This is a genomic window from Pseudomonas sp. NBRC 100443, assembly GCF_030268185.1.
Lineage (GTDB): Bacteria > Pseudomonadota > Gammaproteobacteria > Pseudomonadales > Pseudomonadaceae > Pseudomonas > Pseudomonas citronellolis.
Genome location: NZ_BSQE01000004.1, coordinates 221,811 through 334,875, shown reverse-complemented (window position 1 = coordinate 334,875; position 113,065 = coordinate 221,811). Strand labels below are relative to the sequence as shown.

Annotated in this window: 103 protein-coding genes and 1 pseudogene (2 of these 104 only partly in view); 60 read left to right on the top strand and 44 right to left on the bottom strand. The window is 66.4% G+C overall.

The features are described from left to right. Positions 1-609 carry the 3' portion of a sulfate transporter CysZ gene (gene cysZ / locus QSJ95_RS07780; protein ID WP_285641319.1) on the top strand. The gene continues 135 nt to the left of window position 1, outside the view, so only the last 609 of its 744 coding nucleotides appear in the window; the start codon falls outside the window, past its left edge; it ends in the stop codon at positions 607-609. 255 nt (positions 610-864) lie between these two features. On the opposite strand, the gene QSJ95_RS07775 is transcribed toward cysZ, so the two are convergent. Beyond that, a complete protein-coding gene (locus QSJ95_RS07775; protein WP_285641317.1) occupies positions 865-2,559 on the bottom strand; it encodes an acid phosphatase in 1,695 nt (564 codons plus the stop codon). A gap of 175 nt (positions 2,560-2,734) precedes the next feature. On the opposite strand from QSJ95_RS07775, the gene QSJ95_RS07770 reads away from it, so the two are divergent. Beyond that, positions 2,735-3,937: a glycosyltransferase family 4 protein gene (locus QSJ95_RS07770; protein WP_043273158.1), complete on the top strand. Its 1,203-nt coding sequence runs from the start codon at positions 2,735-2,737 to the stop codon at positions 3,935-3,937. On the opposite strand, the gene QSJ95_RS07765 is transcribed toward QSJ95_RS07770, so the two are convergent. The 5 genes from QSJ95_RS07765 to slyD form a co-directional block, all read right to left on the bottom strand. Further along, positions 3,938-4,897, bottom strand: coding sequence for a DegV family protein (locus QSJ95_RS07765; RefSeq protein ID WP_043312680.1), 960 nt, complete (start codon positions 4,895-4,897; stop codon positions 3,938-3,940). 198 nt (positions 4,898-5,095) lie between these two features. Continuing rightward, complete coding sequence (locus tag QSJ95_RS07760; protein WP_058487395.1) at positions 5,096-6,208, bottom strand: NADH:flavin oxidoreductase; 1,113 nt, start codon at positions 6,206-6,208, stop codon at positions 5,096-5,098. A gap of 55 nt (positions 6,209-6,263) precedes the next feature. Continuing rightward, entirely contained in the window at positions 6,264-6,857 is a 594-nt protein-coding gene (locus QSJ95_RS07755) for a TetR/AcrR family transcriptional regulator (RefSeq protein ID WP_009616035.1), read from the bottom strand. A gap of 212 nt (positions 6,858-7,069) precedes the next feature. Continuing rightward, positions 7,070-7,552, bottom strand: coding sequence for a glutathione peroxidase (locus QSJ95_RS07750; protein WP_009616034.1), 483 nt, complete (start codon positions 7,550-7,552; stop codon positions 7,070-7,072). 203 nt (positions 7,553-7,755) lie between these two features. After that, entirely contained in the window at positions 7,756-8,241 is a 486-nt protein-coding gene (slyD, locus tag QSJ95_RS07745) for a peptidylprolyl isomerase (RefSeq protein WP_009616033.1), read from the bottom strand. On the opposite strand from slyD, the gene QSJ95_RS07740 reads away from it, so the two are divergent. The 4 genes from QSJ95_RS07740 (at position 8,210) to yihG (ending at position 12,959) form a co-directional block, all read left to right on the top strand. Beyond that, positions 8,210-8,545, top strand: a complete 336-nt coding sequence (locus tag QSJ95_RS07740) for a DUF3565 domain-containing protein (protein ID WP_285641311.1) — start codon at positions 8,210-8,212, stop codon at positions 8,543-8,545. The two genes, slyD and QSJ95_RS07740, sit on opposite strands and share 32 nt — an antisense overlap. Positions 8,546-8,552: 7 nt before the next feature. After that, complete coding sequence (locus QSJ95_RS07735; RefSeq protein ID WP_285641309.1) at positions 8,553-9,740, top strand: acetate kinase; 1,188 nt, start codon at positions 8,553-8,555, stop codon at positions 9,738-9,740. Positions 9,741-9,799: 59 nt separating this feature from the next. Beyond that, positions 9,800-11,923, top strand: a complete 2,124-nt coding sequence (gene pta, locus QSJ95_RS07730; protein ID WP_061562677.1) for a phosphate acetyltransferase — start codon at positions 9,800-9,802, stop codon at positions 11,921-11,923. Between the two features lie 127 nt (positions 11,924-12,050). Further along, positions 12,051-12,959, top strand: a complete 909-nt coding sequence (yihG, locus tag QSJ95_RS07725) for a 1-acylglycerol-3-phosphate O-acyltransferase, YihG family (RefSeq protein ID WP_058487397.1) — start codon at positions 12,051-12,053, stop codon at positions 12,957-12,959. A gap of 610 nt (positions 12,960-13,569) precedes the next feature. Here yihG and QSJ95_RS07720 read toward each other — a convergent pair. The 3 genes from QSJ95_RS07720 to QSJ95_RS07710 all read right to left on the bottom strand — a co-directional run bounded on the left by QSJ95_RS07720 (position 13,570) and on the right by QSJ95_RS07710 (position 16,115). Further along, positions 13,570-14,298 carry a YiaD family glycine zipper/OmpA-like lipoprotein gene (locus QSJ95_RS07720; protein WP_009616028.1) on the bottom strand — a complete coding sequence of 243 codons (729 nt, stop codon included), beginning with the start codon at positions 14,296-14,298 and terminating at the stop codon, positions 13,570-13,572. 83 nt (positions 14,299-14,381) lie between these two features. After that, entirely contained in the window at positions 14,382-15,026 is a 645-nt protein-coding gene (locus tag QSJ95_RS07715; RefSeq protein WP_009616027.1) for an MBL fold metallo-hydrolase, read from the bottom strand. Between the two features lie 72 nt (positions 15,027-15,098). Then, on the bottom strand, positions 15,099-16,115 hold the full coding sequence (locus QSJ95_RS07710) for an AraC family transcriptional regulator (RefSeq protein ID WP_281686628.1): 1,017 nt from the start codon (positions 16,113-16,115) through the stop codon (positions 15,099-15,101). Positions 16,116-16,238: 123 nt separating this feature from the next. On the opposite strand from QSJ95_RS07710, the gene QSJ95_RS07705 reads away from it, so the two are divergent. Further along, on the top strand, positions 16,239-17,078 hold the full coding sequence (locus tag QSJ95_RS07705) for a metal-dependent hydrolase (RefSeq protein ID WP_043312670.1): 840 nt from the start codon (positions 16,239-16,241) through the stop codon (positions 17,076-17,078). A 922-nt stretch (positions 17,079-18,000) separates the two neighbouring features. Here the strand turns inward: QSJ95_RS07705 and QSJ95_RS07700 are convergent. Together QSJ95_RS07700 and QSJ95_RS07695 are read right to left on the bottom strand one after the other, a co-directional pair. Next, positions 18,001-18,939: an alpha/beta fold hydrolase gene (locus tag QSJ95_RS07700; protein ID WP_267853378.1), complete on the bottom strand. Its 939-nt coding sequence runs from the start codon at positions 18,937-18,939 to the stop codon at positions 18,001-18,003. A 69-nt stretch (positions 18,940-19,008) separates the two neighbouring features. Next, entirely contained in the window at positions 19,009-19,671 is a 663-nt protein-coding gene (locus QSJ95_RS07695) for a TetR/AcrR family transcriptional regulator (RefSeq protein ID WP_285641300.1), read from the bottom strand. A gap of 90 nt (positions 19,672-19,761) precedes the next feature. On the opposite strand from QSJ95_RS07695, the gene QSJ95_RS07690 reads away from it, so the two are divergent. After that, positions 19,762-20,619, top strand: a complete 858-nt coding sequence (locus QSJ95_RS07690) for a hypothetical protein (RefSeq protein WP_009616021.1) — start codon at positions 19,762-19,764, stop codon at positions 20,617-20,619. Between the two features lie 328 nt (positions 20,620-20,947). On the opposite strand, the gene QSJ95_RS07685 is transcribed toward QSJ95_RS07690, so the two are convergent. Together QSJ95_RS07685 and QSJ95_RS07680 are read right to left on the bottom strand one after the other, a co-directional pair. Further along, complete coding sequence (locus tag QSJ95_RS07685; RefSeq protein ID WP_285641296.1) at positions 20,948-23,674, bottom strand: winged helix-turn-helix domain-containing protein; 2,727 nt, start codon at positions 23,672-23,674, stop codon at positions 20,948-20,950. Positions 23,675-24,327: 653 nt separating this feature from the next. Next, complete coding sequence (locus tag QSJ95_RS07680) at positions 24,328-26,223, bottom strand: propionyl-CoA synthetase (RefSeq protein ID WP_285641344.1); 1,896 nt, start codon at positions 26,221-26,223, stop codon at positions 24,328-24,330. A 259-nt stretch (positions 26,224-26,482) separates the two neighbouring features. Here QSJ95_RS07680 and QSJ95_RS07675 point away from each other — a divergent pair, with 259 nt between their 5' ends. Next, positions 26,483-26,662 (top strand): hypothetical protein, encoded by a 180-nt coding sequence (locus tag QSJ95_RS07675; RefSeq protein WP_285641294.1) that lies wholly within the window; start codon positions 26,483-26,485, stop codon positions 26,660-26,662. Between the two features lie 6 nt (positions 26,663-26,668). Here the strand turns inward: QSJ95_RS07675 and QSJ95_RS07670 are convergent, their stop codons facing one another. The 3 genes from QSJ95_RS07670 to QSJ95_RS07660 all read right to left on the bottom strand — a co-directional run bounded on the left by QSJ95_RS07670 (position 26,669) and on the right by QSJ95_RS07660 (position 32,381). Beyond that, on the bottom strand, positions 26,669-27,844 hold the full coding sequence (locus tag QSJ95_RS07670; RefSeq protein ID WP_043273176.1) for a multidrug effflux MFS transporter: 1,176 nt from the start codon (positions 27,842-27,844) through the stop codon (positions 26,669-26,671). Between the two features lie 174 nt (positions 27,845-28,018). Continuing rightward, positions 28,019-31,183, bottom strand: coding sequence for an efflux RND transporter permease subunit (locus QSJ95_RS07665; RefSeq protein ID WP_285641291.1), 3,165 nt, complete (start codon positions 31,181-31,183; stop codon positions 28,019-28,021). Between the two features lie 13 nt (positions 31,184-31,196). Further along, entirely contained in the window at positions 31,197-32,381 is a 1,185-nt protein-coding gene (locus QSJ95_RS07660) for an efflux RND transporter periplasmic adaptor subunit (protein ID WP_074985008.1), read from the bottom strand. A gap of 148 nt (positions 32,382-32,529) precedes the next feature. Between QSJ95_RS07660 and QSJ95_RS07655 the strand changes: the two genes are divergently transcribed. After that, positions 32,530-33,183 (top strand): TetR family transcriptional regulator, encoded by a 654-nt coding sequence (locus QSJ95_RS07655; RefSeq protein WP_285641288.1) that lies wholly within the window; start codon positions 32,530-32,532, stop codon positions 33,181-33,183. Here the strand turns inward: QSJ95_RS07655 and QSJ95_RS07650 are convergent. Continuing rightward, on the bottom strand, positions 33,162-33,359 hold the full coding sequence (locus QSJ95_RS07650) for a heavy-metal-associated domain-containing protein (protein WP_009616013.1): 198 nt from the start codon (positions 33,357-33,359) through the stop codon (positions 33,162-33,164). The genes QSJ95_RS07655 and QSJ95_RS07650 overlap by 22 nt on opposite strands. 151 nt (positions 33,360-33,510) lie before the next feature. Between QSJ95_RS07650 and QSJ95_RS07645 the strand changes: the two genes are divergently transcribed. The 3 genes from QSJ95_RS07645 (at position 33,511) to cueR (ending at position 36,834) form a co-directional block, all read left to right on the top strand. Next, positions 33,511-33,915: a hypothetical protein gene (locus QSJ95_RS07645; RefSeq protein ID WP_009616012.1), complete on the top strand. Its 405-nt coding sequence runs from the start codon at positions 33,511-33,513 to the stop codon at positions 33,913-33,915. Positions 33,916-34,022: 107 nt separating this feature from the next. After that, entirely contained in the window at positions 34,023-36,446 is a 2,424-nt protein-coding gene (locus tag QSJ95_RS07640; protein WP_285641285.1) for a heavy metal translocating P-type ATPase, read from the top strand. After that, the gene (cueR, locus tag QSJ95_RS07635; protein ID WP_009616010.1) at positions 36,433-36,834 is read left to right on the top strand and encodes a Cu(I)-responsive transcriptional regulator; all 402 of its coding nucleotides are present in this window, start codon (positions 36,433-36,435) and stop codon (positions 36,832-36,834) included. The genes QSJ95_RS07640 and cueR overlap by 14 nt, the downstream gene beginning before the upstream one ends. Before the next feature lie 561 nt (positions 36,835-37,395). On the opposite strand, the gene QSJ95_RS07630 is transcribed toward cueR, so the two are convergent. From QSJ95_RS07630 to QSJ95_RS07610, 5 genes are all read right to left on the bottom strand, one after another. Continuing rightward, the gene (locus QSJ95_RS07630; protein WP_009616009.1) at positions 37,396-38,286 is read right to left on the bottom strand and encodes an EamA family transporter; all 891 of its coding nucleotides are present in this window, start codon (positions 38,284-38,286) and stop codon (positions 37,396-37,398) included. 79 nt (positions 38,287-38,365) lie between these two features. Continuing rightward, entirely contained in the window at positions 38,366-38,917 is a 552-nt protein-coding gene (locus QSJ95_RS07625) for a nucleotidyltransferase family protein (RefSeq protein ID WP_285641342.1), read from the bottom strand. After that, entirely contained in the window at positions 38,914-39,807 is an 894-nt protein-coding gene (locus QSJ95_RS07620) for a PA4780 family RIO1-like protein kinase (protein WP_285641281.1), read from the bottom strand. Before QSJ95_RS07620 ends, QSJ95_RS07625 begins: the two co-directional genes overlap by 4 nt. Positions 39,808-39,899: 92 nt before the next feature. After that, positions 39,900-41,081: a response regulator gene (locus QSJ95_RS07615; protein WP_024128460.1), complete on the bottom strand. Its 1,182-nt coding sequence runs from the start codon at positions 41,079-41,081 to the stop codon at positions 39,900-39,902. A gap of 19 nt (positions 41,082-41,100) precedes the next feature. After that, entirely contained in the window at positions 41,101-43,464 is a 2,364-nt protein-coding gene (locus QSJ95_RS07610; protein ID WP_285641274.1) for an ATP-binding protein, read from the bottom strand. Positions 43,465-43,586: 122 nt separating this feature from the next. On the opposite strand from QSJ95_RS07610, the gene ada reads away from it, so the two are divergent. From ada to QSJ95_RS07555, 11 genes are all read left to right on the top strand, one after another. Then, entirely contained in the window at positions 43,587-44,645 is a 1,059-nt protein-coding gene (gene ada / locus QSJ95_RS07605) for a bifunctional DNA-binding transcriptional regulator/O6-methylguanine-DNA methyltransferase Ada (RefSeq protein ID WP_009616004.1), read from the top strand. An 81-nt stretch (positions 44,646-44,726) separates the two neighbouring features. Then, entirely contained in the window at positions 44,727-45,368 is a 642-nt protein-coding gene (locus tag QSJ95_RS07600; RefSeq protein WP_285641271.1) for a phosphatase PAP2 family protein, read from the top strand. A gap of 456 nt (positions 45,369-45,824) precedes the next feature. Beyond that, positions 45,825-46,733, top strand: a complete 909-nt coding sequence (locus QSJ95_RS07595; RefSeq protein WP_058070656.1) for a glutamate/aspartate ABC transporter substrate-binding protein — start codon at positions 45,825-45,827, stop codon at positions 46,731-46,733. A 186-nt stretch (positions 46,734-46,919) separates the two neighbouring features. Next, entirely contained in the window at positions 46,920-47,666 is a 747-nt protein-coding gene (locus tag QSJ95_RS07590; protein WP_009616001.1) for an amino acid ABC transporter permease, read from the top strand. After that, positions 47,663-48,331, top strand: coding sequence for an amino acid ABC transporter permease (locus tag QSJ95_RS07585; RefSeq protein WP_173427889.1), 669 nt, complete (start codon positions 47,663-47,665; stop codon positions 48,329-48,331). The genes QSJ95_RS07590 and QSJ95_RS07585 overlap by 4 nt, the downstream gene beginning before the upstream one ends. Continuing rightward, a complete protein-coding gene (locus QSJ95_RS07580; RefSeq protein ID WP_009615999.1) occupies positions 48,328-49,062 on the top strand; it encodes an amino acid ABC transporter ATP-binding protein in 735 nt (244 codons plus the stop codon). The genes QSJ95_RS07585 and QSJ95_RS07580 overlap by 4 nt, the downstream gene beginning before the upstream one ends. Positions 49,063-49,170: 108 nt before the next feature. Continuing rightward, a complete protein-coding gene (locus QSJ95_RS07575) occupies positions 49,171-51,057 on the top strand; it encodes a sensor histidine kinase (protein ID WP_285641268.1) in 1,887 nt (628 codons plus the stop codon). Beyond that, a complete protein-coding gene (aauR, locus tag QSJ95_RS07570) occupies positions 51,054-52,382 on the top strand; it encodes a two-component response regulator AauR (RefSeq protein ID WP_285641266.1) in 1,329 nt (442 codons plus the stop codon). Before QSJ95_RS07575 ends, aauR begins: the two co-directional genes overlap by 4 nt. A 480-nt stretch (positions 52,383-52,862) precedes the next feature. Next, complete coding sequence (locus tag QSJ95_RS07565) at positions 52,863-53,315, top strand: hypothetical protein (RefSeq protein WP_285641264.1); 453 nt, start codon at positions 52,863-52,865, stop codon at positions 53,313-53,315. Between the two features lie 111 nt (positions 53,316-53,426). Beyond that, a complete protein-coding gene (locus QSJ95_RS07560) occupies positions 53,427-53,657 on the top strand; it encodes a hypothetical protein (protein ID WP_043273197.1) in 231 nt (76 codons plus the stop codon). A gap of 165 nt (positions 53,658-53,822) precedes the next feature. Then, a complete protein-coding gene (locus QSJ95_RS07555) occupies positions 53,823-54,062 on the top strand; it encodes a hypothetical protein (RefSeq protein ID WP_009615991.1) in 240 nt (79 codons plus the stop codon). A gap of 7 nt (positions 54,063-54,069) precedes the next feature. On the opposite strand, the gene QSJ95_RS07550 is transcribed toward QSJ95_RS07555, so the two are convergent. After that, positions 54,070-54,681: a class I SAM-dependent methyltransferase gene (locus tag QSJ95_RS07550; RefSeq protein WP_043273198.1), complete on the bottom strand. Its 612-nt coding sequence runs from the start codon at positions 54,679-54,681 to the stop codon at positions 54,070-54,072. Between the two features lie 195 nt (positions 54,682-54,876). On the opposite strand from QSJ95_RS07550, the gene QSJ95_RS07545 reads away from it, so the two are divergent. From QSJ95_RS07545 to prpD, 6 genes are all read left to right on the top strand, one after another. After that, a complete protein-coding gene (locus QSJ95_RS07545; protein ID WP_009615989.1) occupies positions 54,877-55,599 on the top strand; it encodes a GntR family transcriptional regulator in 723 nt (240 codons plus the stop codon). After that, entirely contained in the window at positions 55,596-56,480 is an 885-nt protein-coding gene (prpB, locus tag QSJ95_RS07540) for a methylisocitrate lyase (protein ID WP_009615988.1), read from the top strand. Before QSJ95_RS07545 ends, prpB begins: the two co-directional genes overlap by 4 nt. A gap of 120 nt (positions 56,481-56,600) precedes the next feature. Continuing rightward, positions 56,601-57,758: a bifunctional 2-methylcitrate synthase/citrate synthase gene (gene prpC / locus QSJ95_RS07535; RefSeq protein WP_043273202.1), complete on the top strand. Its 1,158-nt coding sequence runs from the start codon at positions 56,601-56,603 to the stop codon at positions 57,756-57,758. Between the two features lie 18 nt (positions 57,759-57,776). Beyond that, positions 57,777-60,386: a Fe/S-dependent 2-methylisocitrate dehydratase AcnD gene (acnD, locus tag QSJ95_RS07530; protein ID WP_285641255.1), complete on the top strand. Its 2,610-nt coding sequence runs from the start codon at positions 57,777-57,779 to the stop codon at positions 60,384-60,386. Positions 60,387-60,505: 119 nt separating this feature from the next. Continuing rightward, positions 60,506-61,693: a 2-methylaconitate cis-trans isomerase PrpF gene (gene prpF, locus QSJ95_RS07525; RefSeq protein ID WP_285641253.1), complete on the top strand. Its 1,188-nt coding sequence runs from the start codon at positions 60,506-60,508 to the stop codon at positions 61,691-61,693. A gap of 329 nt (positions 61,694-62,022) precedes the next feature. After that, the gene (gene prpD, locus QSJ95_RS07520; protein WP_285641252.1) at positions 62,023-63,507 is read left to right on the top strand and encodes a 2-methylcitrate dehydratase; all 1,485 of its coding nucleotides are present in this window, start codon (positions 62,023-62,025) and stop codon (positions 63,505-63,507) included. Between the two features lie 229 nt (positions 63,508-63,736). Here the strand turns inward: prpD and QSJ95_RS07515 are convergent, their stop codons facing one another. From QSJ95_RS07515 to QSJ95_RS07505, 3 genes are read right to left on the bottom strand one after another with little or no spacing between them, the layout of a single operon-like run. Then, complete coding sequence (locus tag QSJ95_RS07515) at positions 63,737-64,327, bottom strand: LON peptidase substrate-binding domain-containing protein (RefSeq protein WP_043273207.1); 591 nt, start codon at positions 64,325-64,327, stop codon at positions 63,737-63,739. Between the two features lie 15 nt (positions 64,328-64,342). After that, positions 64,343-65,056 (bottom strand): LrgB family protein, encoded by a 714-nt coding sequence (locus tag QSJ95_RS07510; RefSeq protein ID WP_043314037.1) that lies wholly within the window; start codon positions 65,054-65,056, stop codon positions 64,343-64,345. Further along, positions 65,049-65,417, bottom strand: coding sequence for a CidA/LrgA family protein (locus QSJ95_RS07505; protein WP_009615981.1), 369 nt, complete (start codon positions 65,415-65,417; stop codon positions 65,049-65,051). Before QSJ95_RS07505 ends, QSJ95_RS07510 begins: the two co-directional genes overlap by 8 nt. Positions 65,418-65,569: 152 nt before the next feature. Between QSJ95_RS07505 and QSJ95_RS07500 the strand changes: the two genes are divergently transcribed. The 3 genes from QSJ95_RS07500 to QSJ95_RS07490 all read left to right on the top strand — a co-directional run bounded on the left by QSJ95_RS07500 (position 65,570) and on the right by QSJ95_RS07490 (position 68,313). Then, positions 65,570-66,025, top strand: coding sequence for a MaoC family dehydratase (locus tag QSJ95_RS07500; RefSeq protein WP_009615980.1), 456 nt, complete (start codon positions 65,570-65,572; stop codon positions 66,023-66,025). 89 nt (positions 66,026-66,114) lie between these two features. Continuing rightward, positions 66,115-67,629 carry a C13 family peptidase gene (locus QSJ95_RS07495; protein WP_009615979.1) on the top strand — a complete coding sequence of 505 codons (1,515 nt, stop codon included), beginning with the start codon at positions 66,115-66,117 and terminating at the stop codon, positions 67,627-67,629. A 42-nt stretch (positions 67,630-67,671) separates the two neighbouring features. Then, positions 67,672-68,313, top strand: coding sequence for an oxidoreductase (locus tag QSJ95_RS07490; protein ID WP_009615978.1), 642 nt, complete (start codon positions 67,672-67,674; stop codon positions 68,311-68,313). Between the two features lie 609 nt (positions 68,314-68,922). On the opposite strand, the gene QSJ95_RS07485 is transcribed toward QSJ95_RS07490, so the two are convergent. The 4 genes from QSJ95_RS07485 to QSJ95_RS07470 all read right to left on the bottom strand — a co-directional run bounded on the left by QSJ95_RS07485 (position 68,923) and on the right by QSJ95_RS07470 (position 73,404). Next, positions 68,923-69,183, bottom strand: coding sequence for a YceK/YidQ family lipoprotein (locus QSJ95_RS07485; RefSeq protein WP_009615977.1), 261 nt, complete (start codon positions 69,181-69,183; stop codon positions 68,923-68,925). A 16-nt stretch (positions 69,184-69,199) separates the two neighbouring features. Next, on the bottom strand, positions 69,200-69,829 hold the full coding sequence (gene ubiX, locus QSJ95_RS07480) for a flavin prenyltransferase UbiX (RefSeq protein ID WP_009615976.1): 630 nt from the start codon (positions 69,827-69,829) through the stop codon (positions 69,200-69,202). Between the two features lies 1 nt (position 69,830). Next, a complete protein-coding gene (gene mpl, locus QSJ95_RS07475; RefSeq protein ID WP_058487422.1) occupies positions 69,831-71,183 on the bottom strand; it encodes a UDP-N-acetylmuramate:L-alanyl-gamma-D-glutamyl-meso-diaminopimelate ligase in 1,353 nt (450 codons plus the stop codon). Positions 71,184-71,493: 310 nt separating this feature from the next. Further along, on the bottom strand, positions 71,494-73,404 hold the full coding sequence (locus QSJ95_RS07470) for a sigma-54-dependent Fis family transcriptional regulator (protein ID WP_285641246.1): 1,911 nt from the start codon (positions 73,402-73,404) through the stop codon (positions 71,494-71,496). A gap of 304 nt (positions 73,405-73,708) precedes the next feature. On the opposite strand from QSJ95_RS07470, the gene exaC reads away from it, so the two are divergent. Next, positions 73,709-75,229, top strand: a complete 1,521-nt coding sequence (gene exaC, locus QSJ95_RS07465) for an acetaldehyde dehydrogenase ExaC (RefSeq protein WP_009615972.1) — start codon at positions 73,709-73,711, stop codon at positions 75,227-75,229. A 52-nt stretch (positions 75,230-75,281) separates the two neighbouring features. Here the strand turns inward: exaC and QSJ95_RS07460 are convergent, their stop codons facing one another. From QSJ95_RS07460 to qhpR, 3 genes are all read right to left on the bottom strand, one after another. After that, on the bottom strand, positions 75,282-75,518 hold the full coding sequence (locus tag QSJ95_RS07460) for an MYXO-CTERM sorting domain-containing protein (RefSeq protein ID WP_009615971.1): 237 nt from the start codon (positions 75,516-75,518) through the stop codon (positions 75,282-75,284). Continuing rightward, complete coding sequence (locus QSJ95_RS07455) at positions 75,515-76,003, bottom strand: hypothetical protein (protein WP_285641244.1); 489 nt, start codon at positions 76,001-76,003, stop codon at positions 75,515-75,517. The genes QSJ95_RS07460 and QSJ95_RS07455 overlap by 4 nt, the downstream gene beginning before the upstream one ends. 359 nt (positions 76,004-76,362) lie before the next feature. Then, positions 76,363-77,412 carry an AraC-like transcriptional regulator QhpR gene (gene qhpR, locus QSJ95_RS07450; RefSeq protein WP_009615970.1) on the bottom strand — a complete coding sequence of 350 codons (1,050 nt, stop codon included), beginning with the start codon at positions 77,410-77,412 and terminating at the stop codon, positions 76,363-76,365. A 303-nt stretch (positions 77,413-77,715) separates the two neighbouring features. Here qhpR and eat point away from each other — a divergent pair, with 303 nt between their 5' ends. The 20 genes from eat to QSJ95_RS07350 all read left to right on the top strand — a co-directional run bounded on the left by eat (position 77,716) and on the right by QSJ95_RS07350 (position 97,258). After that, positions 77,716-79,080 carry an ethanolamine permease gene (gene eat, locus QSJ95_RS07445; protein ID WP_009615969.1) on the top strand — a complete coding sequence of 455 codons (1,365 nt, stop codon included), beginning with the start codon at positions 77,716-77,718 and terminating at the stop codon, positions 79,078-79,080. A 52-nt stretch (positions 79,081-79,132) separates the two neighbouring features. Then, positions 79,133-80,527, top strand: coding sequence for an ethanolamine ammonia-lyase subunit EutB (locus tag QSJ95_RS07440; protein ID WP_269962395.1), 1,395 nt, complete (start codon positions 79,133-79,135; stop codon positions 80,525-80,527). A gap of 10 nt (positions 80,528-80,537) precedes the next feature. Continuing rightward, positions 80,538-81,350, top strand: a complete 813-nt coding sequence (eutC, locus tag QSJ95_RS07435; protein ID WP_009615967.1) for an ethanolamine ammonia-lyase subunit EutC — start codon at positions 80,538-80,540, stop codon at positions 81,348-81,350. Positions 81,351-81,621: 271 nt separating this feature from the next. Beyond that, the gene (locus QSJ95_RS07430) at positions 81,622-82,086 is read left to right on the top strand and encodes a GNAT family N-acetyltransferase (RefSeq protein WP_276214318.1); all 465 of its coding nucleotides are present in this window, start codon (positions 81,622-81,624) and stop codon (positions 82,084-82,086) included. A 92-nt stretch (positions 82,087-82,178) separates the two neighbouring features. Beyond that, on the top strand, positions 82,179-83,069 hold the full coding sequence (locus QSJ95_RS07425) for a substrate-binding periplasmic protein (RefSeq protein ID WP_009615965.1): 891 nt from the start codon (positions 82,179-82,181) through the stop codon (positions 83,067-83,069). 246 nt (positions 83,070-83,315) lie between these two features. Further along, entirely contained in the window at positions 83,316-83,975 is a 660-nt protein-coding gene (locus QSJ95_RS07420) for a DedA family protein (protein ID WP_009615964.1), read from the top strand. A 7-nt stretch (positions 83,976-83,982) separates the two neighbouring features. Then, a complete protein-coding gene (locus QSJ95_RS07415; RefSeq protein WP_285641238.1) occupies positions 83,983-84,801 on the top strand; it encodes a M90 family metallopeptidase in 819 nt (272 codons plus the stop codon). Between the two features lie 82 nt (positions 84,802-84,883). Further along, complete coding sequence (ppa, locus tag QSJ95_RS07410; protein WP_009615962.1) at positions 84,884-85,414, top strand: inorganic diphosphatase; 531 nt, start codon at positions 84,884-84,886, stop codon at positions 85,412-85,414. Positions 85,415-85,809: 395 nt separating this feature from the next. After that, complete coding sequence (locus tag QSJ95_RS07405; RefSeq protein ID WP_285641233.1) at positions 85,810-87,024, top strand: tyrosine-type recombinase/integrase; 1,215 nt, start codon at positions 85,810-85,812, stop codon at positions 87,022-87,024. A 373-nt stretch (positions 87,025-87,397) separates the two neighbouring features. After that, the gene (locus QSJ95_RS07400) at positions 87,398-88,312 is read left to right on the top strand and encodes a hypothetical protein (protein WP_285641231.1); all 915 of its coding nucleotides are present in this window, start codon (positions 87,398-87,400) and stop codon (positions 88,310-88,312) included. A gap of 3 nt (positions 88,313-88,315) precedes the next feature. Continuing rightward, positions 88,316-88,759: a hypothetical protein gene (locus tag QSJ95_RS07395; RefSeq protein ID WP_031633656.1), complete on the top strand. Its 444-nt coding sequence runs from the start codon at positions 88,316-88,318 to the stop codon at positions 88,757-88,759. 2 nt (positions 88,760-88,761) lie between these two features. Beyond that, entirely contained in the window at positions 88,762-90,897 is a 2,136-nt protein-coding gene (locus QSJ95_RS07390; protein WP_285641227.1) for an ATP-binding protein, read from the top strand. A 146-nt stretch (positions 90,898-91,043) separates the two neighbouring features. Further along, complete coding sequence (locus tag QSJ95_RS07385; RefSeq protein ID WP_285641225.1) at positions 91,044-92,075, top strand: restriction endonuclease; 1,032 nt, start codon at positions 91,044-91,046, stop codon at positions 92,073-92,075. 264 nt (positions 92,076-92,339) lie between these two features. After that, positions 92,340-92,786, top strand: coding sequence for a hypothetical protein (locus QSJ95_RS07380; protein ID WP_285641223.1), 447 nt, complete (start codon positions 92,340-92,342; stop codon positions 92,784-92,786). Between the two features lie 221 nt (positions 92,787-93,007). After that, complete coding sequence (locus QSJ95_RS07375) at positions 93,008-93,280, top strand: hypothetical protein (RefSeq protein ID WP_285641221.1); 273 nt, start codon at positions 93,008-93,010, stop codon at positions 93,278-93,280. 97 nt (positions 93,281-93,377) lie between these two features. Next, positions 93,378-94,346, top strand: coding sequence for a DUF932 domain-containing protein (locus QSJ95_RS07370; protein WP_285641219.1), 969 nt, complete (start codon positions 93,378-93,380; stop codon positions 94,344-94,346). 153 nt (positions 94,347-94,499) lie between these two features. Beyond that, positions 94,500-94,901 carry a hypothetical protein gene (locus QSJ95_RS07365; RefSeq protein ID WP_285641217.1) on the top strand — a complete coding sequence of 134 codons (402 nt, stop codon included), beginning with the start codon at positions 94,500-94,502 and terminating at the stop codon, positions 94,899-94,901. Between the two features lie 126 nt (positions 94,902-95,027). Next, complete coding sequence (locus tag QSJ95_RS07360; protein ID WP_285641215.1) at positions 95,028-96,032, top strand: YqaJ viral recombinase family nuclease; 1,005 nt, start codon at positions 95,028-95,030, stop codon at positions 96,030-96,032. A gap of 78 nt (positions 96,033-96,110) precedes the next feature. Continuing rightward, positions 96,111-97,031, top strand: coding sequence for a recombination directionality factor (locus QSJ95_RS07355; RefSeq protein ID WP_285641214.1), 921 nt, complete (start codon positions 96,111-96,113; stop codon positions 97,029-97,031). A gap of 47 nt (positions 97,032-97,078) precedes the next feature. Next, positions 97,079-97,258, top strand: coding sequence for a hypothetical protein (locus QSJ95_RS07350; protein ID WP_023124078.1), 180 nt, complete (start codon positions 97,079-97,081; stop codon positions 97,256-97,258). Positions 97,259-97,294: 36 nt separating this feature from the next. On the opposite strand, the gene QSJ95_RS07345 is transcribed toward QSJ95_RS07350, so the two are convergent. After that, a complete protein-coding gene (locus QSJ95_RS07345; protein ID WP_023910463.1) occupies positions 97,295-97,573 on the bottom strand; it encodes a helix-turn-helix domain-containing protein in 279 nt (92 codons plus the stop codon). A gap of 251 nt (positions 97,574-97,824) precedes the next feature. On the opposite strand from QSJ95_RS07345, the gene QSJ95_RS07340 reads away from it, so the two are divergent. The 4 genes from QSJ95_RS07340 to QSJ95_RS07325 all read left to right on the top strand — a co-directional run bounded on the left by QSJ95_RS07340 (position 97,825) and on the right by QSJ95_RS07325 (position 102,219). Beyond that, positions 97,825-98,277, top strand: a complete 453-nt coding sequence (locus tag QSJ95_RS07340; protein WP_285641340.1) for a YfjT/YkfB family phage-associated protein — start codon at positions 97,825-97,827, stop codon at positions 98,275-98,277. Positions 98,278-98,306: 29 nt separating this feature from the next. After that, positions 98,307-98,624 (top strand): putative periplasmic lipoprotein, encoded by a 318-nt coding sequence (locus tag QSJ95_RS07335; protein WP_023124076.1) that lies wholly within the window; start codon positions 98,307-98,309, stop codon positions 98,622-98,624. Between the two features lie 170 nt (positions 98,625-98,794). Then, positions 98,795-101,356, top strand: coding sequence for an autotransporter family protein (locus QSJ95_RS07330; protein ID WP_285641207.1), 2,562 nt, complete (start codon positions 98,795-98,797; stop codon positions 101,354-101,356). Next, positions 101,356-102,219 (top strand): alpha/beta hydrolase, encoded by an 864-nt coding sequence (locus QSJ95_RS07325; RefSeq protein WP_285641205.1) that lies wholly within the window; start codon positions 101,356-101,358, stop codon positions 102,217-102,219. Before QSJ95_RS07330 ends, QSJ95_RS07325 begins: the two co-directional genes overlap by 1 nt. Positions 102,220-102,323: 104 nt before the next feature. On the opposite strand, the gene QSJ95_RS07320 is transcribed toward QSJ95_RS07325, so the two are convergent. Next, positions 102,324-103,307, bottom strand: a complete 984-nt coding sequence (locus tag QSJ95_RS07320) for an aldo/keto reductase (RefSeq protein WP_285641204.1) — start codon at positions 103,305-103,307, stop codon at positions 102,324-102,326. Positions 103,308-103,551: 244 nt separating this feature from the next. On the opposite strand from QSJ95_RS07320, the gene QSJ95_RS07315 reads away from it, so the two are divergent. Together QSJ95_RS07315 and QSJ95_RS07310 are read left to right on the top strand one after the other, a co-directional pair. Then, positions 103,552-103,884, top strand: coding sequence for a carboxymuconolactone decarboxylase family protein (locus QSJ95_RS07315; protein ID WP_285641203.1), 333 nt, complete (start codon positions 103,552-103,554; stop codon positions 103,882-103,884). Between the two features lie 10 nt (positions 103,885-103,894). Continuing rightward, positions 103,895-104,899, top strand: coding sequence for an aldo/keto reductase (locus tag QSJ95_RS07310; protein ID WP_285641202.1), 1,005 nt, complete (start codon positions 103,895-103,897; stop codon positions 104,897-104,899). 37 nt (positions 104,900-104,936) lie between these two features. On the opposite strand, the gene QSJ95_RS07305 is transcribed toward QSJ95_RS07310, so the two are convergent. The 9 genes and pseudogenes from QSJ95_RS07305 to QSJ95_RS07265 form a co-directional block, all read right to left on the bottom strand. Beyond that, on the bottom strand, positions 104,937-105,830 hold the full coding sequence (locus QSJ95_RS07305; protein ID WP_285641200.1) for a LysR family transcriptional regulator: 894 nt from the start codon (positions 105,828-105,830) through the stop codon (positions 104,937-104,939). A 63-nt stretch (positions 105,831-105,893) separates the two neighbouring features. Then, positions 105,894-106,163, bottom strand: a pseudogene (locus QSJ95_RS07300) (MFS transporter); the annotation flags it as partial. 398 nt (positions 106,164-106,561) lie between these two features. Continuing rightward, entirely contained in the window at positions 106,562-107,473 is a 912-nt protein-coding gene (locus QSJ95_RS07295; protein ID WP_285641198.1) for an SDR family NAD(P)-dependent oxidoreductase, read from the bottom strand. Between the two features lie 128 nt (positions 107,474-107,601). After that, positions 107,602-108,546 carry an electron transfer flavoprotein subunit alpha/FixB family protein gene (locus tag QSJ95_RS07290; RefSeq protein ID WP_285641196.1) on the bottom strand — a complete coding sequence of 315 codons (945 nt, stop codon included), beginning with the start codon at positions 108,544-108,546 and terminating at the stop codon, positions 107,602-107,604. Next, entirely contained in the window at positions 108,546-109,295 is a 750-nt protein-coding gene (locus QSJ95_RS07285; protein WP_285641194.1) for an electron transfer flavoprotein subunit beta/FixA family protein, read from the bottom strand. Before QSJ95_RS07285 ends, QSJ95_RS07290 begins: the two co-directional genes overlap by 1 nt. Positions 109,296-109,328: 33 nt before the next feature. Continuing rightward, positions 109,329-110,480 (bottom strand): acyl-CoA dehydrogenase family protein, encoded by a 1,152-nt coding sequence (locus QSJ95_RS07280; RefSeq protein ID WP_285641193.1) that lies wholly within the window; start codon positions 110,478-110,480, stop codon positions 109,329-109,331. Then, on the bottom strand, positions 110,473-111,561 hold the full coding sequence (locus tag QSJ95_RS07275; RefSeq protein WP_285641191.1) for an enoyl-CoA hydratase/isomerase family protein: 1,089 nt from the start codon (positions 111,559-111,561) through the stop codon (positions 110,473-110,475). Before QSJ95_RS07275 ends, QSJ95_RS07280 begins: the two co-directional genes overlap by 8 nt. Next, entirely contained in the window at positions 111,558-112,454 is an 897-nt protein-coding gene (gene mmsB / locus QSJ95_RS07270; protein ID WP_285641189.1) for a 3-hydroxyisobutyrate dehydrogenase, read from the bottom strand. The genes QSJ95_RS07275 and mmsB overlap by 4 nt, the downstream gene beginning before the upstream one ends. Positions 112,455-112,479: 25 nt before the next feature. Next, a protein-coding gene (locus QSJ95_RS07265) for an enoyl-CoA hydratase (protein ID WP_285641187.1) crosses the window boundary here: on the bottom strand, positions 112,480-113,065 show its 3' portion. Its footprint extends 188 nt past the window's final position; 586 of the gene's 774 nt are visible here — the last part of the coding sequence; its start codon lies beyond the right edge, outside the window; it ends in the stop codon at positions 112,480-112,482.

Sequence of the window (113,065 nt, the reverse complement as noted above, 5' to 3'; positions counted from 1 at the left end):
AACCAGTTCAGCCACTGGGTCGACTGGCTGATGCCCAGCCTGCCGCAGTGGCTGGACTTCCTGCAGTACATCCTCTGGCCGCTGTTCGTCCTGCTGGTGCTGCTGATCCTGTTCTTCAGCTTCACGCTGGTGGCCAACCTGATCGCCTCGCCGTTCAACGGCTTCCTCGCCGAGAAGGTCGAGGTGGTGGTGCGCGGCCAGGACGACTTCCCGGCCTTCAGTTGGGCCGAACTGGCGGCCATGGTGCCGCGCACCGTCGCCCGCGAACTGCGCAAGCTCGGCTACTTCCTGCCGCGGGCCATCGCCCTGTTCGTCCTCAGCCTGATCCCCGGCCTGAACATCATCGCCGCCCCACTGTGGCTGGTGTTCGGCGTGTGGATGATGGCCGTGCAGTACATCGACTACCCGGCGGACAACCACAAACTCGGCTGGAACGAAATGCTCGCCTGGCTGCGCAGCAAGCGCTGGGCCTGCATGGGCTTCGGCGGCATCACTTACCTGGCGCTGCTGGTCCCGCTGGTCAACCTGGTCGCCATGCCCGCCGCTGTGGCCGGCGCGGTGCTGTTCTGGGTGCGCGAGGACGGCGACAAGGCGCTGGCCAGGCGCTGAGCCGGGCTTCCCCCACGCCGCCGCCATACCCGACAGCCCGTAGGATGGCGTTGAGCGCAGCGATACCCATCGCCAGGGCCCGATGGGTTTCGCAAGCTCAACCCATCCTACGAAAAGCACCTCGGCGCAACCGCTCACGGACGGTTGCGCCTAATCCCATCGACAAACACGACGCCCCGTAGGATGGCGTTGAGCGAAGCGATACCCATCGCCACGGCCACGGCGTTATCCGCCGAATCGGGGGGCCTTCCCGCTTCACGCCGTGAAACGCAGCGCCGCGGTCAGGTCGCCCATGGGCTGCTGGCCGCGGGCGCGCATGGCGTCGTCGCGCAGTTTCAGGCCGTCGAGCTTCTCCAGGCCGAACACCCGGGTGATCAGGCGCAGGATCGAGCCGGTGTCGTAGACGGTGTGGTCCACCGTGCCGTGGCGGGCGAAGGGCGAGACCACCAGCGCCGGGATGCGCGAGCCGGGGCCCCAGCGGTCGCCCCTGGGCGGCGCCACGTGGTCCCACCAGCCGCCGTTCTCGTCCACCGTGATGACGATCACCATGTTCTGCCACTGCGGGCTTTCCATCAGGTGCTTCACCGCGCGCACGATGTGCCGGTCGCCGCTGGCCACGTCGGCGTAGCCGGCGTGCATGTTGAGGTTGCCCTGGGGCTTGTAGAAGCTCACCGCCGGCAGCTTGCCGGCGCGGGCGTCGGCGAAGAAGCGGTTGCTCGACGGGTCGTCGCCCAGGCCGCCGTCGCGCAGGCGTTTCGCACGTTCCTCCGGGTGTTCCGGGCCCTGCTGGACGAAGTAGTTGAACGGCTGGTGGTGGTACTGGAAGTTGGGAATCTTCGGGATGCCGGCGGAGTTCCTGTACTGCTCGAGGGTGGCTTCCCAGGCGCCGGCGTACCAGGCCCAGTCCACGCCCTTCCTGCTCAGCTTGTCGCCGATGTGCTCGTGGCGCTGCGGCACCATCACGTTGGGCTGGTCCGGCAGCGCGTAGTCCGGGCGCTCGGGGTCGCGCTGCACGGTCGGCCAGTAGGGCGGCAGCATGGTGTTCACGCCGTAGCCGTCGGGGGTCAGGGCGCTGGGGCCGAACTTCGGTGCGCCGCCAGCGACGCTGGCGGGCGAGTCGTCCAGCGGTTTCAGCCGCGGGTCGGCGGGATTGTCGCTCATCAGTTGGGCGATCTGCGTGCGGGCCGGCGAGTTGTGCACGTCCGGGTACACCGGCGGGGTCGCCGCCACCAGGTACTGGTGGTTGAGGAAGGAACCGCCGAAGGCGCCCTGGAAGAAGTTGTCGCACAGCACGAAGTCCCGGGCCAGGTCCCACAGGCGCAGGCTGTACGGGCTCTGCGCGTAGTAGCCCATGGGCAGCGCGCCGGAGTCGGCCCAGGCGACGAACATGTCGTTGCGCCCGCCGTTGATCTGCATCTGATTCTGGTAGAACACGTGCCACAGGTCGCGGGTCACCAGGCCCAGGGGCAGGTCCTCGCCCTGCGGGCCCTTGAGCGCGAAGGGCGCGTTGGCCAGGTTCTCCTGGTACTGCACGCCCTCGGCGTAGTTCACGCCTTCCAGGCTCTGGCCGACCTGCAGCACGCCGCCGTACACCGGCGGCAGCTTGTCCAGCAGGCGGCCGTCGCGGTCGCGCTGCTGGTAGTCGGCCGGCTGCAGCGAAGACAGCGGTTTCTCCACGCCGGGGAAGTCGCCGAACAGGTTGTTGAAGCTGCGGTTCTCGGCGTAGATCACCACGATGTTCTGCACCTGCTCGCGCAGCGCCCGGTCCAGCTCGGCGCCGCTCAGCTCGCGCACCGCTTCGGCGGCCTGCGCCGTGCCCTCGCCCACCAGGCCGGCCAGCGCGGCGCCGGCGCCCAGGGCCGCGGCGCCGCCGAGGAAGCGGCGGCGGCCGGCGTCCGCCAGTGGCTGGGCATCGTCCTGCCCGGGATTCTGATCGCGCTTGTCGCTCATCGACGGCTCCCCCATATCGGAAATCGCGGCACTCTAGCAGCCCCATGTGACAGGCGGACGAAGGCTCTATGACAGGCCTTTCCAAAAGCCTTGCGAGAATCCCCTGAATCCCCCGTCACATTTGTGCAACCCGGGCGTCACACGAGCTACACCGGCCGGGCGGAGACTGCCGTTCATGAGCACGACTCCCCTGCGCATCGCGCTGATCAGCGAAACCTTCCCGCCGGAAATCAACGGCGTGGCCAACACCCTCGGGCGCCTCGCCGCCGGGCTGCTGCAGCTCGGCCACCGGGTGCAGGTGGTGCGCCCGCGGCAGCACGTCGACGACGGCCGCCACAGCGACGACGAGCTGCTGCTCACCCGCGGCTGGCCGCTGCCCGGCTACCCCGGCCTGCAATGGGGCCAGTCGTGCCTGCACAAACTGCTGCGGCACTGGCGGCGGCTGCGCCCGGACGTGCTCTACATCGCCACCGAGGGCCCGCTCGGGCTGGCCGCCCTGCGCGCCGCGCGGCGCCTGCGGATTCCCGCGCTGAGCGGCTTCCACACCAATTTCCAGCAGTACAGCGCGCACTACGGCCTGGGCCCGCTGACGCGCCTGGTGACGGCCTACCTGCGCTGGTTCCACAACCGCACCCAGCGCACCCTGGTGCCCAGCGCCAGCCAGGCGCTGGAGCTGGAGCGCCGCGGCTTCGCCCACCTCGCCCAGCTGGCGCGCGGCGTGGATGGCCAACTGTTCCAGCCCGGCCGCCGCGACGATGCCTTGCGCCGCGAGTGGGGCCTGGGCGAGCAGGACATCGCCGTGCTGCACGTCGGCCGCCTGGCCGCGGAGAAGAACCTCGGCCTGCTCGGCCGTGCTTTCAACCAACTGCGCGCCGCCCACCCGCAGCTGAAGCTGCGCCTGGTGATCGTCGGCGACGGCCCGCAGCGCGCGCAGCTCGCCCGCGAACTGCCGGATGCGATCTTCTGCGGCCTGCAACGCGGCGAGGAACTGGCCCGGCACTACGCCAGCGGCGACCTGTTCCTCTTCCCCAGCCTGTCGGAAACCTTCGGCAACGTGGTGCTGGAAGCGCTGGCCTCGGGCCTGGCGGTGGTCGCCTACGACCAGGCCGCCGCGGCCCAGCACATCCGCCACGGCCACGACGGCGCGCTGGCGATACCCGGCGACGAGGCCGATTTCATCGATGCCGCCAGTTGGCTGCTGGAAGACCGCGAGCACCTGCGCCGGGTGCGCCTGAACGCCCGCCGGCACGCCGGCCGCCTGGAATGGCGCAGCATCGTCGAACGCTTCGAGGGCTACCTGCTGGAGGCCATCCGCCAGCCGCTGCCGGCGCCGGCCAACGGCACCGGCGCGCTGGGCGCCGATACCGTGCGCAAGTGATCAGGCGAAGGGCTTGGGCTCGGCGGCGAACGACAGGCTCATGGCTCCGGCGCCGAGGTTGATGCCCCCGGTCGGGCTGAGCATGCCCAGGTGCATGGCGATGCCGCGCTCGCCGCAGGCCTGCTCCAGCGCCTCGAAGCCCGGCAGGTCGCGTAGCGCCGAAGGGTCGCCGGCGTAGCTCAGGCCGACGTGCGGGGCCAGCAGTTCGCCGGCCTCCACCCGCGCGCGGGCGAAGTTGAGCAGGCGCTCGGCGGACTTCTCGTAGTTCGGCGACACCGACACCGGCTTGTCCTCGCCCTGCACCAGGCTCAGCACCGGCTTCATGTCGAGCATCGAGCCGATGCCGAGGAAGGCGCCGCGCAGGCGGTCGCCGATGCTGCTGCGGTCGCCCTTCTGGAAACCGCGGCGACGCACGTGGCCCAGGTCGTTGGCGACCAGGAAGGTGTTCATCTGCTGGCTCAGCTGCTCCAGGCGCGTGCGGATGGCGTTGGGGTGCTGGTCCTCGCCGAGCAGGCGCGCGCCTTCGGCGGCCAGCACCGCCAGGCCGGCGAACACCGTCTGGCTGTCCACCACGCGCAGCGCGAAGGGGCCGTTGATGCCGGCCGCGGCGCGTTTCTCGCGGTAGTTCTGCAGCAGGCCGAAAGAAGCCTGGGTGGCGTTCTCGAAGATCGGGCTGCGCGCGCTGCTGACGGTCAGGCAGATGACGTAGTCGAAATCAGTGACCAGCTGTTCGAGGAACCAGGCCTGGGTTTCCACGGCGGTCAGCGGTTCGCTGCCGTCTTCCGGGGCGACCTTGGGCAGGTCCTCGGCGTAGAAGCGCAGGGTGGTGTCGGGGTCGCGATCGTCGATGATGCGCCGCTGGCCCACCCGGATACCGATGGGCAGGACGCGGATGTTGTTGGCAGCGAGGAATTCGGGGGGCAGGTCGCAGGTCGCATCCACCACCAGGCCGATCCGCATGGCTTAGCTCCTTTGGCCGTGTGCCGGCCTATTGTTGTGTGTTAGCCGCCCTACAATGCCTGTTTCCGACCTTCAAGTCAGCAGATCGGAAGGCCTACTTCGGAAAAGATTTGTAAATTTGGCGGAAATGACCTTAGGAAAAGGACAAAAGAAACCGCCCGGGGAAGTGCCCCGGGCGGTCTTGTCGGTCCGCGGCGATCAGGCCAGGGACATCAGCGCATCGCGGCTGAACGGCTTGATGTCGGCCAGGCGGCCGTCGCGCACCTTCAACGCCCAGTCCGGGTCCACCAGCAGCGCGCGGCCCACCGCCACCAGGTCGAACTCCTGCTTGCCCAGGCGCTCCAGCAGGCCCTCGATGCCCGAAGGCTGGGCCACTTCGTCGGTCTTGCCGAAGAAGGCCAGGAACTCGCTGCCGTCCAGGCCGACGTTGCCCACGGTGATGGTCGGCTTGCCGGTGAGCTGGCGCGTCCAGCCGGCCAGGTTGAGGTCCGAGCCTTCGAACTCGGGAATCCAGAAGCGGCGGGTCGAGCAGTGGAAGATGTCCACGCCGGCCTCGGACAGCGGCTTGAGAAACGCCGCCAGTTCTTCCGGGGTCTGCACCAGGCGCGCGGCGTAGTCCTGCTGCTTCCACTGCGAGAAGCGGAAGATGATCGGGTAGTCCGGGCCCACCGCCTCGCGCACGGCGCGGATCAGCTCGATGGCGAAGCGCGAGCGGTTGGCCAGGCTGCCGCCGTACTCGTCGGTGCGCTTGTTGCTGCCGTCCCAGAAGAACTGGTCGATCAGGTAGCCGTGGGCGCCGTGGATCTCCACGCCGTCCATGCCGATGGCCTTGGCGTCGCGGGCGGCCTGGGCGAAGGCGGCGATGACGTCCTGGATGTCTTCCCTGGTCATTTCATGGACCAGCACCTGGCCGTCCTTGACCTTGCCGCTGGGGCCGTAGCCGGGGACGCTGGCGTCCGGCTCCACGCCCAGGCGGCGCACGGAACCCACGTGCCACAGCTGCGGGACGATCTTGCCGCCTTCGGCGTGCACCGCGTCGACCACCTGCTTCCAGCCGGCCAGGGCGTCCTCGCCGTAGAAGCGCGGCACGTTCGGGTAGCCGTTGGCGGCCTTGTGGCCGACGGTGGTGCCTTCGGTGACGATCAGGCCGACGCCGGCGGCGGCGCGGCGGCGGTAATACTCCACCACCTGGGCGTGGGGCACGCCGCCCGGGCTGAAGTTGCGGGTCATCGGGGCCATGACCACGCGGGTCGGCAGCTCCAGGTTGCCGAGGCGGAAAGGCTGGAACAGGCTCTCTACGGATGCGCTCACGAAGGTTCTCCAGGGGCGGCCGGGCGGCCCGTCCCGTCAGTGGGTTGCATGATGTTCAGGCCGCCAGCACCCGCTCCAGGCGGGCGATGAAGGCTTCCATGGGTTGCAGCGAGCCGCTCGCCTTCAGCCGCCCCAGCACGCCCTGCCAGGCGTTGGCGATGAAGTTGGCGAGGTTCTCGCAGTCCTCGTCCGCGGCCAGCTCGCCGGCGCGCTGCGCCTCGGCCAGGCAGTCGCGGAGGATGTCGGCGCCGCGCTGGAGGATGGCGTCGACCTGGGCGCCGATGGCCGGCGACAGTTCGGCCATCTCGAAGCTGAGGCTGCCGATGAAGCAGTGGTACTCGGCCTTCTCCTGGCGGGCGAAGTGCGCCAGCAGCTCGGCGTAGTAGCCGAGGATGCGCGCGCGCGGGCCCAGCGCCGGGTTGCCCAGGGCCTCGGCGTAGCGCTGCAGGCGCGAGCCGTAGATGTGCTCCAGAGCCTGCAGGGCGAAGTCTTCCTTGCTCTCGAAGTAGTGGTAGAAGGAGCCCTTGGGAATGCCCGCGGCCTGGACGATGTCCTGCACCCCGGTGCCGTGGTAGCCGCAGCGGGTCATGACCGCCGAGCCCTTGGCCAGGATGAGGTCGCGCTTGTCGAGTCGGATGCTGGTGTTCATGGGGCGCAGGATATGACCGGTCGTCTCGCCCTGCCCAGCACTATTGATGGCGGTGATTCTGCGCCACAGCAGCGGCTTCAGTGCCAACTGACGTGCCGCTCCAGCGCGAAGCGCAGGCGCACCTCGTCGAAGCCCTCCATGGGACAGCTGGCATAGATGAGGGAAATGCCGGCAGGATTGGCGCAAGCGCCCTCTCCTGCCGGTGCGCGGGCTCAGCCCAGGGCCTTCTCGATGGCCTGCACCAGGGCCGCGTCGTCCGGCGCGGTGCGCGGGCTGAAGCGCGCCAGCACGCGGCCGTCGGGGGCGAGCAGGAACTTCTCGAAGTTCCAGGTGATATCGCCGGGGAACTCGGCGCCCTCGCCCGCCAGCAGGCGGTACAGCGGATGGCGCTCGGGGCCGTTGACCTCGAGCTTGGCCGACATCGGGAAGCTGACGCCGTAGTTCAGCGAGCAGAACGACTGGATGTCCGCCTCGCTGCCCGGCTCCTGGCCGGCGAACTGGTTGCAGGGCAGGCCCAGGACCACGAAGCCGCGGTCGCGGTATTGCTGGTAGAGCTTCTCCAGCCCGGCGTACTGCGGGGTCAGACCACACCTGGAGGCGACGTTCACCACCAGCACCACCTTGCCCTTCAATGGGGAGAGCGGCAGATCCTGGCCATCCAGGCCACGCAGAGTCAGATCGTGAAAAGCGCTCATTGGAGTACTCCTTGAATGAAATAGGCACACGAAGTGCCGTGCGCCCGGCCGGACAAGTCGTCCACGCGGCGCATCCCAGTCGGTTCGGGAAAAAGGCCCAGCGTCCGTGCATGCGAAAGGCGCCCTCAGGCGCCTTTCACGGGTACAAGCTTAGCAGCTCCGACCGGGTGTCACCGGGCCATCAATCGGCCCGACGAAACACCTCAGTGGTGGTGGCCGCCCTCGCCATGGATGTGGCCGTGGGCGACTTCTTCCTCGGAAGCTTCGCGCACGTTGACCACCTTGACCTTGAAGTTCAGGCGCTGGCCGGCCAGCGGGTGGTTGCCGTCGACGGTCACGTCGTCGCCGTCGATGTCGCGGATGGTGACGATCTGCATGCCGCCGTCCGGAGCGGAAGCGTGGAACTGCATGCCGACCTGCAGCTCGTCGACGCCTTCGAACATTTCGCGGCTCAGGGTGGCGACCAGCTCGGCGCTGTATTCGCCGTAGGCTTCGCCCGGCTCGATGGCCACGTCCAGCTCGTCGCCGACCTGCTTGCCTTCCAGGGCCTTCTCCAGACCGGAGATGATGTTGCCGGCACCATGCAGGTACACCAGCGGAGCGCCGCCGGCGGAACTGTCGATGACCTCACCTGCATCGTTGGTCAGGGTATAGTCGATGGAAACCGCCTTGTTGGCTGCGATCTGCATGGGGAAGAACCTTTCCGAAAAAGAAGTTGAGCGGACAAGTCTACGCCGGGCCGGGGACGAAAGCGACCCGACGGCGGACGGATGGCCCGTGCGCGAAGCCCCGCGCCTGCTTGACTTCCATCAGGACGAGGACGGCCACTGGGTGGCAGTGTTGTCCTGCGGCCACCCCCAGCACCTGCGCCACCAGCCGCCCTGGCAGTCGCGCCCCTGGGTGCTGGACGCCGAGGCGCGCGCGGCGCTGATCGGCCGGCCCTTCGCCTGCGGCTGGTGCGCCCGGGCAACCCACTCCGACGACAAGGACTGAGACGAGCATGGCGGCACGCAACATCCTGGTAATCAACTGCGGCAGTTCCTCGATCAAGTTCGCCCTGGCCGGCGAGGACCGCGAGGGCTTCGTCCTGCACGGCCTGGCCGAGCGCCTGGGCGAGCCCGGCGCGGTGCTCGGCTGGGTGCGCGGCGGCCAGCGCGACAGCCTGGAACTGGGCGACGGCGCCGGCCACGAGGTCGCCCTGGCGCGCCTGCTGCCGCTGGTGGAGCAGGCCGTTAAGGGCCCGCTGCACGCCATCGGCCACCGCGTGGTGCACGGCGGCGAGCGCTTCACCCAGGCCTGCCGGATCGACGCCGAGGTGCTCCAGGCGATCCGCGACACCGTGCCCCTGGCGCCGCTGCACAACCCGGCCAACCTGCTGGGCATCGAGGCGGCCATGGCGCTTTATCCGCAGCTGCCCCACGTCGCCGTGTTCGACACCGCCTTCCACCAGAGCCTGCCGCCGCGCGCCTACCGCTACGCCCTGCCGGAGCCGCTGTACCGCGAGCAGCACGTGCGCCGCTACGGCTTCCACGGCACCAGCCACCGCTACGTCAGCCACCGCGCCGCCGAGATCAGCGGCCTGGCCCTGGGCGACAGCTACTGGATTTCCGCCCACCTGGGCAACGGCAGCTCCACCTGCGCCATCGCCGAGGGCCAGAGCCGCGACACCAGCATGGGCCTGACGCCGCTGGAAGGCCTGGTGATGGGCACCCGCAGCGGCGACGTCGACCCCAACCTGCACAGCCACCTGGCGCGCACCCTGGGCTGGAGCCTGGAAAAGATCGACCACATGCTCAACCACGACAGCGGCCTGCTCGGGCTGTCCGGCCTGTCCAACGACATGCGCACCCTGGAGCGCGCCCGCGAGCAGGGCCACGCCAACGCGGCGCTGGCCATCGAGGTGTTCTGCTACCGCCTGGCCAAGTCCCTGGCGGCCATGACCTGCGCCCTGCCGCGCCTGGACGGGCTGATCTTCACCGGCGGCATCGGCGAGAACTCGCCCCTGGTGCGCAACCTCACGGTACAGCACCTGCACGTGATGAACCTGCAGCTCGACGGCGAGGCCAACGCCCGCTGCGTGCGCGGCGTCGAGGGGCCGATCCACGCCCAGGGCCACCCGCGGGTGCTGGTGATCCCGACCAACGAGGAACGCCAGATCGCCCTCGACACCCTGGCCGTGCTCGGCTGAAGATTGCCTCCCCGGCCCCACAAGGGCCGCAGCGAACCCGAACGGCTTAAGGAGCCCGGATGCATACCTTCTTCATCGCCCCGACCGGCTTTGGCGTCGGCCTCACCTCCATCAGCCTCGGGCTGATCCGCGCCCTGCAGCGCGCCGGCCTGAAGGTCGGCTTCTACAAACCCATCGCCCAACCACAGCCCGGCGACGACGGCCCGGAGCGCTCCAGCGAGCTGGTGGCCCGCACCCACGGCCTGAAGCCGCCCACCCCGCTGCCCCTGGGCAAGGTCGAGCGGATGCTCGGCGACGGCCTGCTGGACGACCTGCTCGAAGGCATCATCCACGAGTACCGGGCCGCCGCCGAAGGCCAGGACGTGATGATCATCGAGGGCATGGTCCCCACCCGCCACGTCAGCTACGCCGCGCGCATCAACTTCCACCTGGCCAAGAGCACCGACGCCGAGGTCATCCTCGTCTCGGCGCCGGAGAACGAGACGCTCAACGAGCTGTGCGACCGCCTGGAAATCCAGGCCCAGCTGTTCGGCGGCGCCCACGACCCGAAGCTGCTCGGGGTGATCCTCAACAAGGTCCGCGACGTCGACGAGGAAGGCCGCCCGCTGGAAGGCGAGGCCGCCGCCCAGCGCTTCGCCTCGCGCCTGAGCGAGCACTCGGCGCTGATGCGCGGCGGCGAGTTCCGCCTGCTCGGCTGCATCCCCTGGCAGGACGACCTCAACGCCCCGCGCACCCGCGACGTGGCCGACCTGCTCAACGCCAGCGTGCTCAACGCCGGCGACTACGAGCAGCGCCGGGTGCAGAAGATCATCCTCTGCGCGCCCTCGGCGCCGAACACCGTGCACCTGCTCAAGCCCGGCGTGCTGGTGGTGGTGCCGGGCGACCGCGACGACATCATCCTCGCCGCCTGCCTGGCGGCGATGAACGGCGTGCCCCTGGCCGGCCTGCTGCTGTGCAGCGGCCTGGCGCCGGACGCGCGGATCATGGAACTGTGCCGCAGCGCCCTGCAGAGCGGCCTGCCGGTGCTGACGGTGAACACCGGCTCCTACGACACCGCCGGCGACCTGACGCGGATGAACAAGGAAATCCCCATCGACGACCGCGAGCGCGCCGAGCACGTCACCGAGTACGTCGCCGGGCACATCGACTTCGAATGGCTGCGCGAGCGCTGCGGTGCGCCCCACGAGCCGCGCCTGTCGCCGCCGGTGTTCCGCTACCAGCTGACGCAGCGCGCCGCCCGCGCCGGCAAGCGCATCGTCCTGCCCGAGGGCAGCGAGCCGCGCACCGTGCAGGCGGCGGTGATCTGCCACGCCCGCGGCATCGCCCGCTGCGTGCTGCTGGCCAAGCCCGACGACGTCCAGGCGGTGGCGCAGATGCTCGGCATCGCCCTGCCGGCGGACCTGGAGGTCATCGACCCGGACTTGGTGCGCAGCCGCTACGTCGAGCCCATGGTGAAGCTGCGCAAGGGCAAGAACCTCAACGCGCCCATGGCCGAGCAGCAGCTGGAAGACAACGTGGTGCTGGGCACCATGATGCTTGCCCTGGAGGAAGTGGACGGCCTGGTCTCCGGCGCCATCCACACCACCGCCAACACCATCCGCCCGGCGCTGCAGCTGATCAAGACCGCGCCGGGCTACAACCTGGTGTCCTCGGTGTTCTTCATGCTGCTGCCCGACCAGGTGGTGGTCTACGGCGACTGCGCGGTGAATCCCGATCCTTCGGCCAGTGACCTGGCCGAGATCGCCCTGCAGAGTGCCGACTCGGCGCAGGCCTTCGGCATCGTCCCGCGAGTGGCGATGATCAGCTACTCCACGGGGGACTCCGGAACCGGCGCGGATGTCGACAAAGTGCGGGAAGCGACACGCATCGCGCAGGAAAAACGCCCCGATCTGTTGATCGACGGGCCCTTGCAGTATGATGCCGCCGCCGTCGCCGGCGTCGGCCGCCAGAAGGCCCCCGACAGCCCGGTGGCCGGCCGCGCCACGGTGTATGTGTTCCCCGACCTGAACACCGGGAACACCACCTACAAGGCGGTACAGCGCAGCGCCGACTGCATCAGCATCGGCCCCATGCTGCAAGGCTTGCGCAAGCCGGTGAACGACCTGTCGCGCGGCGCCCTGGTGGAAGACATCGTCTACACCATCGCGCTCACCGCGATCCAGGCCGACACGCAACAGACCTGACTCCAAGGAGGGCCGCCCGCGGGCGGCCCAGGCCAACGCCGGCACAGGAAGGTGCCACCCGAAACGACGGGGCCGGAACCCCGACCACGCGCCGCCGCCGAGCGTCGCCCATGTACAAGGAACATCCATGCTCAACTTCCTTCCCCATGCCCTGCGCGGCTCGCTCGCCGGCCTGCTGCTGATCCTCAGCACCCTGTGCTGGTGCGTCCCGCTGTTCGGCATGACGCTGTTCAAGCTGCTGCTGCCCTTCGCCCCGGCCCAGGCGGTTTGCCGGCGGATCATGGGGCTGATCGCCGAAGGCTGGATCAGCTGCAACAAGGGCTGGATGAACCTGGTGCAGCGCACCGGCTGGAACGTCCAGGGCCTGGAAGGCCTGGAGTACGACCATTCCTACCTGGTCACCAGCAACCACCAGAGCTGGGTCGACATACTCGTCCTGCAGTACCAGCTCAACCGACGCATCCCGCTGCTGCGCTTCTTCCTCAAGCAGCAGCTGATCTGGGTGCCCGTCATCGGCCTGTGCTGGTGGGCGCTGGATTTCCCCTTCATGAAGCGCTACAGCAAGGCCTACCTGGCGAAACACCCGGAGAAGCAGGGCCAGGACCTGGCCACCACCCGCAAGGCCTGCGCCAAGTTCAAGCGCATCCCGGTGGCCATCTTCAACTTCCTCGAAGGCACCCGCTTCACCCGCGCCAAGCACGACGAGCAGGGCTCGCCGTTCCAGCACCTGCTCAAGCCCAAGGCCGGCGGCATCGCCTTCGTCCTCGACGCCATGGGCGAGCAGCTGCGCACCCTGGTCAACGTGACCATCCACTACCCCGACGGCAGCCCGACCTTCTGGTGCCTGCTGTCCGGGCGCCTGAAGCGCGTGGTGGTGCGCTTCGAGGAGCTGGAGATTCCGCGGCAGTTCATCGGCAAGAGCTATGACCAGGATGCGGATTACCGGGCGGAGTTCCAGCGCTGGGTGAACCAGCTGTGGGAGCGCAAGGACCAGGTGCTGGCGCAGTTGCACCGGGAGTATCCGGCGGGGGCTTGAGGGGGTGCGCTTTTCGGGTGGGGCCGCATACGCCGAGGCGCTTTTCGTAGGATGGGTTGAGCTTGCGATACCCATCGAACCCTGGTGATGGGTATCGCTTCGCTCAACCCATCCTACGGGGCTTGGCGCGGGTTGTGGTGAAGGTGAAGCGGCGGATAACCGCGAACGGTTATCCGCCCTACGTCACGGTCAAGCCTGGCGTAGGGCGCATAACGCCTACGGCGTTATCCGCCGTCTGGCCTTGGCCCGAGGCGACTTCGGGTTCGACCTTGGCGTGGGTCGTGGTGAAGGTGAAACGGCGGATAACCGCGAACGGTTATCCGCCCTACGTCACGGTCAAACCCCGCGTAGGGCGCCGACCACGCCGGACGTCCCGGTGGCACGACCAATACCCCTGTCTCAACAAAAAGCCCGCCAACCCAGGCTGTGTGAAAACCCGAGCGGCTCTTCGAAGAGTGCGTTCCTACGTGAAATCTGAAAAGGCTTGGCTATTCAGCCAACCCAGAATCCGCGTAGAAACGCGAAATCCAGGTTGTTTTTTAACCAGCTGGACCGATCCGGAGGTTTTCACACAGCCTGAACCGGCGGGCTTTTTTCATCCAGGCAACGCTTACTGATACTGCTGCTGACCACCCTGCGGCGCGGTGCCCTGGGCCCCCGGCAGGGCCTTCAGGTTCACCTCGACGCGACGGTTCTGCGCACGACCATCAGCAGTGGAGTTACTGGCAATCGGCTGGTCCGGCCCCATGCCGCGGGTGCTCACGCGGGTGCCGTCGACGCCCTGCGAGGTCAGGTAGGTCGCCACGCTCTGCGCGCGGCGCTGCGACAGGTCCATGTTGTGCTGGCGGCTGCCGGTGCTGTCGGTGTAGCCGACGATCTCGATGCTGTTCTGGTTGAACTGCTTGAAGGAGTTCGCCAGGTTGTTCAGCGGCGCGTAGAAGGACGGAGCGATGTTCGCCGAATCGGTGGCGAAGGTGATGTTGCCCGGCATGATCAGCTTGATGTCATCGCCCTGGCGCTGCACCTGCACGCCGGTGCCCTGCATCTGCTGGCGCAGCTGGGCTTCCTGCTTGTCGGCGTAGTAGCCGTAGCCGGCGCCGGCCATGCCGGCCACCGCGGCGCCGATCAGCGCGCCCTTGCCGCGGTTGTCGTGGTTGATCGCCGCGCCGGCCACGGCGCCGGCCAGCGCGCCCAGGCCGCCGTACTTGGCGGTCTTGCTCACGCCGCCCTCCTGGGGGACCTGGGTGTTGGGGTCATAGGGATTCTGCGAGGCGCAACCGGCCATGAGAGCGAAGGCGGTGACGGCCGCGACCATGGACAGACGACGTGCGGTGAACATGAAGGAGGACTCCTTGAAAGCGATACGCCCTTTCCCGGGCGGCAAGTTAGAGCTTGGAACGTGCAAAAGATTCCACAACAACCTTAAGCACGAATGAACGGATTCTCGCGCATTTCATCGCCCAGGCGCGTGTCCGGACCGTGGCCGGTGACCACGGTGGCCTCCTCGTCCAGGCTGTACAGGCGCTGTTTGATCGAGCGCTCGATGGTGGCGTAGTCGCCGCCCCACAGGTCGGTGCGGCCGATGCCGCGGCGGAATAGGGTATCGCCGGCGATCAGCAGCCTGGCGCCGGGGAACCAGAAGCTCATCGAGCCCGGCGTGTGCCCCGGGGTGTGCAGCGCCACGCCGCAGCCGCAGGCCAGTTCCTCGTCGTCCTGCAGCCACTGGTCCGGCGAAGGCACCGGCTTGTAGGGCACGCCGAACATGCGGCACTGCATCTCCAGGTTGTCCCAGAGGAACTGGTCGCCCTGGTGCAGGTGCAGGGTGGCGCCGGTCTTCTCCTTCATCTGCCCGGAGGCGAGGAAGTGGTCCAGGTGCGCATGGGTGTGGATGATGCTGACGACCTTCAGGCCCAGGGCGTCGAGGCGCTGCAGGATCAGCTCGTGGTCGCCGCCCGGGTCGACCACGATGGCCTTCTTCGTCACGGGGTCGCCGATGATGGTGCAGTTGCACTGCAGGGGGCCGACGGGGAAGGTTTCGCGGATCAGCGCGGGCTGGGCGGCGTCCATGGGGTATTTCCTGACAGGTTTCGACAAACGCCAAGGGTGACGGCAAAGCCGCTGCGCTTCAACTCCCCGTGTTCAGTCGGCGCGGTAGTCGGTGGGCAGCTTGCCGGTCCACTTGCGGAACGCCCGGCGGAAGTTCGACGGGTCGTTGAAGCCCAGCAGCAGGGCGATCTCGTACAGCGGCAGGTGGGTGGTGGTGAGGTATTGCAGGGCCAGGCGCTTGCGCACGTCGTCCAGCACCTGCTGGTAGGTGGTGCCCAGGCTGGACAGGTGCCGGCGCAGGCTGCGGCCGCTGGTGTGCAGCTCGCGGGCGGCGGTGTCCAGGTCGGGGAACTCGCCGGGGCGCGCCAGCAGCAGGCGACGGATGCGGGTGAGCAGGCCTTCCTGCACGTCCAGGCTGGCCAGCAAGGCCTCGCACTGCTGCTCGCACATCTGCACCGTGGCCGGGTTGGCCAGGGCCATGGGGCGATTGAGGTATTCCCGCGGCAGGCTGATGAAGTGGAACGGCTGGTCGAAGGCCGCCGCCACGCCGAACACCTCGGTGTAGCGCTCGGCGTAGGGCGGCGCGGGGAAGGCGAAGCCGACCTCCACGCCCTGCAACGGCTCGCCGACCAGGAAGCGGGCGATGGTGTACAGGCTGGTCATCAGGCCCTCGCCAGCGAAGCGCTGCATGGGCCCCAGGGGGATCGACTCGCTGGCGCGCAGCTGCGAGCGGTCCTGCTCCTCGACGCGCTCAAGGTCGTAGGCCAGGCCCAGCACGCGGTAGTACTTGAGGGCGAAGTCGATGGCCTTTTCCAGGTTGGCGCTGGACAGCACCGCGTAACCGAGGATGCCGTGGGTGGAGACGTTCAGGCGCTGGCCCAGCAGCAGGCCGAAGGCCGGCTCGCCGCAGTTGGCCAGGGCGGCGCCGGCGAGCAGGTTGAAGTCAATGAAGGACAGGCGCCCAACCGGGCTTTGCAGCACCTCAGGGCGCACCCGGGCCAGTTCGAACAGGCGCTGGCGCGGCACGCCGAGCTCCTCGGCGAGGTCGAGCAGGGCCTGGGCGTAGGCCACGGGAACCAGTTCGGCGGTGAAGTTGAGCGGTTGCTTCATGGGCTTCTTCTTATTCTGACCGCTGGCCGGATATGACCGGAAAGTTGGCAGAAGATAACCTTGTGAGCCTTCCCCCGCAAGCCCAAGATCGGTGCCATGGAAACCCACAACAATGGAGCCGTCATGGCCAGCACGACCCCCGCAGGACTGGAAATCAAGCCACGGCACATGGACTTCGAGCTGCCCGATCCGCTGCCGCGCCACTGGCACGGCGGGGACGCCTTCAAGTCGCACCTGTTCGACGCCATGTCGGTGCTCTTCCCCGATGGCGAGCGCTTCTTCATCGACTCGGTGCGCAACTTCCGCGAGCAGATCGCCGACCCGCTGCTCAAGGAGCAGATCCGCGGCTTCATCGGCCAGGAAGGCCACCACAGCCGCGAGCACCTGGTGTACAGCCAGCGCCTGAAGGACCAGGGCTACGACATCACGCGCATCGAGAAACTGGCCCAGGCGCGCATCCGCTACACCCAGAAGAAGTTCAGCACCCGCCGCCAGCTGGCGGCCACCGCAGCGCTGGAGCACATCACCGCGATCATGGCCAACGGCCTGCTCACCAACCCGCGCACCCTGGAGGGCGCCGAGCCGGTGATGCAACGCCTGTGGCGCTGGCACGCGCTGGAGGAAACCGAGCACAAGGCGGTGGCCTTCGACGTCTACAACCAGGTCTGCGGCAGCCGCCGCCTGCTGCGCAGGGCGATGGTGATGGCGACCTTCTTCTTCGTCCTCGACACCTTCCGCGGCCTGGTGCACATGCTCAAGCGCGACGGCCTGCTGTGGAACTGGCGCGTCTGGCGCGACGGCCTGAAATGGAGCTGGGGCAAGGACGGCGTGTTCCGCCCGCTGCTGCGCGAATACCGCGACTTCTTCCGCAAGGACTTCCACCCGTGGCAGCACGACAACCTTGACCTGCTGTACCAGGTGCGCAAGGAATACGATCCGCAGCCGATGGCGCATGCGGGTTGATTCCGGCTTTCCCACAACGCCCCGCCTCGTCGGGGCGTTGGTGTTACGGCTTTTCGTAGGATGGCGTTGAGCGAAGCGATACCCATCACCCTGGCCCGATGGGTTTCGCAGGCTCAACCCATCCTACGAAAAGCGCCTCGGCGCAGCCTGCGTCCAGGTCCGCACGAAAGGCGTTCCCCCTGCACAACGAAAAAGCCCCGGCGAACCGGTAATGCTGTTCACTTAAGCGATAGGTGGTGGTTCAGCGAAGGTGCGACAGCCTGGCTTCGCTCCCTCACCCCAGCCCTCTCCCAAAGGGAGAGGGGGCTGTTCGGAGCGTGCGGGGAGTTCGGAGTCATCCCGGAACGCCTACCTCCTCTCGTCATTCCCGAGAACGCGAACCCTGGGTTCGCGAGCAAGCTCGCTCCTACGAAAAGCCAAAGCGCATTCGCTCTGGCTTTTGGACTTCCAGAGAAATACCCGAGCGCACCGGAACGCCCCTTCAGAAGGCCGAACGAAACCGGCGCTCAGGAGGTCATGCGACATGGATGTCGCGAGAGCCCCGATGGGCTACAGGGACGTACCCTCGGGGCGGGCCTCCGTGGCGGGGGAATTCGCGAGGGTAGCCCGACTGTGTCGGGCCCGTATGTCGGGGCAAGCCTTTTTGGTTCCTTTTGTGGCGTTTGACAAAAGGGACTCGCCCGAGGGGGCGAAACAAGACGGTCGGGCAAACTCGGTGCGGCGCAGAAACACCCAAGCCAAGGCAACTGGGTTATTAGTATTGTTCGCGGCAATGACGAGGTTAAGGCCGGAGTGGGGCAAGCTTCGCGAGCCAAGCCATAACCCCAAATGAAAAATACCGTTTCCCCAGGCAGAGAAACGGCATCCTTTCTTAAATGAACAGCATTACCGCCGAACCGGGGCTTTTTCATCGCAGGCCCGATCAGGCATGCAGGAAGCGCAACGCATCCGCCGCCGTCTGCTGCGGGATTTCCTCCATGGGAATGTGGCCCACCCCGGGATAAGTTTTCACCTGGATGCCTGGCAGGTCCCGCTGCCACAGCGGCACGTGCTTCGGCGAGATCCAGCGGTCGCGCTCGCCCCACATCAGCAGCGTCGGCACCTTGAGCTGCGCCACCCGCGCCGGGGTGCCCGGCAGTTCCTCGCGGTTGGCCTTCACCAGCACGCGGAAGATGTCGATCATGGCGCGGCGGTTGCCCGGGCGGCGGCTGATGTCGTAGTAGCGGTCGACCACCCCGGGCTGGATGCGCTGCGGGTTGCCGTAGACCTCCCTGATCCCCTGGGCCACCAGGGCGCGCGGCATCCAGGCCGGCATCAGCAGGCCGGCGCCGGGCAGCGCGGCGCTGGCGATCATCAGCGGCACCTTCTGCATGTGGTAGCCGGCCGGGTCGACCAGGATCAGCCGCTCCACCCTGTGCGGCTGGGCCAGGGCGTAGTTCCAGGCGATGTAGCCGCCCAGGGAGTTGCCGGCGATGGACACCCTGTCCAGCCCCAGGCGTTCGAGGAACAGGCCGAACACCTTCACCAGGCGCTCGCCGCTGTAGTCGCGGTCGCGGCCGCCGCCGGTGAGGCCGAAGCCGGGCACGTCGAGGCGGACGATGCGGAAGTGCCGGGCCATCTCGGCCACCCAGCCGTCCCAGGTGTGCAGCGACGCCATCACCCCGTGCACCAGCACCAGCACCGGCTTGTCGCGGCCGCCCTCGTCGCGGTAGTGGATCGGGAAGCCGTCCACCTCGATGAAGCGCGAACCGGCTTCGGCCGGCGCGTAGCGGTCGATCAGGGCTTCCAGCGGCAGGGCGCCGAAGCCCAGGCGGGCGAAGCCGGCCGCCAGCGGCGGTTGCAGGCTGTAGGTTGCGGACATGGGGCACTCCGGTGCGCGTTGTTGTCGATGCCCGATCAGAGCACAGCACCCCAACGCGTTGCGCCCAACCTAGGTAGTGCGCTTGCAGAGGCTGTCGACCAGCAGGTCGCCGAGCACCCGCTTGACCTCTTCCAGGTCGGGCCGCACGGCGCCGCCGAGCAGTTCGTGGGAGGCCGCCTCCAGGGCCCAGAGCAGCGCCTGGTAGGTCAGGGGCGCATGCTTGACGCCCTCGCCGACGAAACGTTCCTCCAGCAGCGCCTGCAACTCGTGCAACGCCTGGCGACGGTACGCGGCCAGGGGTGAGTCGGAGCGTAACGCTTCCTCGTGCATCAGGCGGATGATCGGCCCCACCGCCTGGTGGTAGTCGAAGAAGCGCGCGACCATGGCGCGCAGCCAGGCCTCGCTGCTGCCGGTGGCGGTGCGCATCTCGCGGAAGCGCATCAGCAGCAGCTGCACGGCGGTGCGGTAGATGCCTTCGAGCACGTCGAGCTTGCCGTCGAAGTACTTGTAGAAGGTGCGCCGCGAGACGCCGGCCGCCGCCAGCAGGTCGTTCACCGTAGTCTCGGCCAGGCCCTTGGCGACGAACACCGGGATGCTCGCCAACTGGATGTTGGCGCGCTGCAGGTGGTTGACCAGCGGCCCCTCGCCGCTGCCCTCCTGGCGCGCCAGGGCGCCGTAGCCGCCGAGGTCCTCGAACACCGCCAGCACCGCGCCGGATTCCTGGATCGTCATGCCACCTCCACCCAACCAAGGCGCGGGGTGACGCCGGCCCCGCCCGTCGCTAACCTAGGCCGACCGCTCCCGCGCAAGGAAAGCCCGTTCGTGCCGACCCTAACACGCCGCCTGCTGTGGCCGCTGGCCATCCTTTTGCTGGTCGTCTGCCGCCCCGCCGCGGCCGCCGGCAACGAGCTGTTCTACCTCGGCCAGCGCATCCCGGACATCCAGCGCACCTGGACCAGCGAGGACTACCAGCAACTGATCGACGCGCTGAAGAAGATCGAGGAAACCCAGGCCAACAGCCTGCCGCGGCGCAGCGGCGAATTCACCGGGCCGATCTACCAGCGCATGGTCAGCGAGGAGAACTTCCGCCCGCAGATGAACATCTACGCGCCGCTGGAGCTGCGCCAGAACGAGGCGCGCGAGGTGCTGTTCAAGCTCAAGGAGCTGATGCGCCTGTACTTCGACTTCCGCGCCGCCAAGCAGCCCTACGGCGCAGAAGCCCTGGGCCTGATGAGCTATTCGCTGCGCGAGCAGGCCATCCTGTTCAACCTGACGGTGGAATTCTGGATGACCCTGGCGCAGAGCGAACAGCGCAACCCGGTGCGCCTGAAGGGCATGCAGGAAGCCAAGGCCGCCGCGGCGATGCTGACCAGCAGCGCCCTGGACTACCTGGACCTGACCGCGCAGTTCGAGCGCCAGGACCTGGTGCTGTACAGCGCCGAACTGGCCAAGCAGTTGCCGGAGCTGTTCATCCACCTGCCCGGCGAAACCCGCGGCCAGTTGCTGGCGCGGGTGCAGGCGTTCGCCGACAAGCATCCCTACCCGGAAGTGCGGGAAAACATGCGCGAGCTGCTGCCGGTGCTGCAGGGCATCCAGGCCGACGTGCAGCGCCAGCTGGCCAAGCCGGCGAAGGGCGCGCCGGCGCCGAAGGCGTTGGATTTGAGTCCGCCGAAGGAATAAATAGCGCGGATCGCAGCTCTTCGTAGGAGCGGGCTTGCTCGCGAATGTGTTCTGCCGTTGGCTTCGGTGCTGGCCTTGAAGAGCGCCCTCTCCCTAACCCTCTCCCTGAAGGGAGAGGGGACCGTTCGGCGTGGTCTGGTTTTCCCGAGTCAGCCGGCAGGCGCGGTGGTTTCCGGCTAAAACTATTCCTTCTCTCGGCACGGTCTAGCCCCCTCTCCCTTCAGGGAGAGGGCTGGGGAGAGGGAACGGAGTCGATCCGAAACACAGCTGCTGCCGGTAAATCCCGTTCGCGAGCAAGCTCGCTCCTACGAAGAGCCAAGCAACCAAGCTAACGCAACAACCCCAACACCTTCGCCCGGGCCACCGCCTGGGTGCGCCTTTCCACCCCAAGCTTGTCGTTGATGTGCCGCGCATGGCTCTTCACGGTATGCAGCGAGATGAACAGGCGCTCGCTGATTTCCTGGTTGGACAGGCCCTGGGCGATCAGCTCCAGCACCGCCAGCTCGCGGCCGCTGAGGCCGTCGGCGAGGGTGGCCGGGCGTTCCGCCTGGGCCGGCAGGCGTTGCAGCAGCAGGCGTTGCAATGGACAGGGCGCGCGCTGCTCCAGTTGCTCGCGCAGCCAGTCCGGCTCCTGGGCCAGCAGCTCCTGCAAGGGCAGCAGCGCCCCGCCGACGGCGCCTTGCAGGCAGGCGTCCAGCGCTTCGCGGGCCTCGCGTTCGCGGCCTTGCTGCAACAGCAGGCCAGCCAGTTGCGCCTGGGCCAGGCGCGCCGGCATCTGCGCCCCGGCCGGCTGAGCCGCGGCGATCAGCGTGCGCAGGCGGCGCTCGGCCTCGGCCGGGCGCTCCTCGCGGCGGGCCAGTTGCGCCTGCAGCAGTTCGATGTAGTACGGCAGTTGCGGGTGGCACTCCGGCGGTGTCGCCGGGTTGGCCCCCGAATAGGTTTCCCCCAGGCGCTCCAGCCAGGCCGAGGCCAGCTCCAGTTGCCCCTGGGCCAGCCACAGCTCGCATTTGACCAGGGTGATGACCGACAGGTAGTAGACCGGCGGCACGTCCCACACGTGCATCAGCCGTTCGGCCTCGGCCAGTTGGGCGAAGGCCTGGGTGTAGTTGCCCTGGCGCCCTTCCAGGCCGGCCAGCGCGCAGTAGCCGATCACCAGGCTGACGTCGCGGCAGGCGCGGGCCTCCTCGATGCCGGCGCGCAGTTTCTGCCGCGCCTCGTCGCCTTGCAGGCCCAGGCCGCGCAGGTAGCCCTGGTAGATCAGCAGCCGGCCACGCACGGCGTAGCGCCGGTGCGCCGGTTGCCCAGCCAGGCGCGCCAGGCCCTGTTCCAGTTCCTCGCTGGCGCGCAGGACCTCGCCGCGGGCCTGCAGGCCGCGGGCGCGGTCGTAGTGCACCAGCGCTTCCAGCAAGGGGTTGCCGAAGCGCTGCGCCAGCTCCAGGGCCTCGCGGTTGAGCCCGCGGGCGCCCCAGGAGTCGCCGCGCACGATGGCCAGGTTGGCCAGGCTCGACAGGCACATCAGGCGCGGCCCGGAGCGCTCCATCGGGAGCTGCGCCAGGGCTTCGGCGCAATGCCGTTCGGCGCCTTCGATGTCGCCGCGGCCGCGGGCGATGATGCCGGCCAGGGCCTGCCACTGGGCCAGCAGGTCGGCCTGGGTGGCGGCGTCGGCGGCGGGCAGGAAGCGCGCCAGCTGAGCGCCCAGTTCCTCGGCGGCGTCCAGTTGGCAGGCCAGGGCCAGGGCCCAGCTGTACAGCACGATCAGCCGCGGCGTGCTCGCCAGCAGGCTGTCGGGCAGGTCCATCTTCCAGCGCAGCAGGGTGGCGACGTTCTGCTCGGCCAGCAGTTGTTCTTCCGACAGGCTCTGCACCAGGCTGGCCGCCACTTCCGGGTGGCCGGCGCGCAGGGCCTGGTCCACCGCCTCGTCGAGCAGCCCGCGAGAGCTGAACCAGCGGCAGGCGCGCAGGTGCAGCGAGCCCGCCGAGGGGCCGTCGGCCGGCAGTTCGCGGGCCAGCAGCAGGTCGGAGAACAGGTGGTGGTAGCGGAACCACTGGCCCTGCTCGTCCAGCGGCACCAGGAACACCTGGTGCCGCTGCAGGTGGCGCAGGATGGCGGCGCTGTCGTGGCTGTCGCGCAGGGCGTCGCACAGCTCGCCGCAGAAGCGCTCGAAGCGCGCCGTCTGCAGCAGGAAGGCCTGGACCTCCGGCGGCTGCTTGTCGATCACCTCTTCCAGCAAATAGTCGCGGATCAGTTCCTCGGTGCCGTTCAGCGGCGCGTCGCAGCCCTGCCCGCCGAGGCCCTCGGGATGGGCCAGCAGCCACAGGCGCAGGCCGGCGATCCAGCCTTCGCTGCGTTCGATCAGGCGCTCGACCAGCGCCTCGCTGGCCGGGGTGCCGCTGGCCGAGACCAGGGCGGCGGTTTCCTCGGCGGTCAGGCGCAGGTCCTGCTCGCTGAGCTCCAGCAGCTGGCGCGACAGGCGCAGGCGCGCCAGGTGCCAGTCCGGGCGCTGGCGGCTGGTGACCAGCAGCACCAGGCCGGGCGGCTGGTGGTTGAGGAGGAATTGCAGGCAGCGGTCGAGCACCGCGCCCTGGGCCAGGTGGTAGTCGTCCAGCACCAGCAGCAGCGGCGCCTCGGCGGACAGGCGCTCGGCCAGTTCGTCGAGCAGGTCGTCGAGCCAGGCCTCGAAGGCGAACGGCTGGTGGCGCTGGCGCATCTTCAGCACCGCCATGGCGTCGTCGCCGAGGTTGGGCAGGTACAGGCGCAGCCCGTCGAGCAGGCGTTCGAGGAAGCGCCCCGGGTCGCTGTCCCGCGCGCTCAGGCCCAGCCACAGGCTGCGCCAGTGCGGCGCCAGGGATTCGCAGAACTCGATGGCCAGGGAACTCTTGCCGAACCCGGCCGGGGCCGAAAGCAGCAGCAGGCGCCCACCCAGGCCCGCGCCCATGCGCTGGCACAGCCGCGCGCGGCTGACGTAGCCGGCGGGCAGCGGCGGCCGATAGAAGCGGCTGCCGCCTGGCGGGCTGGCGTTCTCCGGCGGGAGTGGCAGAGTCGAGAAGTCGGTCATGCCCTGGCGCTTGCTCTAGTTCTTATGGGAGATCCTTCGTAGCCGAGCCTAGTAGCTCGACCGGGCTATTTGAAGCCGAATTTGTTACATAACCCGGCGTTTTGCCACTAAATAATTCAGCATTCTCAGATAAATACGACATATTCCGACGGAACATCCTCTTCTGTATCGGCAGCGGATTCCGTATTCACAGCCGGAATATCCGCCAATCATCGGAAAGGTAACGGGGTTCGCGGTTTTCTGAGGGCTGGCAGGCCTATGCATTGGCCGCACCGAGGTGTTCTTCGTAGGAGCGGACCTTGTCCGCGATGGCCGGGCATATCGGCGCGGATCGTGGATGAGATCCGCTCCTACGCTGCCCCACCTACGCCGTTCCCCTGTAGGAGCGCGCCCTGCGCGCGAAATCGCGGGCAGGGCCCGCTCCTACAATTCCAGGATGGCACGGGCGTAGGAGCGGACCTTGTCCGCGATGGCCGGGCATATCGGCGCGGATCGCGGATGAGATCCGCCTACGCTGCTCCACCTGCGCCGTTCCCCTGTAGGAGCGCGCCCTGCGCGCGAAATCGCGGGCAGGGCCCGCTCCTGCAGATGGACAAAAAAAGGGCCGCAACGCGGCCCTGGAGGAAAGCCGGCCCGCAGGCCGGCGCGTGGGTTCAGCTGGCCCGGGCGAGGCCCACGGCCTGCAGGCGGGCGGCGATTTCGTCGAGGATGGCCGGGTCGTCGATGGTGGACGGCGGCGCGTAGTCCTCGCCGTCGGCGATCTTGCGCAGCACGGCGCGGAGGATCTTGCCCGAGCGCGTCTTGGGCAGGCGCTTGACCACCACCGCGCGCTGGAAGCAGGCCAGCGCGCCGATGCGCTCGCGGACCAGCGCCACCAGTTCGCGCTGCAGTTGCTCCTCGGTGACGCGCGCGTCGTCCTTGAGCACCACCAGGCCCAGCGGCACGTGGCCCTTGAGCGGGTCCTGCACGGCGATCACCGCGCATTCGGCCACCGCGTCGTGCAGCGCCAGCAGCTCTTCCATCTCGCCGGTGGACAGGCGGTGGCCGGAGACGTTTATCACGTCGTCGGTGCGGCCCATGATGTGGACGAAGCCGTCCTCGTCGATGAAGCCGCCGTCGCCGGTGTGGTAGTAGCCGGGGAAGGCCCGCAGGTAGGCGCTGAGGTAGCGTGGGTGGTCGTTCCAGAGGGTCTGCGCGCAGCCGGGCGGCAGCGGCAGGCCGATGACGATCGAGCCGGTCTGCCCCGGCGCCAGCAGGCGCCCCTCCTCGTCCACCACCTGCACGTTGTAGCCGGGCACCGCCAGGTTGCTCGAACCGGCGCGCTGCTCCTGACAACCCAGCCCGGTGCAGGGCGCGGTCACCGGCCAGCCGGTCTCGGTCTGCCACCAGTGGTCGAACACCGGCTTGCCGGTCAGTTCCTCCAGCCACTGGTGGGTGCTGCTGTCGAGCTTCTCGCCGGCGAGGAACAGTTGGCGCAGCGAGCCCAGGTCGTAGCGCTTGAGCAGCTCGCCGTTGGGGTCTTCCTTGCGGATCGCGCGGATCGCCGTTGGCGCGCAGAACAGCGCGTTGACCTTGTGTTCCTCGATCACCCGCCAGTAGCTGCCGGCGTCCGGCGTGCGCACCGGCTTGCCCTCGTAGAACAGCGTGGTGCAGCCGTTCATCAGCGGACCGTAGACGATCAACGAGTGGCCGACCACCCAGCCGACGTCGGAGATGCCCCACCAGACGTCGCCCGGCTGCATGCCGAAGATGGTCGGCAGCGTGTAGTGCAGGGCCACCGCGTGGCCGCCGTTGTCGCGCACTATGCCCTTGGGCTTACCGGTGGTGCCGGAGGTGTACATGATGTACAGCGGGTCGCCGCTGGCCACCTCCACCGGGTCGGCCGGCTCGGCGTGGGCCACCGTCTCGCGCCAGTCCAGGTCGCGCCCGGCGTGCAGCTCGGCCATCGCCTGCGGGCGCTGCCAGACCAGCACCTGGGCCGGCTGGTGCAGGGCCAGTTCCAGGGCCTTGTCCACCAGCGGCTTGTATTCGATGACGCGCTCGAACTCCAGGCCGCAGGAGGCGGTGAGGATCAGTTTTGGCTTGGCGTCGTCGATGCGCAGCGCCAGCTCGTAGGGGGCGAAGCCGCCGAACACCACCGAGTGCACCGCGCCGATGCGCGCGCAGGCCAGCATGGCCATGGCCGCCTGGGGCACCATGGGCATGTAGATGATCACCCCGTCGCCCTTGCCCACGCCCAGGGCGCGCAGGGCGCCGGCCAGGCGCGCCACTTCGTCGCGCAGCTCGCGGAAGCTGTAGCGCTGCTGCACGCCGGTGACCGGGGAGTCGTAGATCAGCGCCGCCTGCTCGCCGCGGCCCAGGGCGATCTGCCGGTCGAGGGCCAGGTAGCAGCTGTTCAGGCGGCCATCGGCGAACCAGCGGTGGCTGCCGTCGGGGAGAGTTTCGAGGATGTTGCGCGGGCGCTGGTACCAGGCCACGGCCTCGGCCTGTTCGGCCCAGAAGGCGGCAGGGTCCGCAATGGAGCGGGCATGGGATTGCCGGTAATTCATCATCTGACCCTCTGAATTGTTTTTATCGAGGTCGAATAACGAGTATGGACAGGCCGCGGGGAGCCGCCATCAACCTTTGGTCGTAAGCCGGCGGCGCCTTCCCGGGAGACCGCGCCCCGCGGCCGAACCGGCTGCCCTGGCAGCGGGCACAGCGTCGCCCAGGTCAGCGAGGCCCGGCGCCGATTGTCGAGTCACTCCGGACAGCGCGGCTGGCGGAACTACACTCAGCTTCCCCCAACACAGACACGGGTGTCGCGCCATGCACATACTCGTTCGTCCGTCGGCCGGCGCCCAGGGCAAGCGCTGGCAGGTCTGCCTCGATCAGTTCGCCGTGGACTTCCGCAACGAGCAGGAGGCGCGGCACTTCGTCAGCACCCTGGAGGCCCGCCTGCGCGCGCCCCACGCGCTGCCGCGCACGGAGCAGCCGCTGGCCACCTGAAGCGCCTCAGACGCTGCGCTCGCTGATCTGCCCGGTGTACCAGCCCAGCAGCGCCGCGCAGCCGCCGCAGGTCGTGATCACCAGCGCCATGGGCAGCGCGCTGCCGTCGTGCAGCACCCCGACCAGCGCCGAGGCAGCCGCCGCCACCGTGAACTGCAGGCTGCCCATCAGCGCCGAGGCGCTGCCGGCGTGGCTGCCCTGCCCGGCCATGGCGCAGGCCGAGGAGTTGGGCAGCAGGAAGCCCAGGCTGGCGATGGCGCCGAACAGCGGCATCAGCAGCGGCCACAGGTGTTCCGGGCGGTACAGGGTGACCGCCAGCAGCGCCAGGCCGCAGAAGAAGTACACCCACACCGCGCGGCGCAGCCAGAACCCCGGCCCGCGGTAGCGCAGCAGCCGCGCGTTGACCTGGGCCATGAGGATGAAGCCGGCGGCGTTGCTGCCGAAGATCCAGCCGTAGTGTTCCGCCGGCACCTGGTAGAGCTGGATGAACACGAAGGGCGAGCCGGCGATGTAGGCGAACATCCCGGCGATGGCCACGCCGCCGGTCAGCGCATAGCAGAGGAAGGCGCGCTCGCCCAGCAGCCGGCGATATTCCCCCAGGGCGCCGGACAGCGGCGGCCGCGGGCCGGCGGGGATGGTCTCGGGCAGCCACAGGGCGATGGCGCTGCCGGCCACGGCGCTGAACGCCACCAGGCAGAGGAAGATCGACTGCCAGCCGAACAGCCCCAGCAGCGCGCCGCCGCCCAGGGGCGCGAGGATCGGCGCCAGGCCCATCACCAGCATCAGCTGCGAGAAGGCCTTGGCCGCCGCCACCGCATCGCACAGGTCGCGCACCACCGCCCGCGAGATGACCATGCCGGCGCAGCCGCCCAGGGCCTGGACGAAGCGCGCGCCGATCAGCCAGTGCAGGTCCGGCGCGAAGGCGCAGGCCAGCGAGGCCGCGGTGAAGATGATCACCCCCAGCAGCAGCGGCAGGCGCCGGCCGTAGCGGTCGGCCAGCGGGCCGTAGAGCAGTTGGCCGATGGCCAGGCCGGCGAAGTAGGCCGACAGGCTCAGCTGGATGTGCTCGACGTCGGTGCCGAAGGCTGCGGCCAACGCCGGGAAGCTGGGCAGGTAGAAGTCGATGGCCATGGGGCCGAAGGCGCTCAGCGCGCCGAGGATCAGCAGGATGCGAAAGGTCATGGAACACCGTTGGCCCCGTCGCCTGACGGGGCCTGGAAAGATTCGGGCAAGAATTGCAAGCAGGCTAACGAAACGCCGGCAAGCATATCAATTCGCCGGCCCCGGGGCAGGGCCGGAAGAGGAAATTTGCGAGTTGGCTTCAGGCGCCGACCAGGCGGCCGGCGCCCGTACCCGTCAGTGCGCCGGCCCCTCCCCCTGGGCCGCTTCGGCAGCCGGCTGGGCCTTGGTCTTGCGCTTGCCCAGGCGTTCGGCGGCCGATTCCACCAGCATGTAGAACATCGGGATGAGGAAGGTCGCCAGCACGGTGGCCGCGAGCATGCCGCCGATCACCCCGGTGCCGATCGAATGGCGGCTGGCCGAGCCGGCGCCGCTGCTGATGGCCAGCGGCACCACGCCGAGGATGAACGCCAGGGAGGTCATGACGATCGGCCGGAAGCGCAGTTTGGCCGCCTCCAGCGCCGCCTGCAGCGGGCTCAGCCCCTGCTCCTCGCGGACCATCACGGCGAACTCGATGATCAGGATGGCGTTCTTCGCCGCCAGGCCGATCAGCGTCACCAGGCCGACCTGGAAGTACACGTCGTTGCTCAGCCCGCGCAGCCAGATGGCGAGGATGGCGCCGAACACCGCGAAGGGCACCGCGGTGACCACCGCCAGCGGCAGGGTCCAGCGCTCGTACTGGGCGGCGAGGATGAGGAACACCAGGATCAGGCCGAAGACGAACGCCGTGCTGCCCGAGCCCTGGGTCTCCAGCTCCTGGTAGGCCGAGCCGATCCAGGTGAGGAAGTAGCTGTCGCCGAGGGTCTGGTCGGCCACTTCCTGCATCGCCGCCAGGGCCTGGCCGGAGCTGTAGCCCGGCGCCGGGCCGCCGAGCAGCTTGGCCGCGGGGAACACGTTGAAGCGCGCGTAGGAATCCGGGCCGAGGGTGCGCTGCACGCTGACCAGGGCCGACAGCGGCACCAGGTCGCCGCTGGAGGAGCGCACGTACACCTGGGTCAGGTCCTCGGGCTTGCGGCGGAAGTCCGACTCGGACTGCAGGTTGACCTTCCAGGTCCGCCCGTAGAGGGTGAAGTCGTTGACGTAGTAGGCGCCGAAGGTCGCCTGCATGGCGGTGAACACATCGTTGATGGCTACCCCCAGCGAACGCGCCTTGGTGCGGTCGAGGTTGATGAAGTACTGCGGCACGTTGGCGTTGAAGGTGCTGGTCACCCCGGCCAGTTCCGGGCGCTTGGCCGCCGCCGCCATGAACTTCTGCACCATCTGTTCGAGCTGCGCGGAGGTGCCGCCGCTACGGTCCTGGATGTACGCCTCGAAGCCGCCGGTGGTGCTCATGCCGGTGATCGGCGGCGGGTTGAAGCTCATCACCACGCCATCCTGCTGCCTGGCGCCCATGGCCATGAAGGTGCGCGTGAGGTTGCGCGCGTCCAGCTCGGGGGTCTCGCGCTCCTTCCAGTCCTTGAGGGTGACGAAGGACACTCCGGCGCTGGTGGTGTTGGCGTTGGTGAGGATGTTCAGGCCGGCGAAGGTCAGCACGTCCTGCACCGCCGGGTGCTTCTCCAGCTGCTGCGAGACGGCGTCGGTGAGCGCCTCGGTGCGCGACAGCGAGGCCGCCGGCGGCAGCATGTAGGCGTTGATCACGTAGCCCTGGTCCTCGTCGGGCACCAGCGAGCCGGGCACCCGGCCGAACAGCAGCAGCATCAGCGCGATCATCCCGCCGAACACCAGCAGGCCGATGAGCACGCGCTTGAGGAAGAACTGCACGCCGGCGCCGTAGGCCGCGGTGGCCGCGTCGAACATGCGGTTGAACCAGCGGAACGGCGCCGCCGGTTCCTTGTGCTCGGGCTTGAGGATAAGCGCGCAGAGCGCCGGCGAGAGGGTCAGCGCGACTATCCCGGAGATCACCACCGAGACCGCGATGGTGATCGCGAACTGCTGGTACATCTGCCCGGCCAGGCCGCCGAGGAAGCCCACGGGGACGAACACCGCGCAGAGCACCAGGACGATGGCGACGATCGGCCCGGTCACCTCCTCCATGGCCTTGATCGCCGCCTCCCGCGGCGGCAGCTTCTCGGTGCGCATCACCCGCTCGACGTTCTCCAGCACCACGATGGCGTCGTCCACCACGATGCCGATGGCCAGCACCATGCCGAACAGCGTCAGCAGGTTGATGGAGAAGCCCAGCAGGTACATGCCGGCGAAGGTGCCGACCAGCGACACCGGGATGGCCAGCACCGGGATCAGCGTGGCGCGCAGGTTCTGCAGGAAGATGTAGACCACCAGCATCACCAGCACCAGAGCCTCGAAGAAGGTGTGCACCACCTCCTCGATGGATACCTTGACGAAGGTGGTGGTGTCGTAGGGGATCTTGTAGACGACGCCTTCGGGGAAGCGCTTGGCCAGCCGCTCCATGGTGGTTTCCACGGCCTCGGCGGTGTCCAGGGCGTTGGCCCCCGGCTGCAGGTAGACGCCGAAGGAAGCGTTGAGCCGCCCGTTCAGCGTGGTCTTCATCGAGTAGTCCTGGGCGCCCAGCTCGATGCGCGCGACGTCCTTCAGGCGCAGGCTGGCGCCGGTGCTGTCGGTGCGCAGGATGACGCCCTCGAACTCCTTCGGGTCGGTGAAGCGGCCCTGGGTGCTCACCGTGTAGGTGAAGTCCTGCGGGGTGTTCAGCGGCTCCTTGCCGAAGTTGCCGGCGGCGAACTGCGAGTTCTGCTCGCGGATGGCGTCGACCACGTCGCTGGGGGTGAGGTTGTACTGCGCCAGCTTGTCCGGGCGCAGCCAGATGCGCATGGCGTAGTCCTTGGAGCCGAACTGGGTGACGTCGCCCACGCCGGGGAGGCGCTTGAGCTCGTCGATGACGTTGATCAGCGCGTAGTTGCTGATGAACACCGGGTCGCGCGAGCCGTCCGGGGAGAACAGCGTCACCACCTGGAGGATGTCGGCGGACTTCTTCTGCACCTTCACGCCCTGCCGGCGCACTTCCTCCGGCAGCTTGGCCAGGGCGGCCTGGACCTTGTTGTTGACGTTGATGGTGGCCTGGTCCGGGTCGGTGCCGACCTTGAAGTACACGGTCAGGCTCATGGCGCCGCTGCTGTCGGAGTTGGACAGCTGGTAGATCATGCCCTCGACGCCGTTGATCTCCTGTTCCAGCGGCGCCGCCACGGTCTCGGCGATGACCTGCGAGCTGGCGCCGGGGTAGGAGGCGGTCACCGAGACCTGCGGCGGCAGGATCTCCGGGTACTGCGCCACCGGCAGCGCGCGCAGGGCCGCCAGGCCCGCGAGCAGGATGACGATGGAGATCACCATGGCGAACACGGGGCGGTCGATGAAGAAGCGCGAGATCACGATGGCCGCTCCTTCAGGACTGGGCTGGCTGGGCGGGGGCCTGCTGCGCCGGCGCGGCCGGCGCCTCGACGGCCTTCACCGGCTGGTCCGGGCGGACCTTGGGCAGGCCGTCGACGATCACCCTGTCGCCGTCGTCGACGCCGGAATCGACTATCCAGCGCTGGTTGACCACCTGCGAGGTGGTCACCTGGCGCACGCGGGCGAAGCCGTCCTTGTCCACCACGTAGACGAAGGTGCCGCGCGGCCCCTGGGCCAGGGCGCGCTCGGGCACGGTCACCGCGGCCTTGCGGACGATGCCGGTGACCACCACGCGGACGAACTGGCCGGGGATCAGGTGGGTTTCCGGGTTGGGCACCACGGCGCGGGCGTTGATGGTGCCGGTGCCGGTGTTGACGAAGCTGTCGGTGAAGTCCACCACGCCGTCGATGGGATAGCGGCTGCCGTCGCCGAAGAAGATCTGCGCGTTCAGCTTGCCGTGCTCGGGCAGCACCAGGCGGCCCTGCTGCACGCCCTCGCGCAGGCGCGCGGCCTCGGTGTCGGAATAGGCGAAGTTGACGTAGATGGGGTCGAGCTGGGTCAGCTCGGTGAGCAGGCTGGTGTTGGGGTCGCTGGCGGTGACCAGGCTGCCCTCGGAGCGGGTCTCCTTGCTGGCCATGCCGGAGATGGGCGCCTTCACCGTGGTGTAGTCCAGGTCGATCTGCTTGGCGTCGACGTTGGCCTTGGCCGCCTCGACGTCGGCCTTGGCCTGCTCGTAGTCGGAGGTGTAGCGGTCCAGCTCGCTGGCGCTGGCGAAGCCCTTGCGCTGCAGCTCGCGGATGCGCTTGAGGTCGCGGTCGGTCTGGCGGTAGCGCGCCTGGGCCTGGGCCAGCGCTCCCTTGGCCTGGCCGAGGGCGGCCTGGTAGGGGCGCGGGTCGATCTGGAACAGCACCTGGCCCTGCTTCACCGGCCGGCCTTCCTCGTAGGTGCGCTTCTGCAGGATGCCGCTGACCTGGGCGCGCACCTCCACCTCGCGGTAGCCGGCCGCCCGCGCCGAGTATTCGAGGTTCAGCGGCAGGCTGGCGCTCTTGGCCACTTCCACCGTGACCTCCGGAGGCGGTGGCGCCGCGCTCCCCTCGTCCGCCAGGGCCGGTAGGACAGACTGCGCGGCAACCAGGGCCCACAGGGCCAGGGCGGCAGGCAAGCGCGGGGTGAACGGCATAGAACCTCTCCATGGAAAATGTCGACTAGGACGATTCGGCACGCTGTCGGGGGATAACTGCCATCCGCCGGTAACTCACGGTTCCCGCTCGAAATTTCAGTAAACTGCGGAAATACCAGTGAGCCTAGCCCGTATAGCAAACCGCGCCATGAGAAGAACTAAAGAAGATTCGGAACGGACCCGCCAGACGATCCTCGACTCGGCGGAGGCGCTGTTCCTGGAAAACGGCGTTTCCAGCACCAGCCTCGAGGAGATCGCCCGCAACGCCGGGGTGACGCGCGGGGCGGTGTACTGGCACTTCGAGAACAAGGCCCACCTGTTCAACGAACTGCTAGCCCAGGTGCGCCTGCCGCCGGAACAACTGGCCTTGCGCCTGTCCGGCTGCGACGGGGTGGACCCGCTGCAATCGCTGTTCGACCTGTGCGTGGAAGTGGTGCACAGCCTGGCGCAGAACGCGCAGAAGCGCCGCGTGCTGACCATCCTGATGCAGCGCTGCGAGTTCACCGAGGAACTGCGCGAGGCGATCCTCCGCCACAACGCCTTCATCCGCCAGTTCATCGACCTTTGCGAGCAGCTCTTCGCCCGCGACAAATGCCAGGTGCGGCTGCTGCCCGGGGTGACGCCGAAGACCGCCTCGCGGGCGGTCCACGGCCTGATCCACGGGCTGATCAACGACTGGCTGCGCGACCCGCAGCTGTTCGACCCGCTACAGGACGCCGAAGCGCTGCTCGAGCCGCTGTTCCGCGGCCTGATCCGCGACTGGAGCCAGGCCGGCGCGGCTCAGGCCAGCGCGGCCTCGTAGCCCTCCTCGCGGATCGCCGCCAGCACCTCTTCGGCCGCCAGGCGGCTGGCCACCCGCACCTCGCCGCCGGCCAGGTCCACCTGGACCTCGGCGGCGCCGTCGCGGGCCTGGATCGCCTGGGTGATGGCCCGCACGCAGTGGCCGCAGGACATGCCTTTCACACTGAACGCTTGCATGGTCGAACTCCTCGGTTGGCTTGACGATGGGCGCAGTGTCGACCTTGCCACCGTGGCAAGGTCAAGCCCCCTGCGGCGCCACGCCGCGGGCTTGCCCCCGGCGGCGCCCTCGGCCAAGCTCTGCGCATCCGAGTCCTGCCGGGAGCCCCCCATGCGCCGCCTGCTCCGCGCCCTGCCCTGCCTGCTCTGGCCCGCCCTGGCCCTGGCCGCCGACCCGCCGACGGTGCAGGCCTGGCCACAGCAGGAGCCGCCGCCGCCCGGCTATGCCGTGCTCAACATCAGCCGCCAGGGCCTGCAGAGCGGCAGCGCCTGCGACATCGACCTCTACGTGCGCGGCGAACTGCTGGCGCGCCTGCAGCCCGAGGGCACCGTGGCGCTGAACCTGTCCCCCGGCGAGGTGCCCATCCGCCTCGCCGTCTCCGCCACCGGCGCCTGCCGCGACGGCATGCAGCAACTGCAGGCGCAGACCCTGCGCCTGCGCGCCGGGGAGATCCGCAGCTACCGCATCGGCTACCGCGAGGGCGGGCTGTTCCTGACGCCGGTCAACGTTCCCTGAGCGAGGGCTTGACCTTGCCCTCGTGGCAAGGTTCATCCTCGCAGCATCGTCGGATCGTGACCGCCGCGCCCGCCGGAAGCGGGCGGCGGACATCAGGAGGATCGTCCATGAACAGCCCCATCGAGCTCGACCTGCCGGTGACCGGCATGACCTGCGCATCCTGCGTCGGCCGCGTCGAACGCGCCCTGAAGAAGGTGCCCGGGGTGCTCGCGGCCAGCGTCAACCTGGCCAGCGAGCAGGCGCGGGTGAGCGTCGACTCGCCCGAACAACTGCCGGCCCTGGTGGCCGCGGTGGAGAACGCCGGCTACCAGGTGCCCAGCCACAGCCTGGAGCTGGCCATCGACGGCATGACCTGCGCCAGCTGCGTGGGCCGCGTGGAGCGCGCGCTGAAGAAGGTCCCCGGGGTGCGCGAGGCCAGCGTCAACCTGGCCAGCGAGCGCGCCCGCCTGGACCTGCTCGGCCCGGTGGACCCGGCCACACTCATCGCCGCGGTGGACAGGGCCGGCTACCACGCCCGCCTGCTGCAGGCCGAACGCCCGGCCGAGGACCCGGCCCTGGCGCGCCTGGCCCGCGAGCGCTGGTTCCTGCTGACGGCCATCGTCCTGGCCGTGCCCCTGGTGCTGCCGATGTTCGCCGAATGGGCCGGGCTGCACTGGATGCTGCCGGCCTGGGTGCAGTTCGCCCTGGCCACCCCGGTGCAATTCATCATCGGCGCGCGCTTCTACGTCTCGGCGTGGAAGGCGGTGCGCGCCCGCAGCGGCAACATGGACCTGCTGGTGGCCCTGGGCACCAGCGCCGGCTACGGCCTGAGCCTGTACCTGTGGCTGAGCGCCGCCCCCGGCGCCATGCCGCACCTGTATTTCGAGGCCAGCGCCGTGGTGATCGCCCTGATCCTCCTCGGCAAGTACCTGGAAAGCCGCGCCAAGCGCCAGACCGCCGCGGCCATCCGCGCCCTGGAGGCGCTGCGCCCGGAACGCGCCACGCGCATCCGCGACGGCCACGAGGAAGACGTCGCCATCGCCGAACTGAGCCTGGGCGACGAACTGCTGGTGCGCCCCGGCGAGCGCTTCCCGGTGGACGGCAAGGTGCTCGACGGCCGCAGCCACGCGGACGAGGCGCTGATCACCGGGGAAAGCCTGCCGGTGCCCAAGGCCCCGGGCGACAAGGTGACCGGCGGGGCCATCAACGGCGAGGGCCTGCTGACCATCCGCGCCACCGCCCTGGGCGGGGAAACCGTGCTGGCGCGCATCATCCGCCTGGTGGAAGACGCCCAGGCGGCCAAGGCGCCGATCCAGAAGCTGGTGGATAAGGTCAGCAACGTCTTCGTCCCGGTAGTGATCGGCATCGCCCTGGTCACCCTGGCCGGCTGGCTGCTGGCCGGCGCCGGCGTGGAAACCGCACTGATCAACGCCGTGGCCGTGCTGGTCATCGCCTGCCCCTGCGCCCTGGGCCTGGCCACGCCAACGGCGATCATGGCCGGCACCGGCGTGGCCGCGCGCCACGGCATCCTGATCAAGGACGCCGAGGCCCTGGAAGTGGCCCACGCGGTGAGCGCCGTGGCCTTCGACAAGACCGGCACCCTCACCTCGGGCACGCCCAGCCTGGTCCACTTCGCCGTGGCCGAAGGCGAACCCGACGCCGCCCTGGCCCTGGCCGGCGCCCTGCAGCGCGGCAGCGACCACCCGCTGGCCAAGGCGGTGCTCAGCGCCTGCGCCGAGCAGCACCTGCGCGTGCCCCTCGTGAGCCACAGCCAGGCCCTGGCCGGGCGCGGCATCCAGGGCCAGGTCGGCGAGCGCCTGCTGGCCCTGGGCAACCGCCGCCTGCTCGACGAACAGGGCCTGGCCGCCGGCGAACTGCAGGCCAGCGCCACGGAATGGGAAGGCCAGGGCCGCACCCTGTCCTGGCTGCTGGAACTGCAGCCGCAGCCGCGCCTGCTCGGCCTGTTCGCCTTCGGCGACAGCCTCAAGCCCGGCGCCGCCGAGGCGGTACGGGCATTGCGCGAGCGCGGCATCGACAGCCACCTGATCACCGGCGACAACCGCGGCAGCGCGCGGGTGGTGGCCGAAGCGCTGGGCCTGGACGACGTCCACGCCGAAGTGCTGCCGGCGGACAAGGCCGCGGTGGTGGCGCAACTCAGGAGCGGCGGCAAGGTGGTGGCGATGGTCGGCGACGGCATCAACGACGCCCCGGCGCTGGCCGCGGCGGACGTCGGCATCGCCATGGGCGGCGGCACCGACGTGGCCATGCACGCCGCCGGCATCACCCTGATGCGCGGCGACCCGCGGCTGGTCCCCGAGGCCCTGGACATCGCCCGGCGCACCTACGCGAAGATCCGCCAGAACCTGTTCTGGGCCTTCATCTACAACCTGGTCGGTGTGCCCCTGGCCGCCTTCGGCCTGCTCAACCCGATGGTCGCCGGCGCCGCCATGGCCGCCTCCAGCGTCAGCGTGGTGAGCAACGCCCTGCTGCTCAAGCGCTGGAAACCGGCGCACGGCGCCAACGCAAAGGGAGACGGCGATGAACATCGGTGAAGCGGCGAAGAAGAGCGGCCTGTCGGCGAAGATGATCCGCTACTACGAATCCATAGGCCTGCTCGCCCCGGCCGGCCGCAGCGCCAGCGGCTACCGCCACTACAGCGAGCAGGACCTGCACCGCCTGGCCTTCATCCGCCGCTCGCGGGACTTCGGCTTCTCCCTGGAAGAAGTCGGCCGCCTGCTAGCCCTCTGGCAGGACCGCCAGCGCGCCAGCGCCGACGTCAAGGCCCTGACCGGCCAGCACATCGCCGAACTGGAACGCAAGATCGCCGAACTCAGCGCCCTGCGCGACACCCTGCAGGAACTCCACGACCACTGCCAGGGCGACCACCGCCCGGACTGCCCGATCCTCAAGGACCTGGAGTCGGGGAGTTGCTGTCACTGAAGTCCCCCTGCTGTCCCAACGGTCTTGCCGGCTGCGCCGAGGTGCTCTTCGTAGGATGGGTTGAGCTTGCGAAACCCATGCGGTCGCGGCGATGGGTATCGCTTCGCTCAACCCATCCTACGACGGCGTTCCTCCTATGGTTGATCGGCGGTAGGGCGTATAACCGTTCGCGGTTATACGCCGCCATCCTGAACTCCATGGCCATCCGATCGGCGGATAACGCTTCGCGTTATTCGCCCTACGTCCACATGAAGCACAGCATTTCCCCGTAGGAGCGAGCTTGCTCGCGAACGGTGTTTACCGGCAGCAGCTGTGTTTCGGATTGACTCCGCTCCCTCTCCCCAGCCCTCTCCCTGAAGGGAGAGGGGGCTAGGCCGTGCCGAGAGCAGGCATAGTTTCAGCCGGAAACCACCGCGCTTGCCGGCTGACTCGGGAAAACCAGATCGCACCGAACGGTCCCCTCTCCCTTCAGGGAGAGGGTTAGGGAGAGGGCGCTCTTCAGGGCCAGCACCAGAGCAACCTCACCACACCATCACCATAAGGCCTGGCCCTGAACCAAGGTCAGCCACGCACCTGCGCCACCGCCCCGCGCCGCCACAACGACGCCGGCAGCACCGTCACCGCCAGCCCCACGAAGACCAGCGCGCAGGCCAGCCAGTCCTGGGCGGTGAGTCGTTCGCCCAGCAGCAGCCAGCCGGACAGCAGGCCGGAGACCGGCACCGCCAGGGCGAAGGGGGTGACCTGGCTGGCCGGGTAGCGGCGCAGCAGGAAGCTCCACAGGCCGAAGCCCACGGTGGTGGCGAGGAAGGCGATGTACAGCAGCGCGCCCATGCCTTCCCAACTGATACCGGTCAGCGCCGTCGAGATGGCTTGCGGGCCTTCGAAAATCCACGACAGGACCAGCAGCGGCAACGGCGGGATCAGGCTCACCCAGCTGATCAGGCGCAGCATGTCGCTGGCCCCGGAGCGCTTGGTGGCGATGTTGGAGAAGGCCCAGGCCAGGGCCGCGGCCATCACCAGGGCGAAGGCCAGCAGGCTGTCGCCCAGGGGGCGTTCCAGGCCGATCAGCAGCAGGCCGCCGGCGGCCAGGGCGAGGCCGGCCAGGGCGCGGGCGCTGGGGCGTTCGCCGAGGAAGGCGGCGGCGATCAGCACGGTGAAGAACACCTGGCTCTGCAGCACCAGGGACGACAGGCCGGCGGGCATGCCCAGGTGCATGCCGACGAACAGCAGGCCGAACTTGACCACCCCCAGCAGCACGCCGATCTGCACGATGCGCCAGAACGGCGCCGGCAGCGGCCCGCGCAGGAATACCAGCGGCAGCGCCGCCAGGGCGAAGCGCAGGGCGCAGAACAGCAGCGGCGGGAAGTCGTGCAGGCCGACCTTGATGATGACGAAGTTGACGCCCCAGATCAGCGTGACCAGCAGGGCGAGGAGGACGTGCGGCAAGGGCATGGCGGTGCTTCCGGGTGGGATCGGGCCACGCTAGCAGGGCCGCGGCGGGCTGTATGTACACAGTTGCCGCGCAAATGCATCAGGACAGTTCGATGCGCAACTGCGGCCAGCGCCGCGTCCAGTCCTTGCCCCGCAGGCGCTGGCGGTAGACCTCGGGCTTGTTGCGGAAATGTTCGGTGGGGCGAACGCGCAGTTCGAACAGGTCGTCCAGGCCCTGCGGCGCCAGCAGCTCCAGGCCCTGGTCGGCGAGGCGCACCGCCACCGCGGTGCAGACTTCCGGCCAATGGCGCATGGCGTCGGCGACATCCGCATAGGGCGCATCGCCGTTGCGCAGGTGCATGCGCGCCTGGTTGCGCACCGACCAGGGCGCCTGCGGGCAGGCCCGGGCCAGGCGTCGCTCGAAGGCTTCGTCGGCCTCGGCCCGCAGGCAGCGGGCGTCGAAGTACAGCACGTCCACGTCCGCCAGCGGGCCGGGGGCTAGCCCGTGCAGGTGGTCCCAGACGGCGTTGCGCACGAAGCCGGCGCCGATCCAGGCGCCGGGCGGGCCGTAGTCGCGCAGGGCGCACAGCAGGTCCAGGCGTTGCGGGCAGGCGGCGAGCAGAGCGATCAGGCGCGCCGCCTGCGGGCTCACTGCAGCCACGGAGGTGGCGGCGGCTCCTCGGCGCGCGGCGGGCCATCCTGCTCGGCGCGGGCCGCCTCGCGGCGCTCCTGCTCGCGCAGGGCGGCGGCGATCTCGCGCATCACCGCATCGACGTCGGCTTCCTCTTCCGGCTCGTCGAAATGGCCGGTCAGCGGGGTGTCCGGCTGCAGCTTGCCGTCTTCGAACAGCGCCCACATTTCCTTGGCGTAGCGGGTGTCCTTGAGCTCCGGGGCGAACTGGCCGAAGTAGGCGGCCATGTTGCCGACGTCGCGTTCGAGCATGCGCAAGGCGTGGTTGTTGGCCGCCGCATCCACCGCCTGGGGCAGGTCGATGATCACCGGGCCGTCGGGGCCGAGCAGCACGTTGAATTCCGAGAGGTCGCCGTGCACCAGCCCGGCGCAGAGCATCATGACGATCTGGCGGATGAGGAAATCGTGGTACTCGCGCGCCTGCTCCGGCTCCAGCACCACGTCGTTGAGGCGCGGCGCGGCCTCGCCGTATTCGTCGGCGACCATTTCCATCAGCAGCACGCCGTCGAGGAAGTCGTAGGGCTTGGGCACCCGCACCCCGGCGTTGGCCAGGCGGAACAGCGCCGCCACCTCGGCGTTCTGCCAGGCCTCCTCCTGCTCGCGCCGGCCGTAGCGCGAGCCCTTGGCCATGGCCCGGGCCTGGCGGCTGTTGCGCACCTTGCGGCCCTCCTGGTATTCCGCGGCCTGGCGGAAACTGCGCTTGTTGGCCTCCTTGTAGACCTTGGCGCAGCGCAGCTGCTCGCCGCAGCGCACCACGTAGACCGCCGCTTCCTTGCCGCTCATCAGCGGGCGTATGACTTCGTCGACCAGGCCGTCCTCGATCAGCGGCTCTATGCGTTTGGGTGTCTTCATCAGGCTCCGTCGTCGTTCTTGTCCGGCCCAAGCGGCCGCAGCCGCTCCTTATACGACATGCGCCGGGTGACGCCCAGCACCGACCGCCGGAATCATGGTGGCGTCGTGGTCATTTCGATGCTTTCGCCCAGGGCGTCGGCCATGCGCTCGATCTCGCTGCCCAGGGCCTGGGCGTCGTCGGCGTAGCGGATGGCGATGGCGGCGAAGCCGTCGGCGACCTCGGCGAAGGCCTCCACCACCTGCGGGTCGAAGTGGCTGCCGCTGGCGGCGAGGATCTGCTGGCGGGCCTCGTCCGGCGCGAGGGTCGCGTGGTAGGGATGGCGGCTGGTCAGCTCGTCGTAGCAGTCGATCAGCGCCAGCAACCGTGCCGACAGCGGAATCTGCTCGCCGCGCAGGCCCCGCGGGTAGCCGCTGCCGTCCCAGCGTTCGTGGTGGCCGTAGGCGATCTCCTTGGCGTAGCGCAGGAATTCCGCCGGGCTGCCCAGGCGGCGTTCGGCGGCGGCCAGGGCGTCGTGGCCGATGCGCGTGTGGCTCTGCATCAGCAGCTGGTCCTCGGGGCTGAGCTGGCCGGGGTTGAGCAGCACGCGGTCGGGCACCGCCACCTTGCCGATGTCATGCAGCTGCGCCGAGCGCGCCAGCAGTTCGATCTGCTCCAGGTCCAGGCCGCCGGCCTCGCCTTCGCGCCGGGCCAGGGCGTCGGCGAGCAGGCGCATGTACTGCTCGATGCGCAGCAGGTGGCGGCTGTGCGGGTTGTCGCGCAGGTCGCAGAGGGTGGCCATGGCTTCCAGGGTGGCGTCCTGGGCGGCCTGCAGTTCGCGGCTGCGGCGGCGCACTTCCAGCTCCAGGTATTCGCTCTTGTCGCGCAGGAAGTCGGCGTTGGCCTTGAGCTTGAGGTGCGCGCGGATGCGCGCCAGGGTCACCGGCGGGCTGATCGGCTTGGTGATGTAGTCCACCGCGCCCAGGTCCAGGCCGCGCTGCTCGTCGGCGGTGCTGACCATGCCGGTGAGGAAGATCACCGGGATCTCGGCGGTCAGCGGGTCGGCCTTGAGCTGGCGGCAGACTTCGTAGCCGTCCATCTCCGGCATCATGATGTCGAGCAGCACCAGGTCCGGCCGCGGCTCGCTGGCGGCCAGGCGCAGGGCCTTGGCGCCGCTGCCGGCGACGCGCACCTGGTACTGGCCCATGAGCAGCTCGCTCATGAGCATGAGGTTGTCCGGTTGGTCGTCGACCACCAGGATCACTTCCTGGTCCGGTCGGTCCAGCATGCTGTCCAAGGTTCCACCCCTCTTGCGCTCAGATGCGGATGTCGCGCTCGCGCGACAACACCAGCAGTTTTTCCAGGGCCCGCTCGAACTCGAAGCGACGGATGCTCGCCGCGACTTCGTCGTACCCGTCATTGAAGATACTGCGCAGCAGGCCCGCGCGCTCGCCGACCAGCCGTCCGGCGCGCGGGTCGTCGGCAGCCAGCAGGTGCGCCAGGCGGCGCACCACCTGCTCGGCCTGCTGGCGCTCGGCCGCCGGCAGTTCGACCGTCGGCGGCCCCGCCGGTTCTGGCGCCTCCAGCAGCGGCGGCGCCGTCGAGGGCGAGCGCAGGATGCGCGACAGGTCGATGGGCCGCGCGTCCTCCACGTGGCCCAGGGGCAGGCGGCACCAGAACAGGCTGCCCTTGTCCGGCTCGCTTTCCACCCCGACCTCGCCGCCCATGGCCTCGGCCAGGCGCTTGCAGATCGCCAGCCCCAGGCCCGAGCCGCCGTAGCGCCGGGTGATGGAGTTGTCGGCCTGGCGGAAGGATTCGAACAGGCGCTCCTGCTGCGCCGGGCTGATGCCGATGCCGGTGTCGCGCAGGCCGAAGTACAGCCAGTCCTCGTCGCCGGCCTGCATGTCCAGGCGCACTTCCAGCTCCAGGGAGCCGTGCTCGGTGAACTTGAGCGCGTTGTTGCCGTAGTTCATCAGAATCTGCCGCAGGCGCAGCGAGTCGCCCAGCAGGTGCGAGGGCAGCCGCGGGTCGATGTGGCATTCCAGGCTCAGGCCCTTGCCCGCGGCGCGGATCGCCAGCAGGTCGACCAGCTCGCCGAGCAGGCGCTCCAGGTCGAAGTCCAGGTGCTCGAACTCCAGGCGCCCGGCCTCCACCTTGGACAGGTCGAGGATGTCGCTGATCAGCTCCAGCAGGTACTGGCCCGAGCCCTGGATCTTGCCCAGGTAGTCGCGCTGCTGCGGGTCCAGGGCGGTCTGTTCGAGCAGGTGCGCCAGGCCGATGATGATGTTCAGCGGGGTGCGGATCTCGTGGCTGACGTTGGCCAGGAACTCGCTCTTCAGCCGCGCCGCCTGCTCGGCCAGGTCGCGGGCCTGGGCCAGGGCTTCCTCGGTGGCCTTGCGCGCGGTGATGTCGCGGCTCACCCCGACCAGCCCGAGCAGCGCGCCGTGGTCGTCGTGGAAGGCGCTGCGCAGGGTGTCGAACAGCACCCGCCGGCCATCCGGGTAGACCACCCAGCCCTCGCTGGCGAACGGCTGGCTGGCCGACAGCGCCTGGCGGTCGCGCTCGCCGCGGCCGGCGCTGGCGGCGTCGCTGAACAGCTGGGCGTCGCTGCGCCCGATCACCTCCTCGGCCGGCAGCCCCAGGCATTCGGCGAAGGCGTGGTTGGCGCCCAGGTAGCGGCCTTCGGTGTCCTTGAACCAGATGGGGTCGGGGATGGCGTTGATCAGCGCCAGCAGGGTGCGCCGCTGGCGGTGCTCCTCGGCCTCGGCGCGGGCGCGCTCGGCCACCTGGATCTGCAGGCGGCGGTTCCAGACCAGGACGAAGGCGAGCAGGGCGAAGAAGCCCGCCACGTAGGGCCAGGCCGCCTGCAGCAGCTGCATCCAGTCGAAGGCGTCGATCTGCGGCAGCCAGCGCTGGCGGATGCGCTCCTGCTCGCCGTCGTCGATGCTGGCCAGGGCGCGGTCGAGCAGCGGCACCAGGGGCGCCAGCTCGCGGCGCACGGCGAAGCGCACCTGGCTGTTGTCCAGGCCGCTGTCGCCGCGCACCTCCAGGTTGCTCAGGTTGAGCTGGCCGATCAGGTAGTTGGTCGAGATGAGATTGCCCACGTAGGCGTCGGCGCGCCCGGAAGCCACGGCCTTGAGGGCTTCGGCGGTGTCGTCGACGATGACGAAGGCCACCCCCGGCACCGCCGTGCGCAGCAGGTCGTGCACGGCGAAGTCGCGCTCCACGGCCACGCGCTTGCCGGAGAGGTCGTCGAGCACCCGCACGTTGCTGTCGCGGCGGGCGAAGATCAGGCTGCTGGTGCTCAGGTAGGGCTGGCTGAAGGCGAGGAAGCGCTCGCGCTCGGGCGAGCGCGCCACGGTCGGCAGCAGGTCGACCTCGCCCTTGCGCGCCGCTTCGATCACCTGCGCCCAGTCGTCGAAGGTCTGCGTCTGCAACTGCAGGCCCAGGCGCTGGGCGACCTGGTTCAGGTAGTCGGCGCTGATGCCCTGGAACCCGCCCTGGGCGTCGACCATCTCGAACGGCGGCCAGCCATCGCGGGAAATGCCCACCCGCAGCGTCGGGTGGGCCTCCAGCCAACTGCGTTCGTGGCCGCTGAGCGCCAGTTCCGCGCCCCACAGCGGCGGGCACAGCAGGAGGCAGAGCAGCAGGCAATGGCTAAGGAGTCGGCGGCAGGGCATGGCGGGCTCTCGACGGACCTCCTGCAAGCGTAGCCGGCAGTTTGAAAAGCGATTACGGATTGCCCGCCCGCCGGGTGACGCCGACAATTTCCCCATGTACCCGGTCCTCCCTGGAGAGCGCCATGCCCCCACTTCCCGATGACGAACGCTGCTGGCAGGCGGTCTGCGAGCGTGACGCGGGCTTCGACCAGCGTTTCGTGTTTTCCGTTCGCTCCACCGGCGTCTATTGCCGGCCGAGCTGCCCGGCACGGCGGCCGAGCCGCGCCAACGTGCGCTTCCACGCCGACGCGGCGGCCGCCGAAGCCGCGGGCTTCCGCCCGTGCAAGCGCTGCACGCCCGACGGCGAGAGCCCGGCGCAGCGCCTGGACGCCCTGGTCGCCGCCGCCTGCCAGTTGCTGGAGCAGGCCGAGCGCCCGTTGACCATGGACGAACTGGCCGCGCGCATCGGCCTCTCGGCCTCGCACCTGGCCCGCGCCTTCAAGGCGCGCACCGGCCTGACGCCGCGCGCCTGGGCCGAGGCCCGCCGCCAGCAGCGCCTGGCCGCCGCCCTGCCGCAGGCGCGCTCGGTGCTCGATGCCGCCCTGGAGGCGGGCTATTCCGGCACCCGCGCGCTCTACGAGGCGCCCACCGCGCTGAGCCCGGCGCAACGCCGGCAGAAAGGCGCCGGCACCCGGCTGCGCTATGCCATCGCCCCCTGCCCGCTCGGCCAGGTGCTGCTGGCCGCCAGCCCGCGGGGCGTCTGCGCCCTGCTGTTCGGCGACGCGCCGGAGCAGCTGGAGGCGGAACTCCGCCAGCGCTTCGCCGCCGCCGAACTGCAGCGCGACGACGCCGGCCTGGGCGACTGGCTGGGCCGGGTGCTGCGCCAGCTGGAGCAGCCCGAACGCGCCGCCGGCCTGCCCCTGGACCTGCACGGCAGCGCCTTCCAGCTGCGCGTCTGGCGCGCCCTGGCGCAGATTCCCAGCGGCCAGACGCGGCGCTACGGCGAACTGGCCGAGCAGTTGCACAGCCATCCCCGGGCCATCGCCCGCGCCTGTGCCAGCAACCCGGTGGGGCTGCTGGTGCCCTGCCACCGGGTGGTGGCCGCCGACGGCGGCAGCGGCGGCTACCGCTGGGGCCTGGAGCGCAAGCGCGAGCTGCTGCGCCGCGAGGACCAGGCGGCGCAGCAGGACGAACCGGCCTGAGCCGCCTCCGATCGGCCGGGCCCATGGCAGAGCCCTCGCTGTGCTATGGTTCGGCCCCTCGATGGACCGCCTGCAAGCCCCATGACCCTCTGGAACCTCATCACCCGTTTCGGCGACAGCTCGCTGCTGCTGCCCTGCGCGCTGTTCATCTATGCCTGGTTGCTGCTGCGCCGGGAAACGTACAACGCCAACTGCTGGCTGCTGCTGTTCGGCCTGGCCGCCGGCGTCACCCTGGTCTCCAAGCTGGCCTTCATGGGCTGGGGCATCGGTATTCCGGCGTGGAACTTCACCGGGCTGTCCGGCCACAGCATGATGGCCGCCAGCGTCCTGCCGGTGCTCTGCAGCCTGCTGCTGCCCGCCCGCCCCGCCTGGCGCCTGGCCGCCGCGGCCGGCGGCGCCGTGCTGGCGGTGCTGGTGGGCGTGTCGCGGCTGCAGATCAACGTCCATTCGCCGGCGGAAGTCTACAGCGGGCTGGCCGTGGGCCTGGCCGCCAGCGGCGCCTTCCTCTGCCTGACGCAGCGCCGCCTGCCGTCGCTGTCGCCCGTGCTGCTGGCCCTCGTCCTGCTGCTGGCCTCGCTGCAGGGCGTGACCGGCGTGCGCGCGCCCACCCACCAGATGCTCGAACGCATCGCCGCCTACATGGCCGACCGCGACAAGCCGTTCAAGCGCGGCGAGTGGGGTGGCTTCCATCGCCTGGACGCCCAGCAGACGCCAGCGGCCTGAGCCGAGATGCGCTTCGCAGGATGGGTTGAGCCTGCGAAACCCATCGGGCCACGGTGATGGGTATCGCTTCGCTCAACCCATCCTACGGTGAAATACCCTGCCTCCCTTACAGACCGCGCTGGCGCGCTCTTCGTAGGAGCGGGCCCTGCCCGCGATTCGCGCGCAGGGCGCGCTCCTACAAGGGAGCGGCGTGAGCGTTCGGAAAACCGAACGCGCGAACGGCGTCTATTCGGCAGTCCGAACACCCGTCTCGCCAACGGCCCGCCGACACTGAATATAAATCCTTTAAATTCAATCACTTAAAATAAAATCCAGGGACTGGCACGGTCCCTGCTCCATTGCTTCCCCGTGAGCATGCGGCAGCGCCGCGCTTGCCCGCCGGCCGCCAGGAGGGCCCGCCGCCGGGTACGCCTGCCGCAGGATCGACAACAACCAGAACAAGTCGAGGAAGCATCAATGCGTATCGCACCCCGTGTGCTGGGCGTGGCCATCGTCGCCGCCCTGTTCGCCACTCCGGCCCTTTCCGAGGAACTCACCGGCACCCTGAAGAAGATCAAGGATTCCGGCACCATCGTCCTCGGCCACCGTGACGCCTCCATCCCCTTCTCCTACCTGGCCGACGACCCGCGCCAGCCGGTGGGCTATTCCCACGACCTGCAGCTGAAGGTGGTCGAGGCAGTCAAGCAGGAACTGGGCATGCCCGACCTCAAGGTGCGCTACAACCTGGTCACCTCGCAGACGCGCATCCCGCTGGTGCAGAACGGCACCGTGGACATCGAGTGCGGCTCCACCACCAATAACCTGGAGCGCCAGAAGCAGGTCGACTTCTCCCTCGGCATCTTCGAGGTGGGCACCCGCCTGCTGACCAGGAAGACCAGCGGCATCAGCGACTTCGCCGATCTCAAGGGCAAGAACGTGGTGACCACCGCCGGCACCACCTCCGAGCGCCTGCTCAAGTCGATGAACGCCGAGAAGAAGATGGGCATGAACATCATCTCGGCCAAGGACCACGGCGAGTCCTTCCTGATGCTCGAATCCGGCCGCGCCGTGGCCTTCATGATGGACGACGCGCTGCTCTACGGCGAAATGGCCAAGGCCCGCAAGCCCGACGACTGGGCGGTGGTCGGCACCCCGCAGTCCTATGAAATCTACGGCTGCATGGTGCGCAAGGGCGACGAGGGCTTCAAGAAAGTGGTCGACAAGGCCATCGCCGACACCTTCGCCTCCGGGCAGATCAACGACATCTACGCCAAGTGGTTCACCCAGCCGGTGCCGCCCAAGGGCCTGAACCTCGAATTCCCGATGAGCGACACGCTCAAGAAGCTGATCGCCAGTCCCACCGACAAGTCTGCCGAGCAGATGTAAGGGTGGCGCCCGGCCGCGCTCACGAGGCGCGGCCGGGCGGGGAACGGGAGCGCCAGCGGCGCTCCCGGCCTCCCCCTCCTTCCCGATCCACCACCGGAACACGCCCGCCACCCACGGGCGCAGGCGCCTGCGCGCCGCGTTCCGGCCGTTTCGACGCCCCGCACGGGGCCATCGAGGGCAACCTTCATGAACTACAACTGGGACTGGGGCGTGTTCTTCAAGTCCACCGGGATCGGCGACGAGATCTACCTGGACTGGTACATCGCCGGCCTGGGCTGGACCATCGCCGTCGCCCTCACTGCCTGGCTCCTCGCCCTGGCGCTGGGCCTGGTGCTGGGCGTGCTGCGCACCGTGCCGAACCGCTGGCTGTCGGCCATCGGCACCGGCTACGTCGAGCTGTTCCGCAACGTGCCGCTGCTGGTGCAGCTGTTCATCTGGTACTTCCTGGTCCCGGACCTGCTGCCGCAGCCGCTGCAGGACTGGTTCAAGCTCGGCCTGGCACCGGAGACCTCGGCCTTCGTCAGCGTCGTGGTGTGCCTGGGCCTGTTCACCGCCGCGCGCGTCTGCGAGCAGGTGCGCACCGGCATCCAGGCGCTGCCCGGGGGGCAGGTCGCCGCCGGCCGCGCCATGGGCTTCAGCCTGCCGCAGGTGTACCGCTACGTGCTGCTGCCGCAGGCCTTGCGCATCATCATCCCGCCGCTGACCTCGGAGTTCCTCAACATCTTCAAGAACTCCTCGGTGGCCTCGCTGATCGGCCTCATGGAGCTGCTGGCGCAGACCAAGCAGACCGCCGAGTTCAGCGCCAACCTGTTCGAGGCCTTCACCCTGGCCACGGCGATCTACTTCACCCTGAACATGAGCCTGATGCTGTTCATGCGCCTGGTCGAGCGCAAGGTCGCGCTGCCCGGGCTGATTTCCGTGGGAGGCAAATGATGGACTTCGGCTCGATCGTCCCGGCGCTGCCGGGCCTGTGGGACGGCATGGCCATGACCCTGCAGCTGACCGGCCTGGGCGTGCTCGGCGGCGTGGTGCTGGGCACCCTGCTGGCGCTGATGCGGCTGTCCCACAACCGCCTGCTGAGCAACCTCGCCGGCTTCTACGTCAACTACTTCCGCTCCATCCCGCTGCTGCTGGTGATCACCTGGTTCTACCTGGCGGTGCCCTACATCCTGCGCTGGATCACCGGCAGCGACACCCCGGTGGGCGCCTTCACCAGCTGCCTGGTGGCCTTCGTGATGTTCGAGGCGGCGTACTTCTGCGAGATCGTCCGCGCCGGCATCCAGGCCATCCCGAAAGGCCAGATGGGCGCGGCGCAAGCCCTGGGCATGACCTACGGCCAGTGCATGCGGCTGATCATCCTGCCCCAGGCGTTCCGCAAGATGACCCCGCTGCTGCTGCAGCAGAGCATCATCCTGTTCCAGGACACCTCGCTGGTCTACACCGTCGGCCTGATGGACTTCCTCAACGCGGCGCGCTCGCGCGGCGACATCATCGGCCAGCCCCACGAATTCCTGATCTTCGCCGGTCTCGTCTACTTCATCGTCAGCTTCACCGCCTCCTTCGCGGTCAAGCGCCTGCAGAAAGGGTTAGCCCTATGATCACCATCGACAACGTCAACAAGTGGTACGGCGACTTCCAGGTCCTCACCGACTGCAGCACCTCGGTCGCCAAGGGTGAAGTGGTGGTGGTCTGCGGGCCGTCCGGTTCGGGCAAGTCGACGCTGATCAAGTGCGTCAACGCCCTGGAGCCGTTCCAGAAGGGCGACATCGTGGTCGATGGCACCTCCATCGCCGACCCGAAGACCAACCTGCCGAAGCTGCGCTCGCGGGTGGGCATGGTGTTCCAGCACTTCGAGCTGTTCCCGCACCTGACCATCACCGAGAACCTGACCATCGCCCAGGTCAAGGTGCTCGGCCGCGGCAAGGACGAGGCCACCGAGAAGGGCCTGGCGCTGCTCGACCGCGTCGGCCTCAAGGCCCACGCCCACAAGCACCCCGGCCAGCTTTCCGGCGGCCAGCAGCAGCGCGTGGCCATCGCCCGCGCCCTGGCCATGGACCCGATCGTGATGCTGTTCGACGAACCGACCTCGGCGCTGGACCCGGAGATGGTCAACGAGGTGCTCGACGTGATGGTCCAGCTGGCCCAGGAAGGCATGACCATGATGTGCGTGACCCACGAGATGGGCTTCGCCCGCAAGGTGGCCGACCGGGTGATCTTCATGGACCGCGGGCAGATCGTCGAAGACTGCGCCAAGGAAGAGTTCTTCGGCGACCTGGAAGCCCGCTCCGAGCGCGCCCGGCAGTTCCTCGCCAAGATCCTCACCCACTGAAGCCCACCCATGCCCCGTAGGATGGGTTGAGCGAAGCGATACCCATCACCAGCCGGCCCGTCGCCACACCCGGCGCTGGGCTGGCCCGCTTCCGACGACTGTGATGCAATGCCCGCCCAGCCATTGACCCTGCCACCGCCGAACGTGAAGCCGAGCCTCGTGCGCAACCTGCTGTTGCCGATTCCGCTGATCCTGCTGATGCTCGGCTTCGGCTACGGCGGCTACCTGGTCAGCGCCGGCGCCGGCACCCGCGCCCTGGTCGCCAGCGGCGAGCGCCAGCTGGAACTGCACGCCCGCGGGGTGGAAAGCGAGATCAGCCGCTACACCTACCTGCCCAGCCTGCTGGAGCTGGAAAACAACGTCACCCGCCTGCTGCTGGAACCCACGCCCTACCGCCGCGACCTGGTCAACGCCTACCTCGAAGGCCTCAACCGCCGCGCCGGCAGCCGCGCCATCTACCTGCTGGACACCTCCGGCCGAGTGCTGGCCACCAGCAACTGGCAGGACGCCGACAGCTACCTGGGCGAGGACCTGTCCTTCCGCGCCTACTTCCAGGACGCCGTGCAGGGCCGCCCGGGGCGCTTCTACGGCATCGGCAGCACCGTCGGCGAGCCCGGCTACTACCTGGCCCACGGCCTGGTGCATGGCGGGCGCATCGTCGGCGTGGCGGTGGTCAAGGTGAAGATGGAAGCCCTGGAGGAACGCTGGGAGAAGGCCCAGCTGCAGGCCTTCGTCAGCGACGAGAACGGTATCATCGTCCTCTCCAGCAACCCGCAGCTGCGCCTGAAGGCGGTGCGCCCGCTCAGCGCCGCGGACAAGGAGCGCCTGGCGCGCAGCCTGCAGTACTACTGGTGGGCGCTCAACGAATGGCAGCCCAGTTCGCGCCGGGCCCTAGGCGAGGGCGTGGAGGAAATCGGCTTCCGCGACCGCGACGCCAGCGGCGAGCCGCACGCCGAGCGCCTGTACCTGAAGCAGAGCCGCCGCCTGAACGACACCCCCTGGGACTTCACCCTGCTCAGCCCGCTGCAGGACGTGCGCCGCGAGGCCATGATCCACGGCGTGCTGGCCGCGGTGGGCTTCGCCCTGCTGGCGTTCCTGCTGATCGCCTGGAACGAGCGGCGCAAGGTCCTGGCCACCCGCCTGGCCGCCCGCGAGGCGCTGCAGCAGGCCAACGACGAACTGGAGCGGCGCATCGCCGAGCGCACCGCCGACCTGCGCGCCAGCAACCAGCATCTACGCGAGCAGATCCGCGAGCGCCGCCAGGCCGAGGACACCCTGCGCAAGGCCCAGGACCGCCTGGTCCAGGCCGGCAAGCTGGCGGTGATCGGGCAGATGTCCACCAGCATCGCCCACGAACTGAACCAGCCGCTGGCGGCGCTGCGCACCCTCTCCGGCAACACCGTGCGCTTCCTCCAGCGCGGCGCCCTGGACATCGCCAGCAGCAACCTCGAAGCGATCAACGAAATGGTCGACCGCATGGGCCGCATCACCGCCAGCCTGCGCGCCTTCGCCCGGCGCGCCGACGACCACGGCCAGGCGCGCCTGGGCAAGGCGGTGGACGCCGCGCTGCGGGTGCTGCAGGTGCGCCTGAAGGACTGCCCGCTGGTCCTGCACCGCGAATTCGACGACGTGTGCCTGGGCATCGACCAGACGCGCCTGGAGCAGATTCTGGTCAACCTCATCGCCAACGCCCTCGACGCCATGAGCGAGCAGGCCGACCGCCAGCTCTGGCTCAGCGGCCGCGCCGAGGGCGCGCAATACCACCTGACGGTGCGCGACAACGGCCCGGGCATCCCGCCGGATGCCCGCGAGCACCTGTTCGAACCCTTCTTCACCACCAAGCCCGGCGAGCACGGCCTGGGCCTGGGCCTGACGCTCTCGGCCAGCCTCGCCACCGCCGCCGGCGGCAGCCTAGGCGTGGCCCACCCGGAGGCCGGCGGCACCGCCTTCGAACTCAGCCTGCCGCTGCTGCCCACTCAGGAACCCACGCCATGAGCGACGAAAAACTCCGCGTACTGGTGGTCGAGGACGACCCCCACGTGCTGCTCGGCTGCCAGCAGGCCCTGGCCCTGGAAGACCTCGACAGCGACGGCGTGGCCAGCGCCGAGGAAGCGCTGCGGCGCGTGGGCGCCGACTTCCCCGGCATCGTCATCAGCGACATCCGCCTGCCCGGCATGGACGGCCTGCAACTGCTGGCCCGCCTGCGCGAGAAGGACGCGCAGCTGCCGGTGGTGCTGATCACCGGCCACGGCGACATCGCCATGGCGGTGCAGGCCATGCGCGACGGCGCCTACGACTTCATGGAAAAACCCTTCGCCCCCGAGCGCCTGGTGGACGTGGCGCGGCGCGCCCTGGAACACCGCCGGCTCAGCCGCGAGATCGGCCAGCTGCGCCGCCAACTGGCCGGGCGCCAGGCCCTGGAGGCCCGGCTGATCGGCCGTTCGCCGGCGATGCAGGCGCTGCGCGAGCTGATCGCCAACATCGCCGACACCTCGGCCAACGTGCTCATCGAGGGCGAGACCGGCACCGGCAAGGAACTGGTCGCCCGCTGCCTGCACGACTACAGCCGGCGCCAGGCCAAGGCCTTCGTCGCGCTGAACTGCGGCGGCCTGCCGGAAAGCCTGATCGACAGCGAAATCTTCGGCCACGAGGCCCACGCCTTCACCGGCGCCGGCAAGCGGCGCATCGGCAAGATCGAGCACGCCGACGGCGGCAGCCTGTTCCTCGACGAGATCGAGAGCATGCCGCTGAACCTGCAGGTCAAGCTGCTGCGGGTGCTGCAGGAACACCAGCTGGAACGCCTGGGCTCCAACCAGCTGATCCCGGTGGACTGCCGGGTGATCGCCGCGACCAAGTCGGACCTGGGCGCCATGGGCCGCGAAGGCAGCTTCCGCAGCGACCTCTACTACCGCCTCAACGTCATCACCCTGCAGTTGCCGCCGCTGCGCGAGAGGCGCGAAGACATCCTGATGCTCTTCGAGCACTTCCTGCAGCAGTCCTCGCTGCGCTTCGACCGCCCGGCGCCGGCCATCGACAACGCCACCGCCGCCAGCCTCATGGCCCACGACTGGCCGGGCAACGTGCGCGAACTGCGCAACGTCGCCGAACGCTTCGCCCTCGGCCTGCCGGTGCTCAGCGGCAGCGGCCAGGGCCCGGACGCCAGCGAACCGCGCTTCGCCGAAGCCGTGGAAGCCTTCGAACGCAGCCTGCTGCAAAGCGCCCTGGAACGCCACGCCGGCAACCTCAGCCAGGCCGCCCTGGCCCTGGGCATGGCCAAGACCACGCTGTTCGACAAGGTGAAGAAATACGGGTTGGCGTAACGCCAATCCCTGCGGGGTTCGCGAGCAAGCTCGCTCCTACGGTTCCGGGGAAGCACGGTCGTAGGGCGTATAACGCTCCGCGTTATACGCCGCTACACCTATGCCCTCGCCAACACCGGGGTCGAACCGGGGCAATCCTCTTCCGTCGGTGGAAACGGCCAAGATCGGCTCCGAGCGGGGCGCGGCCAAGGTCAGGCGGCGTATAACCGCGAACGGTTATACGCCCTACGCGAATCGCGGACAGAGTCCCAGGGAAGCACGGTCGTAGGGCGCATAACGCCTACGGCGTTATCCGCCGCTACACCCATGCCCTCGCCGACGCAGGGGTCGAGCCGGGCGATCCTCTTCCGCCGGTGAGAGCGGCCAAGATCGGCTCCGAGCGGGGCGCGGCCAAGGTCAGGCGGCGTATAACCGCGAACGGTTATACGCCCTACGCTACACTAGCCGCCTTTCTCATCGCCGCGTCGCCGGAGCCGCCCCATGTCCGCCAAATCCGAAGCCTTCTGGAACCAGCTCTGCGCCGACGCCGGCGTCGACCCGCAGCGGCGCATGGCCGCGCGCCAGGCCATTCTGGCCGACGCGAAGGCGGTGGATGCCTGCTTCTACCGCCCCGATGACGCCGACCCGGACGCCGAGGAGCTGGACCTGGGCGACGCCAGGGTGCTCATTCTCGGCCCCTTCGAGGCGCCCGCCGACTGGGACGCCACCGAGCGCGAGGCGTTCTTCGAGGATGCCGACCCGGCGGCCTTCTTCAACGCCCTGGTGGAGTGCGAGGCCGAGCCCGGCAGCAAGGCCTTCTTCGTCCCGGAGATCGGCGATTTCGTCGCCGTGATGCCGAGCCCGGACAAGGTGCAGATGTACTTCCTGCACGACTGGCACGAAGAGGAAGACGGCTGCCATTGCGTACTGGTGCGCGACGACGAAGGTCTCTGAGCCGACACGCAACCCAGGCTTTTTCCTACAGAAGCAGCGGTGAATCTCCACTAGGCCGGGCGCCGGGCCGAACCTACAGTTGCGGGCTCATTGCACCCAGCGGCGCCCGCCATGCCCCACGATCACGACAGCCTGCCGGTGGAACTCGAAACCCACCTGCCCAACCACGCCCCGCGCATCCTGCGCGGGCGCATCAGCCTGAACGACTACCACGACCTGCTGCTGGGCGACACGCCCGCCCTGGTGCGCCTGACGGACCTGCATGGCCAGAGCGACCTGTTCATCCGCGGGGTGAACATCCGCTGGGTGATCCGCACCGACGACAGCGACGCAGCCGCCTAGGCGCCACGCCGAAACCTGCCTGGGCGCGGGCCTGGCTGAACCGAAGCTGAATATCGCCACGATTCATCGGCGCCCGGGGAACCGGGCGCCACGGCGTCAGTCACAGAGGAATCTTCGGCAACTTCCTACGCAGCCTTCGGCAGCAGCGCCGTGCGAGAGCCCACCATGCAACCGGATCAAGACACCCTCTGGGTCGAACTGGAAACCCTGGACAACGCCCAGCGCCCGCATCGCCTGCGCGGACGCATGCAACTGCGCGACTACTTCGACCTGCTGGCCGGCTGCGCGCCAAGCCTGGTGCGCCTGGATGACTGCCGCGCCGACCGCCGCGGCCCGGTGGCCGACCTGTTCATCCGCAGCGTGCACATCCTGCGGGTGATGGCCCTGGGCCCGGTGCCGGCCTGAAGCGGCCTCAGTCGGCCATTCCCTTGTAGACATAGGTCATCGGCCGCGGCCCCGGCAGGTACTCGCGGCTCAGCTCGCGCACCTGGAAACCGCCGGCCTCGATCAGCGCCGGGATGTCGCGGTCCAGGTGGCAGCCACCGGCCAGCGGCTTCCAGATCGGCGTCAGGCGGTGCTGCCAGGCGCGCACGCCGGCGTCCGGCGCCAAGCCGTGCTCGCAGAAGAGGAACTCGCCGCCCGGCTTGAGCACCCGGCGCATCTCGCGCAGCGCCGCCAGCACGTCGGGGATGCTGCACAGGGTGAAGGTGCAGACGATGGAGTCGAAGCTGCCGGCGTCGGCGCGAATCTGACCCAGCTCCAGCGCCACCATCTCCACCGGGATGCCGATGCCCGCCGCGCGCTTGCGCGCCAGGCCCTGCATCTGCGCCGCCGGGTCGACGCCGACGATTGTCGACACTTTCCCCGCGTCGTAGAAACCCAGGTTCAAGCCGGTGCCGATGCCGATCTCCAGCACCCGGCCATGGGCCCGCGGCACCAGCTTCGAACGCTGCTTCATCACCTCACCCATGCCGCAGGCGCAGTCGATCAGCCGTGGCAGCAGGTAGCGGTCGTAGACACCCATGCTCGTCTCCCCTGGCGGTTTCGCCCAGCCTAGCGCAGCCCAGGCCGCGTCGCGCGGGCTTTTCCGCCATCCGCCGGATTCCTGGGAACCTTTGTGCATAACTCGTCGACCCATTAGACGATTGTCGACAATCCCCTTGACCACACGAACGAGGGGGGTTAGTTTTCGCCGCACCTGATGTGGATTGTCGACACCATGAACGAATCCCTGCTCCTGCCCAACGACGTCGAAGGCGACGGCGAGACGCTTTCGGAACACGTGTTCCGCAAGATCCAGTCGGCCATCGTCAAGGGCGAGATCGCCCCCGGCAGCAAGATCTCCGAGCCGGAGCTGGCGCGCACCTACGGCATCAGCCGCGGCCCGCTGCGCGAGGCGATCCACCGCCTGGAGGGCCAGAAGCTGCTGGTGCGCGTGCCCCACGTCGGCGCGCGGGTGGTGTCGCTGAGCCATGCCGAGCTGATCGAGCTGTACGAAATCCGCGAATCCCTGGAAGGCATGGCCTGCCGCCTGGCCGCCGAGCGCATGAGCCAGGCCGAGATCGACGAGCTGCGCCGGGTGCTCGACACCCACGAGCGCGACGAGGCCTTCCAGGCCGGGCGCGGCTACTACCAGCAGGAAGGCGACTTCGACTTCCACTACCGGATCATCCAGGGCAGCGGCAACCGCACCCTGAGCCAGATGCTTTGCGGCGAGCTGTACCAACTGGTGCGCATGTACCGCCTGCAGTTCTCCGCCGTGCCGAACCGGCCGCGCCAGGCCTTCGCCGAGCACCACCGCATTCTCGATGCCATCGCCGACCGTGACGGCGAACTGGCCGAACTGCTGATGCGCCGTCACATCGGCGCTTCCAAGCGCAACATCGAGCGTCACTACCTGGACGCCCAAGCCAAGACAGCCAACGAACGAGGTGAGTCATGAGTCTGCTTTCCCCCGGCCAGCGTTTCCGTACCGCCCTTGCCGAAGAGAAACCGCTGCAGGTGATCGGTGCGATCAACGCAAACCACGCCCTGCTCGCCAAGCGCGCCGGCTTCAAGGCCATCTACCTGTCCGGCGGCGGCGTCGCCGCCGGCTCCCTGGGCCTGCCGGACTTAGGGATCAACACCCTGGACGACGTGCTCACCGACGTGCGCCGCATCACCGACGTCTGCGACCTGCCGCTGCTGGTGGACATCGACACCGGCTTCGGCCCCAGCGCCTTCAACATCGAGCGCACGGTCAAGAGCCTGATCAAGGCCGGCGCCGCCGCCGCGCACATCGAGGACCAGGTCGGCGCCAAGCGCTGCGGCCACCGTCCGGGCAAGGAAATCGTCTCCACCGAGGAAATGGCCGACCGCGTGAAGGCCGCCGCCGACGCCAAGACCGACCCGAACTTCTTCCTCATCGCCCGCACCGACGCCATCCAGGCCGAGGGCGTGGACGCCGCCATCGAGCGCTGCCTGCGTTACGTGGAGGCCGGCGCCGACGGCATCTTCGCCGAGGCCGCCTACGACCTGCCGACCTACAAGCGCTTCGTCGACGCACTGAACGTGCCGGTGCTGGCCAACATCACCGAGTTCGGCGCCACCCCGCTGTTCACCCGCGACGAGCTGGCCTCGGTCGGCGTGGCCATCCAGCTCTACCCGCTGTCGGCCTTCCGCGCCGCCAACAAGGCCGCCGAAGCGGTGTACACCGCGATCCGCCAGGAAGGCCACCAGCAGAACGTCATCGAGCTGATGCAGACGCGTGCCGAGCTGTACGACCGCATCGGCTACCACGCCTTCGAGCAGAAGCTCGACGCGCTCTTCGCCAGTAAGAAATAAAGCCGACAAAAGCCGATAAAAGCGCTGGAGGCTGGACGACTCGCTCTTCGTTCAGCCTTCAGCCTCCAGCGCTCTTACTCGGCTCTTGAAGCCCAGAACAATAGAGATGAGGAAACACCGATGAGCACGACTGAAACCACCACTGCCTTCAAGCCGAAGAAATCCGTGGCCCTCTCCGGCACCGCCGCCGGCAACACCGCCCTGTGCACCGTCGGCCGCACCGGCAACGACCTGCACTACCGCGGCTATGACGTGCTCGACTTCGCCAACCGTTGCGAATTCGAGGAAATCGCCCACCTGCTGGTCCACGGCAAGCTGCCCAACGTCGCCGAGCTGGCCGCCTACAAGGCCAAGCTCAAGGCCCTGCGCGGCCTGCCGGCGGGCGTCAAGGCCGCCCTGGAAACCCTGCCGCCGTCGGCCCACCCGATGGACGTGATGCGCACCGCGGTTTCCGTGCTCGGCTGCCTGCAGCCCGAGAAGGACGACCACAACCACCCCGGCGCCCGCGACATCGCCGACAAGCTGATGGCTTCCCTGGGCTCGGCGCTGCTGTACTGGTACCACTTCAGCCACAACGGCAAGCGCATCGACGTGGAGACCGACGACGACTCCATCGGCGGCCATTTCCTGCACCTGCTGCACGGCGAGAAGCCGCGCGAGTCCTGGGTGCGCGCCATGCATACCTCGCTGAACCTGTACGCCGAGCACGAGTTCAACGCCTCCACCTTCACCTCCCGGGTGATCGCCGGCACCGGCTCCGACATGTACTCCTGCATCGCCGGCGCCATCGGCGCGCTGCGCGGCCCGAAACACGGCGGCGCCAACGAGGTGGCCTTCGAGATCCAGAAGCGCTACGACAACCCGGACGAAGCCGAGGCCGACATCCGCGCCCGCGTCGAGAAGAAGGAAGTGGTGATCGGTTTCGGCCACCCGGTCTACACCGTGTCCGACCCGCGCAACAAGGTGATCAAGGAAGTCGCCCGCCAGCTCTCCGAAGAGCAGGGCAACAGCAAGATGTACGACATCGCCGAGCGCCTGGAAAGCGTGATGTGGGAAATCAAGAAGATGTTCCCCAACCTCGACTGGTTCAGCGCCGTGAGCTACCACATGATGGGCGTGCCCACCGCCATGTTCACCCCGCTGTTCGTGATCGCCCGCACCGCCGGCTGGTCCGCCCACGTCATCGAGCAGCGCATCGACGGCAAGATCATCCGCCCGAGCGCCAACTACGTAGGTCCCGAAGACCTGAAGTTCGTGCCGCTCAAGGACCGCCCCTGAATAGCGATGAATAACACCATGAACAGCCAATACCGTAAAAGCCTGCCCGGCACACAACTGGACTACTTCGACGCCCGTGCGGCCGTCGAAGAGATCCAGGCTGGTGCCTGGGACAAACTCCCGTACACCTCGCGCGTGCTGGCCGAGCAGCTGGTGCGCCGCTGCGAGCCGGAGCTGCTCACCGCGGCCCTGGAGCAGCTGGTCTACCGCAAGCGCGACCTCGACTTCCCCTGGTACCCGGCGCGCGTGGTCTGCCACGACATCCTCGGGCAGACCGCGCTGGTCGACCTGGCCGGCCTGCGCGACGCCATCGCCGACCAGGGCGGCGACCCGTCCAAGGTCAACCCGGTGGTGCCGACGCAACTGATCGTCGACCACTCCCTGGCCGTGGAAGCCCCGGGCTTCGACCCCGAGGCCTTCGAGAAGAACCGCGCCATCGAGGACCGCCGCAACGAGGACCGCTTCCACTTCATCGAGTGGACCAAGACCGCGTTCAAGAACGTCGACGTGATCCCCGCCGGCAACGGCATCATGCACCAGATCAACCTGGAGAAGATGAGCCCGGTGATCCAGGCGCGCGGCGGCGTGGCCTTCCCCGACACCTGCGTGGGCACCGACTCGCACACCCCGCACGTGGACGCCCTGGGCGTGATCGCCATCGGCGTCGGCGGCCTGGAAGCCGAGACCGTGATGCTCGGCCACCCGTCGATGATGCGCCTGCCCGACATCGTCGGCGTCGAGCTGACCGGCAAGCGCCAGCCCGGCATCACCGCCACCGACATCGTCCTGGCGCTGACCGAGTTCCTGCGCAAGGAGCGCGTGGTGGGAGCCTACGTCGAGTTCTTCGGCGAAGGGGCGGACAGCCTCTCCGTCGGCGACCGCGCGACCATCTCCAACATGTGCCCGGAATACGGCGCCACCGCCTCGATGTTCTACATCGACCAGCAGACCATCGACTACCTCAAGCTCACCGGCCGCGAGCCCGAGCAGGTGGCGCTGGTGGAGAACTACGCGAAGACCCTCGGCCTGTGGGGCGACGCCCTGAAGAGCGCCGAATACGAGCGCGTGCTCAGCTTCGACCTGGGCAGCGTGGTGCGCAACATGGCCGGCCCGTCCAACCCGCACCGCCGCCTGCCGACCTCGGCGCTGGCCGAGCGCGGCATCGCCGACGAGGCCAAGCTGGAGTCCGGCCGCGACGAAGAAGCCCACGGCCTGATGCCCGACGGCGCGGTGATCATCGCCGCCATCACCAGCTGCACCAACACCTCCAACCCGCGCAATGTGGTGGCCGCCGGCCTGCTGGCGAAGAAGGCCAACGCGCTGGGCCTGGTGCGCAAGCCCTGGGTGAAGACCTCCTTCGCACCGGGCTCGAAAGTCGCCAGGCTGTACCTGGAAGAAGCCGGCCTGCTGACCGAGCTGGAGAAGCTCGGCTTCGGCATCGTCGCCTACGCCTGCACCACCTGCAACGGCATGTCCGGGGCGCTGGAGCCGAAGATCCAGCAGGAGATCATCGACCGCGACCTGTACGCCACCGCCGTGCTCTCGGGCAACCGCAACTTCGACGGGCGCATCCACCCCTACGCCAAGCAAGCCTTCCTCGCCTCGCCGCCGCTGGTGGTGGCCTACGCCATCGCCGGCACCGTGCGCTTCGACATCGAGCAGGACCCGCTGGGCACCGACACCAACGGCAACCCGATCACCCTGAAGGACCTGTGGCCGTCCGACGAAGAGATCGACGCCATTGTCGCGGCCAGTGTGAAGCCCGAGCAGTTCCGCCAGGTGTACATCCCGATGTTCGACCTGGGCAGCGTGAAGGAAGCCGACAGCCCGCTGTACGACTGGCGCCCGCAGTCCACCTACATCCGCCGCCCGCCCTACTGGGAAGGCGCGCTGGCCGGGGAGCGCACGCTCAAGGGCATGCGCCCGCTGGCGATCCTGCCGGACAACATCACCACCGACCACCTGTCGCCGTCCAACGCCATCCTGGCCAGCTCCGCGGCCGGCGAATACCTGGCGAAAATGGGCCTGCCGGAGGAGGACTTCAACTCCTACGCCACCCACCGCGGCGACCACCTCACCGCGCAGCGCGCCACCTTCGCCAACCCGCAGCTGGTCAACGAGATGGCCGTGGTCGATGGCCAGGTGAAGAAGGGTTCGCTGGCCCGCGTTGAGCCGGAAGGCAAGGTGATGCGCATGTGGGAAGCCATCGAAACCTACATGAACCGCAAGCAGAACCTGATCATCGTCGCCGGCGCCGACTACGGCCAGGGCTCGTCCCGCGACTGGGCAGCCAAGGGCGTGCGCCTGGCAGGCGTGGAAGTGATCGTGGCCGAAGGCTTCGAGCGCATCCACCGCACCAACCTGGTGGGCATGGGCGTGCTGCCGGTGGAGTTCAAGCCGGGCACCACGCGCCTGACCCTGGGCCTGGACGGCACCGAGACCTACGACATCGAAGGCGAACTGTCGCCGCGCTGCGACCTGACCCTGGTGGTCAACCGCCGCAACGGTGAAGTGGTTCGCGTGCCGGTGACCTGCCGCCTGGACACCGCCGCCGACGTCAGCGTGTACAAGGCCGGCGGCGTGCTGCAGCGCTTCGCCAAGGACTTCCTCAAGGGGGCAGTGGCCTAAGACCGCAGGTTCGAGAAAAGCGCTGGAGGCTGGAGGCTGAAAGCTGAACGAGAAGCCGCTCCCTCGTTCAGCCTCCAGCGCCTTTTTCGGTTTTTCATCCCCTCAGCCAGGACGAAATCATGGCTCAGCAACCCCAGATCAAGATTCCTGCCACCTACATCCGCGGCGGCACCAGCAAGGGCGTGTTCTTCCGCCTGCAGGACCTGCCCGAGCGCTGCCAGGTGCCCGGCGCGGCGCGCGACAAGCTGTTCATGCGCGTGATCGGCAGCCCCGATCCGTACAGCGCGCACATCGACGGCATGGGCGGCGCCACTTCCAGCACCAGCAAGTGCGTGATCCTGTCGAAAAGCAGCCAGCCCGGCCACGACGTCGACTACCTCTACGGGCAGATTTCCATCGACAAGGCCTTCGTCGACTGGAGCGGCAACTGCGGCAACCTCTCCACCGCCGCCGGCGCCTTCGCCATCCACGCCGGCCTGGTCGACCCCGAGCGCATCCCGGACAACGGCACCTGCGTGGTGCGCATCTGGCAGGCCAACATCAACAAGACCATCATCGCCCACGTGCCGGTCACCAACGGCCAGGTCCAGGAAACCGGCGACTTCGAACTGGACGGGGTGACCTTCCCGGCCGCCGAGATCGTGCTGGAGTTCCTCGAGCCGTCCGACGACGGCGAGGAAGGCGGCTCGATGTTCCCCACCGGCAACCTGGTGGACGACCTGGAAGTGCCCGGCGTCGGCACCTTCAAGGCGACCATGATCAGCGCCGGCATCCCCACGGTGTTCGTCAACGCCGACGACATCGGCTACAAGGGCACCGAACTGCGCGAAGACATCAACTCCGACCCCGAGCAACTGGCGCGCTTCGAAAAGATCCGCATCGCCGGCGCCCTGTGCATGGGCCTGATCAAGACTCCCGAAGAAGCGGCCACCCGCCAGCACACGCCGAAGATCGCCTTCGTCTCGCCGCCCAAGGACTACCGCACCTCCAGCGGCAAGCAGGTGCAGGCCGGGGACGTCGACCTGCTGGTGCGCGCGCTGTCCATGGGCAAGCTGCACCACGCCATGATGGGCACCGCCGCCGTGGCCATCGGCACCGCCGCGGCCGTGCCGGGCACCCTGGTCAACCTCGCCGCCGGTGGCGGCGAGCGCAGCGCCGTGCGCTTCGGCCACCCCTCCGGCACCCTGCGCGTGGGCGCCGAGGCCAGGCAGGTGGACGGCGAATGGAGCGTGACCAAGGCCATCATGAGCCGCAGCGCGCGCATCCTCATGGAAGGCTGGGTGCGGGTGCCGGGCGACGCCTTCTGAGCGCCGCCGCGTAGGAGCGGACTCCGTCCGCGATGGCCCTGGCCGGCGCAATCGCGGATGAATCCTACGGTTCCAGGAAGCACGGCTTTTCGTAGGATGGCGTTGAGCGAAGCGATACCCATCAGCGCAACCGCATGGGTTTCGCAAGCTCAACCCATCCTACGAAGAGCACCTCGGCGCAAGACAGTCGCTCCTACGTTGCAGGCGAGCACCTCGGCAGCTGCTCGCCGTAGGATGGGTCGAGCGAAGCGATACCCATCGCCATCGTTCGCGAAAGCTTTGCGCCCCCAGCGTCTAGACTCTCCCGGATTACCGCGCAGGAGCACGCCATGAGCACCAACGCCGATCCGAACACCCGCCCCGACTACGACGGCGTCCTGCAGCAGATCGCCGACTACGTCCTGACCTACCGCGTCGACTCCGCCGAAGCACGCGACACCGCGCGGCTGTGCCTGATGGACAGCCTGGCCTGCGCCCTGCTGGCCCTGCGCTTCCCCGAATGCACCAAGCTGCTCGGCCCGCAGGTGGAAGGCACCGTGGTGCCCCACGGCTCGCGGGTGCCGGGCACGCGTTTCTGCCTCGATCCGGTCAAGGCCGCCTGGGACATTGGCGCGCTGGTGCGCTGGCTGGACTACAACGACACCTGGCTGGCCGCCGAATGGGGCCACCCGTCGGATAACCTCGGCGCCATCCTCGGCCTCGCCGACCACCTGGCGCAGCGCGCCCAGGCCAATGGCGAACCGCCGCTGAGCATGGGCGACGTGCTGGAATCCATGGTCCTGGCCCACGAGATCCAGGGCGTGTTCGCCCTGGAGAACGCCTTCAACCGCGTCGGCCTGGACCACGTGTTCCTGGTCAAGCTCGCCTCCACGGCGGTGAGCGCACGGCTGCTCGGCGCCGACCGCGAGCAGCTGCTTTCCGCCCTCTCCCACGCCTGCGTCGACGGCCAGGCCCTGCGCACCTACCGCCACGCGCCCAACGCCGGCTCGCGCAAGTCCTGGGCCGCCGGCGACGCCAGCAGCCGCGGCCTGCGCCTGGCGGACATCGCCCGGCGCGGCGAGATGGGCATCCCCGGCGTGCTGAGCGCGCCGCAATGGGGCTTCTACGACGTGCTGTTCAGCCACACCAACAAGGACCTGGCGCTCAAGCCCGACGACCAGCGCCGCTTCCGCCTGCCGCAACCCTTCGCCAGCTACGTGATGGAGAACGTGCTGTTCAAGATCAGCTTCCCCGCCGAGTTCCACGCGCAGACCGCCGTGGAAGCCGCAGTGCAACTGCACCCGCTGGTGCGCAACCGCATCAGCGAGATCACCCGCATCGTCATCGACACCCAGGAATCGGCGATCCGCATCATCTCCAAGACCGGCCCCCTGGCCAACGCCGCCGACCGCGACCACTGCATCCAGTACATGGTCGCCGTGCCGCTGATCTACGGCACCCTGGAAGCCGAGCACTACGAAGACGCCTTCCACGCCGCGCACCCGCTGATCGACCGCCTGCGCGACAAGATGGAAGTGGTGGAGGACCCGCGCTACAGCCGCGAATACCTGGAGCCGGGCAAGCGCAGCATCGCCAACGCCGTGCAGGTGTTCTTCAGCGACGGCAGCAGCACGCCGAAGATCGAGGTGGAATACCCGGTGGGCCACCGCCGCCGCCGCGCCGAGGGCATCCCGCTGCTGGAAGCGAAGTTCCGCAACGCCCTGGCCACCCGCTTCGCCCCCCAGCGCTGCGCGCAGATAGCCGCCCTGTGCAACGACCCCGCGCAACTGGAAGCCACGCCGGTGCACCGCTTCATGGATTTGCTGGTGATCTGAAGCGCTTTTGCAGGATGGGTTGAGCCCTGGCGAAACCCATCCTACGCAGCTCAACCCACGCCATTCCCTTGTAGGAGCGCGCCCTGCGCGCGAATCGCGGGCAGGGCCCGCTCCTACAGGTTGCCGTGAGGCATGGCATTCTCTCCCCGTAGGAGCGGACCTTGTCCGCGATAGCCGGAACCAACGGCGCGATTCGCGGATGAGATCCGCTACAGGGCGGCCACAACGCTCAAGCCAACAGATCCCCCTGCAACTGCTCCAGCAGCACCTGGATGCGCGCCAGGCGCACCGTGGGGTCATCCATCTCCAGCAGCACCTGCTTCTGCTCCGGCTCGAAGGGCAGCAGGTAGGCCAGTTGGCAGGCCAGCTCCTGCTGGCCGTGGACCTCGCCGCCCATCTCCAGGGTGGCGACCATCGGGTGCAGCGACAGCGCGCCGAGCAGCGCCGCCAGGTCGTCGTGTTCCTCGGTCAGCGGCTGGTCGGGCTGTTCCTCCAGCCAGGCCACGTCGGCTTCCAGCAGTTGGTCCGGCTGCACCTGCGTATCCAGCACGCGGAAACGCCGGCCGCCCTCGACGCGGATGCCCAGCAGGCCGTTGGGCAACTGCTGCCAGTCGCGGATCAGCGCCTCGCAGCCGACCTGGCTGAACGCCTGCGGCGCCTCGCCCACTTCGCGGCCTTCGACGATGGACACCACGCCGAAGCCGCCGCCCTGCTTCATGCAGCGGCCGATCATGTCCAGGTAGCGCGCCTCGAAGATCTGCAGGTCCAGGCGGCAACCGGGGAACAGCACGGTGTTGAGGGGGAAGAGCGGCAACTTCATGTGAATCTTCCTGCTTCAGGCGATCAACGCTACCGCCAACGGTAGCAGCACTGCGGTGGCCACGCCCATCAGGCTCATCGCCAGGGCGGCGAAGGCGCCGCATTCCTCGCCCTCCTGCAGGGCGCGGGAAGTGCCCACGGCATGGGCGGTCATGCCCAGCGCCATGCCCTGGGCGGCCGGGTGGCGCACGCCGATGCGGCGCAGCAGCTCCGGGCCGAGGATGGCGCCGAGCACCCCGGTGATCAGCACGAACACCGCCGCCAGCGCCGCCACGCCGCCGATCTGGCTGGCCACCAGCATGGCGATGGGCGAGGTCACCGACTTCGGCGCCAGGCTCATCAGCAGCTCGCCGCGCAGGCCGAACAGCCAGCCCAGGCCGATACCGGCCACGGTGGCCAGCACGCCGGCCACCAGCAGGGTGACCAGGGTCGGCCAGAACAGCTGGCGGATGCGCTTGAGGTTGAGGAACAGCGGCACCGCCAAGGCCACGGTGGCCGGGCCGAGCAGCACGGTCAGCACGCTGACCCCGGCGCTGTAGGCCTGGTAGTCGATGCCGGTGCCCAACAGCACCAGGATCACCATGGCCATGGACACCAGCACCGGCTGCAGGAACACCCAGCGCGTGCGCTCGTAGGCCGCCAGGGCCAGCTGGTAGGTCGCCAGGGTGATGCCGATGCAGAACAGCGGGTGATGGGTGACCGCCTGCCAGGCGCCTTGCCAGTCAAGCATCGCGGGCCTCCTTGCGGCCGCGCTGGCGGTCGATCAGCTTCTGCATCAGCCAGCCGGCGAACAGGAAGGAGCCCAGCAGCGACAGCGCCAGGGCCCCGGCCAGCGGCCAGAAGTCCGCCAGCAGCTGGCGGCCGTAGACCATCACCCCCACCGCCGGCGGCACCAGCAGCAGCGGCAGGTAGCGCAGCAGCGAGGAGGCCGCGAGCGTGATCGGCTCGCCCACTTCCCCGCGCGCCAGCAGGAACGCCAGCAGCAGCACCAGCCCAATGATGGGGCCGGGGATCATCGGCAGGATGAGAACATTCAGACCGGTGCCCAGCAGTTGGAACAGCACCAGCCAGGTCAGGCCGCGGAGCAGCATGGCAACCTCCTGTGAAAAAGCCCGACATTATGCCCAAGTACGCCCGGCCTATGGCATGGCATTCGCTTCAAGCATAGGTGCGCAGCCGTCATCGACCTGTGCCATGCTGCATCGCACGCAAAAAACAACAACACGCGTTCGCGGAGGAAAACATGCCGTTCGTTCCCGTCAGCACCCTCAAGGACTACATTGGCAAGGACCTGGGCCATTCCGAATGGCTCACCATCGACCAGAACCGCATCAACCAGTTCGCCGAGTGCACCGAGGACCACCAGTTCATCCACGTGGACCCGGAGAAGGCGAAGAAGACCCCGTTCGGCGGCACCATCGCCCACGGTTTCCTCTCCCTGTCGCTGATTCCCAAGCTCTGCGAAGGCCTGCTGGTGCTCCCGGAGAACCCGAAGATGGTGGTCAACTACGGCCTCGACAGCGTGCGCTTCATCCAGCCGGTGCCGGTGGATTCGCGGGTGCGCCTGCAGGTGACCATCCTCGACGTCAGCGAGAAGAACCCCGGCCAGTGGCTGATCAAGGCGCGCTGCACCCTGGAGATCGAAGGCCTGCCCAAGCCGGCCTACATCGCCGAATCGCTGAGCCTGGCCTTCGTCTGACGCCGGCGCCCGGCCCCCTGCAAAAAAGCCCGCGCCCGCGGGCTTTTTTGCGTCACACTGGTGCAAAACCGCCGTGACCGACCTGCCGCATGCGCCTGCACCTTCCCCTCCTCGCCCTGATCCTGGCCCTGGCGGCCTGCGACCAGGGCCCCGCCCAGCCCTCGGCCGACCTGGTGCTGCCCGACGGCGCGCGCTACCACGGCGCCCTCGTCGATGGCCGCCTGCACGGCGAGGGGCGCCTGGAGCACGGCAACGGCGCCTGGTACCAGGGCCGCTTCGCCAAGGGCCTGTTCGACGGCCCGGGCGAATGGCACGGCGCCGACGGCAGCCACTACCAGGGCGGCTTCCGCGCCGGCCTCTACCACGGCCAGGGCCAACTGGACGACGGCCAGGGCAACGAGTATGCAGGCACCTTCGAGAACGGCCAGCTGCGCGGCAAGGGCAGCTTCAGCGACGCCGACGGCGACCGCTACGAGGGCGGCTTCGAGAACACCGAATTCAGCGGCCAGGGGCGCTTCGTCAACGCCGACGGCGACGTGTGGAGCGGCCAGTTCAGCCAGGGCGCGCTGAACGGCCAGGGCAAGTACGAAGGCCGCGACGGCAGCCGCTACGAAGGCGGCTTCAAGGACTGGCGCTTCGCCGGCGAAGGCGTGCTGACCCAGGCCGACGGCCAGGTCTACCGTGGCCAGTTCGCCGACGGCAAGTTCGCCGGCAAGGGCAGCCTGCGCGGCGCCGACGGGCGCCTGCAGGCCGGCACCTGGAGCAACGGCCTGCTGCGCCGCGACGAACAGGGCCGGCGCCTGCCCAACCCGGTGGAGGTAGGCCTGCTGGAACAGGGCCGCCTGCTCGACCGCGCCCTGGCCGCGCTGCCGCCTTCCACGCCGCAGGTGGAGCTGTACGCCCTGAGCGTGGGCGGCGACGGCAAGCAGAGTGTGTTCCTGCGCGAGGCCGACTACGTCGCCCGCCTGCTCGGCCAGCGCTTCGGCGCGCGCGGCGTGGTCACCCTGGTGAACAACCGCAACCATGCCGACGACCGCCCCATGGCCACCCGCGAGAGCCTGGCGCGGGCGATCCGCGCCCTGGCGCGCAGCAGCGGCCCGGAGGACCTGGTGTTCATCTACCTGACCAGCCACGGCAGCCACGACCACCAACTGATCCTCGACATGCCCGGCATCCGCCTGGACAACCTGCCCGCCGCCGACCTGGCCGAACTCCTCGCGCCGCTGAAGGAGCGCTACAAGGTGCTGGTGATCTCGGCCTGCTACAGCGGCGGCTTCATCGAACCTCTGAAGGACGACAGGACTCTGATCATGACCGCGGCGCGCAGCGACCGGGTGTCCTTCGGCTGTTCCGAGGAAGCCGACTTCACCTACTTCGGCCAGGCCCTGTTCGCCAACGCCCTGAACGCCACCGACGACCTGCAGCAGGCCTTCCAGCTGGCCAGCAGCGAGGTCGCCCGGCGCGAGGCGGCGGACGGCTTCGACGCTTCCGAGCCGCAGCTGTGGGCGCCAGCGGCCGTGCTGCAGCGCTGGAACACCTTGCGTGCGGGCCAGGCCAGCCGGGCCCTGAGCGCCGATGCGGGGCACGTGCAGGAAAAACGATAGCCCGGCAACTACGCTTGTAACTGTGTCAGCGGAGAAACCAGGATGTATTCAACACCGACGCATGTCATTCTCGCCGGCGCCACCGGCCTCACCGGCGAACACCTGCTCGACCGCATGCTCAGCGAGCCGACGGTCAAGCGCGTGCTGGCGCCTACGCGCCGGCCACTGGCCGCCCACCCGCGCCTGGAGAACCCCATCGGCCCGCTGGCCGAACTCATCCCCAACCTGGCCGGGCCGGTGGACACGGTGTTCTGCTGCCTGGGCACCACGCTCAAGGAGGCCGGCTCGGAGGCGGCCTTCAAGGCGGTGGACTACGACCTGCCGCTGGCCCTGGGCGAGCACGCGCTCAAGCTCGGCGCGCGGCATTACGTGGTGGTCAGCGCGCTGGGCGCGGACAGCAAGTCCTCGCTGTTCTACAACCGCGTCAAGGGCGAGCTGGAAGAGGCCCTGCAGAAACAGGGCTGGGCGCAACTGACCATCGCCCGCCCGTCCCTGCTGCTGGGCCAGCGCGAGGAAATCCGCCTGGCCGAACTGCTCGCCGCGCCCTTCGCCCGCATCCTCCCCGGCAAGCTGCACGGCATCGAAGCCTGCGCCCTGGCCCGCGCCCTCTGGCGCCTGGCCCTGGAGACGGGCAAGGGTGTGCGGTTCGTCGAGTCGGACGAGTTGCGCAGGCTGGGGAAATAGTCCCGACAGCGCCGAGGCGCTCTTCGTAGGATGGGTTGAGCCTTGGCGAAACCCATGCGGCCGTGGCGATGGGTATCGCTTCGCTCAACACCATCCTACGACGGTGTTTCCTGTTGCGCCCTGCGCGCGATTTCGCGGGCAGGGCCCGCTCCTACAATTCGGCATGGGGCATGACATTCCCCTGTAGGAGCGGACCTTGTCCGCGATAGCCGGAGGCTCCGGCGCGATTCGCGGATGAGATCCGCTCCTACGCAACGCCCACCTGCGCGCGATTTCGCGGGCAGGGCCCGCTCCTACAGTTCGGCATGAGGCATGGCATTCCCCTGTAGCGGACCTTGTCCGCGATAGCCGGAGGTTCCGGCGCGGTTCGCGGATAGGATCCGCTCCTACGCAACGCCCACCACCTGCAGGAGCGCGCCCTGCGCGCGAAATCGCGGGCAGGGCCCGCTCCTACAGTTCGGCATGAGGCATGGCATTTCCCCTGTAGGAGCGGACCTTGTCCGCGATAGCCGGGGGCTCCGGCGCGGTTCGCGTATAGGATCCACTCCTACGCGACACCCACCTGTAGGAGCGCGCCCTGCGCGCGATTCGCGGGCAGGGCCCGCGGCGTCAATTCCCGCCCCACACCTGCAGGCCGATCCCCAACTCCGCGGCAATCGACAGCGGCAACAGCACGGTATCCAGCAACGCGCTCCCCGGCAGGTCCAGCCGCGGGTATTTCGGCGCCTCGGTGCCGTAATGATCCTGCGGGCAACAACCGCCGTTGATGGAATACCAGTCCAGCCGCGTGCCGGCATAGATCAGCGGGGCGCCGGGCTTGTTGGCGTTGAGGGTCTTCACGGTGGCGCAGCCGCCCAGCTGCAGCAACATCAAGGCGGCTAGGAGCTTATTCGTCACTGACAAGGTGGTGTTCGCCCCAGCGCGGCAGCATGTCCTGGGGGATGCCCAGTTGGTTGAGGATGCGCGCGACCACGAAGTCGATCAGGTCGTCGATGGTCTGCGGCTGATGGTAGAAACCCGGCGCCGCCGGCAGGATCACCGCGCCCAGGTTGGACAGCTTGAGCATGTTCTCCAGGTGGATGCTCGACAGCGGCGCCTCGCGCGGCACCAGGATCAGCTGGCGGCGCTCCTTCAGGGCGACGTCGGCGGCGCGCTCGATCAGGTTGTTGCAGGCGCCGCTGGCGATCGCCGACAGCGTGCCGGTGGAGCAAGGCACCACCACCATGGCGCCGGGCGCGCCGGAGCCGGAGGCCACCGGGGCCATCCAGTCTTCCTTCCCGTAGACGCGGATCTGCCCAGGCGCGGCGCCGGTGTATTCGCTGAGGAAGGCCTGCATCGCCTGGGGCTTGCCCGGCAGGGTCACGTCGGTCTCGGTGGCCACCACCAGTTGCGCGGCCTTGGAGATCAGGAAGTGCACCTCACGGTCTTCCTGCACCAGGCAGTCGAGCAGGCGCAGGCCGTACTGCGCGCCGGAGGCGCCGGTCATCGCCAGGGTGACGCGTTCGGCTCCCGCCATCTCAGTCCTCCAGGGCCTTGGCCAGCTTGCCGTGCAGGCCGCCGAAGCCGCCGTTGCTCATGATCACCACCTGGGTGCCCGGCGTGGCCACGGCCTTCACGCCCTCGATGATGGCCTCCAGGGAATCGCACACCTGGGTCGGCACGGTCGAGCCGGCCACGGTGGCGGCCAGGTCCCAGCCCAGGTTCGGCGGCGCGTACCAGAACACCCGGTCGGCCTGGGTGACGCTGTCCGCCAGGCCGTCGCGGTGGGCGCCCAGCTTCATCGAGTTGGAGCGCGGCTCGACCACGGCGATCACCGGGGCGTCGCCGACGCGCTTGCGCAAGCCGTCGAGGGTAGTGGCGATGGCGGTCGGGTGGTGGGCGAAGTCGTCGTAGAGGGTCACGCCCTTCACTTCGGCGACCTTCTCCATGCGCCGCTTGACGCTCTTGAACGCCGACAGCGCGGCGCAGCCCAGCTCCGGCACCACGCCGACGTGGCGCGCCGCGGCCAAGCAGGCCAGGGCGTTGGCGACGTTGTGCTGGCCGGTCAGTTCCCATTCCACCGTGCCCTGGGCGGCGCCGTCGAACAGCACTTCGAAGCGCGAGCCATCGGCGCTGAGCAGGCGCGCCTGCCATTGGCCGCCCTCGCCGGTGGTCTGCACCGGCGTCCAGCAGCCCATGCCGATCACCCGCTTGAGCGCGGTTTCGTTTTCCGGGTGGATGATCAGGCCTTCGCCGGGGATGGTCCGCACCAGGTGGTGGAACTGCCGCTCGATGGCCGCCAGGTCCGGGAAGATGTCCGCGTGATCGAATTCCAGGTTGTTCAGGATGGCGGTGCGCGGGCGGTAGTGGACGAACTTCGAGCGCTTGTCGAAGAAGGCGCTGTCGTACTCGTCGGCCTCCACCACGAAGAACGGCGTGCCGCCCAGGCGCGCGGAGACGCCGAAGTTCTGCGGCACGCCGCCGATCAGGAAGCCCGGGCTCATGCCGGCGTGTTCCAGCACCCAGGCCAGCATGCTGCTGGTGGTGGTCTTGCCGTGGGTGCCGGCGGCGGCCAGCACCCAGCGGCCCTGCAGCACGTGGTCGGCCAGCCACTGCGGGCCGGAAACGTAGGGCAGGCCCTTGTTCAGCACGTACTCCACCGCCGGGTTGCCGCGCGACAGGGCGTTGCCGATCACCACCAGGTCCGGCGCCGGCTCCAGGTGGGCGGGCTCGTAGCCCTGCATCAGCTCGATGCCCTGGGCCTGCAACTGGGTGCTCATGGGCGGGTAGACGTTGGCGTCGGAACCGGTGACGCGGTGCCCCAGTTCCTTGGCCAGCACGGCCAGCGAGCCCATGAAGGTGCCGCAGATGCCGAGGATATGGATATGCATGCAGACTCCTGCAATCAAGCCTGGGAAGGCGCTTCGAATGGGCGGCAGATTAGCACAGCGCCGGGTGCCGGCGGGGTGGCTGGATGCATCAGACGGCGCCATTGGGCGGGGGTTCCGCGCAAGCCATTGGTGGGCCTGGCGTAGGGCGTATAACCGTTCGCGGTTATCCGCCGATACACCCAATCTTCACCCAAAGCCAAGGTCGAACCTGAAGCCATCCATCTACACAGCCGCCCCCACCGCCAAGGTCGAACCCGGAGCCGCCTGGGGCCTGGGTCAAACGGCGTACAACCGCGAACGGTTGTACGTCCTACGGTACGGAGCGGCTCAAACCATGGCGGCGCAGCTTGCGGTACAGGGTGTTGCGGCTGATGCCCAACTGCTGCGCGGTGCGGCTCATGTGCCAGCGCTGCGCCTCCAGCACTGCCAGCAGGGCGCCGCGCTCGGCATCGAGCAGGCAGTCGGCGTGCGCCTCCGCTTCGGGCGCGGGCCTGGGTTGCGCGGCGCGGCGGATGTCCACCGGCAGGTCGGCCAGGTGCACGCGGCCGCCCTCGCTCAGCGCCACCAGGGTGCGCAGCACGTTGCGCAGCTGGCGCACGTTGCCCGGCCAGGGATGGCCGAGCAGGACCTGGCGCACGTCCTCGTCGAGCACGATGGACCGACCCCGGGATTCCTCGGCGAGCAGTTGCGCCAGCAGCTGCGGCCGGTCCTCGCGCTCGCGCAGGGCCGGCAGTTGCAGCACCAGGCCGTTGAGGCGGTAGTAGAGGTCTTCGCGGAAGGTGCCGGCGGCCACCAGCTCTTCCAGGTTGCGGTGGGTGGCGCTGATCAGGCGCAGGTCCACCGGCTGCGCCACGCCGTCGCCCAGGGGCACCACCTGGCGCTCTTCCAGTACGCGCAGCAGGCGCGTCTGCAGGGCCAGGGGCATGTCGCCGATCTCGTCGAGGAACAGGGTGCCGCCGTCGGCCTGCAGCAGCTTGCCGCGCATGCCTTCCTTGCGCGCGCCGGTGAAGCTGCCGCCGCGGTAGCCGAACAGCTCGCTCTCGATCAGGCTTTCCGGGATGGCCGCGCAGTTCAGCGCGACGAAGGCCTTGCCGGCGCGCTCGCCGGACTGGTGCACGGCCTTGGCGAAGGCCTCCTTGCCCGAGCCGGTCTCGCCGTGCAGCAGCAGCGGCACGTCGTGGGCATACACCTTGAGCGCGCGACGGAAGTCCGCGGCCAGGCGCTCGTCGCCCAGGCACAGCCCCGGCGCGACAGGCGCCGGCCGTGATACGGGAATCGCCAGTGGCCGCGGCTCGCCCCGCAGCTGCGCGTGGAACTGGCGCCCGGCATGGCTGCGCAGCGGCCAGCTGAGGCCGGCCTGGGTGCTGGCGCGGCCGAGCAGCTCGTCCAGGCGGATGTCGAAGCAGTCTTCCACGCTGCGGCCGAGCAGGCCGTCGCGCGGGCGGTCGAGCAGGTTCAGCGCGCCCTGGTTGGCGGCGAGGATGCGCCCGGCGCCGTCGAAGGCCACCAGGCCCTCGCTGAACAGCCCGACGTACTCGGCCTGCAGGTGGAAGCGCAGCAGCCACTGGCCTTCGAAGCGGCGCAGGAAGTAGCAGCTCTCGATCATCTTCGCCGAGAGGTTGACCAGGGCCATGGTGTGGAACTGGCTCTGCCGCGACAGGTCGCGGCGCGCCGAGGACACGTCGAGCACCGCCAGCAGTTCGCCGTGGGGGTCGAACACCGGGCTCGCCGAGCAGGTCAGGCCGGTATGCAGGCTGCGGAAATGTTCGTCGCGGTGGATGGTCAGCGCCTGGCGCTCGATGAGGCAGGTGCCGATGCCGTTGGTGCCCTCGCGGGCCTCGCTCCAGTCGGCGCCCAGCCACAGCCCGGCGTGCTCGAAGGTGGCGCGCTCGGCCTCGTCGCAGACGCGGTTGAGGATCACCCCGCGGGCGTCGGTGAGCAGCACCGCGTGGCCGGCGCCGGCGAGTTGCTGGCGCAGGCTGGTCATCTCGCCGCTGGCGATCTCCAGCACCTGCTGCAGGCCTTCGCGGCGCTCCAGCATGCGCCGGTGCTCCAGCACCGTGGGCGGCAGCGTCTGCGCCGGGTCGAGGTGGTATTCCTCCAGGCAGCGCAGCCAGGAACGGGCGATCGACGGATCGGCGGCGGGGCCGCTGGCCGGTTGCTGCCCGCGGGCCACTGTCATGACCTGGCGGGCGTGGCGACTCATGGCGTTCGCACTCATTGTTATGGTTCTCCACGGAAGGGACGGCAGGCAGTCCCGGGGCGACCGTTCCCGCAGCATCGTCCAGCGCGCCGCGCAATGCAATGCCCGCGTGACCTGGCGGTCAGCCGCTGTACCGGATGCGGGACAAACTGTCACCCAGGCCTGTACCAGCGCTGCCACACCGTCCGTCGGCGGGTGCCCACCAACCGACCGCCGGCCCAGCAACCACGCGGTTCGCGCTGGCATGGCCCGGCCCTTGCTCTACGCTTGTCAGACCGCAAACGCGTCCTCCCCAACAAGCACAAGAGCCAGGAGATCCACCATGCGTTACGCCCAACCCGGTAGCCAAGGTGCTGTCGTTTCCTTCAAGTCCCGCTACGGCAACTACATCGGTGGCGAGTTCGTGCCCCCGGTCAACGGCCAGTACTTCGTCAACACCTCGCCGGTGAACGGCCAGCCCATCGCCGAGTTCCCCCGCTCCGACGCCGCCGACATCGACAAGGCCCTGGACGCCGCCCATGCCGCGGCCGATGCCTGGGGTCGCACCTCGGTGCAGGAGCGCTCGCTGGTCCTGCTGAAGATCGCCGACCGCATCGAACAGAACCTGGAAGTGCTCGCCGTCACCGAGACCTGGGACAACGGCAAGCCGGTGCGCGAAACCCTCAACGCCGACATCCCGCTGGCCGCCGACCACTTCCGCTACTTCGCCGGCTGCATCCGCGCCCAGGAAGGCTCGGCCGCGGAGATCAACGACAGCACCGTGGCCTACCACATCCACGAGCCGCTGGGCGTGGTCGGGCAGATCATCCCGTGGAACTTCCCGCTGCTGATGGCCGCCTGGAAACTCGCCCCGGCCCTGGCCGCCGGCAACTGCGTGGTGCTCAAGCCGGCCGAGCAGACGCCGCTGGGCATCTGCGTGCTGATGGAGATCATCGGCGACCTGCTGCCGCCGGGCGTGCTCAACGTGGTGCAAGGCTTCGGCAAGGAAGCCGGCGAGGCGCTGGCCACCAGCAAGCGCATCGCCAAGATCGCCTTCACCGGCTCCACCCCGGTGGGCTCGCACATCCTCGAATGCGCGGCGAAGAACATCATCCCCAGCACCGTGGAACTGGGCGGCAAGAGCCCGAACATCTACTTCGAAGACATCATGCAGGCCGAGCCGACCTTCATCGAGAAGGCCGCCGAGGGCCTGGTGCTGGCCTTCTTCAACCAGGGCGAGGTGTGCACCTGCCCGTCCCGCGCCCTGGTGCAGGAATCCATCTACCCGCAGTTCATGGAAGTGGTGATGAAGAAGGTCAAGGCGATCAAGCGCGGCGACCCGCTGGACACCGACACCATGGTTGGCGCCCAGGCCTCGCAGCAGCAGTTCGACAAGATCCTCTCCTACCTCGACATCGCCCAGCAGGAAGGCGCCGAAGTGCTGGTCGGCGGCCAGGTCGAGAAGCTCGAAGGCAGCCTGGCCACCGGCTACTACATCCAGCCGACGCTGCTCAAGGGCAGCAACAAGATGCGCGTGTTCCAGGAAGAAATCTTCGGCCCGGTGGTGGGCGTCACCACCTTCAAGGACGAAGCCGAGGCCCTGGCCATCGCCAACGACACCGAGTACGGCCTGGGTGCCGGCGTCTGGACCCGCGACATCAACCGCGCCTACCGCATGGGCCGCGGCATCAAGGCCGGCCGCGTGTGGACCAACTGCTACCACCTGTACCCGGCGCACGCTGCGTTCGGCGGCTACAAGAAATCCGGCGTGGGCCGCGAGACCCACAAGATGATGCTCGACCACTACCAGCAGACCAAGAACCTGCTGGTCAGCTACGACATCAATCCGCTGGGCTTCTTCTGATAGCAGCGAGCTTTCGACTCTCTTCCGCGCGGCCCTCGGGCCGCGCTTTTTTTCAGGCCTCGGCACGCCTGCGGCGCAGGAGCAGGGAGCCGCCCAGGGCGATCAGCGCCAGAGCGGGAATGACACTGTCACCGCCATGGGACAGCCCCGTCGGCCACTGGAGAATGACTGCCCAACCGGCCAGGAAGCACCCGCCTCCCAGCCACCGACGCAACGTCCGGCGGCGAACCAGATGATCGACCGAGACGATCAGGACGAGCGCCACGGCGTACTGGAGTATGTCGCTCATCCGCGGGAAGCTCCCGTCTTGAGCAGCATGGACTGGGTAGACCGCTGCGGACCTATGCCACCACTCACTACGGCATCGGCGCCGACAATTCGGTCGCCGATATGGTAGGTCGGCAGCCGATCGAACGCGAAACGCCTGCTTGCGGCCCCCATGGCCAATCCTGCGATGGGATGTATACGCGAGCCGGCTGCCGTGGCGATCCCGGCAACGGCATTGGCGACACTGACTCTCTGGTGGTTCAAAGCGTCGGCCTGCTCCCGGCTCAAAGGTTCGGATACCAGCACGCCAAACATGCAGAGGCGATCCCTCGCCTGCATGTAGTCGAAAACATCCAAGACAAACTCGGCTATGTCCTGATTCCAACGGAGCGTTCGATCGTAGTTCAACGAACGTAACCGGTTCCGCTCGGCAGCAACCAGTTGAACGATCATCAACGAGAAAACGATGCCATGCGCGTTTTGCGCCTGGCGGCACTCTATCTTCATGGACGGCGACCCGGCAGGTTTGCCCCGTATTCGGCGGCAGGTCGGCCAGATTCGGATTTGCCCTCGATCCGGACTATCGGACAACGGCCTGATCGGCCGCCTGAAAAGTCCCAGTTTCAAGTGTGTAGGGCGCATAACCGTTCGCGGTTATCCGCCGATGTCTCCCGCGCGGGAGCCTGTCCGGCATGGATGGGAAATTCGCAGTCAACCTGTAGGAGCGGGCCCTGCCCGCAATTCGCGCGCAGGGCGCGCTCCTACATGGGAACGGCGCGGGTCGCACAGCATAATCCGCGCCGGAATCTCCGGTTATCGCGGTCAAGGTCCTACGTTGCAGGCGTGCGCCGGCGCGGCCGGGAAGATCAGGCTTCGTCGCTGCGCCATTGCCGCGGGCTCACGCCGAACCAGCGGCGGAAGGCGCGGGAGAAGGCGCTGGTCTCGGAATAGCCCAGCAGCGGCGCCAGCTCGGAGATCGGCCGCTGGCGCTGGCGCAGGTAGTGCACCGCCAGTTCGCGGCGGGTGTTCTCCACCAGTTGGCTGAAGCTCAGCCCGGCCTCGCGCAGGCGCCGTTGCAGGCCGGCGGTGGTCAGCTCCAGGCGCTCGGCGATCAGTTCCAGCACCGGCTCGCCCTCGCTCAGGGCCAGGCGGATCTGGGTGCCGGCGTCTTCCAGCAGGTCCGGCCCGCGGCCCTGCTCGCCCAGGCGGCGGATCACGTCCTGCACCAGGAACAGCAGGTTGGCGTCGCGCTCGGGCATCAGCCGGCCCTTGATGTCGGCCTTGGGCACCAGCAGCGAATTACAGCCGCGCTGGAAGTGCACCGGCGCGCCGAACACCCGCGCGTGCTCCTGCCAGTCCTCCGGGCGGGCATGCTCGAAGCCCACCGCGCGCGGCGACCAGTCCTGGCCGAGGGCGTGGCGCAGCAGGTTCAGCGCCATGCCCATGGTCAGCTCGGCATCCTGCCGGCGGTCGAGGATGGCGCCGTGCTGCACCTGGTAGTCGAAGCGGAAGCACTCGCCGCAATCCACCAGGCGGATCAGGGTGCTGTGCTGGTGGAAGGGAAAGGCCGCGGCGAAGTTGCGCAGGGCGTCTTCCAGGGTTTCCGAACACAGCCCCACGTAGCCCAGCAGGCCAAGGGCGCGGGGCTGGAACTGCTGGCCGTAGCGCAGGCCGAAGTTGTCGCAGCCGGACTGCCGCGCCGCCTCTTCCAGCACCTGGCAGTAGTTGGTCAGGGCCAGGCTCAGGGTGGGGTGGCGCAGGCGCTCGGGGTCGATGCCGGCGCGGCCGAAGACGCGGTCGATATCGCCGCCCTGGGCGGTGATGAAGCCATCCAGGCCGCTGGCGGCGGCGGACAGCACGCCCAGGTTGCTCGCCGAGGGCGTGGCGACGGCACAGGAAAACAGGGACGGGTTCATGGGCACGCTCGTTGTTATTGATCGCTTATCCGACAAAACTACTTAGCAATTACCGTTTACCGTTAGCAATTACCGTGCCTCGCCCCGGAGGCCCGAAATACCCCATGACAGCCACCCCATCGGCCCCTGGACGCGACATTCCCGTGCAGGCCCCGCGCCATCCTGGGGCGATGGGTAACACCTCGTTGCAACTTGACCGCAGAGGCCGCACGGCGGGCTCCAGGGTCAAGTCCTGGGCCCCCGCCGTCGCTACCATCGAAGCCAGGCAACCCGTCCACGCCCCGAGGGGCAGAGGAGTCCGCAATGAGCGCATCACAACTAAAACCGACGCTGGGAACCTTGCACCTCTGGGGCCTGGCCGTGGGCCTGGTGATTTCCGGCGAGTACTTCGGCTGGAGCTACGGCTGGGGCACCGCCGGCACCCTGGGCTTCCTGGTCACCACCCTGATGGTGGCCCTGATGTACACCTGCTTCATCTTCAGCTACACCGAACTGACCACCGCCATTCCCCACGCCGGCGGCCCCTTCGCCTACAGCCTGCGGGCCTTCGGCAAGACCGGCGCGACCATCGCCGGCATCGCCACCCTGATCGAGTTCGTCTTCGCCCCGCCGGCCATCGCCATGGCCATCGGCGCCTACCTCAACGTGCAGTTCCCGGCGCTGGACCCAAAATGGGCGGCCACCGGCGCCTACGCCATCTTCATGACGCTGAACATCCTCGGCGTGAGCATCGCCGCCACCTTCGAGCTGGTGGTCACAGTGCTCGCGGTGGCCGAGCTGCTGGTGTTCATGGGCGTGGTGGCGCCGGGCTTCAGCTTCAGCAACTTCGTGCTCAACGGCTGGGCCGGCTCCAGCACCTTCAGCAGCGCGGCCATCGGCGGCATCTTCGCGGCCATTCCCTTCGCCATCTGGTTCTTCCTCGCCATCGAGGGCGCGGCCATGGCCGCCGAGGAAGCCAAGGACCCGAAACGCACCATCCCGCGCGCCTACATCGCCGGCATCCTCACCCTGGTGACCCTGGCCATCGGCGTGATGATCTTCGCCGGCGGCGTCGGCGACTGGCGCGAGCTGTCGAACATCAACGACCCGCTGCCGCAGGCCATGAAAGCGGTGGTCGGCAACAACTCCACCTGGATGCACATGCTGGTATGGATCGGCCTGTTCGGCCTGGTGGCCAGCTTCCACGGCATCATCCTCGGCTACTCGCGGCAGTTCTTCGCCCTGGCCCGCGCCGGCTTCCTGCCCCCAGGCCTGGCGAAACTCTCGCGCTTCCAGACCCCGCACCGGGCCATCCTCGCCGGCGGCGTGGTGGGCATCGCAGCGATCTTCAGCGACAACCTGATCAGCCTGCAGGGCATGACCCTGACCGCCGCGATGATCACCATGAGCGTGTTCGGCGCCATCGTCATGTACATCATGAGCATGCTCAGCCTGTTCAAGCTGCGCCGCAGCGAGCCGCACCTGGAGCGCACCTTCCGCGCGCCCGGTTACCCGATCGTGCCGGGCATCGCCCTGGCCCTGGCGCTCGTCTGCCTGGCTGCCATGCTGTGGTACAACCAGGTGATCGCCCTGGTGTTCCTGGCGCTGATGCTCGCTGGCTTCATCTGCTGCAACCTGGTGATCGCCGCGCGCCGTGGCGTGCCGGCCAGCTTCGCCAGCGAAGGTTGATCCACCCGCGCCGGGCCGCGAGGTCCGGCGCCGTTGAGCACAAGGAGTTCCCATGCCCGGATACGCCCACAGCGTCGGTGGCCAGACCTGGCGCTTCGACAGCCTCAGGCAGTTGATGGCCAAGGCCAGCCCGGCGCGCTCCGGCGACTGCCTGGCCGGCGTCGCCGCCAGCAGCGACGCCGAGCGCGTGGCCGCGCAGATGGCCCTGGCCGAGGTGCCGCTCAAGCGCTTCCTCGACGAGGCGCTGATCCCCTACGAAGCCGACGAAGTCACCCGCCTGATCATCGACGGCCACGACCGCGCCGCCTTCGCCCCGGTCAGCCACCTGACGGTGGGCGACTTCCGCGACTGGCTGCTCGGCGACGCCGCCGACGAGGCCAGCCTGCGCGCCCTGGCGCCGGGGCTGACGCCGGAGATGGCGGCGGCGGTATCGAAGATCATGCGCGTGCAGGACCTGGTGCTGGTGGCGCAGAAAATCCGCGTGGTCACCCGCTTCCGTAATACCCAGGGGCTGCGCGGGCGGCTGTCCACCCGGCTGCAGCCCAACCACCCCACCGACGACCCGGCCGGCATCGCCGCCAGCGTCCTCGACGGCCTGCTCTACGGCAACGGCGATGCCATGCTGGGGATCAACCCGGCCACCGACAGCCTGCAATCCATCTGCACCCTGCTGGAAATGCTCGACGCCATCATCCAGCGCTACGAAATCCCCACCCAGTCCTGCGTGCTGACCCACGTCACCAGCTCCATCGAGGCGATCAACCGCGGCGCGCCGCTGGACCTGGTGTTCCAGTCCATCGCCGGCACCGAGGCGGCCAACGCCAGCTTCGGCGTGAGCCTGGCGGTGCTGCAGGAAGGCTACGAGGCGGGCCTGTCGCTCAAGCGCGGGACGCTGGGCGACAACCTCATGTACTTCGAGACCGGCCAGGGCAGCGCGCTCTCGGCCAACGCCCACCACGGCGTCGACCAGCAGACCTGCGAGGCCCGCGCCTACGCCGTGGCCCGGCACTTCAAGCCGTTCCTGGTGAACACCGTGGTCGGCTTCATCGGCCCGGAATACCTGTACAACGGCAAGCAGATCATCCGCGCCGGCCTGGAAGACCACTTCTGCGGCAAGCTGCTGGGCGTGCCCATGGGCTGCGACATCTGCTACACCAACCATGCCGAGGCCGACCAGGACGACATGGACATGCTGCTGACCCTGCTGGGCGTGGCCGGCATCAACTTCATCATGGGCATCCCCGGCTCCGACGACGTGATGCTCAACTACCAGACCACCTCCTTCCACGACGCCCTCTACGCCCGCCAGAGCCTGGGCCTGCGCCCGGCGCCGGAATTCGAGGAGTGGCTGGAACGCATGCACATCCTGCAGCAGCGCGAAGGCAAGGTGCGCCTGGCCGAGCAACTGCCGCCGGCGTTCCGCCCGGCCCTGGCGCAACTGAACTGAGGACGCGCGGATGAGCGAAGAGAAGTCCACCGCCACCCCCAACCCCTGGCAGGAACTGCGCCGCCTGACCCCGGCGCGCATCGCCCTGGGCCGCGCCGGCACCAGCCTGCCGACCAGGGCGCAACTGGACTTCCAGTTCGCCCACGCCCAGGCCCGCGACGCCGTGCACCTGAGCTTCGACCATGCCGGCCTGAGCGCCGCCCTGGCCGAACGCGGGCGCGCCAGCCTGCTGCTGCACAGCGCCGCCGCCGACCGCCACACCTACCTGCAGCGCCCCGACCTGGGCCGCCGCCTGGATGAAGACTCGGCGGCACTGCTGCGCCAGCACGGCGAGGCCAACCCCGCGGGCTACGACCTGGCCGTGGTGGTGGCCGACGGTCTCTCCGCGCTGGCCGTGCAGCGTCACGCCCTGCCCTTCCTGGAACGCCTGGAGGACATGGCCGCGGCCGAGAACTGGAGCCTGTCGCCGGTGGCCCTGGTGCAACAGGGGCGCGTGGCGGTGGCGGACGAGGTGGGCGAACTGCTGCGGGCGAAGATGGTGGTCATCCTCATCGGCGAACGCCCCGGCCTCAGCTCGCCGGACAGCCTCGGCCTGTACTTCACCTGGGCGCCGAAGGTCGGCCTGAACGACGCCTACCGCAACTGCATCTCCAACGTGCGCCTGGAAGGCCTGAGCTACGGCATGGCCGCCCACCGCCTGCTGTACCTGATGCGCGAAGCCTGCCGCCGTCAGCTCTCGGGGGTGAACCTGAAGGACGAGGCGGAACTGCCGACGCTGGAAGGCCAGGGGCCGGGGGCCAACTTCCTGCTGGCCGGGCGCTAGGGCACGCTCCTGCTTCGTAGGATGGGTTGAGCGAAGCGATACCCATCACCCTGACCGCATGGGTTTCGCAGGCTCAACCCATCCAACGAAAAGCGCCTCGGCGCAGCTGGCAGGACAATTGCCCTGCGTCCGGCCGAAACACCACTGTCGATCAAACGCTCGCTTGGATTGCGCTTTCAACGATTTCTGGTGCAGCATCTGGGGCAGTGTTGTGCTGGCACAGCACCTGCATCGTGACAGCAGCCCATTCACCGAACGCAGAGATCCGCCCATGCGCATCGTGCAAGCCACCCTCGATCACCTCGACCTGCTCGCCCCGCTGTTCGTCAAGTATCGTGAGTTCTACGGGATGCTGCCCTACCCCGAATCCTCGCGGAAATTCCTCGAGAAGCGCCTCAAGCGCAAGGAGTCGGTGATCTACCTGGCGCTGCCGGACGACAGCGAAGACAAGCTGCTGGGCTTCTGCCAGCTCTACCCGAGCTTCTCCTCGCTGTCGCTCAAGCGCGTGTGGATCCTCAACGACATCTACGTCGCCGAGGACGCCCGCCGCCAGCTGGTGGCCGACCACCTGCTGCAGCACGCCCGGCAGATGGCGCGGGAAACCAATGCCGTGCGCATGCGCGTGTCCACCAGCACCAACAACGAAGTGGCGCAGAAGGTCTACGAGTCCATCGGCTTCCGCGAGGACACCGAGTTCAAGAACTACATCCTGCCCATCAGTGACGATCTCGTCTAAGCCGAGAGCGCATTACGCTGGCAATGGCTTAACGCCAGCATTACAGTGAAGCATCGCACGTGCCGCCCGGCGTTCGGCGGCTAAGGGGCTCCATGGGCATTCCCCAGCGTCTACTGCGTCACTTCTCCCTGCTCCTGCTGTTCGGCCTGGGCACCGTCCAGGCCGATACCCTGCGCGTGGCCACCCTCGACTGGGAGCCCTACGTCGGCGCCGACCTGCCCGGCCAGGGCCTGGCCAGCCGCATCCTCGACGAAGCCCTGGCGCTCAACGGCGACCGCGCCGAGCGGGTGTTCCTGCCCTGGCAGCGGGCCCTCAACGAAACCCGCGAAGGCCACTACGACGCCCTGATGCCGGCCTACCTGTCGGCCGACCGCAGCCGCGACTTCTACACCTCGATGCCGCTGCTGGACTCGCAACTGGGCTTCTTCCACCGCCGCGACCGCGCCATCGCCTACCGCGCCGGCGACCTCGACAGCCTGCGCCCCTACCGCATCGGCGTGGTGCGCGGCTACGTCAACCAGGCGGATTTCGACAAGGCCGACTTCCTCACCAAGGAAGTGGTCAACAACGACTGGCAGAACCTGGAAAAACTCCTGCGCGGGCGCCTCGACCTGGCGGTGGTGGATCGCTACACCGGCTACCACCTGCTGGCGCGCAACGCCCCGGCGCTGCGCGAGCAGCTGGAATTCATCGAGCCGCCGCTGGAGGTCAAGCCCCTCTACGTGCTGATTCCCAAGACCCGCACCGGCGGCGAGGCGCTGGCCGCCAACCTCGACCGCGGCCTGCGCACGCTGCGCCAGAGCGGGCGCCTGCAACAGCTGATCGCCGACGCCCACCTGGAAACCGCCCAGGGCATCCGCGCCGTGGCCGAACACCCGCTAGCCGAGCAGGTACCAGGCGCCGCCGGCCACGACCGCGCCCGCGAAGGCGCCGACAACCGCCCAGCGGCGCCAACCCTGGACTGGCAGGCGAGCCTGCGCTAGCCCGGCCCCGCTTCGACAGCCGCACCGGCGCCAAAAGCCCCCCGGACAGGGACATCGGGCGAGGTTCCGACAGAGATTTCCACTGCGGAACTGCAGCCTTCATGCCGACAGTCTTTTCACTCGAGCGCTGTAATATCCTGCAACCTGTCGTGGACAGACGCCTGCGACAAAGCGCGCCCCACGGCAACGCGGGGGTGCCTATAATGCCGGGCTCGGCAGTTCACCACGCGGTTTTCAAGGCGCCTCATGGATTTCAACCCGATCGACCTCGTTCTGCATCTCGACACCTATCTCTCGCTGCTGGTCAACAACTACGGGGCCTGGATCTACGCCATCCTGTTCCTGGTGATCTTCTGCGAAACCGGCCTGGTGGTAACGCCCTTCCTCCCCGGCGACTCCCTGCTGTTCATCGCCGGTGCCATCTGCGCCACCGGCGGCATGGACCCGTGGGTGCTGGGCAGCCTGCTGCTGTTCGCGGCCATCAGCGGCGACAGCACCAACTACGTGATCGGCCGGACCCTGGGCAAGCGCCTGTTCAGCAACCCGGACTCCAAGGTGTTCCGCCGCGACTACCTGGACCAGACCCACGCCTTCTACGAGCGCCACGGCGGCAAGACCGTGACCCTCGCGCGCTTCCTGCCCATCGTGCGCACCTTTGCCCCTTTCGTCGCCGGCATGGCCTACATGCCCTACCTGCGCTTCCTGTTCTTCAGCGTCGCCGGCAGCATCGCCTGGGTCGGCGGCCTGGTCACCCTGGGCTACTTCTTCGGCAACGTGCCCTTCATCAAGCAGAACCTGTCGGTGATGATCATCGCCATCATCGCCTTCTCCCTGGTGCCCATGCTGATCGGCGTGGTCCGCCACAAGCTGGCGCGCAACGGCAAGCCGCAAGCCTCGGAGCGCTGATACCGCGATGTGGTCGTTCAGCGCCTGGCGCCGCCGGCGCTTCCTCGCCCGCCACCCGCTGGACGCCCAGCTGTGGGCCGAGGTGCTGCGGCGCCTGCCGATCCTCGACGGCCTGAGCGAAGAGGAACTGCGCCTGCTCGGCGAGCGGGCGCTGCTGTTCCTGCGCGACAAGCACCTGACCGCCCTGCCCGGCGTCGAGCTGGACGACTTCCGCTGCCTGCTGCTGGCGGCCCAGGCCCAGTTGCCGCTGCTGCACCTGCCGGAGCTGAACTGGTACGGCGGCTTCCACGAGCTGGTGCTCTACCCGGACGACTTCCTCAGCCCGCAGAAGCACCGCGACCCGGCCGGGGTGATCCACGAGTTCGACGACGAGCGCAGCGGCGAAACCTCGCTGCAGGGCCCGGTGGTGCTGGCCTGGCCCGGGGTGGAAAGCGGCGGCGGCTGGGACGCCTACAACCTGGTGATCCACGAACTAGCGCACAAGCTGGACATGCTCGACGGCGACGCCAACGGCCTGCCGCCGCTGCACCGCGACATGCGCATCGGCGACTGGTCGGCGGCCATGAAATCGGCCTACGACGAGATGAACCGCAAGCTCGACCGCCATCCCGAGGCGCACACCGCCATCGATCCCTATGCCGCGGAGAACCCGGCGGAATTCTTCGCCGTCACCAGCGAATACTTCTTCACCGCCCCGGACCTGCTGCACCAGGCCTATCCGAAGGTCTACGAGCAACTGGGGCTGTTCTACCGGCAAGATCCGCTTGCGCGCCTGCAGCGACTGCAGCGCGAGCACCCCGACTATCAGGAAACTCCGGCGCACTGAGCGATGTCTGTGGCTTGGCCACGGCAATCTGCCTATAATCCGCCGCACTTTTTCGGCCCGACCAACCCCCTTGGAGTCGTCCATGAGCTACAGCAGCATCCCGGCTGGCAAAGACCTGCCGAACGACATCTACGTCGCCATCGAGATCCCGGCCAACCACGCGCCGATCAAGTACGAGATCGACAAGGACACCGACTGCCTGTTCGTCGACCGTTTCATGGCCACCCCGATGTTCTACCCGGCCAACTACGGCTTCATCCCCAACACCCTGGCCGACGACGGCGACCCCCTGGACGTGCTGGTCGTGACCCCCTACCCGGTTGCCCCGGGTTCGGTGATCCGCGCCCGTCCGGTCGGCGTGCTGAACATGAGCGACGAAGCCGGCGGCGACGCCAAGCTGATCGCCGTACCGCACGACAAGCTGAGCGTGCTGTACCACGACGTGAAGGAATACACCGACCTGCCGGCCCTGCTGCTGGAGCAGATCAAGCACTTCTTCGAGAACTACAAGGACCTCGAAAAGGGCAAGTGGGTCAAGGTCGAAGGTTGGGGTAACGCCGAAGAAGCGCGCTCCTACATCACCAAGGCCGTCGCCGCCTTCCAGGCCAAGTGATGGTCGCGGGGCAACCCGCCACGAAGAAGCCCCGCCCCGCGCGGGGCTTTTTTCTGCGCGTAACGGTCACGTCCGTCGCAACGACGGCGCCTGGCGGAAATGCCATTAGGCAAGCCCGGCCGAATTTGCTAAAGTGCGCGCCCAAGACGCCGGTCCCAGAGCCGCGTCCACAGCATTCAAAGGCGGTCGCTGCTTACCAGAAGTAAGGACGGGCCACCCCCTGAAGAGCCGGCCACAAGCCGGCTTTTTTAATGCCCGCAGAAATCCACCAATGTCCGTCAAGCCCTAGAAAATCAAGGGCTTGAGACGTACCATCTGTCTCTCAACATCCACCAATAATCGATAGAATCTCCCGCCAAAGTGTGGGTGAAGGTGTGGGTAGATAGGGAGTCTGTATGGGTAAGCTAACGACCAAGACCATCGAATCCTTGGCTAGGACTGCAGAACCTGGAAAAACCAACGATGGCGATGGGCTCTACTTCCAGGTAGCCAAAGGCGGCTCTTCGAGCTGGATCTTTCGTTACAAGCTGGACGGGCGAAGCCGTGAAATGGGACTCGGCCCCTTCCCGGTCATTACCCTCAGCCAAGCGCGGCAACTCGCAGCGGATCAGCGAAAACTTCTCGCGACCGGGATCGATCCCCTAGCCGCCCGAGATGCAGAACGAGAAGCGAAGCGAGAGGCTGAGCGCCAAGCTGCAGCGCGTCGTACCACGTTCGAAGATCTTGCCCGCGATCATCAACAGGCCCATGGAGCCACCTGGTCTGAAAAATGGCGTAAAGGCTGGCTGCGGAAGCTGGAGCTATACGCATTCCCCATCATCGGGAAGTTATCGGCTGACGACATCCAAACCGAGCACATGCTGAGCGTCTTGCGGCCGATTTGGTCGACAAAAACTCGTACCGCTGATGAGGTGCGTGGACAGATAGAGCAAGTGCTGGACGCAGCCAAGGCTCGCCGCCTTCGCGGCGGTGACAATCCCGCCCGCTGGCGCGGCCATCTGGAAAACCTCCTCAGCAAAGCTGAAAAGAAGAAAGCTCGGCAACGCCAGCACTTCCCAGCCATGCATTGGCGCGACCTGCCGGAGTTGATGAGCAAACTGACTGAAGATTCCAGTCGGGATGCTGTAGCCGCGCGTCTGCTGATCCTGACCGGCGCTCGCTCCCACATGATTCGCTTCGCTCAATGGTCCGAGATGGACTTTGCAGCCGGGATATGGGCGCTTCCAGCCGAACGCATGAAGATGAGAAAGCCATTCGTCATTCCTCTACCCTCTCAGGCTGTGGATATGCTGCAAAGCCTACCTCGTACGGATTCGCCGTATCTGTTCCCAGGGAAAGGCAAGAGCGGTGCCATACATGCTAACGCCGTACGGAGCCTGCTGCATAAGCTCGGGCACGCTGACATCACTCGACATGGTTTCCGCTCGACATTCCGGGACTGGGCTAACGAAAACACTCATTACCCTCGAGAGGTATGTGAGTTAGCACTCGCCCATGATGAGCGGGACCAGACGGAAGCAGCTTACTCCCGCTCAGATTTTCTAGAGAAACGCAGGGCGTTGATGGCTGATTGGGCTGCCTTCTGTACAAGCTTCGAGCGGCAGGCGTAACTATCGAGCGTAACCGGGAGGAATTGGCCAGGAGCGGCCCGTCAACATCAATGCCGCGATCTGTCGGCCGACTGTTGTAAATCTCACTTATCGGGAGGAAATCCGGATGGGACGCGTTCTGATTCATCTTCAGTTGGCCGTGGACAAATCCAAATAACCCAAACATGTATAAATATACAGGATACCGAGCACCCTAGATCCAAGTCATCCGTACCTGCTAGACCACCTGATGGCCTTTTGATAACTTCACCGAAGGACCCGAAGCCATAGGGTCACAAGGAACAGACGATTGATGCCCCACCCGCGTCAGCGCATTTCGGAAGGATAACGATGGGCATCGCCTCCCGATGAGTCTTAATAAGGCAGGCATGCAGTGATTACTACACCAATTGGTAAGTACACTGGTATTACCTGGGAAGCAGAATGTCAACTCGTTTTCAAATTCAAGCACGGTGCAGATGGTTATCAGCAGGTCCCCGCGTCTCCAGGTGATTACGGAATAGAAGGTTTCACTAAACATACAGGCTATGCCTTTCAATGCTACTGCCCCGAAAAGCAGTACCATCAAGATGAGCTCTATGAAAGCCAGAGAGACAAGATCAATAAAGATCTGGTAAAGCTCAAGAAAAATACTATCGAACTACAGAAAATTCTTGGCGAAACCAAAATTAAAAATTGGTGTTTCGTCACACCCGAAATTAATCGAAACAAACTTCTTTCGTATGCTCAGACCAAGCAGGCAGAAGTGAGAGCGTGGGGGCTTCCACATCTCGATAAAAACTTCACAATTCTGTTACACGATCATGAGTTCTACATACAAGAATTCAACATGCTGAGAATATCAGCAGGCCTGCCCCCATGCCTGGGCTCGCCAACAGAGACATTACCAAAAGTAAACGCTACATCTGAGCCATACGACGAGAATTTGCTCAGAAAGTGTCGTCTACGCATGCCAGGTAAATCTGCAAAGAGTATTGAAGGCCTGGTCGAACTGACGACCAAGAGTTTTCTTGATCATGACTCCTACTTTCAGTCCCTGTACGACCGGTCGCCCCAGACGTATGTGAATGTCGCTCGAATTGTGAACGCTTTTGAGCAGGATGTTCAGGAATGGGGCTTCACGTCAGACGCAACGCCCGAGCAGTTAACAGAACTGGTGAAGGCCACATTGATGGAGTACTTGGTCACCGACCGCAACCTCAATATAGACAAGTCGACGGCGAGTGAGGTGGTGCGAAGAACCATTGCTCGGTGGCTTGCGATCTGTGAACTGGACTTCAACGAGTAGATTATGGCTCAGCTTAAATTCACAAGACGGCCCATCCCGGTACTTTCGGAGCTTCGCCCTCTTTACAAAATATCCCAGGCACTACTGATTCTTCATCTGTCGGGGCGCGGAGCCAAGTGCAGCCTACCCAAAATCCATCTTTTGAACTGGGCTCTCAAGACACCCGAACGCATCAAGGCACTTGCGACTGGCGCTGAACAAGGTCAACTGCATCTTCCGATCTGGGGCTTTGACCCGGCTATGGCCATTGCATTAAATCTCGCGTTCAAAGATTCATTGATAGCCCCCACCACAACGGGATTTGAACTCACCCCCATTGGCAAGTCCTACGTAAATTTGATACTCGCTGACGACACTGTGCTCGGTGAAGAGAAGGCTGCATTGCGATCAATCGGGAAGAAAATCACGGAAGACATGATAAATTCCGTATCCAAGGGATGGGAATAACGATGTACATTAAGGCAATCAAAATCGACATCCAAACGGACACTGGCCCATTCGGATTTTCCACGAAATTCAGTCGCAACTTGAATATCATCCGAGGCCGAAACTCGGCCGGCAAGAGTACAATTGTTCATGCGATAATGTACGCCATGGGTATGGAGGAATTACTGGGTGCTCAGAATGAAAATGCTCTGACTTATGCCCTCAAGGATCACCTTGAACATGATGAACTAAAGCATCACATTATAACCTCTAAAGTCACGATCGAAATCGAGAGTAAAGGAAAAACCATTACTGCAACTCGAAGCGTGAAGGAAAAAGGGCTCAGCACCAAACTCATACAAATACAAGAGTGCTCAGCCCTAACTAAGGGGGAGACGGCCCCCACTCTATACAAGTTCCTTCATGACGGCCTTAGTGCACAGATCGAGGAAGGGTTCTTCACCTACTTTGAGAAATTCCTTGGACTACAATTGCCATTGGTGCCGAGAACCAATGGCAAGCCCGTAAAACTTTATTTGCAGTACATATTTGCAGCGATGATAATCGAGCAAAAACGCGGATGGACTGACTATATTGCCAATCTTCCTTACTTTGGTGTAAGGGATGCACGAATTAAAATTGTCGACTTCTTGGTTGGCACTGATGTTTTTGAAACAGGTGCCAAGCGTGATCGTTTAGATCAGGAGTCGAAGTCAATCTACGATGAGTGGCAAATCCTTTATCGGACGCTCCTCGCCGAATCACTTAAACTCGGCTTTAAATTCTCTAACATTTCAAAAACACCTACAGCAAATTTTAACGCCGAACTTGTCGACTTCCACAAAACCTCCGAAGTTGCAACGGAAAGCATCCTGGAGTACAGGAAGCGCAAGATAAATGAGCATGAACTGATTGGCTTGAGACTATCCCAACAGGGTGAGACATCAACTCCGGAAATTACACAATCCATCGAAAAGCACACAAGCGAACTTGAGCATTTCACGGTAGCTTATGAAACCTGCTTAGGAAACCTCGCCTTACTGCGCGCCAACATTAACAGCAATCGAATCAATACCCGTCAAGCTAAAGACGAGCTTACAAAAAACCAAGCCGCACAAAAACTTATTAACTTTGGTGCATTGCTCAACTTGTCGACCGCAAGCAACTCTTGCCCGGCCTGCCATCAAACCATTGGCAACTCTCTTGTCGACTTACATGAGAGCACGCCTCACATGGACATCAGCACTAATATTGACTATCTGACTGCCCAGTTGCGAATGCTCGAAAGAGAGAAAGGCGGGATAGACCAGTCAATCAAAGAAGCTGAGGCTCTCAAAGAACAACTTTCAAGAAACATCGTCACCACAAAGTCTACACTGAGGGCACTGCGATCTGATCTAAATTCCAGCTCTTCGGTATCCAAGACAGGCATCAGACTACAAGTACAGATCGAGATGGAACTAGAAGAGCTTACCAAGTTTGAAGAGTACTCGGATCAAGCACTCGACGCGCTTGCTCTACTGGCAAAACGTTTTGAGGATAATCAGAGAATCCGGGCACTAATACCGGACACTCATTACTCGCCTACCGATCTCGCTAAGTACACGCTTTTCGAAAAGATGTTTCGCGCCAATATCGGTGCTTTTGACTATCACAGCGCGGCGATTGGGGACATCGAGTTTAACAAGGACAACCTCCTGCCATACCTCGCCAAGATTGAGCTCAGGGAGATCAATGAACGGAGTGTGCCGACTACACCTAATACCATCGATTCCTCTACCACGCTCTCAATCGCCAGAAGTGATGACAGTCCCAAAGGCAAGGGCAATATCGCCAGGGAGTCCAGTGCTAGTGATTTCGTGCGCCTGATCTGGAGCTATCTGCTGTCCATTTACCAGACTTCATCTCACCCGACTGTCAACGGCAATCATCTGGGGTTCCTTTTACTGGACGAGCCTGGGCAGCACTCCATGGCAACCAAGAGTCAACAGGCGCTGTTCCAACTATTGTCGTCGGAAACTGGCCTTCAGAGCATCGTGGCAGCTTCGTTTGAGGACAGTGAGGCTACGTACAGGGAGGCAACCTCAAACGTCGATTTTAAGCTTATACAGCTCGGCGACAAATCGATCTCCCCCCTTGTTGGGGCTGCTGATCATTAAGGTTGTAGGGGATTTTGGCTTTCCTGCTTTGCAGATCAATGGGGCCAGAGACATTGATCTAAACATCAATCCTCTAAAGCCAATCGCCTTGACCCAATTGGCCCCGGCCAAACCCGCTCCTTAACTTTAAAATTAGAGCCGACAAAGTGAATCCATCTACTCCGACATGGAAGCTGTTCGAAGAGCTTGTACATCGCATCCTACAAGTCAATAAATTTTCCATTACTGCGCATTCGCCTAGAGGGGATGCAGGGTTTGACTTTATTGGAATGTTAGGTGGCGACTCTTGGGCAATAGAAGTTAAGCACTATAGGACAGTGCGCCCGCAACCCTCGCTTATTGAGGCTGCAGCTACGCGCCTCGTCAACAATGGGATCACGGCCCATGCAATGAAAGGCATGCTTATAGTCTCGTGCATTCTTCCGCCCGAACTGCGAGAGGTACTCGAGCAAAAATTCAGTGTCACATTCGTCGACCGAGTGGACTTAAGAATTTGGGCATCTGCCACACCTGTGCTAGCAGAAGAACTGGATGCGCTTCTTGAGACTGATCCCAGCGTACTTCAAGTCACTGCGTCGCATCGTCGATCTGACCCACTCCTTATGAGCAAATCTATCAGGGAGGTTCCAGTTCCCCCTCAAGACACGCTCGGCACGCAACTGTGCCAAGAGCTCAGGGGTATAAAGAAAGGTAAGTCCGCATGGGCGGAGTACGAACGAGCCTGTGCCAAGATACTCAAGTACCTGTTCCCTAACGACCTTCATGGCTGGCACTTGCAGAAGCGAACAGACGATGGGCTCAATCGATTTGACTTTGTATGTCGTATCAGACCAACGACTGAGTTTTGGCAGTTCTTGATTGATCACCTCGACAGCCGCTATGTATTGTTCGAGTTCAAAAATTACACTGGCAAGATCAAACAGGGGCAAATTCTCACGACAGAAAAATATCTTCTTGAGCGCGGACTAAGAAGAGTGGCGATTGTAATGACTAGGACCGGCGCTGAGGCACACGCGATTACGATGACGCAAGGCGCCATGCGTGAACATGGAAAATTGATGCTTATCGTGAACGACGAGAAAGTGTGCGAGATGCTTCACATGAAGGAGCGAGGAGAGGATCCAACCGACTGTCTCTTTGAGCTCGCTGACAATTTCTTGCTCTCCCTGCCAAGGTGAGAGTCCAATTTTCCGTTTTAGTGTCTGGTTTAGCTGCAGCTGAAGTCCAGCGTTAGCCACGGGCCGCTGCTAGCCTATTTTTGCCCGTCGCAATAGGAGAGATGAGTCGACAACAGTTCAAATCTACCAAGTTTTTCGTCTTGGCCAAGCTTCCTCGGGTGATACTGCTTTTTTTCGTGGCTATTCGGGGCTGACCAAGGAATTATAGGATATCCAAAAATAATTCATATCACTCAATCACAGGCATTACTAAGGAGTCACACTATGAACCTTGATGATTTTTTCTTGAGGATTGATGAGAAGCTTAAAATAACCAAGGAAAATGAAAATCTGCCAAAAGTGGCCACAGATAGAAATCTAAAGATACTTAAAGAAGCGGTGAATCACATTGCACCCCTGGTAGAAAATTACGCAGCTAAGCTGCAAGAGCGCAACCTCAAAGCCGACATCCGAAATTCAGATGAGAGCATAGAACTCAGCTTAACCTACAAAGATGGCAGTCATCGAACCATCACTCTTGGTAGCACTTCAAGAGAGAAGCTCATCGGGATAGCTGTCGAGCACGTCGATAGCAGTGGGGGCACTGTAATCTCACTAGATGACTCTCATTCCTACGATTCAGAAAGTTGGGAGGATAATATTTACGAGAAGCACTTAAGAAAATTCATCGAAGACTTTATCTCTTGCGCAGAGAGTCATGGAGGGGTCTAACTGCCTGGACACCTCAAGCCACTCACAATGAAAACACGAGGCGGGCTAGAGCTCACCTTCTTAGCCGAAACCTGCAACGAGTTGTCTATCTCAGCAATTCGATTCGAAAAAGCCTCAGTCCTACATCACTGCAATGACATACCCACCATGGAGGCTCCCCAGCCATGTCATTGCAGTGCCCTCGCTGTAACTCTCCCAAGATCACTTCCCTGCATCCTGCCATGAAGATCGGCGCCCTGGTCGGCACGGTCGGTGGCGCAGCTCGTGGTGCATCCGCCGCCCTTGCCGGCGGCCAGGCCGGTGCGGCAGTCGGCACCATTGCTGGTCCATTGGGCATCACCCTCGGCTCATTGTCCGGCGCCATTCTCGGCGGCTTGGCCGGTGGCGTCGGCGGTTGTGCTCTGGGCGCCCAACTCGGCGACCAACTGGATCGTCACGTCCTCGCCAACAACCTCTGCCTGATCTGCGGGCATCGCTTCAACCTGCCGACCTGATCGGTTTCGTTCATCTCCCCCTTCCCTTTCATCCCTTCCGCCGGTGCTGCGCGTTGCGCAGCGCTTTATGCCGGCTATTGCTCACAGGAAACTCATCATGGCTCATCTTATCGAACGTATGGCATATGTCGGCGAAGCCCCCTGGCATGGCCTGGGTAGCCGCCTCTCCCAGAAACAACCGCTGGAAGTCTGGCAACGCGAGGCCGGCATGGACTGGCAGATCCAGGAAAGCCCCGTCCACTTCAAAGCGGATGCGGTCGGCCACCTAGGCAGCATCCACTCCTTCCCCGAACAGAAGGTGCTCTACCGCTCCGATACCAAGGCACCGCTTTCGGTGGTCTCTCAGCGCTACCAGGTGGTGCAGCCCAAGGAAGTGCTGGAGTTCTACCGTGACCTCACCCAGGTCTCTGGCTACGAGCTGGAAACCGCTGGCGTACTCAAGGGTGGCCGCAAGTTCTGGGCACTGGCGCGCACCGGGCAGAACACCTCGCTGAAGGGCAACGACCTGGTCAATGGCTACCTGCTGTTGGCTACGTCCTGTGACGGCACCCTGGCCACCACGGCGACGCCAACCACCGTGCGAGTGGTGTGCAACAACACCCTGACCATCGCCGTCGACGGTGCTACCCGGGCGATCAAGGTGCCGCACAGCACCCGCTTCGATGCCCAGGCGGTCAAGAAGCAACTGGGCATCGCCGTCTCGCAATGGGACGAGTTCATGTACCGCATGCGTCACCTGGCCGAGCGCAAGGTGCAGTGGCACGAGGCGATGGGCTATTTCATGCAGGTGCTCTGCGATGCCCAGCCCAACAATCCGCTGCCGGATACTCTGCCGAACGAGCGCGCGTTGCGTTGGGTGCAAAGCCTGTACGAAGGCCGCGGCCGTGGCTCGCAGTTGGAAGCCGCCAATGGTACTGCCTGGGGCCTGCTCAATGCCGTCACTGAGTACGTCGACCACGAACGCCGGGCGCGCAGCAACGAGTACCGCATGGACTCGGCCTGGTTCGGCCAGGGAGCAGTGATCAAACAACGCGCCCTGGATGCGGCCCTGCAGTTGGTGGCCTGACGGCCGCTCCCCCTCTCGGTATTCCTCTTTGCCCAACCGGTTCTGCGACGACAGCGGTCGCTCGCTGGTACCGCGGCGTTGGGCGTTCTCTTCCACCCGCCGGGGTTCCGCTCCTGGGGAGTGGGCCTCGGTGTTTCATTGGAGGTCTCTCTCATGGGCTGGCTGTTCTCATCCCGTACCCGGGCAGAACTCATCCAAGATCTGATCCGCCCCGAAGACACAGCACGGGCCTATGTTCGTGTGCTTGTGCATACCTTGCGCGGCAATGTGCTGTGGTCGGTCACCGAAGCGACGGCGAAAACTGAACGCGTTCACCCAGACCTCGCTCCCGGCGAGTCCATGCGCTACATCCGCTGTGATCTGTTGCAACGCAGTGGCGGTGAGTGGGGGTACAAAGCCATGGATGAGTCTATGGCGCCGTACTACTACAGCTGCCCGCTGCGCTATCTCGATATGGCCAAGGAACTCTCGCCCGGCTGGCGCGAGAAGGTTCGTGCCCATCACGCACGGCGCCGTCAGTCGGCGACCGCTACAGCCGGTGCTGTAGCCCGGTAAGTGGGAGAGAGCCCAGCCCCGCCTGGATGCGCTCCTCCCGTTGATGGCCTGACGGCCCCCACTCCCTCACTCGATGCCCGACTGGCTTTGCCGGCCGGGCATTTTTATGTCCGGAGAAAAATCCTCATGACGCATGCCCATTCCACTCCCAGTAGGGCACGGCAGCGCCCTGCCCTTCGCCTGGTCGGCACCAAGGACCTGTCCCGCGATGACTGGCTGGCCGTGCGCAAGCACGGTATCGGCAGTTCGGATGCTGCGGCTGCGGTCGGTCTCAACCCCTACAAGTCGCAGTTGGAACTGTGGTTGGAGAAGACCGGCCGCGATACCGGACTGCCCAAGAGCGATCCGAACGACGAGGACACCCCGACCTACTGGGGCAACATCCTCGAGCCCATCGTCGCCAACCACTACGCCCGCCGTACCGGCAATCGGGTACGGCGGATCAATGCCGTGCTGCAGCATCCCGATCCGAAGCTGGACTGGATGCTGGCCAACATCGACCGCGAGGTGATCGGCGCCAGCGACGTGCAGATCCTCGAATGCAAGACCGCTGGCATCAACGGCGCCCGTCTTTGGAAGGAAGGCGTGCCGGTGTACGTGCAGTTGCAAGTGATGCACCAGTTGGCGGTCACCGGCAAGCAGGCGGCCGACGTGGCCGTGCTACTCGGCGGCCAGCACCTGGAGATCCACCGCGTCGAGCGCGACGAGGAGCTCATCGGCCGGCTGATCGATCTGGAGCGCGACTTCTGGGGCTACGTGCAACGCAATACGCCACCGCCGGCGGATGGTTCCGACTCGGCGGAGCAAGCCCTGCGCTGCCTGTACCCTGAGGACCAGGGTCACACCCTGGACTTCACCCAGGATCCGCTGTTGTCGGCCGCCTTCGACGAGTTGCAGGCCGTCCGCGCCAGCCTGGAATTACAGAACAAGCGCGAAGCCGAACTGAAGCAACAACTGCAGCAGGCCATGGGCGATGCCAGCCGGGCCTTGTTCACCAACGGCACGGTGTCCTGGCGCAAGGCCAAGGACAGCGTGGTGCTCGATGTGCCGCGGCTGCTCAAGGAAAAGCCCTACCTGCTGGTGCGCTACCCCACCACCAAAACCGGCAGCCGGCGCTTCCTGATCACCTGAATTCGATTCCCCCTTGACCACCTCGGCGTTTCCCCTGCGCCGGGGTGGTCTTTTTTATTCATCCACTGGAGAACCACCATGCTCAAAGGCTTGGCTATTACTCCGCCGGTGCTCGGGCGGATTTCCATCGGCAAGGTCGTCGAGAAGAACGGCAAGCGCCTGCCGGAGAAGGACGATCAATTCACCCTCACCTCGCAGGTGCAGTTGCGCGATGGCTGGTTGCCCCATCCCCTGGACGAAGAACTGCGCAAAGCCCAGGGCGGCAAGATCCGCAGCATTCCGATCCGCCTGCTGTTCAACGCGCCGGAGCTGAACTTCCGCGCGGAGTATTGCTTGTTCGATCGACAGACTGGGCGACCGGTCTGCGTCGGCAATGGGGAGACCTGCAAGCGTCGAGGCCAGGACGGTATCGCGTCGTTGCCGTGCCCATCACCGGATGCCTGCCCACTGGCCAAGGGCGGCGCGTGCAAACCCTACGGGCGCCTCAATGTCGCCATTGGCGATGAGGATCCACTGGGCAGTTTCGTGTTCCGCACCACCGGCTTCAACAGCATCCGCACCCTAGCAGCGCGGCTGCAGTACCTGCAGGCGATTTCCGGCAACCGCCTGGCGTGCCTGCCGCTGGAGCTACGCCTGCGTGGGAAGTCCACCCGACAAAGCCACGGCTCGCCGATCTTCTACGTCGACATCACGGTGCGCAGTGGGCTGTCGATGGAAGAAGCGCTGCTGCAAGCGCGGGAGCTCGATGAAGCACGTCAGGCCTCTGGCTTCGACCAGGTGGCGCTGGACGCCACGGCGCGGCTGGGCTTTGCCAATGGCGCTTTCGAGGACAGTGACGAAGAAACGGGGGCCATCGCTGAAGAGTTCTTCCCGGAGCCTGCTCCTGAATCGCCCCCTTCAACTGCTCCTGCAGCAGAACCGCTCACCACGCCGAAACCCACCCTGTCGACGCTGCTGAAGGCCCGTGCCGAAGCTCGGGCCCAACACGCCGCGGACTGATGTCCGCGGCGTCACCCCACCCATCAACCTACGAGGAGGATCGCGCCATGAACCTGGTGCGCTTCATTGGTTTGCTGTTCGTGTTCATCGGCGTGCTGGCCAGTTGTGCGGTGGCCGTTGCGCTGCTGGTACTCATGCTGCGTTTCTGGCCAGTGCTCATCACGCTTGGACTAACCGTACTGCTGCTTCAGCGCTTCATTCGCAGGACCGGAATTTCACCTGATTGAAACAACATGACAGGAGCCGAAAAACCACTTACCCGGTCAGTCCTTTCTCGAATCCTTTCTTTTCATATCTGTCGCAACAGCTCGTAAAAGCTGAACCGGGTCTTGACCCGACTGGATGGCGACGACGCGGGCAAAGAGCTCAATCGATGACATGCCTAGTGCATCTGCCATCTGCTCGAACGTCGTCAGCGTCGCCTCTTGCTTGCCTGATTCCAAGCGGCTGACGTGTGCCTGATGTCCCAAATCGACTTGAGCCAGATACCTCTGACTCCTCAATTCTTTCAGACATAAGGCGAAAGCGACCTTCAGCTCCATCGCGGATCTCTTCGCTTAAAGATGAAGATAATCCTTGAAGAGCTCGAAAGTGGTATGATCACATAGTCATGTCACTCGAGAATAAATCTCAAAAACAGATTAACCCAATAACCCTCCTTCGCTAATCAGACATTACGCAAGGAAGCTGTATGCGAGACGCACACACCACGAAAGCACGTAGTTCTACGAAGAGATCAGCACCAACACTCATCAGGCCTAAATCTCATTCACGAGAGACCTCCGTCATGAAAATGATCAGAGCGCTAGCCCTGCTGTTTGCCTTTGCCATCAACGCCATGGCCACCTGTATTGCACATGCGGGCACGGCCGAATGGACCTCCAGCTACACCCAGGGCGTGGAGGAGCACTTGGTCGACGACGGCCACGGCAACCAGTTGAACATCACCTGCCCGGACGATGACGAAAGCCCCGTCTCCGCCTACGCCACCCTCGCCGGCAAGCGCTACTCCTCCGAAAAAGATGGCTTCGACGTCATCGTCGACGGCACCACCTTCAGCAATCCCTTCTACACCGACTGCGAAGCCTGCAGCTCCAGCTTCCCGGGCTTCTGGGCCGCGCTGCGCAAGGCCCGCACCCTGCAGCTCAGTGCCGGTGGCCAGACGGTGACGCTTCCGACCCAGAACCTTCCCCAGGTTCTCCAGCCCCTGACCAGCAAGAAAAACCTCTGCCGCTCCGCCTGGTAATCACCAGCTCTTTCACAGGAATCCGTTCAATGAAGAAGTACATCCCCCTACTGCTTATGGCTGTGGCGCTGTCCGGCTGCGGCGCGGAACCACCCATCACCGTGGAGCTGGGGCACAACCCCTATTGGGGATCGCCTCAGTTGCAGATCACCGCCAAGAAAGACGCCGTCACGATCAACAGCGTGACCATCAACCGTGGCAACTGCAAAGCCAACGCCTATGAAGTCCTGCCCTACCAGGTGCCGTTCGGTGACGTCCTGAAGGTCGACTCGCGCTACTGCCAGAAGATCATTGAGGCGTCGATCTCCACCAGCGAGGGTGATTACGACTTCAGCTTCGGCAACTAGTCCCACCCTCCGCTAACCCCACTCGGAATACCCAACTCCGCCCACGGCCATCACTTGGCCGTGGGCGGAGCAGGGACCCTTTTGTTTTTTGAAAACCCAGGAGCTGCCCATCGAGACACACCCCAAAAGAACAAAGCACCACGGCCAGACACACTCAAGGATCTGAACTCATGACACCGACGTACCGCAAAACCCTCCTCGCCCTGGCCATTTCCGCCAGTGCCCTGCCCCTAGCCGCGCACGCTTTGACGCTGACCAACAGCGGCCTGGACAGTGAAGGCAACACCTACACCGACAGCACCGAAGTGACCGGGGCCTTCACGGGCAGCGACCAACCTCTTCGCTTCTACAGCGACACCTTCAACCACGACCTGGTGCTCAACGCCCAGGAGCAAGCCACGGGGGATGATCTCAATGGCGTCGACCTGTCCTACGCGGGTGACGACGACAATCCCTCCTCCATCGGTGCGCCCACCGAAGTGTTCGGCAACCTGCAGAACAAGGGCAGCATTTCGGTGAGCGGTGCGGGCGTCACCGGCCTGCTGATCGACCCCGCAGTTATCCACGGCAACCTGGTCAATGAAGGCACCCTGCAGGTGGCCGGTGGTGTCCTTGAGGGCGATGGCATTCGCGGCCTCAAGTTCGCCGGCCAGTCGGTATTGCAGGGCGACCTGATCAACGCCGCCAGCGGCAAGATCCTCGCCGATGGCGACGAGGCCACCGGCATCCAGCTCAAGGGCGGCACCATCGGCGGCAAGCTGATCAACAACGGCCTGGTCCAGGTCAGCGGTACCGAATCAACGGGCGTTCTCGCCACCTATGACGACGACATGGGTAACCCGGATCGAGTGGACCTCGGCGGGATCGAGAACCACGGCAGCATTGTGGCCAGTGGCGACGATGCGACGGCGCTGCGCCTGGATGGTGTGAGCTTTGCCGACGCACCGGTGCAGGTGCTTAACACCGGCGCCATCCAGGCTGACGATGCCGCCATCGAGGTGGGCGCCTTCGACATCGACGGCGCGAATGCCAGCAATACCCTGGTCATCCAGAACAGCGGCACCCTGATTTCCCAGGACGAAGCCATCGATGCCTCCCAGGCCAGTGGCGGCGTGCGCCTGGTGTGGAATGCCGGCAGCATCACCGGCAACCTGATCGACCTGTCCAACATCGAAGTGAACGGCGACGTGACCTTCAATGGCACCGACGCCAGTACCGATGGCGCGAACATCCGACTGAAGGACTCCGGTTGGCTGGATGTCGGCAGCGATGCGGGCAACACGCCGGCGCACCTGGAATTCGCTCAGCCGCACACCACTATCCAGGGCAACCTGGACGTGGCCGGCAACTCGTCGCTGGGGCTCAACCTGAGTTCGGCCACGGATCCGAACAAGGCCGTGGTTGCGGTCTCCGGCACGGCGGAATTCGCCAAGGGCTCGCAGATCCAGCTGGCGGCCCAGGGCAATGACTTCAAGGCCCAGGGCACGACCTATACCCTGATCCAGGCCGGCACCCTGCAAGATGACGGCGTCAGCGTAACCAGCCGTTCGGCCCTGCTGAACGTCGACACTGTCAGCAGTGGCGATAACCAGATCCTGGCCAAGGTCAGCACCAAGGACCAGGACGAAGTCGGCGACGTGATCGGCCAGATTGGTGGCTCAGCCAACGCCCAGCGTGCGGGCGCAGCCTTCAGCCAGGTAGTCGCCGGGTTAGCGCAGAGCAACCCTAACGATCCGGTGTTCCAGGCCTATGTGAATGCCTCACAGGACCCAGCAGCACTGAAGCAACTGGCTGAGCAGCTAGCCCCTGAGGTGAACGGCGGTGCGACCCATGCGGCCACCAGTGGGCAAACGCTGATGAGCAACGTCACCGGTAATCGCACCAGCAGCCTACGAGGTGCATCCTCGGGCGATGTGCTGCAGCACACCGGTGTCTGGGCCCAGGCGTTGTACAGCGATGCCAACCAGGATCTGCGCGATGGCGTGGCCGGCTTCAATGCCTACAGCCACGGCATCGCCATTGGCGCCGATGGCCAACTGACCGATCAATTGACCCTGGGGGTGGCCTACAGCTTCCTGCATACCAGCGTGAACAGCGACACCGGCAACACCACCGACGTCGATGGCAATGCCCTCACTCTGTACAGCGGCTTCGAACAGGGCAACTACTTCGTCGACGCCAACCTGAGCTATGGCCTCAACGACAACGAGAGCAAGCGTCGTATCGTCGAGACCACCGCGAAAGGCGATTACGACAGCCAGGTCCTAGGCGCCAACGTCGTCGGTGGCTACACCTACCGTCTGAGCGAGCAGTTCCTGGTCGAGCCGCGGTTGGCTGCCCGCTATGCGCGCGTCGATATCGACGGCTACCACGAGAAGGGTTCGTCGGCGGCTATCAAGGTGGATAGCCAACGCTACGAGGTAGCGGAGTTGGGTGCTGGTGTGCGGGTAGCGGGTGACTTCCAGGTCGGTAACGGCAACCTGCAGCCGCAAGCCAAGCTGATGGCCTACCATGACTTCGCCGCGGACGAAGCCCAGAGCACCTCGACCTTTGTGCTGGGTGGTACGCCCTTCGTGAGCCAGGGCGCCAAGGCGGTGCGCAACAGCTACGAAGCAGGTGTCGGTGCGGACTATCACCTGGGTGCGGTCACGGTTGGTGTCAGCTACGACTACACCGGCAAGACCGACTTCAATGCCGACACCTTCACCGCCAAGGTCCGTTACGACTTCTGATGAGCAACCACCTTTCCGGCCCACGCAGGTGGGCCGGTTTTCTTCGAGCCCTTCGAGCTCTCCCGGCGCTGCTGCTCGGCGCCCTCCTCGTCGGCTGCCAATCGCCTCGCGAGGCACTGCAGCAGTTGGCGGATGCGCATGGGCGGCAACTGGAGATCCTGTCGGGGCAGCCGTTCCCGTTGGCCATGCTTCCACCGCAGAACGCCACGAAAGCCACTCGTTTACGCGTCTACCTGGAAGGCGATGGCCATGCCTGGGCCACGGCAACACAACCCAGCTTGGATCCGAGTCCGCACAATTTGTTGGTGGCGCGGCTGGCCGTGGCCGATCCGACGCCGAATGCCTACCTAGCGCGGCCTTGCCAGTTCGTCACCGCACCGGCCTGCGAACCCACGCTCTGGACCTATCGGCGGTTTTCGCAGGAAGTCGTCACCCGCCTCAGCCAGGCCCTGGACCAGATGAAGCAACGCTATGGCAATCGAGAGTTCGAGCTAGTGGGGTATTCCGGTGGTGCAGCGCTGGCACTGATGCTGGCGGCTCAGAGGAATGACGTTGCTCAGGTACAAACCTTGGCCGGCAACCTCAGCCCACGACTTTGGGCAGAAATAAAGGGGCTCTCGTCCCTCAGCAGTTCTCTGGATCCGCTGGACTATCAGGGTCGGCTAGCGGCAATACCACAGCGACATCTGGTGGGAGACACAGATAACGTTGTCCCAGCATCGCTAGCCAAGGCGTACATAGCACTACTGCCTCTATACGCCTGCAGCCAAGTTGTAGTCTCCCCGGCTACAGATCATCAGCAAGGCTGGGAGGTTGCCTGGAAAACATGGCGAGATAAGCCGTTGAATTGCGAAGGGGATTGAGTTCAACGTAAGAATGGGCCGCCTTTCACCGTTGGCAGAGATAAGCCCTCCCCTTTCCACTCGACAAGGCAATCATCCGGAAGCGCTAAGAACAGGACGACCTGTCATCTATCGACCCGTTGCTGAAGATGCGCCGGATAGCGCTCACCGACGACCTCGATCTGCCGCAGTGCGGCGTCGATGGTAACGAGGTCCGTGGCGTCCAACACCAGGGCCGCCGCGCCGAGATTCTCCTCCAGACGGTGCAGTTTGGTAGTACCGGGAATAGGCACTATCCAGGGTTTCTGAGCCAACAACCAGGCGATGGCGATTTGCGCGCGAGTTGCACCCTTGCCCTCGGCAATGCGGCCGAGCACCTCCACCAGTCCAGCGTTGGCTTTGCGGTTCTCCTCGGAGAAACGTGGCACGACATTGCGGAAGTCGTTCGTCGAGAATTGGGTGTGATCGTCGATAGCCCCCGTGAGGAAGCCCTTGCCCAACGGGCTGAAGGGCACGAAGCCGATGCCCAGTTCTTCCAGCAGCGAAAGGATTTCCCGCTCCGGCTCGCGCCACCATAGCGAGTACTCGCTCTGCAGTGCCGCCACCGGCTGTACTGCGTGGGCCCGGCGGATGGATTGCGGGCCTGCCTCGGAAAGGCCGAAGTGCATCACCTTGCCCTCGCGGATCAGCTCACCGACGGTGCCGGCCACATCCTCCATCGGCACGTTCGGGTCGACGCGGTGCTGGTAGAACAAGTCGATTCGGTCGGTCCTCAGGCGCTTGAGCGAAGCCTCGGCCACCGCGCGGATGTTCTCCGGACGACTGTCGAGGCCTAGGGTGGTGTCGCCCTCTTTGAAGCCGAATTTGGTGGCGATTACCACCTCGTCACGTACCGGCGCCAGGACTTCACCCAGTAACTGCTCGTTGGCGAAGGGGCCGTAGGCCTCGGCGGTATCGAAGAAGGTCACGCCGCTGTCGAAGGCGGTGCGGATCAGGCGGATACCGTCGTAACGATCCACCGCTGGGCCGTAGCCATAGCTCAGGCCCATGCAGCCCAGGCCCAGCGTCGATACCAGCAAGCCGTCTCGGCCCAGCGTGCGTTTGTCCATCGGATTCTCTCCTGTATCGGCAACGGGCGGGAACGCCCGGCAAGTCGTCTGCGATGAACTTTACCCAGAGACCTGCGTGTCGATTAGACGGAAAAAGCCGCATTCGCCTATGAGCGTATCTCATGTATCTACACCCTGAATTCATGAGCACACCTCATAGCTCCAAGTGCATTGCGCCCCTTAATCGCTGGACTGCCGAGGTCTAGCATGGGCCAAGCCGTTCACTCGCCAAGCGGAGAACACCATGAACGAACGCCCTTCCACCGCCCACAAGGCCTTCGGTGACATCGCCCCGGCGCTGGCCGACTACACCGACCAGGTGTTGTTCGGCGATGTCTGGCAGCGCCCCGGCCTGTCGCCACGCGACCGCAGCCTGGTCACCGTGGCCAGCCTGGTGGCGTGCTACCAGGCCAACGAACTGCATTTCCACCTCGGCAAGGCGCTGGACAATGGCCTGACCCGCGAAGAGCTGATCGAGGCCATCACCCACCTGGCCTTCTATTCCGGCTGGCCCACGGCCTCCACCGCGTTGGCCGTCGCCCGCCGGGTATTCGCCGAACGCGGCGCCACCATCTGAGGACCTACCCATGGAATACCGTTACCTGGGACGCAGTGCCCTGAAAGTCTCGCCCCTGTGCCTGGGCACGATGATGTTCGGCGGCGAGACCGACGAGACCACGTCGCGACGCATCATCGACAAGGCCTTCGAGCAGGGCGTCAACTTCATCGACACCGCTGATGTCTACCACAAGGGGCACTCCGAGGAGGTGGTCGGTCGCGCCATCGCTGCCAACCGCGACGACTGGGTGATCGCCAGCAAGTTCGGCTACGCCTTCGGCGACGCGCCGAACGCCCAGGGCCAGTCGCGCAAGTGGATCTACCAGTCGGTAGAGAACAGCCTGCGGCGCCTGGACACTGACTACCTGGATATCGTCTATTTCCACCGCAACGTGACCGATGCGCCGTTGGAGGAAGGGTTACGCGCGGTGGGCGAACTGATCCGCCAGGGCAAGGTGCGCTACTACGGCCTGTCCAACTTCCGTGGCTGGCGTATCGCCGAGGTCGTGCGCCTGGCCGACCGACTGGGTATCGACCGGCCGATCTGCAGCGAACCGCTGTACAACCTGGTGGACCGCACCGCCGAGGTGGAACAGCTGCCCGCCGCCGGCCACTTCGGCATCGGCGTGGTTCCCTACAGCCCGCTGGCCCGCGGCGTGCTCACCGGCAAATACCGGCCCGACGCCGAACCACCGGCGGACTCCCGCATCGGCCGTGGCGACCGGCGCATCCAGCAGACCGAGTGGCGCCCCGAATCCCTACGGATCGCCCAGCGCATCGCCGAGCACGCCGCGGGCCGGGGCACCACGCCAGCCGCGTTCGCCCTGGCCTGGGTGCTGAACAATCCGCTGGTCAGCTCCATCATCGCCGGCCCGCGCACCGAGGCGCACTGGGACGGTTACCTGCCGGCGCTCGACATGAATCTCACCGCGGAGGACGAAGCACTGGTGGACAGCCTGGTGCCGCCTGGCCATGCCTCCACCCCAGGCTACAGCGATCCCGCCTACCCCATCGAGGGCCGCCCGCTCCGCTGACACGCCCTGCGGATATGCCACGTCCTGCGCCCGGCCTCTAGTCCCGATGGCGCAGGGCTTCCACCAGCACTGCGAAGGCGCGAGACTTCTGCCGCCGGCTCGGGTAGTAGAGGTGGTAGCCGGGGAAGGTCGGGCACCAGTCCTCCAGTACCTGTTCCAGGCGGCCTTCGGCGACATGCCCGGCGACCATGTCCTGTGGCAGATAGGCGAGGCCGAATCCGTCCAGCACCGCACGCAGGATGTGCGGGCTGCTGTTGAAGGTCAGTTGGCCTTCGACTCGCGCCTTAACCTCATGCCCCTCCCTGACGAACTCCCAAGCCATCAGCCCGCCGTAGGTCGGCAGGCGCAGGTTCACGCAGTCGTGGCCGGCCAGCGCCTGCACGTCGTCCGGACGGCCGTTGCGGGAGAGATAGGCGGGGCTGGCGACCACCGCCATGCGCAGGTCCGGAGCGATACGCACGGCGATCATGTCCTTGGCCACTTGGTCGCCCAGGCGCACCCCGGCATCGAAGCGCTCGGCGGCGATGTCGGTCAGGCCGTAGTCGATGCTCACCTCGACCTTGATGTCCGGATAATCCGGCAACACCTTCGCCAGCTTCGGCCAGAGCACGGTAGTGGCGGCATGTTCGGCGGCCGTGATGCGCAAGGTACCAATCGGCTTGTCGCGGAAATCGCTGAGTGCCGCGAGTTCGGCCTCGATCTCCTCGAAGCGCGGCGCCAGTGTCTGCAGCAGCCGCTCGCCGGCCTCGGTAGGCGAGACGCTGCGGGTGGTGCGACTGAGCAGGCGCAGGCCGAGACGCGTTTCCAGGGCACGGATGGTGTGGCTGAGCGCCGACTGGGAAACCCCAAGCTGCGCCGCTGCCTTGGTGAAGCTGCCTTCTCGTGCCACCGTGGTGAAGGCAACCAGATCATTGAAGTTTTCCCGAGGCATGCAGACACCGCAGTAGTAGAGGAAATTGTATTAAATCGACATATCGGCCCGTTAAGAACACGAGAACAGGCTCGTGAGTACAGCGAAGACGCCGGAGATGGCGATGCCCTGGCCGGTCATACCTTCGGTGACACGCAGATCCGTTGCCATGGGCGTGAGCAGGCTGACGGGCAGGAACTCGGAGGCGATCAGTGCGAAGGCGCAGACAGCCAAGACGAAGACGCCGCTCCAGGACGTTGGCTGCTCTTGGCGCTCCCGAAGGGTGTCGGTGCCCTCGGAAGCCTTGATGACGGTGGTGGCGACCTGTCCACCGACGACCAGACGAATCCTCATAGAGAACTCCTTGGAGGGCGCGGACGAGGTATCGCTCGCTGCCCGAGCCACCGAGCCACCAGCTATGCACGCCACCAGGGCCAGACAGGCGCCGGCGAGGAGCATCGACGTCCTGCGGCGCGACGGAGGCCAGGAGAGTGAGGGAGCGTTTTTCATGACCGCCATGATGGCGAATCGAGGCCAGGCCGAACAGCTAATTGATTCTTAAAGAGCATATAAGCTCTACTAATCAATTCGCGCGAGCCAAGAAAATAGCGAGAGCCATCAACGATTCCCTGTGGTGAGTCAGGGAGCGCCTATTGCCTCCTGGCGACAGCATCAACGCCAAATACCTATCTGGTCTGTTGTACGGATCGACCGCCGAGTGCTCTTCCGGTGATATTTTTGACCAAGGCCGATCAGCGAATGCTCTCTATCGGTTGGAAATTGACCAACCGGCTGCTAGCCAGCGACGCAGTTATATCCCACAACCGTAAAGCCTGTTGAGCCTCCAGTGCCAGGTGCTTTGGTTCGAACTTCTTGGGGTTGCGCAGGATGCAACCCGAAGTCCCGAGACTGTTATTCTGGACTAGCAAGCGCACCGCGTTCTGCGCCGACTTTTCCGGCGAAGTGCCCAGCAGGCCCATCAAGCGCATGCTCAACGGCATTGCCTTGTCTGCCATGGCCTTAGTCTTTGTCGGCCCTACGCAGGAGGCGCTAATGCTCACCGGCAGCTGCTTTTCCCTGAAGCGGCGCGCAGCTTCCTGGATGTGCAGGAAGCCCAGTACATGGGTACCCAGCACCGCCTTGTAAAAACCCCATTTGCGGCGCTCGAACTGCAAGTCGTCCAGATCGGCACGGATGAAGCCGGGAACATCGCCCGCGATATGCACTATTCGTCCATCGCCTGAGGCCACAAGGTTGTCGAGCAGAAGTCGGTTAAGCGCCGCTCGGGCGAAATACTGCAAGGCGAAAGCGAACTCGAACCCATCACTGGTGACCAGCTTTACATGAAAGGCCGACATCGCCGTATGCATCACACCATGCAGTTGCGGTGCCCACGCTACCACCTCCCCGGCCACCCGTTTGATACCCGCGACGGTGGCCAGATCACCGGTTAGGAAGTCTGCGCTGCTCGCGCCTTCTTGCCGCAACGTTGCGACCACTGCGTCTCCCGCAGCCTGACCACGCCCGACGATAAGGATTGCCGCGCCTCTTCGGGCCAGCTCGATTGCAGCAGCACGGCCAATGCCGGTCGAACCGCCGAAGAAGACGAACCGCTTGTTGCGGACATCACGCTCGGCCCATTGCGGTGTCGATCGAGAGACCATGCTGAAGCTCCTTTTTGGGAAATTGCCTGAATAAAAAAGTAGGAGCCGCACTGGTCGGGCCACCCTGAGATGGCCCACCCCAGCCGCTCTGCCTGCTCCTACGAAAGGGGTCTGGCAGACGAGACGACTCAGAGCGTACGCTCCAGCTCCGGCACCAGTTCGAACAGATCGCCAACCAGGCCGTAGTCGGCGACCTGGAAGATCGGTGCCTCTTCGTCCTTGTTGATGGCCACGATGACTTTCGAGTCCTTCATGCCCGCCAGGTGCTGGATGGCACCGGAGATGCCCACGGCGATGTACAGCTGCGGGGCGACGATCTTGCCGGTCTGGCCGACCTGCATGTCGTTCGGCACGAAACCGGCGTCGACGGCGGCGCGGGAAGCACCGACGGCAGCGCCCAGCTTGTCGGCCAGGGCGTAGAGGATCTTGAAGTTGTCGCCGTTGCCCATGCCGCGGCCACCGGAGACCACGATCTTGGCGGCGGTCAGTTCCGGACGGTCGGACTTGGCCAGCTCTTCGCCGACGAAGGCGGACTTGCCGGCGTCGGCCGGGCCGGAAACCTGCTCGACAGCAGCCGAACCGCCTTCGGCGGCGACGGCGTCGAAGCCGGTGGTGCGCACGGTGATGACCTTGACCGGAGCCGAGGACTGCACGGTGGCGATGGCGTTGCCGGCGTAGATCGGGCGCTTGAAGGTGTCGGCGCTGACCACGTCGATGATCTCGGAGATCTGGTCGACGTCCAGCAGCGCGGCGACGCGCGGCAGGTAGTTCTTGCCGTTGGTGGTGGCGGCGGCCAGGATGTGGCTGTAGCCCTTGCCCCCGCTCTCTTTAACAAGAGCAGCCACCAGCGGGGCGACGTTCTCCGGCAGTTGGTGGGCGTAGGCGGCGTCGTCGGCGACCAGCACCTTGGCAACGCCCGCGATCTTGGCGGCGGCTTCGGCTACGGCACCGACGTTCTGGCCGGCGACCAGCACGGCGACATCGCCACCGATCTTCTGTGCGGCAGCGACGGTGTTCAGGGTGGCAGCGCCCAGGACGCCGTTGTTGTGCTCAGCGATTACCAGGATAGCCATCAGATTACTTTCGCCTCGTTCTTCAGTTTCTCGACCAGTTCAGCCACGGACTTGACCTTGATGCCGGCGCTGCGGGCAGCCGGAGCTTCCACTTTCAGGGTCTTCACGGTGGAAGCGGTGGAAACGCCGAGGGCGTCCGGGGTCACCACGTCCAGCGGCTTCTTCTTCGCTTTCATGATGTTCGGCAGCGACGCGTAGCGCGGCTCGTTCAGGCGCAGGTCGGTGGTGACGATCGCCGGCAGGTTCAGCGCAACGGTCTGCAGGCCGCCGTCGATTTCACGAGTGACGTTGACCTTGTCGCCGGCAACCTCGACCTTGGAGGCGAAGGTGCCCTGGGCGTAGCCGGTCAGCGCGGCCAGCATCTGGCCGGTCTGGTTGTTGTCGCTGTCGATGGCCTGCTTGCCGAGGATGACCAGCTGCGGCTGCTCTTTGTCGACCACGGTCTTCAGGGCCTTGGCAATGGCCAGGGAATTCAGTTCTTCGTTGCTTTCGACCAGGATGGCGCGATCGGCGCCCAGGGCCAGGGCGGTGCGCAGTTGTTCCTGGGCGGTGCTCGGGCCGACCGAAACCACCACGATTTCACTGGCGACGCCTTTTTCCTTCAGACGCACAGCCTCTTCCACGGCGATTTCGCAGAAGGGATTCAGGGCCATCTTCACATTGGCCAGGTCGACGCCGCTCTGGTCGGCCTTGACCCGGACTTTGACGTTGTAATCAGTGACTCGTTTGATCGCGACAAGAACCTTCATGACTTCCTCGTGGACAGCGAATGGATGGTGCGCTCAAAGGCTGTAGTGGTTGAGCTCGCGGGCGATCAGCAGGCGCTGGATTTCGCTGGAGCCTTCGTAGATCTGGGTGATGCGCGCATCACGGTAGTAGCGCTCGACTGGATAGTCTTCGAGATACCCGTAACCTCCATGTATCTGGATGGCGCTGGAGCAAACCTTCTCCGCGATCTCTGAGGCGAACAGCTTGGCTTGCGAGGCTTCGGACAGACACGGCAACCCCTGAGTCTTCAGCCGAGCCGCGTGCAACACCATCAGCCGAGCGGCATTGAGCCGGGTATGCATATCCGCGAGCAGATTGGCGATGCTCTGGTGGCCGATGATGGCTTGGCCGAACTGCTGGCGCTCGCGGGCATAGCCCAGCGCAGCTTCGAATGCGGCACGGGCGATGCCCAGGGCCTGGGCGGCAATACCGATGCGTCCGCCTTCGAGATTGGACAGCGCAATCGCAAGTCCTTTGCCTCGTTCACCGAGCAGGTTCGTCGAGGGAATGCGACAGTTCTGCAAGGTCACCGCGCAGGTGTCGGAAGCACGTATTCCCATCTTGTGCTCACTGCGATCGACGTTGAAGCCAGGGGTATCTGTGGGCACCAGAAAAGCCGACAGGCCCTTCTTGCCGAGCTCCGGATCGGTCATCGCGAAGACGATGGCCAGCCTGGCCCGGCGAGCGTTGCTGACGAACTGCTTGGCGCCGTTGAGTACCCAATGCCCATCCTTGAGCTCGGCACGGGTGCGCAGGTTGTGCGCCTCCGATCCGGCCTGCGGTTCGGTCAGGCAGAAGCAGCCAATCGCCTCACCACTGGCAAGCCGGGGAAGCCAGGCCTGTTTCTGCGCCTGGGTGCCATAACGCAGGATGGGGCCACACCCCACCGAGTTATGGATGCTCATCAAGGCGCCGGTAGCGCCGTCGCCAGCTGAAATTTCCTCCACCGCCAAGGCGTAGGCCACATAGTCGACATAACTGCCCCCCCACTCATCAGGCACCACCATGCCGAGGAACCCCAACTCGCCCATCTGAGCGACCAGCCCGTCATCGATCCAGCCGGCTTTCTCCCAGGCCTGGGCATGGGGAGCGATCTCGCGGCGGGCGAAATCGCGGGCCATGTCGCGGATCGCGACCTGTTCTTCACTCAGTTCGAGGTCATGCATGGCAGGGCTCCTGATGAGTAGCCGAGGCCTGGAAACCTGCGAAGAAGCGCTGTACCCGCTCCGTCGAGAGCTCCCGCAGGCTCGGCGGGCTCCAGCGGGGTGTCTTGTCCTTGTCTACCAGCAAGGCACGCACGCCTTCGACCAGGTCGCCTGATTCGAACCATTGGCGATCCAGGTGCAACTCCAGTGCGAAGCAATCGGCCAGGGATAGTTGCTTGCCCCGGCGCAACAGCTCAAGAGTCACCGACATCGCCAGCGGCGAATGCCTGGCCATGGTCTGCAGGGTTGCTTGTGCCCAGGCCTGATAAGGCGGTCGGCTTTCTTCATGCAGAGAAGCCAGGATCGCATCGAGGTTGGGCAGGCCGAAGTACTGGTCGATCGCCGGACGCAGATCGGCCAGCTGCGAACCGCCCAGTTGCTTGAATGACAGCTCGGCCAGCAGCGCAGACAGGTCCTGCAGCGGCGAGTGAGTCCAGGGGAAGGCATCCAGACGCCGATCGAGCTCGCCGATATGCGCGCTATCCATGTACCAGTCGGCCAGGCCGGCATAAAGCGCGTCGGCGGCCTGGATATGTACACCGGTTACTCCCAGGTAATACCCCAGCTGCCCCGGCAGGCGCGGCAGGCAGTAGCTGCCACCGACATCCGGGAAGTAGCCGATGCCGGTCTCCGGCATGCCCAGGCGGGCGCGCTCAGTGACGATCCTCAATGTGGCCGCCTGAGCCAGGCCCATGCCGCCGCCGAGGGTGAAGCCGTCCATCAGGGCGACCACCGGTTTGGCGTATTCATGGAGGTAGAGATCGAGCGCGTATTCCTCGACGAAGAACACCTCGTGAAGGTCGCCGCCGGTCTTGAAGCTGTCGTACAGCGAACGGATATCACCGCCCGCGCAGAACGCCTTCTCGCCGGCGCCACGGATCATCACTGCGCAGACCTTCCGGTCCTTCTCCCAGGCTTCCAGATGCTGGCGCAGCAGCCGCACCATCTCGAGGTTCAGCGCATTCAGCCCAGCAGGACGGTTCAGCGTCAGGTGACCGACCCTGTTACGCACCTCGGCCAGTACTGGCAGGACATCGCTCACGCCTGGGTCTCCTTGAGGTAGGTGCGGATGATGGCGGAGAAGTCCAGGCCACCGTTGCCTTGAGCGCTGAAGCGTTGATACAGCTGCTCGGCCATCGCCCCCAGGATCACCGGCTGGCGAACCTGACGCGCCGCCTCGCTGGCCAGCCCCAGGTCCTTGAGCATCAGGTCGGAGCCAAATCCGCCGCTGTAACCCCGCGAAGCCGGGGCATTTTCCAGCACGCCGGGATAGGGATTGTTGACCTCCGAGCTCCAGCAACGCCCGCTGGAGGTATTGATGATGCCTGCCAGGGTCTTGCCATCCATGCCCAGCGCCACGCCGAGGGCCATGGCTTCGGCGACGGCGACCATCGAGATGCCGAGCAGCATGTTGTTGGCGACCTTGGCCACCTGGCCATTGCCGGCACCACCACAGTGCACGATGTTCTTGCCCATACCCGCAAGGACGGGGCGCGCTCGTTCGAAGTCATCGAGTGCTCCGCCAACCATGAAGGTCAAGGTGCCATTGGCTGCGCCCAGCGTGCCGCCGGATACCGGCGCGTCCAGCATCGGATTGCCACGCGCGGTGGCAGCGGCGGCCACTTCCCGCGCCGACAATGGATCGATGGTAGAAGAGTCGATGAGCAGGACGCCCCGGGAAACATTGGCGAGCACCCCCTCCTCTCCCAGATAGACGCGCTTCACATGAGCCGACGCCGGCAGCATGGTGATGATCACCTCGACCTCGGATTGCGCGACCTTGGCCGGGGAGTCGGCCTTCATCGCCCCCAACTCGAAGAGCTCCTCCACCGCTTTTTTCGACAGGTCGAAAACCGTCAGTGTGTGACCTGCCTTCAGCAAGTTCCGCGCCATGGGGCCGCCCATGTTGCCCAGGCCGATGAATCCGATACGCATACTCGATGCTCTCCTCTAATAACGCTCAGCGATGGCTGAAGGCCGCAGCGCGTTTGCCAAGAAAGGCAGTCATGCCTTCCTTCTGGTCCGCGGTGGCGAACACCGAGTGGAAGATCCGGCGCTCGAAACGCACGCCCTCGGCGAGGCTGGTCTCGAACACGCGATTGACGCTTTCCTTGACCATCATGGTGGCGACCTGGGACTTGCTGGCTATGCCATGGGCCGCCTCCAGGGTCTTGTCCAACAGTTCCTCGACACTGAACACACGGGCGACCAGCCCTGCCCGCTCCGCCTCATGGGCATCCATCTGCCGGGCGGTCAGGCACATTTCCATGGCCTTCGACTTGCCCAGCGCACGGGTCAGCCGTTGGGTGCCGCCGATCCCCGGAAGCACGCCGAGGGTGATTTCCGGCAGGCCGAAACGGGCGTTTTCAGCGGCGTAAATGAAGTCGCACATCAGCGCCAACTCGCAACCGCCACCCAGCGCGTAGCCCGCCACCGCTGCAATCAGCGGCTTGCGCCGGTTGCCAATCCGGTCGGCGGCGGCGAAGAAGTCGTCGAGGTAGATCTGTGGGAACGTCAGATCGGCCATTTCCTTGATGTCCGCCCCG

Coding starts and splice junctions, on each gene's coding strand:
- QSJ95_RS07680 (WP_285641344.1), bottom strand. CDS start 26,223: ATGAATTACCGGCAATCCCATGCCCGCTCCATTGCGGACCCTGCCGCC.
- prpC (WP_043273202.1), top strand. CDS start 56,601: ATGAGCACGACTGAAACCACCACTGCCTTCAAGCCGAAGAAATCCGTG.
- acnD (WP_285641255.1), top strand. CDS start 57,777: ATGAACAGCCAATACCGTAAAAGCCTGCCCGGCACACAACTGGACTAC.
- ubiX (WP_009615976.1), bottom strand. CDS start 69,829: ATGGCGGGAGCCGAACGCGTCACCCTGGCGATGACCGGCGCCTCCGGC.
- QSJ95_RS07425 (WP_009615965.1), top strand. CDS start 82,179: ATGGGCATTCCCCAGCGTCTACTGCGTCACTTCTCCCTGCTCCTGCTG.
- QSJ95_RS07545 (WP_009615989.1), top strand. CDS start 54,877: ATGAACGAATCCCTGCTCCTGCCCAACGACGTCGAAGGCGACGGCGAG.
- mpl (WP_058487422.1), bottom strand. CDS start 71,183: ATGCATATCCATATCCTCGGCATCTGCGGCACCTTCATGGGCTCGCTG.
- prpB (WP_009615988.1), top strand. CDS start 55,596: ATGAGTCTGCTTTCCCCCGGCCAGCGTTTCCGTACCGCCCTTGCCGAA.
- prpF (WP_285641253.1), top strand. CDS start 60,506: ATGGCTCAGCAACCCCAGATCAAGATTCCTGCCACCTACATCCGCGGC.
- QSJ95_RS07395 (WP_031633656.1), top strand. CDS start 88,316: ATGGCTCAGCTTAAATTCACAAGACGGCCCATCCCGGTACTTTCGGAG.
- QSJ95_RS07685 (WP_285641296.1), bottom strand. CDS start 23,674: ATGACCGACTTCTCGACTCTGCCACTCCCGCCGGAGAACGCCAGCCCG.
- QSJ95_RS07370 (WP_285641219.1), top strand. CDS start 93,378: ATGGCTCATCTTATCGAACGTATGGCATATGTCGGCGAAGCCCCCTGG.
- QSJ95_RS07675 (WP_285641294.1), top strand. CDS start 26,483: ATGCACATACTCGTTCGTCCGTCGGCCGGCGCCCAGGGCAAGCGCTGG.
- QSJ95_RS07565 (WP_285641264.1), top strand. CDS start 52,863: ATGTCCGCCAAATCCGAAGCCTTCTGGAACCAGCTCTGCGCCGACGCC.
- eutC (WP_009615967.1), top strand. CDS start 80,538: ATGAGCGAAGAGAAGTCCACCGCCACCCCCAACCCCTGGCAGGAACTG.
- QSJ95_RS07750 (WP_009616034.1), bottom strand. CDS start 7,552: ATGAGCGCTTTTCACGATCTGACTCTGCGTGGCCTGGATGGCCAGGAT.
- QSJ95_RS07595 (WP_058070656.1), top strand. CDS start 45,825: ATGCGTATCGCACCCCGTGTGCTGGGCGTGGCCATCGTCGCCGCCCTG.
- pta (WP_061562677.1), top strand. CDS start 9,800: ATGCATACCTTCTTCATCGCCCCGACCGGCTTTGGCGTCGGCCTCACC.
- QSJ95_RS07390 (WP_285641227.1), top strand. CDS start 88,762: ATGTACATTAAGGCAATCAAAATCGACATCCAAACGGACACTGGCCCA.
- QSJ95_RS07380 (WP_285641223.1), top strand. CDS start 92,340: ATGAACCTTGATGATTTTTTCTTGAGGATTGATGAGAAGCTTAAAATA.
- QSJ95_RS07580 (WP_009615999.1), top strand. CDS start 48,328: ATGATCACCATCGACAACGTCAACAAGTGGTACGGCGACTTCCAGGTC.
- QSJ95_RS07460 (WP_009615971.1), bottom strand. CDS start 75,518: ATGAGCGACATACTCCAGTACGCCGTGGCGCTCGTCCTGATCGTCTCG.
- QSJ95_RS07700 (WP_267853378.1), bottom strand. CDS start 18,939: ATGTCCGCAACCTACAGCCTGCAACCGCCGCTGGCGGCCGGCTTCGCC.
- QSJ95_RS07355 (WP_285641214.1), top strand. CDS start 96,111: ATGCTCAAAGGCTTGGCTATTACTCCGCCGGTGCTCGGGCGGATTTCC.
- aauR (WP_285641266.1), top strand. CDS start 51,054: ATGAGCGACGAAAAACTCCGCGTACTGGTGGTCGAGGACGACCCCCAC.
- QSJ95_RS07295 (WP_285641198.1), bottom strand. CDS start 107,473: ATGGTCTCTCGATCGACACCGCAATGGGCCGAGCGTGATGTCCGCAAC.
- QSJ95_RS07555 (WP_009615991.1), top strand. CDS start 53,823: ATGCAACCGGATCAAGACACCCTCTGGGTCGAACTGGAAACCCTGGAC.
- QSJ95_RS07330 (WP_285641207.1), top strand. CDS start 98,795: ATGACACCGACGTACCGCAAAACCCTCCTCGCCCTGGCCATTTCCGCC.
- QSJ95_RS07440 (WP_269962395.1), top strand. CDS start 79,133: ATGCCCGGATACGCCCACAGCGTCGGTGGCCAGACCTGGCGCTTCGAC.
- QSJ95_RS07280 (WP_285641193.1), bottom strand. CDS start 110,480: ATGCATGACCTCGAACTGAGTGAAGAACAGGTCGCGATCCGCGACATG.
- yihG (WP_058487397.1), top strand. CDS start 12,051: ATGCTCAACTTCCTTCCCCATGCCCTGCGCGGCTCGCTCGCCGGCCTG.
- QSJ95_RS07510 (WP_043314037.1), bottom strand. CDS start 65,056: ATGCTTGACTGGCAAGGCGCCTGGCAGGCGGTCACCCATCACCCGCTG.
- QSJ95_RS07365 (WP_285641217.1), top strand. CDS start 94,500: ATGGGCTGGCTGTTCTCATCCCGTACCCGGGCAGAACTCATCCAAGAT.
- QSJ95_RS07560 (WP_043273197.1), top strand. CDS start 53,427: ATGCCCCACGATCACGACAGCCTGCCGGTGGAACTCGAAACCCACCTG.
- QSJ95_RS07490 (WP_009615978.1), top strand. CDS start 67,672: ATGTATTCAACACCGACGCATGTCATTCTCGCCGGCGCCACCGGCCTC.
- QSJ95_RS07775 (WP_285641317.1), bottom strand. CDS start 2,559: ATGAGCGACAAGCGCGATCAGAATCCCGGGCAGGACGATGCCCAGCCA.
- QSJ95_RS07600 (WP_285641271.1), top strand. CDS start 44,727: ATGACCCTCTGGAACCTCATCACCCGTTTCGGCGACAGCTCGCTGCTG.
- QSJ95_RS07515 (WP_043273207.1), bottom strand. CDS start 64,327: ATGAAGTTGCCGCTCTTCCCCCTCAACACCGTGCTGTTCCCCGGTTGC.
- QSJ95_RS07375 (WP_285641221.1), top strand. CDS start 93,008: ATGAAGATCGGCGCCCTGGTCGGCACGGTCGGTGGCGCAGCTCGTGGT.
- QSJ95_RS07705 (WP_043312670.1), top strand. CDS start 16,239: ATGGCCAGCACGACCCCCGCAGGACTGGAAATCAAGCCACGGCACATG.
- QSJ95_RS07670 (WP_043273176.1), bottom strand. CDS start 27,844: ATGACCTTTCGCATCCTGCTGATCCTCGGCGCGCTGAGCGCCTTCGGC.
- slyD (WP_009616033.1), bottom strand. CDS start 8,241: ATGCAGATCGCAGCCAACAAGGCGGTTTCCATCGACTATACCCTGACC.
- mmsB (WP_285641189.1), bottom strand. CDS start 112,454: ATGCGTATCGGATTCATCGGCCTGGGCAACATGGGCGGCCCCATGGCG.
- QSJ95_RS07305 (WP_285641200.1), bottom strand. CDS start 105,830: ATGCCTCGGGAAAACTTCAATGATCTGGTTGCCTTCACCACGGTGGCA.
- QSJ95_RS07655 (WP_285641288.1), top strand. CDS start 32,530: ATGAGAAGAACTAAAGAAGATTCGGAACGGACCCGCCAGACGATCCTC.
- qhpR (WP_009615970.1), bottom strand. CDS start 77,412: ATGAACCCGTCCCTGTTTTCCTGTGCCGTCGCCACGCCCTCGGCGAGC.
- QSJ95_RS07650 (WP_009616013.1), bottom strand. CDS start 33,359: ATGCAAGCGTTCAGTGTGAAAGGCATGTCCTGCGGCCACTGCGTGCGG.
- prpD (WP_285641252.1), top strand. CDS start 62,023: ATGAGCACCAACGCCGATCCGAACACCCGCCCCGACTACGACGGCGTC.
- QSJ95_RS07575 (WP_285641268.1), top strand. CDS start 49,171: ATGCCCGCCCAGCCATTGACCCTGCCACCGCCGAACGTGAAGCCGAGC.
- QSJ95_RS07345 (WP_023910463.1), bottom strand. CDS start 97,573: ATGGAGCTGAAGGTCGCTTTCGCCTTATGTCTGAAAGAATTGAGGAGT.
- QSJ95_RS07550 (WP_043273198.1), bottom strand. CDS start 54,681: ATGGGTGTCTACGACCGCTACCTGCTGCCACGGCTGATCGACTGCGCC.
- QSJ95_RS07610 (WP_285641274.1), bottom strand. CDS start 43,464: ATGCCCTGCCGCCGACTCCTTAGCCATTGCCTGCTGCTCTGCCTCCTG.
- QSJ95_RS07720 (WP_009616028.1), bottom strand. CDS start 14,298: ATGTTCACCGCACGTCGTCTGTCCATGGTCGCGGCCGTCACCGCCTTC.
- QSJ95_RS07770 (WP_043273158.1), top strand. CDS start 2,735: ATGAGCACGACTCCCCTGCGCATCGCGCTGATCAGCGAAACCTTCCCG.
- exaC (WP_009615972.1), top strand. CDS start 73,709: ATGCGTTACGCCCAACCCGGTAGCCAAGGTGCTGTCGTTTCCTTCAAG.
- QSJ95_RS07420 (WP_009615964.1), top strand. CDS start 83,316: ATGGATTTCAACCCGATCGACCTCGTTCTGCATCTCGACACCTATCTC.
- QSJ95_RS07470 (WP_285641246.1), bottom strand. CDS start 73,404: ATGAGTGCGAACGCCATGAGTCGCCACGCCCGCCAGGTCATGACAGTG.
- QSJ95_RS07485 (WP_009615977.1), bottom strand. CDS start 69,183: ATGTTGCTGCAGCTGGGCGGCTGCGCCACCGTGAAGACCCTCAACGCC.
- QSJ95_RS07640 (WP_285641285.1), top strand. CDS start 34,023: ATGAACAGCCCCATCGAGCTCGACCTGCCGGTGACCGGCATGACCTGC.
- QSJ95_RS07310 (WP_285641202.1), top strand. CDS start 103,895: ATGGAATACCGTTACCTGGGACGCAGTGCCCTGAAAGTCTCGCCCCTG.
- eat (WP_009615969.1), top strand. CDS start 77,716: ATGAGCGCATCACAACTAAAACCGACGCTGGGAACCTTGCACCTCTGG.
- QSJ95_RS07765 (WP_043312680.1), bottom strand. CDS start 4,897: ATGCGGATCGGCCTGGTGGTGGATGCGACCTGCGACCTGCCCCCCGAA.
- ppa (WP_009615962.1), top strand. CDS start 84,884: ATGAGCTACAGCAGCATCCCGGCTGGCAAAGACCTGCCGAACGACATC.
- QSJ95_RS07320 (WP_285641204.1), bottom strand. CDS start 103,307: ATGGACAAACGCACGCTGGGCCGAGACGGCTTGCTGGTATCGACGCTG.
- QSJ95_RS07285 (WP_285641194.1), bottom strand. CDS start 109,295: ATGAAGGTTCTTGTCGCGATCAAACGAGTCACTGATTACAACGTCAAA.
- QSJ95_RS07350 (WP_023124078.1), top strand. CDS start 97,079: ATGAACCTGGTGCGCTTCATTGGTTTGCTGTTCGTGTTCATCGGCGTG.
- QSJ95_RS07620 (WP_285641281.1), bottom strand. CDS start 39,807: ATGAAGACACCCAAACGCATAGAGCCGCTGATCGAGGACGGCCTGGTC.
- QSJ95_RS07415 (WP_285641238.1), top strand. CDS start 83,983: ATGTGGTCGTTCAGCGCCTGGCGCCGCCGGCGCTTCCTCGCCCGCCAC.
- QSJ95_RS07495 (WP_009615979.1), top strand. CDS start 66,115: ATGCGCCTGCACCTTCCCCTCCTCGCCCTGATCCTGGCCCTGGCGGCC.
- QSJ95_RS07315 (WP_285641203.1), top strand. CDS start 103,552: ATGAACGAACGCCCTTCCACCGCCCACAAGGCCTTCGGTGACATCGCC.
- QSJ95_RS07755 (WP_009616035.1), bottom strand. CDS start 6,857: ATGAACACCAGCATCCGACTCGACAAGCGCGACCTCATCCTGGCCAAG.
- QSJ95_RS07430 (WP_276214318.1), top strand. CDS start 81,622: ATGCGCATCGTGCAAGCCACCCTCGATCACCTCGACCTGCTCGCCCCG.
- QSJ95_RS07695 (WP_285641300.1), bottom strand. CDS start 19,671: ATGACGATCCAGGAATCCGGCGCGGTGCTGGCGGTGTTCGAGGACCTC.
- QSJ95_RS07715 (WP_009616027.1), bottom strand. CDS start 15,026: ATGGACGCCGCCCAGCCCGCGCTGATCCGCGAAACCTTCCCCGTCGGC.
- QSJ95_RS07290 (WP_285641196.1), bottom strand. CDS start 108,546: ATGGCTATCCTGGTAATCGCTGAGCACAACAACGGCGTCCTGGGCGCT.
- QSJ95_RS07325 (WP_285641205.1), top strand. CDS start 101,356: ATGAGCAACCACCTTTCCGGCCCACGCAGGTGGGCCGGTTTTCTTCGA.
- QSJ95_RS07585 (WP_173427889.1), top strand. CDS start 47,663: ATGATGGACTTCGGCTCGATCGTCCCGGCGCTGCCGGGCCTGTGGGAC.
- QSJ95_RS07710 (WP_281686628.1), bottom strand. CDS start 16,115: ATGAAGCAACCGCTCAACTTCACCGCCGAACTGGTTCCCGTGGCCTAC.
- QSJ95_RS07590 (WP_009616001.1), top strand. CDS start 46,920: ATGAACTACAACTGGGACTGGGGCGTGTTCTTCAAGTCCACCGGGATC.
- ada (WP_009616004.1), top strand. CDS start 43,587: ATGCCCCCACTTCCCGATGACGAACGCTGCTGGCAGGCGGTCTGCGAG.
- QSJ95_RS07455 (WP_285641244.1), bottom strand. CDS start 76,003: ATGAAGATAGAGTGCCGCCAGGCGCAAAACGCGCATGGCATCGTTTTC.
- cueR (WP_009616010.1), top strand. CDS start 36,433: ATGAACATCGGTGAAGCGGCGAAGAAGAGCGGCCTGTCGGCGAAGATG.
- QSJ95_RS07335 (WP_023124076.1), top strand. CDS start 98,307: ATGAAGAAGTACATCCCCCTACTGCTTATGGCTGTGGCGCTGTCCGGC.
- QSJ95_RS07360 (WP_285641215.1), top strand. CDS start 95,028: ATGACGCATGCCCATTCCACTCCCAGTAGGGCACGGCAGCGCCCTGCC.
- QSJ95_RS07735 (WP_285641309.1), top strand. CDS start 8,553: ATGGCGGCACGCAACATCCTGGTAATCAACTGCGGCAGTTCCTCGATC.
- QSJ95_RS07630 (WP_009616009.1), bottom strand. CDS start 38,286: ATGCCCTTGCCGCACGTCCTCCTCGCCCTGCTGGTCACGCTGATCTGG.
- QSJ95_RS07505 (WP_009615981.1), bottom strand. CDS start 65,417: ATGCTGCTCCGCGGCCTGACCTGGCTGGTGCTGTTCCAACTGCTGGGC.
- QSJ95_RS07740 (WP_285641311.1), top strand. CDS start 8,210: ATGGAAACCGCCTTGTTGGCTGCGATCTGCATGGGGAAGAACCTTTCC.
- QSJ95_RS07500 (WP_009615980.1), top strand. CDS start 65,570: ATGCCGTTCGTTCCCGTCAGCACCCTCAAGGACTACATTGGCAAGGAC.
- QSJ95_RS07660 (WP_074985008.1), bottom strand. CDS start 32,381: ATGCCGTTCACCCCGCGCTTGCCTGCCGCCCTGGCCCTGTGGGCCCTG.
- QSJ95_RS07645 (WP_009616012.1), top strand. CDS start 33,511: ATGCGCCGCCTGCTCCGCGCCCTGCCCTGCCTGCTCTGGCCCGCCCTG.
- QSJ95_RS07340 (WP_285641340.1), top strand. CDS start 97,825: ATGATCAGAGCGCTAGCCCTGCTGTTTGCCTTTGCCATCAACGCCATG.
- QSJ95_RS07405 (WP_285641233.1), top strand. CDS start 85,810: ATGGGTAAGCTAACGACCAAGACCATCGAATCCTTGGCTAGGACTGCA.